Here is a 91,285-nt window from a genome sequence, read left to right as displayed (position 1 = left end):
CAACGGATCAGTCGCTGCGGGGTCCAGTCAGCATACTCCTGATGGCCTTTGGGCATGTGGTCGCTGACCGTGGTGTGACGACCCTTCTGGTAAGAGCGGACATGGGAGGCAACCCGTTTGCGCTGCACAAAACATTCGATGCTGGTTGCGGTGATACGGGCCTCAAGCTGCTGGCCTCGTAGTTGATAGGGAACCGAGTAGTAGTGACCATCAACCGCGACATGATAATCGATCCCGGCCCGCACCTTCTGCCACTGAGAAAAGGCATAAGCGTTTGTCGGTAACGGTTTCAACATTGGACGATCGAGGGCCTCAAAGGCCTCTTTGCGTGAGCCGGGAAGTTTCTTAAAGGGGCGGTTGTTCAGATCCGTCAACAGCACCCGGATAGCGGCATTGGCAGCGACCAGACTGAAGAAGGTCTGCTTGCGCAGTCGCGCCATAATCCAGCGCTCGACGACCTGGACACCGACTTCAGCCTTGGACTTGTCCTTCGGTTTGCGAACACGAGCCGGTATGACCGCCGTGCCGAAATGTTCGGCCAGCTCCTGATAGCTTGGATTCAGATCCGGTTCGTAGCGGCAGGGTTTGCTGACGGCACTTTTCAGATTGTCAGGGATGACGAGTTCCGGGACGCCACCAAGAAATTCAAAGGCGCGACGGTGGGAACCAAGCCAGTCCGACAGGTTCTGACTCAAGGTCGCTTCGGCAAAGGTATAATTGCTGGCGCCTAAGACCGCCACGAAGATCTGAGCCTCACTGATCTCGCCGGTCTGCGGGTTGACGATGGGCAGGGTGTGACCGCAATAGTCGACGAACAGTTTCTCGCCGGCCTTGTGGATCTGCCGCATGGAGATCTTCAACTTGCGCGCCCACTGCCGGTATATTTCGCAGAAGTGGCTGTAACGATACCCCTGCGGGTGCTCGGCTTGATACTCCTCCCAGAGCAGCATCAGGGTCACTCCTTTGCGTTTCAGCTCGGCATGGAGGTAAGCACAGTCCGGTAAGGGGCGGTCGGAGGATGAAACAGAACCCGCCGGTGGGAATAATCGGTTGTAGAGTTGCTGATCGGTCAGGGCCTCTGGTAGCGGCCAACTCAGACCGGCTATTTTCGCCCGGTGCAGGTAGTCACCAACGGTGGTGCGGGAGATGTTCAGACAGCGGCTAATGGGGCGTTGCCCTAAACCACTGTCGTGGTGAAGACGGAGTGTTTCTCTAATTTTACGCATGGATAACCTCGTGTTTGCCAACGGTGCACCTCCTGGAAAATAGTATTTCCAAGGTTGTACACCAGGTTATCCAGCATCGCTTTTTATTCCGGTGGAAACTGGTCCACCGATTCCGCTCGTCAGGAAAAAGTGGCCCAGATTGGATCGGAATCAGTGGCCCAGTTTATAGCGGAATGACTGGACCAGTTTGCCCCGGAACAGGTGGCCCACTTTGCAGCGGAATCGGTGGTCGTTTTGCTCCGGAATACGCAGCCGACCACGCGGACGTCCCGTTCGGTCTGGTTTTGACTCTTGGTGCCAAGCAATACTCTGGCGTCATAGAAAACATGACTGTCAGGATCAACGGGGTTCACGCTTAGTTCTGTCTTGCGGGACGTCGCTTTGATGCGACAGACAAAATGGCGCCCTTGTTTTTGCCAGTCGTCAAAGTTTTTATAGCACTGGTAATAGCGGTCATAGACGCCCGTTTGGCCGGGAGCAACGAGGCGTTCCACTTGCGGGCGCTCGTCCCCTTTGCCGTCCGTTAAGGTGACTTTCTGTGGCACACCGCGACCGATGTCGAACCCCAGGTGGACCTTGGCCTTTTTGACTTCCGTCCGATAGTCCGCCCAGAGCATGGACAAGGTGGCATCGATCAGTGAGCCATCGACAGCGATCAGATCACCTAAGCCGGAGATATCTTTGGCGATCGGAATCTTTGCTGTGGCCTGTTTTTGCAGGTCTTCATAAACATGAATCATCTGCTCCAATCCACGGGAATTGATCGCTTCAAAAAAAGCGCTTTTCTGAATCCCGCCGGGGGGTGCGATGTGGGTTGCAGCGAAATCTTCCTGGGCCAGAACTTGAAGCAGATGACGCCCCGAGGAATGTTCTTCGAGGTGATAGTAGGTCAGAATTTTCAGCTGATCTTCAAACGTCATCTGCAGTGGCCTGTTGCCTCGGGCTTCAAGAACCGGGGCATATTCAAGAGCCCCCTTGAATGGGGTGAAAAGTTGAGCGACAGAGCGCCGGTCGAGTCGGGAACGGTGGTAGCGAACGAGTAGCGACATTTTCGTAAATCCTCATAAAAATAGGTATTTACGAAAATCGCCGCGCCGACTTAATGGCGATTTGTCAAGTAAAAAACGCGCCAACTTGCGAATTTTTAAATTATTTTTATTGCTCCGGCTAACTGCAATTTGCTAACCGGACACTACTGCCGATTTATATCTCCTCTCTTTTCATGAGATAAAAATAATATTCTATGCCGAACTGCAGAAGTAGGGGCGTTTGCGCTTAAGCACAGTTTCCCGCCGCTTCCTGCCACACCTTGATAACGTTAATTTTCTCCGCCAATTCGGCTTGTTAGAAAGATCCAAAAAAAACAGCCGGCAAATACCCAACAAAAACAGTCAAGCTCTACATTTAAATATCTATATTTCCCCTAGTGTTTTTATGCGTGTTTTGCCTTTGACATGGCTAGAAAAATTTGATGATATGGCCAAGATAAAAATGCAATGAATATTCGTTTCTAATGTTTGATGGTTGGTTGCTTAATCCACTGCCACAGTCCAGCAAGCCTGATTTGTATCGACAACCAATCCATCGACACGCAGTTATCACACACACAAAAGGAGGTCACATGAAATTCTGGCAGGGTCTCACCTGTAGTCTGGCATGCGCTGCACTGGCTCTGTTGCCTGCAGTTCATGTCGAAGCGGCATCAGTCTCGGGCCGCTCCAGCACGGTTCTGGAATGGTTCGATACCGCGAATGAAGATACCGCGGTTCCGGCATTCCAGTATCTGCAGCTCAACGTCAAAGATTTAGGTGCCCCGGGATACAACTTCTACACCTACGGTCGCCTCGGTTATGATCTGGCTGATGAACTCGCCAGCAACAGCAACTATACTGACAGCCGCCTGTATCTGGCCTACCTGGAAAAAAAGGGTTTTCTGACCAACGCTCTTGATTTTCGCTTGGGCAGGCAGTTTATCTCCACCACCGCCGGTGCCTCGGTCATGGATGGTCTGCGTCTTGATTATCGCTTGATGGACAATTATGGACTGACCCTGTTTGGCGGCGGCGATGTCACCTACTACGAAGGTTACAGCGCTAAGGATCTGGTCCTGGGTGCCGAGTTTACCGTTAGCGACCGTTTTGTGAAAAACCTCGACCTGGGCATTTCTTATGTGGCCAAGGTCGATGGTGGTCGCCTCGCCATGGAACTGATCGGCTTCGACATCGAATACGACTACAACAACCTGCTGTTTCTCTATTCGGAAACCCAGTACGACTACCTCTCCGACCGCGTCAGCTACTTCCTTGCCGGCGCAAATCTCTACGCTTCCCCCAAATGGTCGGGACGTCTTGAGTATCTCTACTCTTTGCCGGTCTTTTCTTCTACTTCCATCTATTCGGTATTTGCCGTCGATGAGTACGAAGAGATCATGGGTGAAGTGAACTACAATATCGGTAACGGCTGGCGCAGCTTCGGACGCTTAACCTATGAAATGTATCCGAAATTTTCCAACGCCAATGTCTATGAGGCTGGGGTTGAAAAACGCCGGACCGACATCTATTCAGGGTATCTCACCGGCGTTTTCCGGGATGACCGGGGTGGTCAGGATCTCAAAGGTTTCAAGTTGTATCTCGCTGGACGCTTTATCCAGCAACTGCAAGCCGGGGTTGGTGTCGATGTTGATGTCCTTGAACGCACCGTCAATTATTTCAATGAGGAGAGTAGCCGCGACGAAACCACCAGCAGCCGCTACTGGGTAGACGCGACCTGGTACTTCTCCCGCACCAAGAATGTCCAGGCCAAGGTCGAGCGGATCGAAAGTGATCTGTGGGATTACTACAACCGTGGCCGTATTCGTCTGAATGTCACCTTCTAAGGTAAGGAGTTCATATATGTACCGTAAATTTTTGTTAATACTCGCATTTCTCCTGGTCGGCAGTTCTGTCGCCTGGGCACAGATGCGCTTTGACCACCAGGCGCACGTGGAAGAGTATGCCGCCGGCATGGATTGCACCACCTGCCACACGGCTGATGCCGTCAGCATTATCCCTGACGCCGAAACCTGCCTCGCCTGCCACGATAGTTCCTATGCCGAAATGACGGCCTTTGGATCGCTCAACACCCATGGCCCCATGTGGGCACGGAACCATGGTAGCATGGCCACGGGCGCAGCGATGGACTGTAACGCCTGTCATTCCCAGAGTTACTGTATGGAGTGCCACGTCTCCGGTTTTGCTGATGAGCAGGGCTCCTTCAGCAATCACATGATGAACAGCCACTCCAGTGATTTTCACATCACGCACCCGCTGGCGGCCCGTGGTAATCAGCAGACCTGCGCCAGCTGTCACGAGCCCAGCTTCTGTACCGACTGCCACAGCGCTTTTAATCGCACTGATCTGACCTTTGATTCCCATCGTCGCGGCTTCAGTGATATTTCGGTCGGCAACAACATTACCCATGAGCAATTCAATGAGTCACAATGCCAGACCTGCCATACCGGAAGCGTACTGCCCAGCCATCAATGGTCAGGCAACCACGCCCGTGAAGCACGCAAAAATCTCGCGACCTGCCAATCCTGCCATCCCCAGGGTGATGTCTGTATGCAGTGCCACAGCGCAAAATCAGGCCTCATGATCAGCCCGCACCCAAGCAATTGGGGAAGCGGCAAAAATCGACTCGACTCAGCTAGCGGCGGCAGAACCTGCCGTGTCTGCCACTAATACGACTTAAACCATAACGGAGGTTAAACATGAGAAAGCATCATTATCTTTACATCCTGCTGGCACTTGCCGTGACAGCCTTTCTGACCACCGGCTGCGGCAGCAGTGGCGGTTCGAGTAGCGTGACCGTTGCTGAGCCCGAGCCCACTCAGGTAAGCGCAACCCTGGGGACACAATACGACGCAGTTATCACCCAGGTTGACATGTCGGAAAACGCCCTTGGTGAGCGCTTCCCCATTGTGACCTTCCGCGTCACGAATGAACTTGGCCAGCCGGTTTCCGGCCTGACCGATGGCTTAGAATTTACCATCGCCAAGCGGGATGTTTCTTGGCAAAGCTATATCAACCGTTCTCGCCTGCAAAGCGGTGGTGTTAAAGTGTTAAGGGCTGCGGGCGAAAGACAACCCGCCGATGCTGACTTAGGCAATGGTTACTACCGTTACACCTTCAAGACCGATCTGAATGCAGTCAGCTCGTTCAAATATTACGGCAATGCCAATGCCCCTGATGGTGGGGTTGCAGGCGTCGGCGACAACGGTGTACTAGATTCATCAGCTGCTGGACCAGTCTTGGACGCCCTCAATCTCACCTACGACGCGACCAAGTTGCACCGCATTGCTATTTCTGCGCGACCCGCAGCCGTGGAGGGAGTTCTCCCTTACCGCTTTAACGCCGTGGCTGATTTTAAACCAGAGGATCTGCCGGCGTTTGACAGCACCACGCGCCTCGCCCGCGATCGCTCCGTCGCCGTTGCCTGTAACAGCTGCCATGCGGCGACCAGCCTTTCAGCAACCGGCATGCCGGCGATGCAAATGCCCAATGCCCACGGCAACACCCGCTTCGACAATGCCCTGTGCGTCACCTGCCACAACCCCAACACCTACGATAGCCGTGGCTCAACTGATGAGGCCTGGGTCAATATTAACCAGCGCAAAATGATCCACCAAATTCATGCCGGCACCTCTGGCCCAGTTGATGGCACTGGAGCGACCATTAATGAGTACCTCGGCAGCATAACCGCTATGGATTCGTATAAAGTTGCGGGTCGCGACTACACCGGACTGCGCTATCCGCAGTCCATGGCCAACTGCAACGCCTGCCATCCCGGCGTCGCCGGGCCGGGCAGTGATGGTTATCGCAGCAACTATACACAAACGAAGGCAGCTGGAACGTATCCCTCTATTCCATATCTGCAGGAGTACTACACCCCGACCTATACCGGGCGCATCGTCTCCGTCACTATGCCTGCCGGGGACGTAAAAACTCCCACCGTCGTTTTTGAGGTTCTAGACGCCGTTGGCGACCCGGTTACCGATATGCAGGGCAAACGCTTTGAATTCACCATCGCCAAGTTGATTCCTGGTGATGGGCGGCAGCAGAGCTACTGGCAGAATCTGGTTAATGTTGTCCGTAGTCCAGGCCAAGGCACAACGAACGGCGTACTACGTGCCAATGGCATCCGTGTCACCGATGTAACAGATGCTACTGCGGCCGTAAACGGGATTTATTCCTATACCTTCACCGTGGATTTGGCAGATCCCGCCGCTAATAATCCCTCCGGCGCTGACTTCAATAATGATCCTGTGGCTGCTAATGTTCTGGCTTCCCTTGACCTCGCATATGATCCCAACGCCGTTCATCGGGTTACAATTTTGATCCGGCCCAGCGAAGTGCCCAAGGATAAGCGTGATGGGAATGCTACTCCTTTCCGTTACAATGCCGTGGCTGACTTCATCCCGGCGCAGTTGAATGCGCAAGGTGATAATCTGTGGTCCGATTGGGAATTAGAGCGCCAGATCGTCACCAATCAGTCTTGCGGCACCTGTCATGATGATCCGTTGTTCTTCGATAAACGCAACAACGCAAACGGCCGCAGCTTCCACAGTAACTGGCGCTTTGATGTGAACCTGTGTGCCACTTGCCACAATCGAAATACTTATGACAGAACAGAGTCAACCGATAATGAGTGGGTCACTCTTGACCTCGCACGCATGATTCACCAGATCCACTCCAACACGGCGGATTACCAGGCCGATGGACGGGACTACACGTTTGTCAGCGGTGATTATTCTTCCACCCGTTACCCACTGGCCATCACCGATTGTAAGGCTTGCCACGACAATCCGCTGGCTGCGGATGAGCGCACCAATGCTCAACGCAACAGCTGGAATAATAACCCCAGCATCGAAGCCTGCGGCAGTTGCCACACTGACTTCCAACCCCAGGCGCATTTTACCTCCTTCGATTGTGCCACCTGCCATACCCCGGCAGGCATTATGGAGGTACACAGCCGCTAATCCTCAAAATAGCAGCTGACTAAGAACCAACACGACAGCCGAACGGGTATAATACCGTTCGGCTGTTTTTTTTGTGTGGGGATAGTTAGTACAGTTTATTCGGGGGACATAATACCGATTAAAAGATGATCGGATTTATAAACCAGCCCCACAACCGGCGGGTCGCGTCCCGCCAGACGTCATCCTTTTGATAGGCGTCAAAAGGATGCAAAAACGCCTCCACTGGCGTGGGGCGACGTGAGCTAGTGTTGATTGCCACGAAAAATGATTTAGAGAGGGTATGAAATTGTCAGAATGTGTTGACCAATGACCGCAGGGTGTCAGATTATCTGAGCCTTCAGATAAGGCTCTTTATGCGGTCGTTAAAATAAAGCGGGCGGAGAGTTTTCGTAGAACTCTCCGCCCTTTTTGCTTTCGGGGTTACAGCCCCTTTAACCGGAGTGATCATGATATGGTCCGTTGCGGTTGATCTCAAGCAAATTCAGCAGCAGGGCAAAAATTTTCGTTGGCCCCGTCCGGACTCCTGCCCACGTTGTCACCAGTGGCGGATCTGGGGCCACGGTTACGCGCTGCGCTACTTTGCTGGTTTTGCTGAGGCCCTGCCGATGAAATGCTATCGTTGTCCTTTGTGCCGTTGTGTCATCACCGCACGTCCTGCCGATTATTTCCCCCGGATTCGCAGCTGTATAGCGGTCATTGTCACCTGTTTGACTCATCGAGTTCATCAGGGACGTTGGCCCCCTCTGGCGTTCCCGCGCTCCCGCTTGCGCCACTGGCTGCTGAATTTGAAACAACAGATTCAGATTCATCTGACCAATACCTGGTCCGAAGGGCTGATAAAGCTATTCTGGACATTTACATCATGGCCTTTGAGCTTGCAATGCCGTTGTTTATAAACTACGATTGAGTATGCTCGAAATCAAACAGACTGCAACTTACCAAAGATGGCAGGGCAAGTTAAAGGATCGGCGCGCAAAAGCCCTGATTGCTGCGAGAGTTTTTCGCTTGGCCAACGGCTTACCGGGAGATGTTAAGTCGATAGGGCAGGGAGTACGTGAATTACGAATTCATTTTGGACCTGGTTATCGCGTTTATTTTTACCAGCGGGGCAACGAGCTGATTCTGCTACTGTGCGGTGGTGATAAAGGCAGTCAAAAAAAGGATATTGAGGTTGCAATACAGCTTGCGGACCAGTGGAGGATACAATGAGTGAACCTGTCTATGATTACGATCCGGCAGCTGCTTTAGAGAACGAAGAAGGTATCGCCATTTTTCTTGCTGATGCGCTGGAAACGGGCGATGCTGGCTATATTGCAAAAGCGATGGGGGTCGTGGCCCGCGCAAAGGGAATGACTGAACTTTCCCGCGAAACAGGCTTGTCACGTGAGCAACTATACCGCTCATTCAGCGAGCAAGGTAATCCAACCTTGAAGACGATGCTCGCCGTGATGCGCGCCCTCGGAGTCGACATGACGGCTCGGCCTCATAAGCCGGCAGCCTAACATATGGAAAATCGGGGGGAGATAATACCGATTAAGAGATTATCGGTTTTATCTCCCCCGATTAAAGGAAACGCGATGTTCCACCAACCCATCCTGGCGCTATGTTGCGCGAGGATTTTCTTCCGGATTACCGGCTGATGGTAACAGCGCCGAGTTTTGGCTGAACGCACAAAGCGCAGTAGATTTATGGCAGGCCGGAAGAGAAGTTGCCGGGAAGCTTAGGCAAATCCGTAAGCTTAATGCAGCGTGAGGGTGGGACATTCTACCACTACGGAGCGGGAGTTGAAGGTAAATAAACTATCCGAAGTTGGGCCGGGAAGAGGAATCACCTTGCTCCTACCAAATCGTCTGTAGGTGCGGATAGCTGATGATTTTCTGGCCGCAGGTCATCAGGGGGATAGCCATTGTCATGGCCGTGGCAGCGATGATGCGATCCGCCGGATCGGCATGAAATTCGCCGGGTAACTCGACCGAACGCAAAGCAATAAGGTTGTCGACCGGGACAAATTGAACAAATGGAAGCTCTTGCGTTTTGCTGATCCAATCACGATGATCGATGGCTAATTCAAGGCGACCACGTTTGACCAGCAGAGCAATCTCCCAACTTGAGATGGAAGAAATCAGAATGCCCTTTTCTGATATGGCTGCTGCAATCGCCTCCTCGGCTGGTGGTGATAACTTTTCCGGGTTACTGAGCCACCAGAGCCAGACTGAGTATCAAGAACAATCACTGCAGAGCCGCCCAATCATTTTCAGCGACCGGGTCTAAAGGTTGATCATAGCGCCGAACGCTGTTGCGCAACTCCTGTAAAACCTGAGGTGGCTGATCGTGATACGGTATGATTTTAAGAACCGGCTGATTGTGATCGGTGATGATTAATTCCCCCCCCTGATCTTGAATCTTGCGGAAATATTCCAACGCCCGTGGCTTGAATTGAGATTTCGAAACGACCTCTGACATGGCTTTCTCCTAGGTTGAATACCAAGTGTGACAATATTAACCTAGTCACTATTCGTTTTCAAGAGGAAGGCTAAGGTATTCGGGGTAGAGTAGAGAGCAGGTCTCAGAGTGGGTAAAGGGGACGTTGTTGGGTATTCGGGGGAGATAATACCGATTAAAAGATTTATCGGTTTTATGTCCCCCGATTAACGATTCCCCGATTAAAATTGGCTGTGTTTTTGGGTGGTTGGCTAAGAATTGAGAGCACGAAAGGATTTTGTTGGGAAATATGGTAGAATTCGGAATAGAGTTCGGAAGTCCCGAATGATAAATTTTTTCAATCAAGGAGGAAGACAATGAAACGAATGGTTAATGGTGTGTTGGTTGGTGCTATGGTGCTGGCTCTTGCGGGCTGTGCTACGCAGTATACTCTGGCCCCGGAAGATGAGAAGTTGATGCGTGACGCTCTGGCGGCGTCAGAGGCTGCTTCAACCTCGGCCGATCAGGCAGCGGCGGCGGCAACAAGAGCCGAAAGAGCTGCGGCGAGTGCTGAGAAGTCTGCAGCAAGTGCTGACGCGGCTGCCAGCTCTGCCCAGGTCAGTGCTGACCGCGCTGAAGCCGCTGCCGATAAAGCCGCCAAGGCTTTTGAGTTAAGTCAGCAGAAATAGATTGTTCGAGCAATTTCTGTGCAGCAACAAAAAAGCCCCGATTAGCCGGGGCTTTTTTGTTGCCATCAGGGCTGATTCGGCAGTGCTGATACCGGCTGAGGCACACCAGTGCGCTGCTCAAGGATGAGGCGTACCTGCTGCCAGTCGATATCGGCCTGGGGGGCAATCAGGTCACGTTGCCGCAGGATTTCCTCTATCGCTGCCACCACCCGATTGGCCGGGTCGGGGTGCGCCTCGAGGTACAGTTGCCCCTCTTTGTGCCCCAGTTTAATCGGCTGATCGATAATCATGACCGCCATCCCGAGGTGTACGCGCTCAAACAGCCGTTGGATATCTTCGGGGTAGAGGCGGATACAGCCGCTACTGACCTGGCGACCAATACCAAAGGGACGATTGGTTCCGTGCAGACCGATGTGCTTCTGCGAGAGTCCGATCCAGTAATCACCCAGGGGATTATCCGGCCCCGGTGGAATCACTGCCGGTAGCTGCGGATGCTCTGCACGCCAGCTGGGCGGCGGTGTCCAGCTCGGATTGGCAATCATGGTGACAACCTGATTATAGCCGGTCGGGGTGTCGCGACCTTCGCGGCCAATACCGATGGGATAGACATTTATCAGGGTTTGTTGCCGCCCTTCGCGGATCAGGTACAGCCGCTGTTCAGCCAGGTTGATGGTGATTCCTGCCGGCGCCTGATAGGGAACGATGGCCGCGCGGGGAATGAGAATCTCGCTATCAGCTGGTGGTTGCCAGGGGTCGATGGTGGGGTTGGCATTGATGAGGGTACCGTAACCAATGCCATGCCGGCGGGCTAATTCAATCAGGGTGTCGCCGGGGTGAATCAGCTGGTAGAAGTTTTCGCCCACCAGGGTGGCGGATGTTATTGCAAAGACCGACGATGGTACTACGAGCAACAAGGGCAATAGCCAAACTACCATTGTGCCCGGTAAAAAACGTGATATTTTGGAATTTAATAATGGCATCAGATCGTTGCTATCGGTTGCTGTGTGCAATTTGCATAAAAAATATTGTTCCGGTTTTTTCAAAGATTGTACCTGTCTTTTCGCACAGCTCCATGTCCGCTGTAAACAGAAGATTTCTGCGTTGATTCTCGCCTTTCGCTTTTTGCCTGTCTGTGGAATAATGCGATACTTTCATTTTTGCCAAAAGGTCACCCATGTCCGACAAGGTTCAGCGCCTCTATCTGGTTGATGGTTCTTCCTATATCTATCGTGCCTACTTCGCCATCCGTCACCTCTCCAACTCGAAGGGAGAGGCTACCAATGCCATTTACGGTTTCACCACCATGCTGCTGACCTTGCTGCGCCAGGAACAGCCCGACCATATTGCGGTGATTTTTGACAGCAAGGGGCCAACCTTTCGCAAGGAGCTTTACCCCGACTATAAAGCCAACCGCAGTGCCATGCCGGAGGATCTGGTGCCCCAGATCCCGGTGATCAAGGAGGTGGTGGCGGCGTTTCGGATGCCGGCGTTGGAGTTGCCGGGGTTTGAGGCTGATGACATTATTGCTACCCTGGCTCGCCGTTTTGCCGCCCAGGGGCTTGAGGTAACGGTGGTCACCGGCGACAAGGATCTGATGCAGATTGTCGATGAACGTATTCGTCTGCTTGATACGATGAAGGGCAAGGTGTCAGGGCGCCGGGAGGTGATTGAACGCTTTGGCGTCCCGCCCGAACAGGTCCTCGAGGTGCTTGGTCTGGCAGGCGACAGCTCTGACAATATTCCCGGAGTGCCGGGTATTGGTGAAAAAACCGCCAGCGCTCTCATCCAGGAATTCGGCAGTATCGACAACCTGCTGGCCAATATTGATCAGGTCAAGGGGAAAAAAAGGCAGGAGAATCTGCGCGAATTTGCCGAGCAGGCACGTCTGTCGCGCCGCCTTGCCGCTTTGGTAGAAGACCTTGAGGTCGATGTCGATCTCGACCAGTTGCTGCTGGAAGAGCCGGATGCCGAGGTTTTGAGGGCTCTGCTCAAGCGTCTGGAATTCAATAAGTTGCTTACTGATCTGCCGGCCCTGAAGACGCAGCCGGCAGCTGATTCATCTGCTGATTATCGCATGATTGTCAGTGCAGCGGAGCTGGATAGTCTGATCGCCGCGCTGAAAAAGGCCGGAACCTTTGCCCTTGACACCGAAACCACCAGTCTGACCGCTGTACAGGCCGACCTTGTCGGCCTCTCTTTTGCCGTGCAGGCGGATGCCGGCTGGTATGTGCCGGTGGGGCATCGGTATCTGGGGGTACCTGAGCAGTTGCCGCTGCCGCTGGTTGTGGAAAAGCTCAAACCCTTGCTGGAAGATCCACAGGTTCAGAAAATCGGTCAGAACATCAAATACGATGCCCTGGTGTTGCGTCGTGCCGGTATCCAATTGGCAGGCATTTGTACCGATACCATGATTCTGTCGTACCTGACCCACCCGGAGGCTAAATCCCACGGCCTTGACGCCCTTGCTCTGGCCCATCTGAACTATCGTACCGTGCCCTATAGCGAGGTTGCCGGTAGCGGTAAAAAACAGATCTGTTTCAGTGAGGTCGATGTCACCAGGGCGACCCGCTATGCCGCCGAAGATGCCGATATCACCTGGCGCCTGGCAGACAGGCTGCTGCCGGAGCTTAAGGATGAGGCGAGCCGCAAACTCTTTGCCGAGGTCGAGATGCCGCTGGTCGAGGTCCTCACCCGGATGGAATGGACGGGTATCCGCGTCGATGCTGATTTCCTCGGCACCCTCTCGGCGGAGATGGGGGAGCGCCTGCAGGTTCTTGAAGAGCAGATTCATCAGCTGGCTGGCAGCGCTTTTAATATCAATTCCCCCAAGCAACTGGGCGAGGTGCTGTTTGAACGTCTTGGCCTGGCCAAGGGCAAAAAAACCAAGAGCGGCTGGTCGACCAATGTCGAGGTGCTGCAGGGGTTGGCCGATCAGCACGAGATTGCTGCGCGCATTCTCGACTATCGTTCCGTCAGTAAGCTTAAAAGCACCTATACCGATGCTTTGCCGCGCCTGATCAACCCGGCCAGCGGGCGCTTGCATACCTCCTTCAACCAGGCGGTGACGGCCACCGGACGTCTTTCGTCGAGCGATCCCAACCTGCAGAATATTCCGATCCGAACCCCCGAGGGGCGGCGCATCCGTGAAGCCTTTATTCCGCAGGACGGCTGGGTGCTGCTGGCGGCAGACTATTCGCAGGTGGAGTTACGGGTGATGGCCCATATGGCCGATGTGGCAGATTTAAAGCAGAGCTTTGCCGCCGGTGAGGATATTCACCGCCGCACCGCTGCGGAAATCTTCAATGTGTTTCCCGAAATGGTGACGCCCGAGATGCGCCGTCAGGCCAAGACCATCAACTTTGGTGTCTTGTATGGCATGGGAGCCTTCAGCCTGGCGAAGGACCTGGGGATCGGTCGTGCCCAAGCCCAGGAGTTTATCGATCAGTATTTTCAGCGCTACCCGGCAGTGCTTGAATTTCTCGAAGAAAAAAAGGCGCAGGCGCGTGAACACCAGTATGTGACGACCCTGCTTGGACGGCGCTGTGCTATTCCGGAGATTCACAGCAGCAATGGTGCGGTGCGCAGCTACGCCGAACGCAACGCCATCAACTATCCGATTCAGGGCAGTGCGGCGGATATTATCAAGGTCGCCATGGTCAATATCGACCGGCGCTTACGTCAAGAAACGTTGCAGACTCGCATGCTGCTGCAGGTTCATGATGAACTGGTGTTTGAGGCCCCGGCGCAGGAACAGGAATACGTCGCGTCACTGGTTCGCGACGAGATGGAAAATGCGGTTGCTCTCGATTTGCCGCTGCAGGTAGATCTGGGATCGGGTAAAAGCTGGGCCCAAGCTCATTAAGGAATTGTAGCTATTCAGCTCTATTCTTGCCACAGGACTCCCGACCCGGTGCTGAACAGATATAAGGCACTAAGAATATCGGCGGTCGCCCCGCTATAGCAACATCCTAAGGAGATTGTCTTTGATGAATTTGAAACGCTACGCAATGAAAGATCTGGCTTGTCCACAACTCACTGATGTTCCGCCTCTGGGGATGGATGCCGCCTCCCTGGAAATGGATATTCGACATTACTACACCAACAATCTTGGGCGCGATCAGCATTGTCGTTTGCTCTATTACGCTTACGAAGCCCTGGCCCTGACCATCCGCGATCGTTTGATGGAGCGCTGGAAGAATACCCGCCAGGCTTACGAGGACGCCGACGCGCGGCGCTGCTATTACCTGTCACTGGAATTTCTGATGGGGCGTACCCTGGGCAACGCGGTGCTCAATCTCGGCCTGGATGAGGAAATTGAAAAAGCCCTGAACAACCTCTGTCTGCGCTACGAAGACATGGTTGATGCCGAACCGGATGCCGGCCTGGGTAACGGTGGCCTCGGGCGTCTGGCTGCTTGTTTTCTTGATAGTTGTGCAACCCTGCAACTGCCGGTCATGGGCTACGGTATCCGCTATGAGTACGGCATGTTTCGGCAGAACATCAACAATGGCTATCAGGTCGAAGAGCCGGATCACTGGCTGGCGATGACGAACCGCTGGGAGGTGGAGCGGCGGGAGTACCGCCAGCGCATCAAGTTTGGCGGGCACAGCGAACACTATTATGACGATAACGGCCGGCGACGGGCGCGTTGGGTTGATACCCAGGATGTGCAGGCCATTCCCTACGACGTACCGATCCCCGGTTTTAACAACGGTACCGTCAATACCCTCCGGCTGTGGCGCGCCGAGGCCACCGAAGAGTTCGATCTGGGTGAGTTTAACGCTGGTGATTATGCCGGTTCAGTGGCGGCAAAGAACGAAGCGGAAAAAATCACCATGGTGCTGTACCCCAACGATGCCAGTGAAAACGGTAAGAATCTGCGTCTGGGACAGCAATATTTTCTCGCGTCGGCCAGTCTGCAGGATGTTATCGACCGTTGGACCACCATCAAGGGGAAGGATTTCAGCCGCTTTGCCGAACTGAATTGTTTTCAGCTTAACGATACCCATCCCTGTTGTGCGGTGCCGGAATTGATGCGCCTGTTGCTTGATGTCCACCATCTGACCTGGGATGAGGCCTGGGAGATCGTTCAGGCCACTATGGCCTACACCAACCACACCTTGCTGCCCGAGGCCCTGGAAAAGTGGTCGGTACGCATGTTCCAGCACCTGTTGCCGCGGTTACTGGAAATTATCTATGAAATCAATGCCCGTTTCTTAAAAGAGGTTGCCCTGCGCTGGCCGGGGGATCTGGAGCGTCAACGGCGCATGTCGTTGATCGAGGAGGGGCCGGTGCCGCAGGTCCGCATGGCGTACCTGGGTATCGTTGGCAGCTTTTCGGTTAACGGGGTGGCGGCGCTCCACTCGCGCTTGCTGCAGCAGGGCCTGTTCCGTGACTTTTACGAGATGTGGCCGGAAAAATTCAATAACAAGACCAACGGCGTGACCCAGCGGCGCTGGCTGGCCTATGCCAACCCGCTGCTGGCAGAATTGATCAGCAGTCGGATCGGCAGTGGCTGGACGACCGACCTTGCTCAGCTCAAGCAGTTGGAACCCCTTGCCGCTGACCGCGCGTTCCAGCAGCAGTGGCAGCAGGTCAAAAACGCCAATAAGGAGCTGCTGGCCGATTTTGTCGCAGATAAGTGCGGGGTCGCCTTCCCCCTTGACAGCCTGTTCGATGTTCAGGTCAAGCGTATTCATGAGTACAAACGCCAACTGCTTAACATCCTGCATGTGATTCATCTCTACCAGCGGATCAAGCAGGGTGATATCGCCGATTGGGTGCCACGTGCCATTCTGATCGGTGGCAAGGCGGCTCCCGGTTACGCCATGGCCAAGCTGATTATCAAGCTGGTGAACAATGTTGCTACAGTCATCAATCACGATCCCCAGGTTGGCGATCTGCTCAAGCTGGTTTTTCTGCCCAACTACAATGTCTCGGCTATGGAGATTATCTGTGCCGGTACCGATCTGTCCGAGCAGATCTCCACCGCCGGCAAGGAGGCCTCAGGCACCGGCAACATGAAATTCATGATGAACGGTGCCCTGACCATCGGTACCCTGGACGGCGCCAATATCGAGATGCGTGAAGAGGTCGGTGCCGACAACTTCTTTTTGTTCGGGCTCTCGGCCGAGGAGGTCGAAGAGCGCCGTCGGCATTATGATCCTGCCGCTATTATCGCAGCGGATAAACATCTGGGGCAGGTGATGCAATTGCTGCAGAGCGCTCATTTTAATCAATTTGAGCCGGGGATTTTCGATCCGATTATTCGGGCGATTGTCAATCCTGACGATCTGTGGATGGTCGCCGCTGATTTTGACAGTTACCGGATTGCCCAGGAAGAGGTGTCACGGGCTTATCGTGATCAGCAGGGCTGGACGCGGATGAGTATTTTGAACAGTGCGGCTTCCGGTAAGTTTTCTACCGATCGGACGATGCACCAGTACAATGAGGATATCTGGAGGCTGCAGGCGGTGGCGGCGAGAAAGGTTGGCGAAGACGGAAAGTATATTTAAACGCAGACTGGCGGGGTGTTATCAGCTCAGCACGAGCTGGTTGCGCCCCTGATTTTTGGCCTGGTACAGGGCATCGTCAGCACGTTTAAGCAACGCGTCGATGCCGCTGTCATCGGCCTGATGCATGGTCATGCCGAGGCTGACGGTGATCTTGACGGTTGCGCTGCCGGCGCGGATTTTGAGTTGCGCAATCTTTAGCAAAAGCCGTTTGCAGATGTTTAGAGCGCCTGCCTTGTCGGTATTTACCAGTACTGCTGCAAACTCCTCACCGCCATAGCGCCCAAAGATGTCGGTCTCACGCAGTTCCTGATGACAGCAATCGACCAGCCGCTTGAGCGCCTCATCGCCGACACTGTGGCCGTAGGTATCGTTCACCTCCTTGAAATAATCGATATCAAGCATCAGTACCGCCATGTGTGAGCCATAGCGCCTGACCCGTGCCAGCTCGCTGGTAGCGCAGTCGATAAAGTAGCGACGATTGCTGGCTCCGGTCAGCGGGTCGGTCGTTGCCAGCTGCAGTAGCTCCTCCTCCATCCGTTTACGTGCCGTGGTGTCGCGAACCGTCGAGAAAATCCGTTTTTTCTCCGGGTCGGGATAAGAGCTCCAGGCCAACCATTTAACACTTCCATCCTTACAGCGGCAGCGGTTTTCAAAACCGACAACGATTTCCCCTCGATTCAGTCGGGCGGCGACATCGGTGCTGCTGTCGAGATCTTCTGTAACCACCAGCTCCAGCCAGGCCTTGTTCCGCAGTTCTTCTTTTGACCATCCAAGGATGCGTTTCCACGCTGGATTGGTTTCGATAAACTGCCCTTCCATGGTGCTGATGCTGAGCATATCCAGGGACAGTTCAAAAACCCTTTGACGATCAGTTTCGGCGCGTTTGAGATCGGTCATATCTCTGGCGGTCATGACAACAAATTTCGGTTGCAGATCCTGGCTGCGCAGAGGGCGGTAGGAGATACTGAAAAAGCGTCGGCCGATTCCCGGGGTGTCAATCCAGCGTTCTAGCTGGATATGTCGGCCGAGAAAGGCCTGCTCTAATGCCGGCAGCGTCAGTTCGCTGTAGCTGTCGGTGGCTTCCAGTTGATTGATGTGGCTACCGATGATGAATTGGCGTTTTTTATTGAAAGCCTGAAGAAATGCATCATTGACCAGCTGTAACTGATGGTTGCAATCAACAAGGGCAATCAGGTTGGGGCTGGAGGCGACGATCTGCTCGTAGCGACGCAACCTTTGCTGCATTTCATGAGCCTTGGTGATGTCGCGGGCAAAGATGGCTATCCCGACAATTGACTGCTCATCGCGCACCGGTTGGATAATGGCGGCATATTCGCGTTGGTTGGCACCGGTATAATTTGTCCGCAGCGTTTTCCCTCGCTTCACCAGCCTGAAACTATGGCTGATAAAATCGATCTGGTCCGCCGGGAAGAGTTTGATAACGTCGAGTCCAGCATGGACGTGGAGACCCTCGGCCGCTTTGAGCAGCACAACGGTGGCCTGATTGGCGAAAACGATGCTTCCTTCAAGATCAACAAATATGATCAGATCTTCACTGCTATCGAATAATGGGCGCAGTTCATTGTCGAGCTGGGCGGTCGGGGGAATGGCTTGGTCAGTGCTGTTGAGGGCAAGCAGCTGCTGCTCAAGTTGACTGACCCGTTGTCTGGACTGCTCCAGTTCCAGTTCCAGTACATCGGTTAAGCGTGGCTTCATCCAGGTTTCCTTCCGGTGATTTTATCTATCTCCTCAGCACCGGGCCTTTGAATTCTATGGAAAGGGACGCGATTGTTTCCCGTTGGGTCATCCCTGACCTCTTGGTGTCGCCGTCCATGACGACAGTCACCCTCGCCACAGAATCCCCGACCCTGCGCGAAGGACAGCAGCTGCATGGTTACGATTTTATCAGGATCCGCACTCTAACACGATTTTTTTCGATGGGGTACTCTTTGTTTGCTGCCCTAACATGTTTTTGTCAGTAAAAGTAGCAAGTTATCAGTTGTTGATGGGACAGGCGTCAGGTCCTCTCAGCGCTGCCGGGAACCTTTATCTTGCGTGGTCCGGACTTGATCGGTTTTTGGGTCGCAGCGGCAATGCCGCGAATCATGCCGTTGAAGACAAAAAAATGAAAAGGGGTGATCAGATACCAGTAGAGCAGACCCAACAGTCCGCGGGGCAAAAAGCGGGCCGTTTGCTGCAGGGTGGTCGTGCCCTGGTCCTGCTCTATTAATCGGAAGGACAGAGTGCCTTTGCCCGGCAGTTTCATTTCAGCAATCAGCAGCAACTGCTGTTGCGGCTTGATCGCCAGAACCCGCCAGAAATCGATGACATCACCCGGGTAAAGAGCGGCGGCGCTGCGCCGACCCCGCTGTAAACCGACGCCGCCGCCAAGGCGGTCGATCAGTCCGCGCAGTTGCCACAGCCAGTTCGCATAGTAGTAGCCGACGTCGCCGCCAATCGAGGTGACGGCCGGCCAGATTTCTTCGGCTGATGCGTCAAGCACCAGTTCGCGGGAATCTTCAAAGGCGCTCCCCCCCGACCAGCTTGGATCACCGGCGCTGCTCCACTCAGCCGGGTGCAGGTTGCCGGAGTCGCTCCAGGTGGTTTCCACCTGTTGCTGGCGAATGCGGTCGAGAGCCAGCCGGATCGCCTTGCGCGCATCAAAGAGTTCCTGGGGTAGCAGCTCGGTGATGCTGTTTTCGGTGCACACCACCGGATTGCTGAGCCCTTCTGCCAGGGGGCGGGCGATGGTGGCGGGAACCGGAGTGACCAGGTGAATCCAGTAGGAGCTCAAGCGGGGGGTCAACAGGGGGATCGGGATGATTAATCGTTTACGTAGACCCGCTTCTTCGGCATAGGTTTCCATCAATTCGCGATAATTCGTTACCTGCGGCTGACCGATGTCGAAGGTTCGACCAAGGGTCTGTGGTTGTTCAAGGCAGCCAATCAGATAGTAGAGGACGTTGCGCACGCCGATCGGCTGACAGGGGGTGCTGACCCAGCGTGGCGTGACCATGACCGGCAGGCGATCGACCAGATAACGGAGGATCTCAAACGAGGCACTGCCGGAACCGATGATCATCGCTGCCCGCAGAATGGTGACCGGCACCTTCCCCTGACGCAGGTAATCGCCGACTTCGGTACGTGACTGCAGATGGTGGCTCAGGTTGGCATGGTCTTCACCCAGTCCGCTTAAGTAGATGATCTGCTCCAATCCGGCATGGCTTGCCGCATGGGCCATGTTCTCTGCCGCAATCCTGTCGGTGTTGGCAAAATCGTGGACCCCTGGGAGCATGGAGTGAACCAGGTAGTAGGCCGCCCGGCAGTGAGCCGCTGCTGCGGTCAGGCTGTCAGGATCAAGTACGTCCCCTTTGATAATTTCCAGATTCGCATGGTTTCCCCAGGGCCGTCCAGCGAGTTTTTTCGGGGTGCGCGCCAGGGCTCTGACCCGGTAGCCGGCATCAAGCAGGCGCGGAATCAGACGACCGCCAATGTAACCGCTGCCGCCGGTGACCAGGATCAGATTGTTTTCAGGATGACTATTCATGGGTATCTCCTGCGGCCAGTGGGTGATGAGACTGGTTGCCGCATCAAAAAAACCTGGTTAATGGCACTCTGATCTTTCCTGATGAAGATATCCAGGATTGTTTGAGCACTGTTTTCTGCTAGTATGGGGCAAATGTAAACTATTCACCACTGTCCTTGCGCAGGGTCGGGGTTTCTGTGGCAAGGGTGTTTGTCGCCATGGACGGCGACAACAAGCGGTCAGGGATGACCCAACGGGAAACAATCGCGTCCCTTGCCATAGGAACCCCGATCCGGTGCAGAACAAATATGGCCAAATAATAATCTGCCCAGCGAGGAGAGTATAGCATGGATGATAAAAATGATAAGATTCGACTCGGTATCAGTTCCTGTCTGTTGGGAGCCCAGGTACGTTACGATGGCGGTCACCAGCTTGACCGGTTCCTGCGCGATGTGCTGGGCGACTATGTCGAGTATGTGCCGGTCTGTCCTGAGGTTGAGGTTGGGTTGCCGATTCCGCGCGACACCTTGCGGCTGGTAGAGAACGCTGAGCAGCAGGTGCGTCTGGTGTTTTCACGCAGCGGCGAGGATATCACCGAGCGGATGGAGGGGTGGGCGCGCGAGCGTGTCAGACAATTGGAAAAAGAACAGCTTGACGGTTTTGTCTTCAAGGCAAAGTCACCCAGCAGCGGCATGGAGCGGGTTAAGCTTTATGATCGTAACGGGGTGCCGAAAAAGGTCGGGGTCGGGGTGTTTGCCCGGCATTTCATGGAGCACTTTCCCCTGCTGCCGGTTGAAGAAGATGGTCGCCTGAATGATCCGCGCCTGCGGGAGAATTTTATCACCGCCATTTTTGTCCTCAAGCGCTGGCGCCAGTTGCTGGCTGCGGGCTTTGGCCTTGGGCGGCTGGTGGAGTTTCATACCCGTCATAAACTGTTGATCATGGCCCACAGCCCGCAGCATTACCGGCAGATGGGCAAGCTGGTAGCGGCTGGGAAAGATTTTTCCTTGACGGAGCTGCGTGAGAACTATCTGGCGGAACTGGTGGCCGCCCTGCGCCTGAAAACCACGGTGAAGAAACAGGTCAATGTCATGCAGCATATCCTCGGCTATTTCAAGCGCCGGCTTGCGGCCGATGAAAAACAGGAAGTGCTCGAACTGATGGAACATTACCGCCAGGGGCTGGTGCCCTTGATCGTGCCTTTAACCCTGCTCAATCACTTTGTCCGCAAGTATGATCAGGCTTATCTGCGTCAGCAGTATTATCTGAATCCGCATCCCAAGGAGCTGAAGCTGCTCAATCAGATCTGAACAACGTTGTTTATAGGATCGAGATTGATACTGCCCGCTAATAATCTGGATCCTGCGACTGCGCGCAGGATGACATTGATGCAATTAAACGCTGCAGTCATTCTGCGCGCAGTCGCAGAATCTACTTCCTCTTTTCTGCTTTACCGGAGTCAAAGAGTCAAACAGAAAACCAAAAAACATTGTTCAGCCCGCTTACAAATCAGGCTAGAATAAGCTCAATCTCGGGTGGATCACTCAGCGCCTTTTTTACCGAACACTGATCAACGCTGCGCAGGATGGCCTGCTGGTACTTTTCCGGAAAATCGGTGGGCAGGCTCAGTGTCATCCTGATGGTTTCCAGCCGCCGGGTGTCGGGGTGGCGCTCGATATCCAGCGCAATGGCCAGCCCTTCGGTCGGGAGCTGACGCTGCCGGCAGAAGCGCAAGGCATAAAAACCGGCGCAGGTCGCCACCGAGCTCAAAAAGAGGTCGTAAGGGGAGGGCGCGGCATGGCTGCCGCCATCCTCCGGCGGTTGGTCGGTGAGAATAGCGAAGGAACCGATACGGGCGGCGACCTGAACGCCGCCGGGAAAACTGACGTCAACTGTGGCCATAATCAACGACTCCTGATAACAAGGTGATATTGCGTAGCGCCCAGCTTACCCCAGCAGTTGCTGCATCTGCTGAAAAAACTGATTGGCGCTTTTTTCCTGCTGTTCTTCCCCGTCGTCGGCGGGAACCCCGGCCTGACGGGTCGCCAGCAGTTGTTGCGGTAGCTCCGCCAGAAAGCGGCTTGGTTCACGTAGTTCCAGCTTGCCATGTTTGCGGCGTTGACGGGCGCCCAGCAGGACCAGCCGTTGCTCGGCGCGGGTAATACCAACATAGCAGAGTCGCCGTTCTTCGTCGATATCACAGGTGACATCCAGGGACTTTTTGTGCGGCAAAAAGCCCTCCTCCATTCCTGCCAGAAAAACCACCGGAAACTCCAGCCCCTTGCTTGAGTGCAGACTCATCAGCGTCACCGTGTTGCCGGACAGCAACTTCTCCTTGTCGTCCTTGCCGGCGGGATCAGCATCGAGCAGGGAAATAGCATCGACAAAGCCGGCAAGACTGGGACGTTCGTTGCGTTCAATATAAGCGCCGAGGGAGTTGAGGATTTCGTTCTGGTTTTCAATCCGGCGCTGGGCGGTTTGGGGATCTTTTTCCTGACGGTAGATTTCATCAGCCAGCTTGAGCTCGTTCAGCAGCTGGCGCAGGGTGTCGAGCAGGCGCAGAGGATTTTTGAACGTGCTCTGATAGCTTTTAATCAGCGCGACAAACTCTGCAATGGCGGTCAGGGTCTTTTGCCCTATGCCGTCAAACTGTTCCGGTTGCTGTAAAAGCTGCCAGATGCCGGCGTTCTGTTCGGCCGATCGACGGATGATCTGATCGATGCTGTTTTCCCCGATTCCGCGCTTGGGGTAGTTGATGATGCGCAGCAGATTCACTTCATCGGCAGGGTTGAGGATAGTGCGCAGGTAGGCGACCAGATCGCGGATCTCCTTGCGGTCGAAAAACTGTTGCCCTCCAATCAGGACATAGGGGATGTTGTCGTAGCGCAGCTGTTCCTCAAAGGCGCGCGACTGGGTGTTGGTGCGATACAGAATGGCAAAGTCGCTGAACTTGCGCTGATGTCGGAAGGTCTCGGCATGGATCAGTTCGACCACCTGTCGTGCTTCATCCTCACTATCCTCACAGCGCAGATAATCGATGGCGTACCCTGCCGGGCTGCTGGTCCACAGGGTTTTGGGACGGCGCTGGCGGTTGTTGGCAATCAGCTGGTTGGCAGCCGCCAGAATGGTGGCGCTGGAACGATAGTTCTGCTCCAGCTTGATGATCCGCGTGCCGGGAAAGTCTTTTTCAAAATCGAGGATATTGCTGATATCGGCACCGCGAAAGGCGTAGATAGACTGATCATCATCACCGACAACACAGAGGTTTTTGTGGCCGCCGGCCAGCAGCTTGAGCAGTTGGTACTGGACCGGGTTGGTGTCCTGATATTCGTCGACCATCTGGTAGACAAAGCGCTGTTGGTAGTGCGCCAGAAGCTCGCTTTGACCCTCGAGCAGGCGGACGGTCAACAGTAACAGATCGTCAAAATCAACCGCATTGTAGGCTTTTAGAGCTTTTTGATAGCGGGGGTAGATAGTGGCGACCAGATGTGAGAGGGGGTCACGTAGGGTGGGCTGATACTGGCCGGCGTCAATCAGGCGATTCTTGGCCGCTGAAATTCGCCAGATCATCTGTTCAGCATCGCGGTTGCTGCTGTCCGCTCCGGCTTCGCGCAGCAATTCACGGACCAGGCGCAGCTGGTCACTGGTGGCATAGATGGAGAAGTTGCGCTTGAAACCGAGGCGATCGATGTGGCTTTTGAGAATCTGCACACCAAGGGAATGAAAGGTGGAGATGGTCATCCCCTTGACGGCGTTGCGGCCGGTCATCTCCTGCACCCGTTCGCGCATCTCCCGCGCCGCCTTGTTGGTAAAGGTCACCGCCAGAATCTGCTCGGGGCTGGTGCCTTGCTGCACCAGGTGGGCAATACGGCAGGTAATGACCCGGGTTTTGCCCGAGCCGGCGCCGGCGAGTAGCAGCAACGGCCCGGCGCCATGGGTCACGGCCTGACGCTGCTGAGGATTGAGTTGGTTCAGATCGAACATGGTGGCATGCCTGCGCAGTGAAATAGTGGACCTATCTGATACCCGAGAACCTCCTGTGGGTCAAGGGGGTGGTCGCCGGTGAAGCTTCCGAAGGTTGATTTAAGGTTTGAGGATAAAAAGAGAATCGTGAGTAAAACAGTTGATTCTCGCACAGGCTTCTGCTAGATTGCGCGCCATGTTTCGAATGGCAATAGTTATTATCAGCATACTCTGGGCTTCACTGCTATTGATTTCCTGGAGCGGGGCGACCCCCGAACCAGACCGATCAACAGTGGTAACGACCAACAGCAACCCGGCCTGAAGGTTTCATCCTTTGCGGAACGGGACTGCGTCCTTGTTTTTTACAAATCGCAGGTACGGGATTTTGTACCTGGGAAATGACTCCCCTGGCGGGTTCCCCGCCGTTCAAGCTCCGCCCCAATCGCATTGAGCACCTCCCATTTATTAAGTGACCACAATGGCGCCAGTAACAGTTCGCGTGGGCCGTCGCCGGTCAGGCGCTGAATCAGGGTGTGGGGCGGCAGGCACTCAATCACATCGACCGCCAGCTGGACATACTCCTCCCTTGCCAGGGTGTTGATCTCACCGGCCAGATACCTGTCGCCCAAGGGGGTGCCACGTAAAACGTGGAGCAGGTGCAGTTTGATGCCGTCAACCCCGAGTCCGGCCATTTCCCGCGCAGTCTGCAGGATGTCGTCACGGCTTTCACCGGGCAGACCGATAATCAGGTGAACGCAGACACGCAGACCGCGCGTTTTGGCACGCTGATAGGCATCGAGGAAACAGGCATAATCGTGACCACGACCCAGATAGGCAAGGGTCCGGTCGTGGCTGCTCTGCAGACCCAGCTCGAGCCACAAATAGGTGCGCCGATGATATTCGGCCAGCAGGTCCAGCACCCCATCGTCTACGCAGTCGGGTCGCGTCCCGACGGCCAGACCGACCACTTTGTCGACCTTCAGGGCCTGATCATAACAGCGCCGCAGTTGCGCGAGGGGGGCAAAGGTGTTGGAGTAGGGTTGGAAGTAGGCAATAAACCATTTGGCTCGGTATTTACGCTGCATCAGTGCCTTGGCCTGCTCCAGTTGCTGCCTAATGCTGACCTGACGGGCAATGCCCACCGCCGCTGAGCCGGAGCTGTCACAAAAGATGCATCCGTGACCATCGCGCCCGTTGGCGCGGTTAGGACAGCCAAAGCCGGCATCAACGGAAATCTTGTGAACCCGCCCCCCGAAGCGATGTTTAAGATAGGTTGAGTAGAGGAGCATTTTCTCTTTGCGCATGATGCAACTATGCCAGCCTCGTTACATCTGGGCAAGGTGTTAATTAGGCAATCAAGGCAGAATAAATATGCGGGGATTAAGTGACATCCCCGGGAAAAAATTGTTACACTGCACAACGGCACCCTTGATCGGATGCGCGTATCAAGCTTGCCTGATGGTTATCTAGCAACATGATCTAACAACATGTCGTGGCTTTAATGGACTGATTCTTCGTTGCCTGCGCAGAATCTCTTCACCGCTTCATGCGCCAACCTCTGGTTGCAAAAGGACTGACATGGCTTCTCCTGATGTTTCTACTGCCTCCCCGGCACAACTGAAAGTCTGTATTCTCTGGCATATGCATCAACCTGACTACCGTGATCCGGTCGGTGGTCAGACCCTGCTTCCCTGGACCTGGCTGCATGGCTTAAAAGATTATGGCGAAATGCTTGAAACCGTGGCTCAAACCAAGGCCAGGGTGACGGTTAATCTGGTTCCCTCTTTGCTGGAGCAACTTGAACGTTATGCCGGCGGCAAGGATCAGGACCGTTGGCTCGAATTGATCGCCCGGCCGGCTGACAAACTATCGGATGCAGAGCGGCAATTCGTGGTTGAACAATTTTTTTCCGTTAACATCGAGACCCAGATCCTGCCCAACCGCCGTTATCACCAACTCTATCTGCAGCGGGGGACCCTTGAGCCACGGGCCGAGAGCTTCAGCCCTCAGGATATCCTCGATCTGCAGGTCTGTTTTCTGCTGGCCTGGACCGGTTATCATCTGCGCCAACGCTCATCCCTGGTCAGTGCCTTGCTTGAGCGTGGCGGGCTCTATCATGAAGAGCAGAAGCACCAGCTGCTGCTGGTGTGCCATGAGGAGATCGCCCGCATCATCGATTTTCACCGGGAGCTGGAAGCGGACGGCCTGATTGAAATTACCATAACCCCCTATGCTCATCCGATTCTGCCCCTGTTATGTAATCTGCAAAGCGCGTGGGAGCCGTCGCCGGGATTGCCGTTGCCGGCCGCTGATTTTCGCTATCCGGAGGATGCGCGCTTGCAGGTACGCGAAGGATTGCGTACCGCAGAGCGTTTTTTTGGCAAGCGCCGCCGTGGCATGTGGCCGGCAGAAGGGGGCGTTAGCCATGAAGCAGCGCTGCTGATGCAGGAAGAGGGGGCTTTGTGGGCGGCGACCGATGAGGACATCCTGGCGCGCAGCCTGGATGGTGGTCTGCGTGATCGCGGTCGGCTGTACCGATTTTATGAGTATGAGGGGTTGCCCCTGATCTTCCGCGATCGCGAATTGTCTGATCGGGTCGGCTTTCTTTACGCCACCTGGAAGGCGTCTGAAGCGGTAGCAGATATCCAGCAGCGCCTGCGCCAGATTGCCCGGATGGCTCCAGGTGGAACGGTGGCTATCATCCTTGATGGTGAAAACTGCTGGGAGCGCTATGCCGACAATGGTTACCCCTTTTTGCGCGATCTTTACCAGATGCTTGACCAGGACGACCAGTTTGTTATGAACACAGTTGGCGAGGCTTTGGAGCAGAGCAGGCCGGAGCCCTTAACGCGGCTGGCCGCCGGATCCTGGATCCGCTCAGATTTTACCACCTGGATCGGCCACCCCGAGGATAACGTCGCCTGGCAGCTGCTCTATCAGGCGCGCCGCGACTGTATCACCACCGAGGTGACTGATGCCCTGGCTAACCCGCAGGAACCGCTGAGCGATCTGGTGCAGGAGCTCCTGCGGGCTGAAGGCAGTGATTGGTTCTGGTGGTTCGGCGATGAGCATTCCAGTTTACAGGCCGATATTTTTGACCGTTTATTTCGTCTGCATCTGGAGGGGATGTATCACCTCAAAGGATTGCCGGTGCCGGCGAGCCTGCAACAGCGAATCAAGCCCGGCGTGAGGACCGTCACCGGTGGTTATGAACCATCGGCCTGTTTCACTCCGAGTATTGACGGGCGCATCGGTGATTATTTCGAGTGGCTGGCAACCGGCTGTATCGACCTCGCCGTTGGCGGGGCCATGTACAGCGGCCGCGAAGGCCTGGACCATCTTTATTACGGTTATGATAATGAGCATCTCTATTTTCGTATCGATCAGTCTGATCTGCTCAGGCGCCTGTGCGGTAAAGACGGTTACTTTGAATTGCGCCTCAACGGCAGCGGCATTTTTCATGTCTGTTTCAGTTTTACCGACAATAAGGTCAAGGTGCTGATCGACGGCAAACAGGTGCCCGGTGGTCGGGGGGCCTCCGACAAGATCCTCGAGTTGGCGGTGCCGATCGAGTTATTGCAACTGGAGCAGGGCCAGAGTATCCGCATCAGTTGTCATGTTGTTCGCCAACAACGGGAAAATGGTCGTTGGCCAACGGAAGGGGATGCGGTTTTATGTTATCGTGGCAGTGCCCTTGATGAAGAAAACTGGTCGGTTTAACCGTCTGAAAGGATAGATACCTTGTCTGAGTTGCGTTGGGATCCATTGAAAAATAGCTGGGTGATCATGACCCTGGGGCACAGTCGTCGCCCGCAGGAATTCCTCCAGAAACGCCAGGAGGATTGTGCGCCGGAAGGTTCTGATTATCAGCGGCTGCAGATGCCGGAGGATAACTGTCCGTTATGCAGCGGCCACGAAGGGCGCACGCCACCGGAAATTATGGCCTGCCGTCCCCAGGGCAGCGCCCCCAACGAGCCGGGCTGGCAGGTACGGGTGATCCCCAACAAGTTCCCGGCGCTGCGTATTGAAGGTGAGCTTGAGAACCGGGCAGAAGGGCTCTATGACCGAATGAACGGGATTGGCGCCCACGAACTGATCGTCGAGACCCCGGATCATGGTAAAACCCTTGCGGATTTGAGCGAAGTCCAGATCGCCGAGGTGCTCAAAGCCTATCGCTCACGTATGCTCGATCTGCGTAAGGACAGCCGTTTTCGCTATATCTTTATCTTCAAAAATCATGGGGTGGGAACCTCATCCACTATTTCCCACGCTCATTCCCAGCTGATGGCGGTCCCCTTGATGCCGCCCCTGATTTCCCATGAACTGGAACAATGCCGCAAACATTTTCAGCAAAAAGAGCGTTGTCTGGTGTGTGACCTGATCCGTCAGGAACAACAGCATAAATCCCGAATTGTGCGTGATGATGGTAATTTTCTGGTGTATGCACCCTATGCTTCGCGTTTTCCGTTTGAGTTGATGATTGCGCCTCTGGCCCATCATCACGACTTTGCCCAGCAGAGTGACCAGCAGCTGCGCCTGCTGGCGCGTACCCTGCGTGATATCCTGCAGCGGCTGCGCACTGCCCTGCGCGATCCGGCTTATTCGTTGATTCTGCACAGTTCACCACCTCGCCATCCACGCATGGGACGCCCCGATTACTGGGAATCTCTCCCCTTTGATTATCACTGGCATATCGAGCTGGCCCCTAAATTGACCAGGTTGACCGGGTTTGAGTGGGGCTCCGGCTTTCACATTAACCCGACCCCGCCGGAGGAAGCCGCCGAATTTTTGCGCAGTGCCGAGCCAGGACTATAGAAGATGACAGGACCATCCTTTTCACAACGTCACTATCCCCTTGACCTTCACTGCAGCCGTAAGGTCTGGGATGCCATCAATCTGACCAGTTACTTCCGCCACGACCAGCTGCCGGGGCGCACCTTTATGCGTCACCTCCTCGCTGACCACCTGCGCGCTCAGTCAGCGCAAGGCATCACTGCCGCGGAGCTGGAGCTGTTGGCAACCCTGAATCAGATCCTGCGTGAGGTGGCGACCGATTTTTTACGCCGCCGTGGCTGTCGCTTGACCAAAAATGCCATGGAGATTGGTGACCGTCAGCTGCCCATGCCGGCACTGAAGACCAGCTTCACCTCATTTTTCGGTTTTTTCCCGGCGTTGCCCCTGCAGTTGGAGTCGGTGGATCCAGCTACCTATGTAGAGCAACTGGGTGACCGTGGTGAATGGCTGGATCTGTTGCTGGAGTTGGTGCTGCTTTATGTTCAGAGTCACAATCCGGCCTTAATCGGCGCACGTTCCCTGTTTGCCGAAGAGGAGCTGCAGTTGCGCCGGATCAGCGCCTACGAGCAACAATTGATCTTACTTGATCAGGCCCTGCCGACCCTCGATGATGGCTACGCCGCCCAGCCGCAGACCTTGCTGGCGCGGTTGCTCGAACCCTTGCGTAAAGGCAAGGACCTCTATGCCCAGGTGCAGTTGCTGCGTGATCTCTGGGCGGATCTGTTGCCGGCGGAACTGCTGGCGCGGATTAGTACCGCGATCCAGCAGTTTGAGGTGGAAGGGCACAAGCCCGGGTTTCCCGGACCGCCGGATACCACGCCGCTTGATCCGGCCACCTTTGGTGACCATGAATACGCCGGTTTTACCGCCGACCTGGCCTGGATGCCGCGGGCAGTGCTGCTCGCCAAATCCACCTACGTTTGGCTCGAGCAACTGTCACGACGCTATCAACGACCGATTTATACCCTTGACCGGATTCCCGATGAGGAACTTGATGCGTTGGTTGAATACGGTTTTACCAGCCTCTGGTTGATCGGTATCTGGAAACGGTCCCAGGCTTCCCTGAAGGTAAAAAATCTCTGCGGCCAACAGGATGTTGCCGCTTCGGCTTATGCCATTGACGATTATGTCATCGATGATAAGCTCGGTGGCGAGCCGGCGTTTGAGCAACTGCGTCATCGCTGCCTGCAGCGCGGGCTCGATCTGGCTTGTGACGTGGTTACCAACCACACCGGAATTGAGTCGACCTGGCTGCGTGAGCACCCCGACTGGTTTGTCCAGTTATCCTATTCCCCCTATCCCGGTTATCGCTTCACCGGCCCCGATTTGAGCAGCAGCCCGGATTACAGCATTCAGATTGAAGATGGTTATTACGACCACTCTGAGGCTGCGGTTGTCTGTCGTTACCAGCACCGTCAGAGCGGCGAGGTGCGCTACATCTACCACGGCAACGACGGTACCCATCTGCCGTGGAATGATACGGTACAGCTCAACTACCTGCTTCCGCAGATGCGTGAGGCGATGATTCAGCTGATCATCCGGGTGGCCAGGCGTTTTCGCATTATCCGTTTCGACGCCGCCATGACCCTGGCCAAGCGCCACTTTCAGCGTCTCTGGTACCCGTTGCCGGGGTCTGCCGGCGGGGTGCCGTCACGCAGCGATCACGCCCTGAGTCAGCAGGACTTCAATCACTATTTTCCCATTGAATTCTGGCGTGAACTGGTGGATCGGGTGCAGCTTGAAGCTCCCGATACCCTGCTGGTGGCCGAAGCCTTCTGGCTGATGGAAGGGTATTTTGTTCGCACCCTGGGGATGCACCGGGTCTACAACAGCGCCTTCATGAATATGCTGATGCAGGAAGAAAACGCCAAGTACCGCCAGACCATCAAGAATATCCTGGTGTTTGACCCGGCGATCCTCCAGCGCTTTGTCAATTTCATGAGCAACCCTGATGAAGAACCGGCGATTGAGCAGTTTGGTGATGGCGACAAATACTTCTGTGTCGCTACCATGCTCGCCACCATGCCCGGCCTGCCCATGTTCGGTCATGGTCAGATTGAAGGGCTGCGTGAGAAATACGGGATGGAGTATCTGGCCCCGCGTTGGGACGAACCGGTCGACAAACCGTTACTTGAGCGTCATCGGCTGAGTATCTTTCCCCTGCTGCGTCAACGTGCCCTGTTCAGCGGCGCGGACGCCTTTCAGTTGTACGATTTTGAATCGGTTTACGGGGTCGAAGAGGATGTGTTTGTTTACAGCAATCAGCTTGATCAGCGCCGGGTGCTGGTGATCTGTAATAACTCGGACAAGAGCATTACCGGTCGCATCGCGGCCCCGGTCACCATGGCCGGACGCGCCGGACGCGATGTCGTTGATGCCTGTGCGATTGATTGCCGCAGCGATTTTGTCGTGCTGAACGATCTGATCGACAACTTCCAGTATCTGCAACCTTCTGCTTCCCTGCGCCGGGGGGGAGCCTTTACCCTGGCGCCCTACAGTGTTCGGGTGATTGGCAGCTTTGTCCCACGCCGGGACGAGGATGGGCGCTGGCAGCGCCTGTGGCAGCAGCACGGTGATCGTGGTGTGCGTCACCTGTGGCTCGAGCATGATGGCCTGTTGCTTGAAAAAAGCTGGCCGCTGCTAAGTGACCTGCTTGCGCTGCCTCAGCCCCAGCGGGCGCGCCGGCAGATCCGCCAGCTACTGACCGAACTGGTGTCCACCTATACGGCTTCACCCCTTGCCGATATGCCGCCGGACTATGTCCTCGAAGTGCTGACGCGCGGGCGTTATCCTGATCTGCCCCGGCAGCAGGAAGGTTATGGCGAGCTGGCCTGGTACCTTGATCGTGCTGCTACGGCGGATGGCTGGTTCCAGCTGTTTGACCGGATCTGCAACCGCTATCCCCTGCGGCCATTACTCGGTTGCCACTACTACGATTTCAGCGACTGGTGTGTTCATCAGGATCTGGAGCGTTTCTGTCTGGTCCTGCTCAGCTACCAGCTGTTCCGTCAAGGGGACCGGATCACGACAGAACCGAAGGTCATGATTGATAGCACCATTGAGTTGCTGCGGGTCATTGCCGGATTACAACGTCAGGCGACCAGGGTCGGCTATCGCGTTGACCAGTTGCTGGCACAACTTGATCCGCGTCCACCATTGGAGAAGCCGTTGCCGGCCCAAGCTGGTGGTTTGAAAATCCTCTTTGTTGCCTCCGAAGCGACCCCCTTTGCCAAATCGGGGGGGTTGGCTGATGTCGCCGGTTCGTTGCCACGTGCCCTGCGCTTGCTCGGTCACGATGTCCAGGTGGTCATCCCTGCTTATCCGCAGATCGACAAAGCGCCGGCGATTCCACGCAAGGCGCCGCAGAGTGTTGAAATTGTCATGGCAGGGGTGCCCCGCCGCGCCAGCCTGAAACAGGCGGTTTACGATGGCGTACCCTACTGGTTTATCGATACCCCGGATCTGTACCAGCGCGATGGACTCTACTCCGGTCCTGATGGTGATTACCCCGACAATGGCATGCGTTTTGGATTTTTCTGCCGGGCGCTGCTGGAACTGGCCAGAACCCTGAAGTTTCCTCCGGATATCATCCATCTGCATGACTGGCAGACCGGGCTGGTGCCGGTGTTGCTGAAGACCAGCTATATCAGCGATCCGTTCTTTGCCCATACCAGGACCCTGCTGACGGTTCATAATCTGGGTTACCACGGCACGTTCCCCTTCTCCTTGCTGCGGCAACTTGAGCTGCCGGGTGAACTGACCAGCCCGGCGGCACTGGAATATTACGGTAATCTGTCGCTGCTCAAAGGGGGGATTGTTTTTTCCGATCTGGTCAACACGGTGTCGCCGACCTACTGTCGCGAAATTCAGACGGTAGAGCAGGGCTACGGCCTCGATGGTCTGTTGCGCGAGCGCAGTGCGCATCTCCACGGCATCCTCAATGGCCTTGATGAGCGGGTCTGGAATCCCGCCCAGGATGCAGCGCTGCCGCATAACTACAGTTCGCGGCAGCTCAAGAACAAGCAGAAATGCAAAGCTTTGCTGCAGCAGGAGTTGGGGCTTGAGGTGCGCGCCGATGTGCCGCTGGTGGTGGTGATCAGTCGTCTCGATCGCCAGAAGGGGATTAACCTGATTGAGACCATCTGGCCGCAACTGCTCGAGCGCCCCTTGCAGTTTTGCCTGCTCGGCTCAGGGACCCCAGAAAATATGCGGTTCTGGCAGGAACGCCAGGGTTCAAACTCCGGTCAGGTGTCGATCAATCTGACATTTAACGAAGGACTGTCGCGCCGTCTATACGCGGCGGCTGATCTCTTGCTGGTGCCGAGTTTATATGAACCCTGCGGTCTGACCCAGATGATTGCCCTGAAGTACGGCGCCTTGCCTCTGGTGCGTCGTACCGGTGGGCTGGCCGACACGGTCGTTGATATTGACGAGCATCCCGCCGTCGGTAACGGTTTTGTTTTCGATCATTCTGACCCCTGGCTGTTGCTGGCTACCATTGATCGGGCCTTGCACTATTACCAGCAGCCCCCAACCTGGACCAAGCTGGTTAAGCGTGGCATGAGGCAGGATTTCAGCTGGCTGCCATCTGCCCAGGAATACCTTAAGCTTTACCGATACATGATCGGCCTGCCGGCGCTCCAGGAGGAAACAAAGGACTAGACGATGAGCTACGTAGCAAAAGGCGCATTCTGGATCGGGGTGTATCTGCTGTTGATCCTGGCCCCCCTGGCGATCCTGTTGATCGAGCCGGTCCCCCCCGGTAATGGTTTCTGGTGGGATGTCTCCCTGGGGCTGGGTTTTGCCGGCACCGCTATGATGGGAATGCTGTTTCTGCAAACGGCCCGGTTTCGTCGGGCCTCAGCGCCCTTCGGCATCGATATTATCTACTATTTTCACCGCCAGGTGGCGTTGATCGCCGTTCTTTTTATTGTCGCCCACCCGATCATTCTGCTGATTCTCAAACCACAGCTTTTCGATCTCTTCAAACCGGGGGTGGCCCCCGCCCATCTCTGGGGCGCGGTTGTCTCTACCCTGGCGCTGCTGGCGCTGGTGGCAACATCGATCTGGCGCAAACAACTAGCCCTCGATTATGATCTCTGGCGGGTTCTTCATGCGCTGCTGGCGGTACTCGCCCTGGGGCTGGCGATCTGGCATGTGCTGGGTGTCGGCCATTATGTCGACACGCCCTGGCGCAAACAATTGTGGGGTACCTTTTCCCTGTCGTGGTTGCTGCTGCTGGTGTATGTGCGGCTGTATAAGCCGTTGCAGCAGTTGCGCCACCCCTACCGCGTGGTTGAGGTCAAAGAGGAAAAAGCGGACAGTTGGAGTTTGACCCTCGAGCCGGATGGTCATGCGGGCTTACGCTTCCAGCCGGGACAATTTGCCTGGCTGACCCTGGGCAGTTCCCCCTTTGCCTTGAAGGAACACCCCTTTTCCTTTGCCGGCAGTGCCGAGAAGGTTCCAGCCCTGACCTTCACCATCAAGGAACTGGGTGATTTCAGTAGCACGATCAAGCAGGTAAAGCCCGGACAGATCGCCTATATTGATGGCCCTTACGGTGCTTTCAGCCCGGATCGGATGACGGCCGGTGGCTTTGTCCTGATTGCCGGGGGAATCGGCATCGCACCGATGATGTCAGTGCTGCGAACCTTTGCTGATCGCCGGGAAAAGCGCCCACTCAAGCTGCTCTATGCTTATAATACCTGGGATCGGTTGACCTTTCGGGATGAGCTGCAGGAGCTGGAAGAGCGCCTTGACCTGGAAATTATCTGGCTGTTGAAGGACCCGCCCCCGAATTGGGAAGGTGAATCCGGGCTGGTGACTGCCGATCTATTACAACGAAGAGTGCCGCTGGCAGACCCGGAACAGTCTTACCTGATCTGCGGACCGGTAAAAATGATCGAACTGACCGAGAAACTTCTGCATCAGGGCGGGGTGCCGCTGGCGCGGATCCATTCGGAATTGTTTGATATGGTATAATCGACCCTTAAGGAGTAAGTGGATGAGACTTTTGTTTGCCAATCTGCTGGCCTGGGTGACCGGGGTGCTTATTATGGTGATGGTGGTGCTGTTTGCCTGGCTGCAGAACAGCTAAGGCTATGAAAGAGGCCCTGCTGTACGATAACCGGGAAAACCATCAGGTCGCCTGCCGTCTGTGTGCCCACTTCTGCGTGATTAACTGTGGCGAGCGGGGTCGTTGCGGGGTGCGCGAAAATCGTGATGGCATACTCTATTCCCTGGTTTACGGGCACACCATTGCTCACCATGTTGATCCGATCGAGAAAAAGCCCCTGTACCATTTTTATCCCGGCAGTCGCTCCCTCTCCATCGCGACCCCCGGCTGCAACATGCACTGTCACTGGTGTCAGAATGCCGGGATCTCCCAGGTACCGCGCGACGTGAAATTTCCGGTGGGGGATGCTATGACGCCTGAGCAGATTGTCGTTGCCGCTCAACAGAGCGACAGTCATTCCATCGCCTACACCTATACCGAACCGACGATCTTTTTCGAGTACAGCCTCGACACGGCCCGTCTGGCCCATGATGCCGGCCTGGCCAATGTCTATGTCAGTAACGGCTATATGACAGCAGAGATGCTTGATCTGGTTCAGCCGTACCTGGATGCCGCCAACATCGACCTCAAATCCTTTCGTGATACAACCTACCGCAAGTATGCGGGCGCCCGTTTACAGCCGGTTCTTGACAGCCTGAAAAAACTGCACACCCTTGGTATCTGGCTCGAAGTTACCACCCTGATCATTCCCGGGATCAATGATGATCTGCAGGAACTCAAAGAACTGGCCGAATTTATCGTCACCGAATTAGGTGCAGCTACCCCCTGGCATGTCAGCCGCTTCTATCCCCAATATCAACTGAATCACCTCCCGTCAACCCCGTCGGCCACCATCAATCAGGCGGTGGAGATTGGTCGGACAGCCGGATTGATGCATGTTTATGCCGGCAACCTCGGAGTTGATAACAGTACCCTTTGTCCCGGGTGCGGAGCAACGCTGATTCAGCGTCGTGGCTACGACCTTAGAAACAACCGGATTGGTAGAGAGAGTCGCTGTCCTGACTGTGGACAACAGATTGCTGGTGTGGGGATGGGAAAAGAGGAGCAATAGGGGGGTCATAATACCGATTAGTCTAATCGGAATTATGTCATCCTACTTTCCCAGATACTCTTTCCATTCCAGCGGTAACAGGTCCTTCTTCTGGTTGTTACATTCTTTGCACGCGGGAACGCAGTTGCCCTTGGTACTGCGGCCGCCGCGGGTAATGGGGACAATATGGTCGAGGGTGAGTTCTTTCGGGGCAAATTGTCGGCCGCAATAGTGACAGATGCCGGTAGCGATGCGGTTCTTCCACCACCCCTGCTGGCGCAGTTCCCGCGCTTTTTCGCGTTCCCGGCGGATTTGCTGCTCATCAATATCCAGATAAAAATCCACTTGTTTTCACGCCTTTGTCCTGATTTTTCTGGTCACGCTATCGGTTTAGCATGATAAAGCCGAGCTGGCGACCGGTTATACCTTGATCGCGGCGGTACGAGAAAAACATTTCTGCCTGGGTCAGGGTGCAGTGTCCTGATTCTTCGATGTTATCAGGTTTCAGACCGGCCTGTTCCAGTTGTAAACGGCAACTGCGGGCGAGGTTGAGGTGCCAGTGCCCGAGGCTGGTTTCCCGGCTGATTTCATTCCAGAATCCACTCCCCTGGCGAAAAGCCTCCCGCACCGGGCGGTCGACTTCATAGTTGTCGGCACCGATACCGGGTCCAATGGCAGCGACCAGATCTGCGGGTATGCAGTCAAAATGGGTTGTCATTGCCTTGATCGTTTTGTAAATCAGGCTGCCGGCCGCTCCGCGCCAGCCGATGTGGATGGCAGCAATAACCGTCTGCTGTTTGTTCCATAACAGTAAGGGATAACAGTCCGCGGTAAGAATGCCGATCATGATACCGGGTTGATTGGTGACTATCGCATCGACCTCGACCCGGGCGAAATGGCTCAAGTCGAGATTGGCTTCGTCGATCAGCAACAGATCATTGCCATGAACCTGCTTAACCGTCAGCAGTTGATGTAACGGAAGGTCGAATGCGCGGACCAGGGTCGAGCGGTTACCTTCGACATGCGCTTTTATATCATCGGTGTTGGTGCCCAGATTCAGGGAGTGATAAGGGGGACGGCTGACCCCACCGTTACGGGTGCTGAATCCCGCGGTTAATCCGGTAGCCAGCGCGGCAGGTTGCAGATAGGATATTTTCCCGGTGCGGACCAGTTTCATTACAACAACTCCATAGCAAGATGATGGTGGTACAGATCAGATCGGGTAGTCGGTTTCGTGGCTTGACCCACTCTGTTCCAGATAGGCGATAATATGACGCAGTGGCGCCGGGATGTCACTGCTAAATTCGAGATATTCACCGGTGCGTGGGTGAATAAATCCGAGGGTGTGGGCGTGCAGGGCCTGACCTGGGAGCTGGCGGATCAAGGTGCGTAACTGTTGATCCTTGATATGATGAAGCTCCGAACGCCGGCCATAGAGCGGGTCACCTACCAGGGGGTGGCCGGATTCGCTCAAATGAACACGAATCTGATGAGTTCGTCCGGTTTCCAGTTGCAGGCGGATCAGGCTGAACTTTTCATTCGAAAAATTTGTGACAACGTACCAGTGTGTGACCGCTCGTTTGCTGTGTCTGGCTTTCGTGCTGAATTTTTTTCGCTGAACCGGATGGCGCCCCAGAGGTTGATCGATGGTCCCCTTGCGGGTTGGCAAGTGACCGTGGATCAGGGCGAGATACTCGCGCTTGATGCTGTGCTGATGAAATTGTTCGGCTAGATGCTGATGGGCCTGATCATTTTTGGTGACGACCAGAACCCCGGAGGTATCCTTGTCGATACGATGTACTATGCCGGGGCGCAGGGTGCCGCCAATACCGGCAAGATCGTCGCAATGATGAAGCAGAGCGTTGACCAGGGTGCCGTGAACGTTTCCTGTAGCCGGATGGACCACCATGCCGGCGGGTTTGTTGATGACGATCAGATCCTGATCTTCGTAGAGGACATGCAGGGGGATATCTTCCGCCAGAGCTGTGCTCGGCTCTGGTGGCGGCAGCAAAACCTCAATGGTTTCACCACCTTTAAGTTTGACGCCGGCTTTGGTTGCCGCGCCATCGCAGGTAACCTGCTGATGGTCGATAAGTTTTTTAAGTTGTGCCCGGCTGATATCGGGCAGGACGTCGGCCAGAAACGCATCAATGCGCTGCGCAGGGGCATCATAGGGGAACACCAGCTGCCGGGACAGGGTCATTTACCAGATCTGGCTCTCAATTTTCCCGGCCTGTTTGATCATGACATCAACAATGGCACGCTCATAGAGGTGGTCACGATTAGCAATATCAGCCGAAACACGCGAGTAGAAATGTTCGCGCCCTTCTTCCAGCTCGGCATTCATCAGTTCGAAGATATTGTCACCTTTGATTCCTTCGGCTACCTTATCCTGGTTGTACAGGGCGATATCGGAAACAATCGCTCTGGCCAGACGAAAGGCCAGGTCGGGATTTTCAACTACTCTTGCCATAGATCATGCCTCCATAGTGTTGCAGTCTGACGTGCCAAGGATTTAATTCTATTAATTTTCTTTCTGGTTGGCAAGGGTTAAACGGAGAAAATCGTTTTTTGCTATGAGTAAGGTAAATTTTGTTGCGCAGGGCTTTTGTTGTGATAGGGTTAGGGAACAATCACTTGGAAATTTTAATGTGCGATATGTTGAGATATCTTCGTGAAGGAACAAGGTCGTAGATGAGTATTCCACTCCCATCCATCAAGGTCCTGTTTGTTGACGATGAACCGGCGTTACAGGCCCTGGGCGAAGATCTGCTGGTTGAAGAAGGCTACGAGGTGGTTTGTGCTGCCGGCGCTCGCGAGGCCCTTGACTTGTTTGCGCAGCATGGGCAACAGGTTGATCTGGTTGTGACCGACGAGTCGATGCCGGGCATGACAGGTATCGAATTAGCGCAGCAGTTGTTTAAGCTGGCCCCGCAGTTGCCGATCATTCTATGCTCGGGCTACCTGTTAACCATGGCGGAGGAGGGGATTGCTGCAACCAACATCAAAGCTGTGCTCGCCAAAACCGATATCTTCTTCAAATTACCGGCAACGATTGCAAGTCTTTTGGCTCAGGATCGGTAAGCCGCCTCTCTTATTTTGGTCAACGTAATAACATCAGCACCAGGAGCAAAACAACGACAACACCTGCAACCACTGCAACCACCGGCAATTTCCTCCCTGGTTGCCGGGCGGTCTCTGCGCTTGTGAGTTGTCCAACCACGGGAAAGCGTTCAATGACCGAACGGACATGGGGAGCGGTCTTCAATTCTTCAGTGAGATCCTGACCGGCCTGATGTGCTCCTTCGTGGTTCCCCTGCTGCCAGTGTTTGCTGCTGCTGACATCGTAAATTATGCCACTTACCGCGACATAGGCCGGTTTGCCGTTTTGTCCATCGAAGTTTATCAGTTCGCTTAACGTCATTCTGGTCTCCTGTCCCGAAATAATGACCTTTGTTTGTCTGGCTGCTTTTTTCTATTCACTATGTTAAACAATGGTGTCTTCAAGAGCAAACAGCAGGGTCGATTATTTAAAACAATCAGCGAAAATAAAAAAAGGAAAATCGTGATGACAAATGTTTGTAAAATTGGATTTATTGGTGGCGGCAACATGGCCGAAGCTTTAATCAAAGGGCTTTTGGCAGGGAATTATCCAGCTGACAAACTCGTGGTATCGGAACCCCTTGAACACCGGCGCAAGCACTTAGATGAGGTTTTCGGAGTGACGGTGATGGCCGACAATCTGCAGCTGGTAGGTTCCTGTGAGATTGTCGTCCTGGCAATCAAGCCGCAAATTGTCGACGAAGTGCTTATTGAGATTGCCTCGATCTGGAATGACCATAAGTTGATGGTATCGATCCTGGCCGGGGTAACCTGTACCAGTATCGAAAGACAGTTCGCCGGGTCGCCACGGGTCGTGCGGGTTATGCCGAACACCCCGGCGTTGGTCGGTGAAGCGGCTAGTACCATTTGCCGCGGTACCCATGCCACCAACGAGGACTTGCAGATTGTCCGCGAACTGTTTGAGAGTGTCGGTATGGTACAGTTGATCGATGAGCGTCAGATGGATGCGGCAACCGGCTTGTCCGGATCCGGGCCTGCTTATATCTATACCGTGATCGAGGCCCTTGCCGATGGCGGGGTACGGGAAGGGTTGCGTCGTGAAGTGGCGCATGCCCTGGCAGTTCAAACGGTGGTCGGGGCGGCGCTGATGGTACGAGAGACCAAAGAGCACCCGGCCATCTTACGCGATCAGGTCTGTTCCCCCGGCGGCACGGCCATTACCGGTGTCAGCACTCTGGAAAAAAATGGTTTGCGTACGACACTGATGGAGGCCGTTTCAGCGTCGGCGGCTCGCTCGCGCGAGTTGGGCGGTAACTAGTTTTTTTATTGTCCGTTTTTCGCAAGAAATACTGTGCTCTACCTTGATCGGTACGATCGTTTTGGCAAGTCAGCGGTTGCTGTTGGGTATGGAACATCGTCAAAGCATCTTTCCGCGGCTGGAAAAGTAGCGGTTATAGAGGTTAAAGGTGCGCCGGTACTGGCGGATTTCGAGAATGATGATGTTAATGATACTGGCGATGGGGACACCGATAATCATTCCCAGGATACCGTAGAGTTTCCCCCCCATAATGATTGCCAGAATGACCCACAGGGGGTGCAGATTGGATACCTTGGAGATCAGGATGGGAATCAGGATCATATTGTCGACGATGATCTGGGCGATCAGAATATAAACACACAGAATCCACCAGAACTGGGGACCAACACCCAGATCAACCAGAGCGATAGTGATTCCCGGCAGCATGCCAAAAATCGGGCCGACATAGGGAACCAGGTTGGTAATCCCGGCAACCACAGCAAGAATGGGGGCATAGCGGATATCGGTGAGCGCCAGCCCGACCCAGACCACCAGCCCGATAATAATGGCTTCAATGACTCTGCCGCGGATAAAATGGGACAGTTGCCAGCTGACGTGGGCGTAGATATCCAGCACCATTTCAAAATAACGATTGGGGGTAAGGGAAATCAGCCCGCGCATGATCCGACGACTGTCACGCAGAAAAAAGAAGGAGAACAGTGGTACCAGAATCAGCAGGCTGCCAATGCGCATGGCCGAGCGCGGGGTCTGTACCAGAATAGCACCGATCAGCTCCTGGGAGAAATTGCGCAAATGATCACCCAGATTGTAATGGGCGATAAAGGGGAAATGCTGCTGCGCCAGTTCGAGCAAGCCGGTCAGATAGACGATGGCAAAACTGATATAGCGCGGTACATCGGCTTTGAGCGCTTGCATCATGCCACGCCAGTTAGGTGGGCCGATGAGCAGCAGCAGCAGGATCACTGCTGCGGAAAACAGCAGATAGATGATAAAGATGGCGAAGGTTCGGTGGACACCACGATTTTCAATCAGGCTTACCAGTGGTTCAAGCATGAAGGCAACGATCAGGGCCAGCAGAATCGGCAGGAACAATCCGGCAGTCGCTGTTTGTAACAGGCTGGTAAAGGTGGTAGCAGACGAATAGATGGCTATTCCCGAGGCGATTGCCGTGGTCAGAACCAGGTACATCACTGCGACCTGGGCACGTCTGAAGCCGGTAGAATCACTCATTGTGCGGTTCCTCGGGAGTTGTGGCCCCGGCCTGCAGCAGTTCGAGTTGCTGGCTGCACTGGTGAAGGCGGTCGGCAAGAACGCGGTTTAGTCCAAACAGAATTTTTGCGGTTGGTGCCGGATGGCGCAGGGTCGCTTCGAGAATGTCGGAACGGAACAGGCCCATCAGGGACGAGGCGGTTGTCGCCCGGGCCCCTGCCGTACGGGGACGGGTCCCGGTCAGGGCGACCTCGCCAAAGAAATCGCCCGGTTCAAGAATCGCCTGTTCAACCTCCTTGCCGTTGGTGTCAATAGAGAAAATTTGCACCTGGCCGGAACGGATAATGTACATGCCCGAGCCGATATCCCCTGCCGAAAAAATCATTTCATCCGCCTCGAAATTGCGGATGTGAACAATTTTTTCAAGGAACTTAAGTTCCCGCCGGCTGAGTTTGGAGAACATCGGTACCTGACTTAAGAAATAAGCCAGGGTCTGCTTGTTAGCCTGATTGCGGAAAATATTTTGCCAGAAGGGGTTTGGATTCATGGTTTATCCCGGAGCATGATCGACCTGCAATAAGGAAAAGGAATCATCAGAATGCTGGTGGAGCGGCATGATATAACAGGCGCCGCTGCCAGTTCCAGAAAAATTCGAACGCAGGTGGTTGCAGAAGGTTTTGCCGGCAAAGTCGCAAGAACTTAGAAAAGACAAAAGCCCCAACGTCCTAGCGTGAAGCTGCAAGGCTGGGGCTCTTGTTTGAATTGTGGCGGGCCAGGGTGCTACTTGTTTTCAGCCAGCAGGGCCTCAATGTCCGGAACACAGCCACCACAGCCGGTGCCGGCGTTGGTGGCCTCCTGAACTTCTTCAACGCTGGTGAGGTTTTGTTCCTTGATCGCTTTCACGATGGTGTCACGATCGACATCCATGCAATGACATACAGTTTCAGACATAACGGTCTCCTTTGATGGGTTGGTTTTTCTTGTCGCTGATGATTATACCCCCAGGGTAGCGGGCTTGGCAATTGACACAAGAGTTTTTTACAATAAAACCTTCAAGAATCAGTAAACCGGCGTTCTTGTGCTCCGATCAGGGCCAGTGATTTTTCAACCCTGAAACGAACCAGATGCTTCGGACCTTTTTCCTGGTCCTGTCTTGCGGTCAGGCTTTTACGGGTCATCTGCTGCGCCATTTGTGGGTCGTTCATTTCGTCAATTTTATGCAGATATAAGCGAACCCCCTGATAGCCTGCAGCGGATTCAATGAACATATAGGTTGCATGGGGATTGGTACAGATATTCTGGTATGACAGTCGTTCCCGCATCAAACATACCAATGTGCCGTCAGCCAGGACCCTTGGTCGGGCATAAATGGCGCTGGTGACATTGCCCAGATTGTCGGCGGTTGATAAGATACCGATTCCCTGGGATGTTGAGAAGTACTCGTTGAGGGTCATCGTGGGCTCCTGTTGCTGGTTGGGTTATTTGTCCAGGACAAAATATAACACAGTTGATATGATTAATAGTATACTGACCTGTGTATTTTATTCGGGCCATTAGTGTTGCCGTGGTTTTTTGCTGTCGGAACCGGGAAAATCGATGTTTACCCCAGACCTGAAAAATTACCCTCAGGCTCCCGGCATTTATCAGATGCTTGCCGGCGATGGGACCATTCTCTATATCGGCAAAGCGCGGCGGCTGCGCTCACGCCTGCGCTCCTACTTTTCCGCAAAAGGGGACGGTCGTCAGCAGATTCCTTTGCTGATGAAGAAGGTCCAGGGCATCGAGGTGATCGTTACCGATACGGAAAAAGAGGCCCTGCTGCTGGAAAATACGCTGATCAAGCAGCATCGACCACGTTACAATATTGAACTGCGTGATGATAAAACCTATGTCTCAGTACGTATCGACCTGCGCGAAGAGTTCCCTGTCATGCAGGTGGTGAGGCAGGTAAAAAATGACGGCGCCCACTATTTTGGCCCCTATTCCTCTGCCGCAGCTATCCGCGAAACCTTAAGGCAGATTTACCGCATTTTCCCCTTGCGTCATGCCCCGATCGAGCGTTGTCGTCAGCGTCAACGTCCCTGCCTGTTTTACCAGATCGGGCAATGCAGCGCTCCTTGCCACGGCAAAATCAGCCGATCAGATTACCGGCGCCTGGTGGATGGCGTCATCCAATTACTGGAGGGGCGGGAATCTGAGGTGATTGCGTCCTTACGCCAACGGATGGCGGCCGCAGCCGAGACTATGGATTACGAACAGGCGGCGCTGCTACGTGATCAGATTCGCCTGATTCAGCAAAGTGTCGAAAAACAAAAAGTAACCGAGCATGGCGGCGGAGATCAGGACGTGATCGGCCTGCATCAGGATGGCGGTGAGGTTGAAGTTACCCTGCTGTTTGTGCGCAATGGCAAACTGATCGGACGTCGCAGCTTCTTGCTTGAGTGGGTGCTTGATCTGCCTGAGTTGTTGCACGGATTTCTGCTCGATTTTTATGCCCGCGAGGTTATTGTCCCCGATCAGCTGATTCTTCCCTTTCCCCTGGAAAGTTCCGCACTGCTGGCTGAGTGGTTGAGTGAAAAGCGCGGAAAAAGGGTGCGCTTACTGACCCCTGAGCGTGGTGAAAAGCGGCGGCTGCGCGAACTTGCGCAGCGCAACGCTGAAGAGTCCTATCGCCAGCGTGGGCAGCGCAAACAGGCGCGCAAAAACCTGCTGGTTGAACTGCAGGAACGGTTAAGGCTGCCACGTTTTCCCCAGCGGATTGAGTGCTTCGATATCTCCAATGTGCACGGAGAGTTGGCGGTCGGTAGCATGGTGGTGTTTATCGATGGTGAACCGGCCAAACAGGAATACCGTCGCTACCATATCAAAACGGTGGTCGGTGCTGACGATTATGCCTCGCTGAACGAAGTGTTACAGCGCCGGCTGGAGCGTGGGGTGGCAGAGGGTTGTCTGCCGGATATGATTCTGATCGATGGCGGCAAGGGGCAACTTGGTGTGCTGGTCGACGTGATGACCGGCATGGGGTTGTCAGGGCAGATCGGGGTCGTCGGGATTGCCAAAAGCCGGGTAGTGTCAAATGTTCAAGGCAAGGTGGTAGAGCGCTCCGAAGAACGGTTTTTTCTCCCCGGGCGAAAAAATCCCGTGACCTTTCGCCACGGTTCCGCCGCCGCCTTTTTGCTCGAACGGTTGCGTGATGAAGCCCATCGCTTTGCTATCAGCTTCCATCGTACCCTGCGCAGTAAGCAGGGGTTGCGCTCCAGCCTCGATCAGATTCCCGGGATCGGTCCGGTCCGCCGCACAGCGTTGCTGAAGTATTTTGGCAGTCTCAAGCGCCTGCGCGCAGCGGGAGTGGACGAGGTTCAACAGGTTCCCGGCTTTTCTGCCGCTCGGGCGCAGCAACTGGTCGCGGCATTGAAAAATCACTACAATTAAGTTTGCGGGAAGAAATCCCCTTTGTTACCGGGGCTGCGGCCTCAAACAGAAAAAAGCCCCCCACCTGGAGACGGTGGAGGGCTGAGTGTAAAGCCTTGGGATGGGTTTACGGGTTACTCAACGCTGACGACAGCGTCTTCAACGATCAGGTCGTAAGCGTAACCGTGACCGAAATCTTTATCGATGGTGAGCTTGCCACTGGCAATGACCACATCGCCAACCTTGAGCTGGGTGTTGCTGGTCAGGGTCAGGTCGTGGGTTCCTGCTGCCGGATTACCCGAACCGTCCTGCAGATGGATCCAGTTGGTGCCCATGATCTGTGGGCTGAATTTTACCACCTTGCCGCGCAGTTTGATCTCCTGACCGGACAGGTTGTCACGAGCCGCATGGATTTCTTCAATATTGTGTCCGTTTTCGAGTTTCTCGAGGGCGGTCACGGTAATCGGTGCGGCAGCTGCTCCGCCCATGCCGGAGATGGGTGGATGACCGGCCGGCATCTGGTCTGCTGCCGGGGTGTCGGTAGAGGCTGCTGCCGAACTGGCATTGAGGATCGATTCAACAAAATAGACCACATCAAAGGTGCGATCGAGGGTTTGGCTGTGGTAGTTGTGCATCGCCATCCCATCGGGAATAACCACCAGATCGCCAACGCTCACGGCAAATTGGGGGGTCGCTGCCCAGACCTGTTCACTGCCGGTATCAACCAGGACATAGGTGTAGCCAAGCGCGTTCATGGTCTCAACCACATCCCCACTGATGTTATTGGTTGGTGCCTGAGAGGTTGATGTCGGGGATGCTGTTTGTGGCTGGGTACCGGCGCTTTGATTGTTGGAGCTTTGCTGACACCCAACCAGCAGTGTCATGGTTAAAGATAAGACGATATAGAGAATCCGATTTTTCAAGGTAGCCTCCGAAATATGGTGTTCACAATGTAAGATGATACTGCGTTAAACGCGCGAACCATAGCACAGGCGTTAAATCAGCAACAATAGTTGTGTGTTTTTTAGAAAATTTATGTGCTGATGCACAGGTCGCGACCGTAGAGATGTGTTGTTGCGCGGAGTCGCCGGCGCAGAGATTCATCCAGGGCGTTTTCGCTGATGCGCCATGACCAGTTGCCGGTGGCGGTGCCGGGGGTGTTCATCCGCGCTCCTTCATCAAGGCTGAGAATATCCTGCAAAGGGGTGATGCTAAGCCGGGCGACACTGGCCATGGCGGTTTCAACCAGCAACCAGGGCATATCTGTGGCGCGCGATCCCAGATATTCCTTCACCCGGCTTTTGACCCTGTCGTCGAGCCGGCTCCACCAACCCAGGGTAGTGTTGTTGTCGTGGGTGCCGGTATAAACCACCGAATTACGGCGATGATGATGGGGTAGATAGGGGTTCTTTGCGTCTGAATCGAAAGCAAATTGCAGAATCTTCATGCCGGGAAAGGAAAAATCATCCCGCAGTTGTTCGACCTCGGCAGTAATCACCCCAAGATCCTCAGCGATGATCGGCAGGTGGGAATAGCGCTCGACCAGCAGGTCGAACAGCTCTCGTCCGGGGGTGTCCATCCATTGACCGTTCACTGCGGTCGGGTCGTGGGCCGGGATGGCCCAGGAGGCTACAAATCCGCGGAAATGATCGACCCGCAACAGATCAAACAGGCTGAAGTTCCAATCGAACCGCTGCAGCCACCAGCGATAGTTCTGTTCCTTGAGCTGATCCCAGCGGTACAGGGGATTGCCCCAGCGTTGACCGGTGGCACTGAAATAATCGGGGGGGACCCCGGCGACTAATGTCGGACGCTGTTGTTCATCAAGATGAAACAGCTGGGAATGAGCCCAGACGTCGGCCGAATTCTCGGCGACAAAGATCGGCAGATCACCGAAGATCAGGACGCCGCGTTGTTGGGCGTATTGGCGCAATGCAAACCATTGTTCAAAAAAGACAAACTGGAGATACTTGTGCCATAAAATCTCGTCGGCAAGCTCCGATCGGCTTTGTTCAAGGGCGTCCCGATCACGGCATCGCAGAGGTTCCGGCCAGTCCTGCCAGTTGCGGAAGTCGTGGCGAGAGCGAATTGCCTCGAACAGGCTGTAATCGTCCAGCCAGTGCTGTTGGGCCTGGCAAAAGTCGCTGAAACGTTGATAACGCGATGTCTGCTTCTGACTATAAAAAATCTGCCATGCTTTGCGCAGCAGGGGGGTCTGGGTAGTAAAAGCAGCGGCAAAGTCACAATGGGTGGCCATCGCTGCCGGAAGCGGCAGATCAGCAACGTCAAGATCGTCAGTTTGGGCAAGATCAGCCAGACTGATCAACAGGGGGTTGCCGGCAAAAGCAGAAAAACAACTGTAGGGGCAATTGCCGTAACCGGTTGGATTGAGGGGCAGGACCTGCCATACTGATTGTCCGCCGGCGACGAGAAAATCAATAAAGTCGCGCGCCTCCTGTCCTAAAGAACCGGTATGCTGCGGCCCAGCAAGGGAGGTGGGATGCAGCAGAATGCCACTACGACGTTGTTTCAGCATGTTGCTCCCTGAGAGTGAGGAAGTAATAAGAGGGTTTTTATCTGGCCGTTTGCCATAAAAAATCGCATCAATCCATTATTTGTCGTTGGCGCTTTGACTTAAAAGTGCGCACCGGCACATGTCGCTCAGGGGGCAATGACCCGCCCGGCCTGATGCTGGATATCAACGATGTCAAGCATATTGGTGATGCGCCCAACCTTAAGCTGATCTTTGCGGTGGTAGAAATCGAGGCACAGGCCACAGCTGGCAATATCAACACCAGCGGTTTTGAGTGCCTCCAACGTCTCAAGAACCTCTGACCCACTACAAACCAGATGGATCGCGCTGTTGACAAACAGGATAGCTGCCGGCAGCGGATCGATTTCGAGTTGAGTCATGAGAAAGTTTTTCAGCAGCACCCGACCCAAATCGTCGTCACCGGAGCCCATGCGGTCGCTGCCACAATAAATAACGGTAGCTCCGATCGCGGCTGTCTGTGGCGCCGGGCCGGCGGCTTCGGCCTGCCCGGCCGACGGCAGCAGTTCCATACGATAACCGTCAGGAATAGCCACTGCGGTGGCTTGATAGCCCATTTTTCCCGCCAGGCGGGTGACATTGTCGCGGCAGACGTCGTCGTCAACCAGTACGGTCAGTTTGTCAGCAGCATTGGCCAGCATCTGTTTGCGCGTTTCAATAACCGGGTAGGGGCAGGCATGTCCCCGATAGTCAAACTCTAACATGAAGAATTCCTTGAGGTTCAGTTTGTTGCTTTTGACTCAGAAAAAGAGCAACAAATACCCGTCCCCGAGTTGATGGTCAGGTGATAATTTAGCACAAATTTTGTTGAAAAAGAGTGAATTTGATTATAAATGCTCAGCCAACCAGCTTACCCGGCAACCAGCTGGACCAGGGTTTCAATATGGGCGGTCTGGGGGAACATATCCACCGGTTGCAGCCGTTTGATCTGGTAACCGCCGGCCAGCAACTGTTTTAGGTCCTGCGCCAGGGTGTCGGGATCACAGGAGACGTAAATAATCTGAGCCGGGCGCAGTGCGACAATATGGCGGATCAACTCAGCCCCACAGCCCTTGCGCGGCGGATTGACGGTAACCAGGTCGGGAGTGCCGGCAAGACGCTCAAGTTCCGTCATCGCATCGCCGGCAATAAATCGACAATTGCTCAGCTGGTTAAGGGTTGCGTTAGCTTTAGCATTGCGCACCGCTTCCGGAACAATCTCGATGCCGATAACGTGCCGTGCTCCTTTGGCCAGGCTCAGAGCAATGCCGCCAATGCCGCAGAACAGGTCAACGACCGTTTCCCGGCCGCTCAGCGCTGCCCAGTCGGTGATCAGGGCATACATTCTGGTCGCTTGCCGGGTATTAACCTGAAAAAAAGATTCGGGGGCAATGTGCAGCCTGATGTCACCAACCTGTTCAATCAGGTCCGGATGGCCGAGGAGTTTGATCGATTCATTGCCGAGGATCACGTTGCCGCTGGAACTGTTGATGTTCTGATGAACACCGATCACCTCCGGCACCTTTTTGATCAGTTTTTTTGCGAGTTTAGGCAAATTCTGATAATCCCGGTCATGGCAGACGAAGGTCACCAGGGCGCGGTTGTTGTCGGGGCTGACCCGGATCAGCAGATAGCGCAAGAGACCGCGCTGGTGGCGCGGGTTGTATACCGAAACCTGCCGGCGGGCGACATCCTCACGCACGATGGTAGCGATGCGGTTGATCAGCGGATGGTGCACCGGGCACTCGGCAATATCAACAACGTCGTGGCTGCCGCGCCGGTAGAGGCCAAGGAGCAGTTTTTCCCGTTGGCGGGCAAACACCAGCTTGGCGCTGGTGCGGTAACCCAGGGTATCGACAGCGGGGAGCACCGGCAGGGCGGAAAAGCTCTCTATGGGAATCAGCGCGGTCAGGGCCCGCTCAAGCCGCTGTTGTTTAAATTGGAGTTGCGCCTGGTATTGCATGCTGACCAGTGGGCAGCCCAGGCAACTTAATTCAACAGGGCAACCGGGTTGGGCGGTGCGCGAGGGAGAGCGGCGCAGTATTTTGAGCAGGCGGGTAAAGATATGGGTGCGTCCCCGATGCTCTACCTCGGCCACCACCGTTTCTGCCGGAAATGCGCCCTGGACCAGGGCGGTGAGGTTATCTTCCCGGGCTGTACCGACTCCCTCGTTATCCAGCTCGGTAATGGTCACCTTAAGGGTGTCAAGTTTCGGACGCCCGGTTTTTTTCTTTTCAGGGGTTTTTTTCATCATAGTTGAGTGTCTGGCTGTCTTTGCCTGGTTGGAGAAATACGAGAATGCAGGCAGCACACTACTTCTTGTGTGTATTCGCTGTCAAACATTGTCGGTTGTCTGGTGGTTGGTGATGGGGTAAACTGCGCTGCGCTGCTTTATCTGTTCATGACGGAGGTCTTTTGTGGGGCGTAAAACACGTCAAATCAAACTTGGCAGGCTTCTGGTTGGTGGTGATGCACCAGTCAGCGTGCAGTCGATGTGCAGTACCGACACCAGGGATGTTACCGCGACGCTATCCCAGATTACTGCTCTTGAGCAGGCCGGTTGTGACATTGTCCGCTGTGCGGTGCCTGATCTGGACGCTGCCCGAGCGCTGAAACAGATTCGGTCCGGCTGTCAGATTCCGTTGGTGGCTGATATCCATTTTGATTATCGTCTCGCTCTGGCGGCAATTGATGCCGGCATCGACGGTTTGCGCATCAACCCCGGCAATATTGGTGAACGCTGGAAGGTGGCCGAGGTCGTACGGGCCTGTCAGGAACGGCAGATCCCGATCCGTATCGGAGTCAATGGCGGCTCGCTGGAAAAAGAATTATTGCACAAGCATGGCCAGGCCACCGCTGCGGCGATGGTTGAAAGTGCTCTGGGGCACATCCGCCTGCTCGAAGAGGAGTCTTTTGAGCAGATCAAGATCAGTCTCAAGGCGTCCGACATCGGTCGCACGGTAGCGGCCTATCGGCTGCTCGCCCAGCAGGTTGATTACCCCTTACATGTTGGTATCACCGAAGCCGGGACGGTATTCAGCGGCACCATCAAGAGTGCTGTCGGCCTCGGCGTTTTGCTCAGTGAAGGAATCGGCGATACCCTGCGGGTGTCCCTGACTGGTGATCCTGTGACGGAAGTTCGGGTGGGTTGGGAGATTCTCAAATGTCTCGGGTTGCGTGAGCGCGGGCCGGTCTTCATCAGTTGCCCCACCTGTGGGCGCTGCCGGATCGACCTGATAGAGATTGCCAATGATGTTGAGGCGCGGCTTCAGGACCTTCCCCTGCCGCTTAAGATTGCGGTTATGGGATGCGCCGTCAATGGCCCGGGCGAGGCCCGGGAGGCCGATCTGGGGATCGCCGGTGGCAGCAATGAGGGGATCCTCTTCCGGCGGGGTAAACTGGTGTGCAAGGTGCCCCAAGCAGAGCTGGCCGATACCCTGGTTGCCGCCGCCTGGCAGGAGGTTGCCGAGCGACAGGCAGGCAAAAATAGTCATATCGGCTCCAACCGTGGTTAAGTGCTTGCATTTGCAGGCTTCGTCAGGTTAGCTTTTTCGCTTACCTTAACCATTCGTAGCTGGTTGACCACTAGTCCGGCAGCCAGCAAGGCGGAGCCAAGTAATAAATAAATAAAAAAATCTAAGCCGCGGCGACATGGTTCGTCGCCAGACCGTTTTGGTTACAACTTCTAAATTTACAGGAAAAACCATGCGCTACTCCCAATATCTTCTGCCCACCTTAAAAGAGGTGCCTGCCGATGCCGAGGTCATCAGCCATCAGCTGATGCTGCGGGCCGGCATGATCCGTAAAGTCGCTGCCGGGATCTACAACTATATGCCGCTGGGATTACGATCTATTCGCAAAATGGAGCAGATCATTCGAGAAGAAATGAATCGCGCCGGGGCCGTTGAGTGCCTGATGCCGATGGCCAATCCGGCCGAACTGTGGCAGGAATCGGGGCGTTGGGAGAAATACGGCAAAGAGCTGTTGCGCTTCAAGGATCGCAAGGATGCAGACTTCTGTATGGGACCAACCCACGAAGAAGTGGTGACCGATATCGTGCGCAACACGGTTCGCTCCTACCGTCAATTGCCCCTGAATCTGTATCAGATTCAAACCAAATTTCGCGATGAAATCCGGCCGCGCTTCGGCCTCATGCGGGGGCGCGAATTTATCATGAAGGATGCCTATTCCTTTGACCTTGACGATGCCGGAGCGGACATCTCCTACCAGAAGATGTATCAGGCCTATCGCAACATCTTCCAGCGGTGTGGTCTGCGTTTTCGCGCGGTCGAAGCCGATAGTGGCGCGATCGGCGGTAGCTTTTCTCACGAATTTATGGTCCTCGCAGAGTCGGGGGAGGATGCTATTGTTTCCTGCGATTCCTGTGAATATGCCGCCAACGTTGAAAAGGCCGAGGTCTTGTGGACTGAACAGGAGGCTGTGGCGCCCGAGCAGGAGCTGCAATTGGTCGAGACACCGCAACAGAAAACCATTCAGGAGGTTGCCGCTTTTCTTGATCTGCCCGCAGCCAGGCTGGTGAAAACCCTGATCCTGCAGACCTCCGCGGAAGAGGTCGTGGCGGTGCTGCTACGCGGTGATCGTGAACTCAATACCATTAAACTGGCTAATCTCCTGGATGTTGATTGGGTCCTTCCGGCCGAAGAAGAAGTCGTGCGGCACGTGACCGGGGCGCCAATCGGTTTTGCCGGCCCCATCGGTCTGGATGCTCGTCTGATCGCCGACAACGAAGTCCGCACCATGAGTGGTTATGTCGTCGGTGGCAATGCTGTTGATCGTCACTATGTCGGGGTTTGTCACCCGCGAGACCTGGTTATCGACCAGTTTGCCGATCTGCGCCGGGCTGAACAGGGGGACCCCTGTCCGCGGTGCAAAAACGGGCGCTTTGAAAGCTGGCGGGGGATTGAGGTGGGGCACGTCTTTAAGCTCGGCACCAAATATTCGGAAACCATGGCAGCGACGGTGCTTGATGACCAGGGGCAAAGTCGGTCGCTGGTGATGGGCTGTTATGGTATTGGTGTCGGCCGTACTGTCGCCGCAGCTATAGAACAAAACCACGATGAACATGGCCTTAAGTTGCCGTTGCCGTTGGCCCCGTTCCAGGTGCTGGTGGTGATGCTCAATCCCAAGGATGCGCAGGTACGTCAGGCCAGTGAGGACATCTATGCACAACTACTGGAAGCGGGCGTAGAGGTTCTGCTCGACGATCGTGATGAGCGGCCGGGAATTAAATTCAAAGATGCTGACCTGGTTGGTATTCCGTTGCGGATCACGGTTGGTGCGCGTGGGCTGCAGGACGGGACGGTCGAGTTGAAAATCAGGACCAGCGGTGAACAGTCCGCACTCCCCCTGGCTGAGATTGTCCCCGCTTTATGCCAACGTATTGCCGCGGCCGATGAAACTTAAGGTGATAGGGCCGCAGCCAACCGCACGGAATCAGGCGGTATGACAGGGTTTCATGTCGATAAACAGGGGACGTTGCACGGTCTGCCGCCGGATGTCTGTCAGCTGCTCGCCGAAACACCGCTGGAGTTGCTGTCGGTTTCCGCCGGTCATCTGCTGCTGGCGGATCCCCAGGCCCAGGTGCTGCTGGCGGGGGTGCTGGAAGAGGGAGCAATCCCTGACTTGTTGTCTTATTTCAACATGTTCCGCAAGAGTGGAGTTCTCCATATTGTGCTTGTCGGGGGCAGCAAGTCGCTGTACTTCCAGCAGGGTGAGGTGGTTTTTGCAACCAGTACCTTTGAGGCCGAAGATATCGGTTCGGTCCTGTTTTCCCTGGGCAAGATTGAGCAGCAGGAGCTTCAGCATCTGCGCGAGCAGGTTACTGAGACCACAACGTTAGGCAAGCTGCTGGTTGAACAGGCATCGGTTTCCCCCAAGGATCTGTGGTCTGCCGCCCGCAGTGAAGTAGAAAATATCGTTTATAATCTGTTTAACGCAGCCCGTGGTGCTTTCTATTTTGAAGCCAAGGCGGTTGAACAGGAAGATATCTTGCGGCTGTCCATGAGTACCCAGAATATGATTATGGAGGGGCTGCGGCGCCTTGATGAGAAGGCCCTGTTCATGCGTAAGGTGGTCTCTCTCGACTATTATCCCTATGCTACCGGCAAAGAGGTCGGGGATCTTACCGAAACCGAAACGCGCATGCTCAACCTGGCCGGAGTTGGTCAATTCAAGGCGCGTGATCTGTTCAGAAAGTCAGGGGTGCGGGAGTTTGACGGCATTCGTCTTTTGTATGGCTTGCTGGAGCGCGATTTGCTGCGGATGCATGAGTCGTCAGGTACGGAAATTGATGGGATCCTAGGACAGATTCTGACGATTTATAATAGCCTGTTCCGTAAGCTCCATGTTCCGTTGAAACAAAACAATCCCGGTTTCATGGAAGAAATTGCCCTCGAGTTGCGGGTTTTGCCGCAACCTTATTCCTTTGTTTTGCGGGACGCCGAATTTCGTGCCGACGGCACCCTGGATGGTCAGGTCCTGGTTAGTAATCTGGACGGGCTCGAGTCGCGCGATAAAACCAAATTACTGATAGATTCTCTGGCAGAAGTTGCCTATCTGAAAAGTATGGCGGTCAGGCAGCAGCTCAGTGCTGAGCAGGCCCGTCCACTTATATCATGTGTTCAGGAGAGTACCGCGCAGGCGCGTGCTCTGGCCGGGAGAGATGAATGAACGAAAGAGCCAAGGACCGTTTGATTTTTGCCCTGGATGTTGATGATTTTGACCAGGCACGTTACTGGGTTGAAACCCTTAAAGATAAGGTCGGGGTGTTCAAAATTGGCAAGCAACTCTTTACCCGCTGTGGACCGGCAGTAGTAAAGATGGTGGTTGCGCAGGGAGCGGATGTTTTTCTTGATTTAAAATATCACGATATTCCTAATACCGTCGCCAAGGCGGCGATCGAAGCGACCCGGCTCGGTGTACGAATATTCAATGTCCACGCATTGGGTGGTGGGCAAATGATGCGTACTGCTGTCGAGCAAGTTGAGGGCTATTGTCATCAGGCCGGTTGCCCGCGTCCGCAGATGCTGGCGGTGACCATCCTGACATCCTCTGATCAGGCAACCTTGGCGGAAATCGGCATTGAGCGGCCAGTTGATGAGATGGTGGTGCGTCTGGCGCGATTGGCGCAGGCGTCCGGTTTTGACGGGGTCGTGGCCTCTCCTCGAGAGGCCGCCCTGATTCACGCCGCCTGTGGTGAGGATTTCGCCATTGTTACCCCCGGTGTACGCCCGGCTTTTGCTGCTGTGGATGATCAGAAGCGCATTATGACGCCGGCGGCGGCGATTGCTGCCGGGGCTACTGCCCTGGTGATCGGTCGACCGATTTCTGCAGCGGCTGACCCCTTGGCTGCAGCCGGACAGATTCTGGAAGAAATCAGCGCTGCGCTGGAGGGTTGATGGCTGATTACCTGTATGGTATTAACCCTGTAGCTGAGGCCCTTGCCGGTGATGGTCGGCGACCGCTGGAGCTGTTGCTGGTCGAAAACAGTCACCAGCAACGTTTCGAGTTGTTACGGCAACAGGCGACAAGGCGGCAGGTTGGCGTACGGCAACTCAGTCGCCATGATCTTGATCGCCTGATAGGTCATGATCGTCATCAGGGAGTTATCCTCCAACTCGAGCCTTTTCGTTATGTTTCTTTGCCGGAGTTGCTTGAGCGCGCTAATCAGTCAGAAAACGCTGCGTTTTTCCTGGTCCTCGATGGTATTACCGACCCGCATAATTTTGGCGCCCTGGTGCGTAGCGCCGAAGGGGCAGGCTGTCATGGCGTAATTGTCGCCAAAGATCGTGCCTGTCCGGTAACCCCGGTCGTTGAAAAGACAGCGGCCGGTGCCCTGGCTCATCTGCCCTTGTGTCAGGTCACCAATCTGGCCCGCACCCTGAAAGAATTTAAGCGGGCAGGGGTCTGGTGTTACGGCCTTGCTGGTGAAGCTGAGGCTAAAGACCTGTTTGCCTTCCCTCTGGACGGTCCTGTCGCTCTGGTTGTCGGTAGTGAGGGTAGCGGTTTGCGCCCCAACATCCGTAATCATTGCGATGCCCTGTTGGCCATACCTATGGAAGGTGTTTTGAGTTCCCTTAATGCTTCGGTGGCAGCGGGGATTGCTTTGTTCGAGATCGTCCGTCAGAGGCGACAACATCGCTGAGCCGGTCGCAGCAAAAGTTTTGTTGCTTTATTGTTGACATCATCCCAGCCGATGCTCTATAAGACGGCGCTGTCAGCGCGGAATAAGTGCCGGGGTGTTGCGAGGTTTTTTTCTTGCATTCCGGTTTTTTCTGGTATATAAGTCGCTTCTTGTGCTGGCGTAGCTCAATCGGTAGAGCAACTGACTTGTAATCAGTAGGTTGGGGGTTCAATTCCTCTCGCCAGCTCCATTAGGTAATAACGGGCTAGCCCGACAATTAAATAGATGCAGGTTCCCCTGGAGGGGTTCCCGAGCGGCCAAAGGGATCAGACTGTAAATCTGACGTCAGCGACTTCGGAGGTTCGAATCCTCCCCCCTCCACCATAAAAAACTTGCCGGACAAGGGTTCGTTAACTGTGCGCCAGGAGGCTGATAAGCCATATGTACTGGGGCAGTGGCAGGCCTGGCGTCCTGATTAAGGCTTATCGGCTGTAAATTTTGGGCGGGAATAGCTCAGTTGGCTAGAGCGTCAGCCTTCCAAGCTGAGGGTCGCGGGTTCGAGTCCCGTTTCCCGCTCCATTTTATGTCTCTGCAGAAAAAGGTAGCGCACCAGGCCCACATAGCTCAGTCGGTAGAGCGCATCCTTGGTAAGGATGAGGTCACCAGTTCAAATCTGGTTGTGGGCTCCATTTTTTTGCAAGATTACATGCAATGTTTTTCAGTGGTATTGGCTTTATCTTAGTTGCGGTAAGCAGGATATTTTTTATTAAGTAACCAGGTGTTGAGAAAACTAAGGAGGATTCTACAATGGCGAAGGCAAAATTTGAGCGGTTAAAGCCGCACGTTAACGTTGGAACAATTGGTCACGTCGACCATGGCAAGACCACCCTGACCGCTGCGATCACCAGGGTTCTGGCAGAGAAGATGGGCAAAGGTGAGGTCAAAGCCTTTGACCAGATCGACAACGCCCCCGAAGAGCGCGAGCGTGGTATCACCATCGCCACCGCCCACGTTGAGTACGAGACCGAGAACCGTCACTATGCTCACGTTGACTGCCCCGGTCACGCCGACTATGTCAAGAACATGATCACCGGAGCCGCGCAGATGGACGGCGCCATTCTGGTTGTTTCAGCCGCCGACGGCCCGATGCCCCAGACCCGTGAGCACATCCTGCTCGCCCGTCAGGTTGGCGTACCGGCGATGGTTGTCTTTTTGAACAAAGCCGACATGGTTGATGACGAAGAACTGCTTGAGCTGGTCGATATGGAAATTCGCGAGCTGCTGTCCAGCTACGATTTCCCTGGTGATGATATTCCGATCATCGCCGGCAGTGCCCTGGCCGCCCTCGAAGGGCGTGACGACGAGATCGGCAAGAACAAGGTTCTCGAGCTGATGGACGCCGTTGACAGCTACATCCCCGAGCCCGAGCGGGCGATTGACCGTCCGTTCCTGATGCCGGTTGAAGATGTCTTCTCCATCTCCGGCCGTGGTACTGTTGCCACCGGGCGGATCGAGCGCGGCATCATCAAGGTGCAGGAAGAAGTTGCCATCGTCGGCATGAAGCCCACCGTCAAGACGGTTGTTACCGGCGTCGAGATGTTCCGCAAGCTGCTCGATCAGGGGCAGGCCGGCGACAATGTCGGCATCCTGTTGCGCGGCGTCAAGCGTGAAGATATCGAGCGTGGCCAAGTGCTGGCCAAGCCCGGCAGTATCACCCCGCACACCAAGTTCAAGGCCGAAGCCTACATCCTGACCAAGGAAGAAGGAGGACGTCATACCCCCTTCTTCAAAGGCTACCGTCCCCAGTTCTATTTCCGGACCACCGACGTGACCGGGATTGTCGAGCTGCCGGAAGGCGTTGAGATGGTCATGCCGGGCGATAACATCGCTATGACGGTTGATCTGATCACCCCGATTGCGATGGATAAAGAGTTGCGCTTTGCAATCCGCGAAGGTGGCCGTACTGTCGGCGCCGGCGTTGTCAGTGAAGTGATTGAGTAACAACCTTAAGAATCAAGCTGAACTGATCCCTCCCGATCTACTCGGGAGGGATTTTACGAGGTAGCTATTATGCGTGACATTGTCACCCTTGCCTGCACCGAGTGCAAGCGCCGGAACTACACGACAACAAAGAACAAGAAGAATACTCCGGACAAGCTGGAGTTTAACAAGTACTGTCGCTTTTGTAAGCGCCATACAACCCACAAGGAAACCAAGTAGCTTGCTACAAGCTGCCTGGGTTCTTTTGCAGGCCAGTAGCTCTAATGGCTAGAGCACCGGATTCCAAATCCGGGTGTTGGGGGTTCGAATCCCTCCTGGCCTGCCACTTATTAAATAAGCTCCACCCAGTGAGGCTGACGGAAAAATGACTGGAAAACTGAACACATTTCTTGGCAATGTAAAAGAAGAATTACAAAAAGTTACCTGGCCATCAAAAAAAGATACCTATGGTTCAACCATGGTTGTCATTATTGTTGTCATGTTCTGTGCAGTTTATCTGGGAGTTGTTGATATGATTCTCTCGCGCCTGATCCAGGTGGTTCTGGGCTGACGGGAGTAAAAGGCTTTTTCATGGCAATGAAATGGTACGGCGTACACACCTATTCTGGTTATGAAAACAAGGTGAAGCTAAGCCTCGAAGAAAGAATTCGTTCTGCCGGAGTTGAAGATCTTTTTGAAGAGATTTTGATTCCGTCTGAAACGGTTGTTGAAATGCGCAAAGGCGAACGTAAAACCTCAACGCGCAAGTTCTTTCCTGGATACATCCTGGTTAAGATGGTGTTAAACGATGAGACCTGGCATGTGGTTACCGGAACGGCAAAGATAACCGGATTTGTCGGGGGTGGTGTCAATCCTCCGGCGATTCCCGAAGACGAGGTTGCCAAGATTACCAACCGAATGGTAGAGGGCGTCGAAAAGCCTAAACCCAAGGTAGAGTTCGATGTCGGGGAAACAGTACGGGTTGTTGATGGTCCCTTCCTGAATTTCACCGGTATTGTTGAAGATGTTAGGCCCGATCGTGGAACCCTGAAGGTCATGGTCAGTATTTTTGGTCGGGTTACCCCGGTTGAATTGGAATTCATTCAAGTCGAAAAAACCAGTTGAGTGTTGCTGGGGTAAAGGTTTTGGACGTTTAAGGAGTCGGTAATGGCCAAGAAAGTTGTAGGACAGATTAAGTTGCAGATCCCTGCTGGTAAAGCTAATCCTTCGCCGCCGGTAGGTCCGGCGTTAGGTCAGCATGGTGTCAATATTATGGAGTTCTGTAAGGCGTTCAATGCCAAAACTCAGGATCAGGATGGCTTGATTATTCCTGTCGTTATCACGGTTTTTGCTGATCGTTCTTTTTCGTTTATCACGAAGACCCCGCCGGCGGCGGTTCTTTTGTTGCGGGCAGCCAGCCTTAAAAAAGGTTCCGGCGTTCCCAACAAAGACAAGGTAGGGAAAGTTACCAGCGATCAGGTTCTTGAAATTGCTCGTCTGAAGATGCCTGACCTCAATGCGTTTTCTGAAGATGCTGCGGTGCGGATTATCGAGGGTACGGCGCGCAGCATGGGAATTGAAATCGCCTGAAATGGCGAGTGTGGAGTGAAAAAAGATGGCAACTGGTAAGAATATTAAAAGTTCAAAAGAGCTCGTAGATCGTACCCGCACCTATGGCATCGATGAGGCCCTGGAGTTGTTAAAAAAATCGGCTTTCGCCAAGTTTGACGAGACCGTCGAGGTCAGCGTGCGTCTTGGTGTCGATCCACGTAAAGCTGATCAGATGGTGCGCGGAGCCCATGTTTTGCCGAATGGATTAGGTAAAACCGTCAGGGTTCTGGTTTTCGCTAAAGGCGAAAAAGCTCAAGAAGCCGAAGCTGCAGGCGCTGACTATGTTGGCGCTGACGACCTCGCTGAAAAAATTCAGGGTGGCTGGTTCGATTTCGATACGGCTATTGCTTCCCCAGACATGATGGGCGTGGTCGGCAAGATCGGTCGTTTGCTCGGACCGCGTGGCCTGATGCCTAACCCGAAGGTCGGTACCGTCACTATGGATTTGGCCCGTGCAGTGCAAGAGGCAAAGTCGGGAAAGATTGAATACCGGGTAGAAAAAGCCGGTATTGTCCATGCTCCGGTAGGCAAGATATCTTTTGATCCAGACAAGCTTAAAGAAAATATTTTGTCTCTTCTTGATGCGCTGGTCAAAGCAAAGCCTTCCACGTCCAAGGGGATTTACCTGAAGAAAATGTCGTTGTCGAGCACCATGGGTCCAGGTATCCATCTCGACATACCTGCGCTTCAGGCGATGATTAAATAACACAGACTCTAAGTCAAAGACAGCAGGCATGCATTAGTGCATTTAATGGTTTTCCACCTGCCGAGGCTGCAGGGTGCTATGACAATAGGTCACCGCTCTCCCTCAAGCTGGCTTGGTCGGGACATGAAGATCCCACGATCTTAAAGAAAGGAGGAGAGTGAATGAACAGAACAGAAAAAGAACAGGTTGTTCAAGAACTGGCACAGCGATTTGCTGAGACTGATGCCAGCTTTCTGGCTGATTATCGAGGTATTAACGTTGATCAGGCAACCAGACTACGGCGTGAATTAACCCAGGCCGGGGTTGAGTATCGGGTTGTTAAAAATAATCTGATCAAACTGGCAGCCAAAGGCACTTCTGCTGAACCCTTACAGAGCTTTTGCGCGGGGCCGACTGCTATTGCCCTGGCAGGTGCCGATCCAGTTGCCCCAGCCAAGATTCTCACCAAGTTTGCCAAGGACGTTCAGGCTTTTGAATTAAAGGCAGGCGTTCTCGGTGGCAAGCTGCTCACCGTTGCAGACATTAATGCCCTTGCGGATCTGCCGAGCCGCGAAGAACTGTTGGCTAAGGCTCTTGCTTCAATGAATGCACCGGCATCCAACTTTGTTGGTACTCTGGCAGCGATTCCGCGTTCGTTGGTTCAGGTGTTAAATGCCATTGGTCAAAGCAAGGCTGCTTGACCAGGCGCTACTTAAACTTTAAAAAAATATCGCTACATACATATACCTTACGGAGGAAAAAATGGCTGCAGTAACTAAAGAGCAAGTTGTTGAATTTCTTGAGAACATGACCGTTCTTGAAATGTCTGAATTTGTCAAAGAATTGGAAGAAAAGTTTGGCGTTTCAGCGGCTGCACCGGTTGCAGTTGCTGCCGCTGCCGGTCCTGCTGCAGAGGTCGCCGAAGAGAAGGATGAGTTCGATGTTATCCTTACCAGTGCCGGCGAGAAAAAAATTAACGTTATCAAGGTTGTTCGTGCCCTCACCGGCCTGGGCCTGAAAGAAGCCAAGGATCTGGTTGATGGTGCCCCTAACCCGGTCAAAGAAGCAGTCTCTAAGGCCGAAGCTGAAGATATCAAAAAGCAGCTTGAAGAAGCTGGCGCCGGCGTGGAGCTGAAATAGCAATAGTACGTTTATAGTTGAGCATTAGCCAAGGTCGCAGTGCGGCCTTGGCTATTCTCGTTGTTTGGAAACCCTTGTTTCGGCTCTGATTCGAGAACTCAGATCGATGATGACGATCTGTTTTGCTACTTGAATCTCTGGCCTGCAGCAGGTGCTTAATTGTCTTAACCGGCCTTTTGATTTTGACCCGAAGGAGAAACCATGGCCTATTCGTTTGCGAATAATCCGCTCCTCAGGAAGCACTTCGCGAAGGTTTCGAATATCATCGATATTCCGAACCTTATCGATATTCAAAAAACTTCCTATTCCCGTTTTTTACAAGCTGACATCCCTGCCCCTGCGCGCAAGCAGGGTGGCCTTGAGTCAGTTTTTCGCTCGGTTTTTCCCATTCGTGATTTCAGTGATACCTGCTCTATGGAGTACGTATCCTATGATCTTGGTACGCCCAAGTACGATGTCGATGAATGTCATCAGCGTGGCATGACCTTTGCCGCACCGATGAAAGTCAAGGTCCGCCTGGTAACTCTCGATACGGACAAAGACTCAGGTACCCAGTCCATTCGGGACATCAAGGAGCAGGAAGTTTATTTTGGTGAAATTCCGCTGATGACGGAGAATGGTACCTTCATTATTAATGGTACCGAGCGGGTTATTGTCAGCCAGTTGCATCGTTCTCCCGGGGTCTTTTTCTCCCACGATAAAGGCAAAAGCCATTCCAGTGGGAAGGTTCTTTACAGCGCCCGCATTATTCCTTATCGCGGTTCCTGGCTGGATTTTGATTTTGATCACAAAGATCTGCTGTGGGTGCGGATCGATCGCCGGCGTAAATTGCCGGCGACAGTGCTGCTCAAGGCCTTGGGCTACACTACCGAAGAGCTGCTGAAGCATTATTACGATTTCGAAGAAATTTCATGGAACGGTACGGAATATGTCAAGCGGGTCAACTATGATCTGCTTGCCGGCCAGCGTGCCGCCACGGATGTTACCTCAAGCAATGGTGAGATTCTGGTGAAAGCCAACCGGAAATTTACTCGCGCAGCTATCCGCAAGCTTAAGGAAGAGGGGCTCGAGTTTGTTCCGGTCACAACCGAAGAGCTGCTCGGCAAGATTATTGCCACCGACATTATTGATGAGGCGACCGGCGAAGTATTGATCGAGTGCAATGCTGAACTGACCGAAGAAAAACTTACTGAATTCAAAGAGCGTGGCGTCCATGATTTCAATATCCTGTTCATTGATCATCTCTATGTCGGCTCCTATTTAAGCGACACCTTGCGCACGGATAAGATCGACACTGCGGAAGATGGTATTATTGAGATTTTCCGCCGCTTGCGTCCGGGCGATCCACCCACCGTCAAGACTGCGACCGCCCTGTTTGAAAGCCTGTTCTTCAACCCTGATCGCTATGATATTTCCGCTGTCGGCCGGCTTAAGTTGAACCACAAGCTCGGGCTCGAGTCTCCCCTCGAACAGTCCACCCTCACCAGGGATGACATCCTTGCTGTGGTACGCTACCTTATTGACCTGCGTAACGGCAAGGGGTCAATTGACGACATTGATCATCTGGGTAATCGCCGGGTCAGGGCGGTTGGGGAATTGTTGGAGAACCAGTATCGCGTTGGTCTGGTGCGGATGGAACGGGCCATCAAGGAACGCATGAGTCTGCAGGATGTTGACAGCCTGATGCCTCATGACCTGATCAATTCGAAGCCGGTATCTGCGGTCGTCAAGGAGTTTTTCGGATCATCGCAGCTATCGCAGTTTATGGATCAGACCAACCCCCTTTCCGAAGTGACCCACAAGCGTCGTTTGTCAGCCTTGGGACCGGGTGGTTTGACCCGTGAACGGGCCGGTTTTGAGGTGCGGGACGTTCACCCTACGCATTATGGCCGGGTCTGTCCGATTGAAACGCCGGAAGGGCCGAATATCGGTTTGATTGCCTCTTTGTCAACCTATGCGCGGATCAATGAATACGGTTTTGTTGAAACTCCCTACCGGGTGGTCAGCAACTCGCAGGTGACGAACGAAATCAAATATTTCTCAGCGCTCCAGGAAGAGGGCCATGCCATCGCCCAGGCCAACGCCCCGATCGACGAAAACAATGTCTTTATTAACGACCTTGTCAACGTTCGTCGTAATGGTGAATTTCTGCTCTTGACCCCTGACGAGATCACCCTGATGGATGTGTCGCCGAAACAGATTGTTTCGGTTGCCGCTGCGCTGATTCCATTTTTGGAAAATGATGATGCCAACCGGGCCTTGATGGGGTCGAACATGCAGCGTCAGGCGGTTCCCTTGTTGCGTTCTGATGCGCCGCTGGTCGGTACCGGCATGGAGCGGATTGTTGCCCACGATTCCGGCAGCTCCATCGTTGCTCGCCACGATGGCGTGGTAGAGCGGGTTGATGCCGAGCGTATCGTTGTCCAGGTTGACGACAAGGATATGGAAGAAACCGGTACCTGGGTCGATATCTACAATCTTCTCAAATTCAGCCGTTCCAACCAGAACACCTGTATCAATCAGAAACCGATCGTTAAAATTGGCGATCGGGTCAAGGCTGGTGACGTGATCGCCGACGGCCCATCAACCCAGTGGGGTGAGCTGGCCCTCGGTCAGAATGTCCTGGTCGCGTTTATGCCCTGGCATGGTTACAACTTCGAGGATTCTATCCTGATTTCCGAAAAGCTGGTTCAGGATGATCGTTATACCTCGATCCATATTGAAGAATTTGAGTGTGTCGCTCGTGATACCAAGCTCGGTAAAGAAGAAATTACCGATGATATCCCCAACCTAGGTGAGGATGCCCTGAGTGATCTGGATGAGTCGGGTATTATCCGCATCGGCGCCAGCGTCAAGGCGGGCGATATCCTGGTTGGTAAGATTACCCCCAAGGGCGAGACCCAACTCTCACCCGAAGAGAAGCTGCTGCGTGCTATTTTTGGCGAAAAAGCCGGCGATGTGCGCGATACCTCGTTACGGGTTCCACCGGGAGAGGAGGGCGTTGTTATTGGTGCCCGGGTCTTCTCGCGCAAAGGCTCAGACAAGGACGCGCGCACTGAGCAGATTGAAGCGCGTGAGATTGAACAGCTGCGTAATGATTTAAAAGATGAGATTCGTATTCTAAGAGCCTCTACCCGCAAGAAGCTGAGCTCGTTGCTGGTTGGCCAGACTGCTGCCGTTTCCGTCGAGGATAAGGACGGCAATGTGCTGTTGCCCAAGCGCCGTAAAATAACTGAGGAAGCCTTTAACCAGGTTCCTTTCTCTCGCATCCAGGACATCTCCATTGCCGGCAGCGATGACATTGAAAGCAAGGTCAGTAATCTGCTGGCGCGACTGGCTGAGCGCGAGCAGGCAGTAAATGCCGTGTTTGAGGACCGGATCGAAAAATGTAAACGTGGAGATGATTTGCCCCCGGGTGTCATCAAGATGGTCAAGGTTTATATCGCCATCAAGCGCAAGCTTCAGGTTGGTGACAAGATGGCCGGTCGCCATGGTAATAAAGGTGTTCTTTCGCGCATTCTGCCACAGGAAGATATGCCCTACATGGAGGACGGTACGCCGGTTGAGATCGTACTGAACCCTCTGGGGGTTCCGTCACGGATGAACGTGGGCCAGATCCTTGAGACGCATTTGGGCCTGGCTGCCCGTGGTCTTGGTAACCAGATAAAAAAGGTACTGGATGAGCAGTACAGCGAGGCCGCTCTTAAAAAGCAGATCAAGACCGCTTATGCTGATCCGGAACTGGACGACTTTATTGATGGTCTCGATGAAGATGACCTGCGTACTCTTGGTCGCCGTCTGCAGTATGGCGTGCCCATGGCATCGCCGGTCTTCGAGGGCGTCAACGAAGAAAAGATCAAGAACGAACTCGAACGTGCCGGATTCGCCAGAAGCGGCCAGATGACACTCTACGATGGTAAAACCGGAGAAGCCTACAAAGAGAAGGTTACCGTCGGCATCATGTACGTGCTCAAGCTCCATCACCTGGTCGATGACAAGATCCATGCCCGTTCCATCGGACCGTACAGCCTGGTCACTCAACAGCCATTGGGTGGTAAGGCGCAGTTTGGCGGTCAGCGCCTCGGTGAAATGGAGGTCTGGGCGATGGAGGCTTACGGTGCTGCCCATGCACTGCAGGAGTTTTTGACGGTTAAATCGGATGACGTGGCTGGTCGAACCCGCATGTATGAGGCCATCGTTAAGGGTAAGCACACCCTGGAAGCCGGTTTGCCCGAGTCCTTCAATGTTCTGATCAAAGAGCTGCAGGCCCTTTGTCTTGATGTTGATCTGTTGGAAGAAGAATAGTCCAGGGCGGTTTTAACCGGCTTTTGATTATATAGAATTTACAGAAACCCAAGCACTCGTCCAACAAGGAGGATGCGTTTTGGAAGATATTTTCAGTCTCTTTGAGCGCCCGAAAGATCCGTTGAGCTTTAATTCAATCCGTTTATCATTGGCCTCTCCGGATAAAATCCGCGAGCGTTCCTTCGGTGAGGTAAAAAAGCCGGAAACCATTAACTATCGAACCTTCAAGCCGGAGCGTGACGGTCTGTTCTGTGCCAAGATTTTTGGTCCGATCAAGGACTACGAATGCAATTGCGGCAAATACAAGCGCATGAAGCATCGCGGTATTGTCTGTGAAAAATGTGGGGTAGAGGTTATCCCGAGCAAAGTACGGCGCGAGCGCCTCGGCCACATTGATCTCGCCTGTCCGGTTGCGCATATCTGGTTTTTGAAGTCATTGCCGTCACGCATCGGCGCCTTGCTTGACATGACCCTTAAGGATCTGGAAAAGGTTCTTTATTTTGAGGCTTATGTCGTTCTTGATGCCGGCGACACTCCGCTGGTCAAGGGACAATTGTTGCCCGACGACAAATACCATGAGGCGATGGATGAGTTCGCCGGGCAGTTTGTTGCCGGCATGGGTGCCGAGGCGGTGCGTGAATTGCTGGCCGAGCTCGACATGGAAGAGATTGGCGAACAGTTACGCCTGGAGATGAAAGAGGCGACCAGCGAGGCTAAGCGCAAAAAGGTTTCCAAGCGTTTAAAGGTTGTTAACGCGTTCCGGCAGAGTGGTAATCAGGCTGAGTGGATGATTCTTGAAACCATCCCGGTTTTGCCCCCTGAATTGCGGCCGTTGGTGCCCCTCGATGGTGGACGTTTTGCCACCTCGGATCTCAATGATCTCTACCGGAGGGTGATCAACCGCAACAATCGTCTCAAGCGTCTGATGGAATTACGCGCTCCTGAAGTGATCGTACGTAACGAAAAACGCATGCTACAGGAATCGGTGGATGCGCTGTTTGATAACGGCCGTCGTGGTCGTGCTATCACCGGGCCGAGCAAGCGGCCGCTCAAATCCCTGTCAGATATGCTTAAGGGGAAAGGCGGGCGGTTCCGCCAGAACCTGCTTGGTAAGCGGGTCGACTATTCCGGTCGTTCGGTTATCGTTGTTGGTCCCGAGCTGAAGCTTCATCAGTGTGGCTTGCCGAAAAAAATGGCGCTGGAGCTGTTCAAGCCGTTTATCTATCAGAAACTTGAAGAGCGCGGTCTGTCCACTACCATCAAGAGCGCCAAGAAGATGGTGGAAAAAGAGAAAGCAGAAGTCTGGGATGTCCTTGAAGAGGTCATCAAGGAGCATCCGGTCATGCTCAACCGTGCACCGACCCTGCACCGTCTCGGTATTCAGGCGTTTGAGCCGGTACTGATAGAAGGGAAGGCGATCCAGTTGCATCCGCTGGTTTGTACTGCCTTCAATGCTGACTTTGACGGCGATCAGATGGCTGTCCATCTGCCCTTGTCCATCGAAAGCCAGATAGAGGCGCGGGTGCTGATGATGTCAACCAACAACATCCTCTCACCGGCCAGCGGCCAGCCAATTATCGTACCGTCCCAGGATATGGTTCTGGGTCTTTATTATATGACCAGAGAGCGGCCCTTTGTTATTGGTTCCGGTAAGATATTTGTTTCACCGGAAGAAGTGCGTATGGCCTATGACGCCGGTGAGGCCGATCTTCAAGCCGGCATCAAGGTGCGCATGGCAGAAGAGGATGGAGCTCCGCTGCAGTTAATCAAAACAACCGTCGGTCGGATTCTGCTGCGCGAGGTTGTTCCGGCGGTTATCCCGTACAAGCATGTCAATCTGGTGATGGGCAAGAAGCAGGTGGCTCAGCTGATTGATGTCAGTTTCCGCCTGGCCGGCACCAAAGAAACGGTTATTCTGGCAGACAAAATCAAGGAAACCGGCTTTCGCTACTCAACCATCGCCGGGGTTTCCATCTGTCTGGACGATATGGAAATTCCCGCCTCCAAGGAGGACCGCATCAGTGTCGCGGCGGACGAGGTTAAGGACATTCAGCAGCAATACACTGAAGGTCTGATTACCGATGGCGAGCGCTATAACAAAGTCATCGATATCTGGGCCAAGTGTACTGAAGATATCGCCGGCATCATGCTTGGCAATATTGCTGTCGACAAGCTTGTTTCTGAAGAAGGTGAGACCGTTACCGTACCATCCTTCAATGCTATCCACATGATGGCTGATTCGGGAGCGCGTGGTAGTGCTCAGCAGATTCGGCAGTTGGCAGGTATGCGCGGTTTGATGGCCAAGCCCGACGGATCCATCATTGAAACGCCGATTACCGCTAACTTCCGGGAAGGTCTGACGGTTCTGCAGTACTTTATTTCAACCCACGGTGCACGGAAGGGTCTGGCTGATACGGCGTTGAAAACGGCTAACTCCGGGTATCTGACCCGGCGCCTGGTTGATGTAGCGCAGGATGCCATCATCACTGAGCAGGATTGCGATACCCTTGATGGGATTGAGGTCGCTTCCCAGACTGAGGGGGGCGAGGTCATCGAACGACTTGGTGATCGTATCCTTGGTCGTGTGACTTTGGATGATGTTGTCGATCCGGTTACCGACGAGGTGCTGGTTGAAGCCAACCATATGATTGATGAGGCTGGCGTTGCCCGAATCGAAAATGCCGGTCTGGAGCGCGTCAAAATCCGTTCGGTGCTGACCTGTAAGAGCAAGCGCGGTATCTGTGCCCTGTGCTATGGACGGGATCTGGCCCGCGGTCACCTGGTCAATCTTGGTGAGGCGGTTGGTGTTATTGCTGCCCAGTCTATCGGCGAACCTGGCACCCAGCTGACCATGAGAACCTTTCATATCGGCGGTGCGGCTTCACGCCGTGCGGAGCAGACAGCGCTGGAAGCCCGCTACGATGGTACCCTGAAATTTATCAATCTCAATACCGTTGATGATGAGGCCGGTTTGCCGGTAGTAATGAACCGCAAGGGTGAAGTCGCTGTTATTGATGAGGCCGGACGGGAGCGTGAACGTTATTCCCTGGTCTATGGTGCCCACCTGACCCGTCAGGAAGGAGCATCGGTCAAGACCGGCGATATCCTGGCTGAGTGGGATCCCTACACGGTGCCGATTGTTACCGAGGTTGGCGGGACCGTGCGTTATGGAGATATCATTGAGGGGGTCACCATGGAAGAACAGGTCGATGAAGTGACCGGCCTGTCGCGCAAGGTAATCATCGAGTCACGTTCGGCTGACAAACGCCCGCGAATAACCATCAAGGGTGAAGACGGCAAGACCGGCAAACTGCCAAATGGCGGGCCGGCGCGCTATATGCTGCCGGTTGGTGCCAATATCGCTGTTGAAGAAGGCGTGCCGTTGCGTCCCGGTGCCATTCTGGCGAAAATTCCGCGTGAAACCACCAAAACCAAGGACATTACCGGCGGGCTACCGCGCGTTGCTGAACTTTTTGAGGCCCGTAAGCCCAAAGAGGTGGCGGTTATCTCGGAGGTCGATGGGGTTGTCAGCTACGGTAAGGATGCCAAAGGCAAGCGTAAAGTGATTGTTACTCCTGAGGTGGGCGAGCCGGTGGAATATCTGATTCCTAAAGGCAAGCACATTTCTGTTCATGAAGGGGATTATCTTCATGCCGGTGAGGAACTGGTCGATGGCTCCAGTAACCCCCATGATATCCTGCGGGTTCTTGGCAGCAAAGAGCTCTCCAAGTATCTGGTTGACGAGGTGCAGGAGGTCTACCGCCTGCAGGGGGTTAAGATTAATGACAAGCATATTGAGACCATCGTGCGTCAGATGTTGCGGCGGGTCCAGATTAATGATGTCGGTGATACTGTTTTCTTGAGTGACGATCAGATTGATCGCTGGGTATTTGAAGAAGAGAATGCACGGGTTCTGGCTGCCGATGGGCAACCTGCTATTGGTGAACCGATCATGCTGGGTATAACCAAGGCGTCATTGTCAACGGAATCCTTTATTTCAGCAGCCTCCTTCCAGGAGACCACCAAAGTCCTTACCCAGGCATCGATTCAAGGTAAGGTTGATGTGCTGCATGGTCTCAAGGAGAACGTCATCATGGGCCGCTTGATTCCAGCAGGAACCGGTGTGGCCAAGTACCGGGCCGCAGAGCTCAAGACTCCAGAGCCTGAAGTCAAGCTAGAGGCACCCCTTGAAATAGATGAGTCTGAGACGGAAGACACAGAGGAGCTGGAGGACTGAAGGTCTTGCGGTCTTTTTAGCTGCAAAACGGCTTGCAAAAAAGCAAGCCGGGAATAAAAGAGCTTGACAAAGCATGGGCCGATTGATAATGTCTGCGAGTTTTCCTCGCGGAAAGCTTGGTAAATAGGTGATTGAAATGATGATAAAAAATTGGGAGCAACAAGATGCCAACAATTAACCAGCTGATTCGCAACGGACGTCAAAAGAGAGTGGTCAAGTCCAGCTCTCCGGCGTTAAAATCCTGTCCTCAGCGGCGTGGAGTCTGTACGCGGGTTTATACAACAACACCAAAGAAACCCAACTCGGCGTTGCGTAAAGTTGCGCGTGTTCGGTTGACCAACGGCATGGTCGTAACCTCTTATATCCCGGGGGTCGGTCACAATCTGCAGGAGCACTCTGTGGTCCTGATCAGGGGTGGCCGGGTAAAAGACTTGCCAGGTGTGCGTTATCATATTGTGCGTGGAACCCTTGACCTTGCCGGTGTTAAAGATCGTAAGCAGGGACGTTCCAAGTACGGCGCCAAGCGCCCGAAGTAAACAAAGTCGGAAGAAGAGGACCTTATGCCAAGAAGAAGAGAAGTTCCCAAGCGTGTAATTCTGCCTGATCCCAAGTTTGGCGATCAGTTGGTTGCCAAGTTTGTTAATAACGTCATGGTCGACGGCAAGAAGAGCACCGCCGAGCAGATCGTTTACGGCGCTTTTGATATTGTTGCTGAGCGCAGCGGCAATAACCCGCTTGACGTATTCAAAACAGCAATGGACAACGTCCGCCCCATGCTTGAGGTCAAATCCCGCCGGGTTGGCGGTTCGACTTATCAGGTGCCGGTTGAGGTGAGTCCGTCACGACGTACAGCTCTGGCGATGCGCTGGTTGGTGACCTACGCCAAGGGGCGTAGTGAGAAAACCATGTGTGAGCGCTTGGCAGGTGAGTTCCTTGATGCATCCAACAATCGTGGCACTGCAGTCAAGAAGCGTGAAGATACCCATCGAATGGCTGAAGCCAATAAGGCCTTTGCTCATTATCGCTGGTAGGCCCGGTTGTCATTAGGAGATAGATTGTGGCTCGTTTAGTACCACTGAATAGAACGCGTAATATCGGCATCATGGCCCATATTGACGCCGGTAAAACAACAACAACTGAGCGGATTCTTTTTTACACTGGAGTATCCCATAAGCTCGGTGAAGTCCACGATGGTGCTGCGACCATGGACTGGATGGAGCAGGAGCAGGAGCGCGGGATTACTATCACCTCCGCGGCTACCACCTGTTTCTGGAAAGACCATCGTATCAATATTATCGATACTCCCGGCCACGTGGATTTTACGATCGAAGTGGAACGCTCCCTCAAGGTCCTCGATGGTGCCGTTGCAGTCTTCTGTTCTGTTGGTGGCGTTGAGCCCCAATCTGAGACGGTCTGGCGTCAGGCCGACAAGTACGGCGTTCCCCGTATCGCATTTGTTAACAAGATGGATCGCATCGGTGCTGATTTCAATCGTGGTGTAGCGATGATCCGCGAGCGCCTCGGTGCCAATCCGCTACCGCTGCAATTGCCCATCGGGTCGGAGGAGAACTTCCGTGGCCTGGTCGATCTGGTTACTATGAAGGCGCTGGTGTGGGATGATGAATCTCTTGGTGCCAAGTATGACATTATCGATATCCCGGCTGAAATGGCTGACGAGGTTGAAGCCGCCCGTGAAGCCCTGCTCGAAGAGATTTCTTCCCACGATGATGTTCTGATGGAGAAATATCTGGCTGGCGAGTCCTTGAGCCTCGACGAAATCAAGGCAGCTATTCGCCAGGGAATGAAAAATATTCACTTCTGTCCGGTGTTGTGTGGCAGCGCATTCAAAAATAAGGGGGTTCAGACCCTGCTGGATGCTGTCGTTGATTATATGCCTTCTCCGGTTGATGTGCCGCCCATCAAGGGGTTGCATCCCGATACCGGCGCCGAACTGGAGCGCCCAGCTGCCGACGACGCTCCTTTTGCCGCGCTGGCATTTAAAATTATGACCGACCCCTTTGTTGGTCAGTTGAGTTTTTTCCGCGTTTATTCCGGGATTGCTGAATCCGGTTCGACCGTTCTGAATTCCACCAAGGGCAAGAAAGAGCGCTTCGGCCGCCTGCTCAAGATGCACGCCAATAAGCGTGAAGAAGTTAAGCAGGTATTTGCTGGAGATATTGCTGCCGCCGTCGGTTTGAAACATACAACCACCGGCGATACCCTTTGTAGTCCCGAGCATCCGGCCCTGCTGGAGTCGATGGAGTTTCCCGAGCCGGTTATTCACCTCTCGGTAGAACCCAAGACCAAGGCTGATCAGGAGAAGATGGGTGTGGCCCTGGGCAAGCTCTTGTCTGAGGATCCGTCCATGCGGGTTCGTACCGATGAAGAAACCGGCCAGACCATTCTTTCCGGTATGGGCGAATTGCACTTGGAAATCATTGTTGATCGCATGAAGCGTGAGTTCAAGGTCGAGTGCAATGTTGGTGCCCCGCAGGTTGCCTACCGTGAATCGATTACCAAATCTGTTCAGGTTCAGGGCAAATTCGTGCGCCAGTCTGGTGGTCGTGGTCAGTACGGTGATTGCTGGTTGCGGATCGAGCCGGGCGAGCCGGGCGAGGGCTTTACCTTTATTGATGAAATCAAGGGTGGAGTGATCCCGCGCGAGTATATTCCGGCGGTCGGTAAAGGTGCAGAAGAAGCAGCTCAGAATGGTGTTCTGGCTGGTTTCCCGATCGTTGATGTGCGTGTTGCTGTTTTCGATGGTTCTTATCATGATGTTGACTCCTCGGAAATGGCATTTAAGATTGCCGGATCCATGGGCTTTAAAGAAGGGGCCAAAAAGGCTGCGCCGGCACTGCTCGAGCCGATTATGGCGGTTGAGGTTGTCGTCCCGGAAGAATACATGGGTGATGTCATCGGTGATTTGAACAGTCGTCGTGGACGCATCATGGGGATGGACTCTCGCGCTGGGGCCCAGGTTGTTAGTGCCCACGTCCCCTTGTCGAGCATGTTCGGCTATGCTACCGATTTGCGCAGTGCTACCCAGGGTCGTGCGACCTATACGATGGTGTTTGATCATTATGAGCAGGTACCAAAAGCGATCAGTGAAGAAGTTATTGCCAAGGTTAATGGCTAGAGGAGTTTACAATGGCGAAGGCAAAATTTGAGCGGTTAAAGCCGCACGTTAACGTTGGAACAATTGGTCACGTCGACCATGGCAAGACCACCCTGACCGCTGCGATCACCAGGGTTCTGGCAGAGAAGATGGGCAAAGGTGAGGTCAAAGCCTTTGACCAGATCGACAACGCCCCCGAAGAGCGCGAGCGTGGTATCACCATCGCCACCGCCCACGTTGAGTACGAGACCGAGAACCGTCACTATGCTCACGTTGACTGCCCCGGTCACGCCGACTATGTCAAGAACATGATCACCGGAGCCGCGCAGATGGACGGCGCCATTCTGGTTGTTTCAGCCGCCGACGGCCCGATGCCCCAGACCCGTGAGCACATCCTGCTCGCCCGTCAGGTTGGCGTACCGGCGATGGTTGTCTTTTTGAACAAAGCCGACATGGTTGATGACGAAGAACTGCTTGAGCTGGTCGATATGGAAATTCGCGAGCTGCTGTCCAGCTACGATTTCCCTGGTGATGATATTCCGATCATCGCCGGCAGTGCCCTGGCCGCCCTCGAAGGGCGTGACGACGAGATCGGCAAGAACAAGGTTCTCGAGCTGATGGACGCCGTTGACAGCTACATCCCCGAGCCCGAGCGGGCGATTGACCGTCCGTTCCTGATGCCGGTTGAAGATGTCTTCTCCATCTCCGGCCGTGGTACTGTTGCCACCGGGCGGATCGAGCGCGGCATCATCAAGGTGCAGGAAGAAGTTGCCATCGTCGGCATGAAGCCCACCGTCAAGACGGTTGTTACCGGCGTCGAGATGTTCCGCAAGCTGCTCGATCAGGGGCAGGCCGGCGACAATGTCGGCATCCTGTTGCGCGGCGTCAAGCGTGAAGATATCGAGCGTGGCCAAGTGCTGGCCAAGCCCGGCAGTATCACCCCGCACACCAAGTTCAAGGCCGAAGCCTACATCCTGACCAAGGAAGAAGGAGGACGTCATACCCCCTTCTTCAAAGGCTACCGTCCCCAGTTCTATTTCCGGACCACCGACGTGACCGGGATTGTCGAGCTGCCGGAAGGCGTTGAGATGGTCATGCCGGGCGATAACATCGCTATGACGGTTGATCTGATCACCCCGATTGCGATGGATAAAGAGTTGCGCTTTGCAATCCGCGAAGGTGGCCGTACTGTCGGCGCCGGCGTTGTCAGTGAAGTGATTGAGTAACAATAAAAAACTGAGGAAAACAGATGTCTACACAAAAAATCAGAATTCGCCTGAAGGCCTATGATCACAGCCTGCTGGATCAGGCTGTAGCAGAGATTGTTGATACGACCAAACGCACTGGTTCCCGCTTGGTCGGCCCTATTCCTCTGCCCACTATAATCAATAAATACTGTGTGCTTCGTGGTCCCCATGTCGATAAAAAGAGTCGCGAGCAGTTTGAAATCCGGACTCACAAGCGCCTGCTCGATATTATGGACCCAACTCAGCAGACTGTTGACGCACTGATGAAACTCGATTTGTCAGCAGGTGTAGACGTGGAAATTAAGCTCTAAGCGTTTGTTATTTAAGCGATAAATTAAGGCTACGACAATGATCAATGGATTGTTAGGAAAAAAAATAGGGATGTCGCAAACATATGCGGCCGATGGGCGCCGCATTCCGGTGACGGTTATTGAAGCCGGTCCCTGCACTGTGCTGCAACTGAAAACTGTCGGTACCGATGGTTACGATGCTGCCCAGCTCGGCTTTGGTGTCAAAAGTGCACACCGCGTCAACAAGCCGGAAATGGGTCACTTTAAAAAGGCCGGTCAAGGTGCTTTTGCCTTTGTCCGCGAATTTCAAACGGCTGGTACCTGTGCCGTCGGTGATCAGTTTTCCTGTGATATATTCAAGCCGGGAGACCGGATTGATGTGACGGCTACCAGTAAGGGTAAGGGGTTTCAGGGCGTTATTAAGCGTTGGGGTTTTTCTGGCGGTCGCGCCAGTCATGGTTCCATGTTTAAGCGCAGAACCGGCTCTATTGGTCAGTCAGCTACCCCAGCCAGGGTCGTAAAAGGCAAGAAGATGCCCGGTCAGATGGGTAATCAACGAACGACTACCCAGAATCTGGTTGTTGTTGATGTCAGACCGGAACAAAATCTTATTCTTGTTTGTGGTGCTGTTCCTGGCCCTAAAAACGGACTGGTAGAGATTCGCAAAGGCATTAAGGCTTAGCAGGCCAGGAGCTTCAGGAGTTAGATAATGGCAACAGCAACCTTGTATGATCAGAATAAAAATCAGGTAGGTGAGTGTACCCTGTCGGATTCAGTTTTTAATGTTGAAGTCAGAGCCTATTTGCTTCATGACATGGTTCGTTATCAGCGCGCGGCCCGGCGTCAGGGAACGGCGGCGGTTAAAAACCGCAGTGCCGTATCCGGTGGCGGCAAGAAGCCTTATCGCCAGAAGGGGACTGGTAACGCCCGGCAAGGAACAATTCGCGCTCCCCATTTTGTTGGTGGTGGCGTAGCCTTTGGTCCGAGCCCCCGTTCTTTTACCTTCAAGCTGAATCGTAAGGTCAAGAAGGCTGCTCTTTGCAGTGCCCTTTCAGCTCGTTTCCAGGCTGAAAAGTTACTGTTGCTCAAAGAGCTTTCGCTTGATGCGATCAGCACGAAGGAATTCCGCCAGATCGTTGAGCGTTTTGAGTTGGAAGGTGCGCTGATTGTTATTGACAGTGAAAACAAAAATGTGGAACTGTCCGCGCGCAACCTACCTAAAGTCAAAGTGCTGCGAGCCGCCGGCATCAATGTCTATGATATTCTCAAATATCCGAATCTGATGATGACAGAGGCGGCTGTGACAGAAGTAGAAGGAGCATTGGAGCAATGAAACCACTGCATCAGATTATTCGTAAGCCCTTGATCACTGAAAAAGGGAACCTGCTCAAAGAGGATTCCGGTGTCGTAACTTTTGAAGTTGCGCGTGGTGCCAATAAAATTGAGATCAAACGCGCTATTGAAGATGCTTTTGATGTTAAGGTCAAAACCGTTAACACTGCTGTCGTTCGTGGCAAGGTAAAGCGTGTGGGTACCAACCTGGGGCAACGTAATAATTGGAAAAAGGCATTTGTAACCCTCGCAGAGGGTAATGACATCGATTTTTTCGGCGTCTAATCAGTACGCTTAGCAGGTATGGAGTAGCTAATTATGGGCATCAGAAAATATAATCCGACTTCTCCAGGGCGTCGTCAGATGACGTCCTCGACTTTTGAAGAAATAACCAAAAGCAAGCCGGAAAGATCATTACTAGAACCGATTAAGCGTAGTGGCGGCCGTAACAATGCTGGACGCATTACCAAGAGACACACCGGTGGCGGGCATAAAAAGCAGTATCGCGTCATTGATTTTCGTCGTGACAAGATGGAAGTTCCTGCTAAGGTTGCAGCGGTTGAATATGACCCCAACCGTAGCGCCCGGATAGCCTTGTTGTTTTATGCTGATGGTGAAAAGCGCTATATTCTGGCACCATCAGGGCTCAATGTAGGTGATACTGTGATAGCCAGCGAGGGGGCAGATATTCGTCCCGGTAACGCTCTTGCTATTCGCTCAATCCCCCTGGGTACCTGGGTCCACAATGTTGAGCTCAAGGTTGGCAAGGGTGGACAGTTGGCACGTAGCGCCGGTACCTACGCCCAGATCGCAGCAAAAGAAGGTCGTTATGCGCAGTTGCGTTTACCTTCGGGCGAGGTACGTCTGGTACTTCAGGAATGCCGCGCGACTATTGGTCAGGTAGGAAATCTTGATCACGAAAAAATCAAGATTGGTAAGGCTGGCCGTAATCGTTGGTTAGGTAAAAGACCACAATCACGTGGTGTGGCCATGAACCCGGTTGATCACCCCCATGGTGGTGGTGAAGGTAAGAGCTCCGGTGGGCGGCATCCGGTTACTCCCTGGGGCGTCCCAACCAAAGGCTACAAAACCAGATCCAACAAGCGTACTGACAATTTTATTGTTCGTCGTAGAAATAAAAAATAGTTTATAAGCCTGTAGGAGGCGTACGTGGCAAGATCGGTAAAAAAAGGACCTTACGTACAAGAATCATTGATGCGTAAAGTTGAAGTTGAGGGCGATGCAAGTCGCACCAAGGTAGTCAAGACCTGGTCTCGGCGGTCGACAATTATTCCTGAATTCGTTGGTATGACCTTTGCTGTACACAACGGCAAAAAATTTGTGCCGGTGTTTGTCAGTGAAAATATGGTTGGTCATAAGCTCGGTGAATTCGCGCCAACCCGTACCTACTACGGCCATGGCAGTGACAAGAAAAGCAAGGTCAGATAGTTTCTATCCTGACAGGAGTTTCGAATAATGGAAGCACAAGCTAAGTTACGAAATGTCCGTCTTTCTCCACGTAAGGCGCGACTGGTAGTAGATATGATTCGTGGTAAGGATATTCAGGATGCTCTTAACTTGTTGCGCTTTTCTCCCCAGAAAAGTGCTCCGATAGTTAGCAAGTTGCTCAAGTCGGCAGTGGCCAATGCAGAGCAGCTGGGTGCAGCTGATGTCGACAAGTTGTTTGTCAAATCGATTATGGTTGATCAGGGTCCAGTGCTTAAGCGGTTTATGCCGCGGGCTCAAGGGCGTGCCAGCCGGATTCGTAAACCGACCAGCCACATTACAGTGGTATTGAACGTCAAGTAATTCGAGGAGGTATCCCTTTGGGCCAGAAAGTTCATCCGATAGGATTTCGTCTGGGTATCAACCGGACTTGGGAGTCCCGCTGGTATGCAGATGGTGATTATGCAGCTAAACTTCATGCAGACTTGAAGCTTCGGGCATTTTTGAAGAAACGTCTTTTTCATGCGGGCATTTCCAAAATAGAGCTTGAGCGCGCTGCGAATAAAGTCAAAATCAATATTTATGCTGCGCGTCCGGGTATTATTATTGGTAAAAAAGGGTCAGAAGTTGAAGTTTTGAAAGCAGAATTGGCCAAGATTACCGATGATGAGTGCTTTATTAATATTCAGGAGGTTCGCAAGCCTGAAGTTGATGCGCAACTTGTTGCTGAGAACGTGGTTCTGCAACTTGAGAGACGGGTTGCTTTCCGGCGGGCGATGAAACGAAGTGTCACAATGGCCTTGAAATTCGGGGCCAAAGGGATCAAGATCACCTGTTCCGGTCGCCTCGGTGGTGCTGAGATGAGTCGAACCGAATGGTACCGTGAGGGTCGCGTTCCACTGCATACCTTGCGCGCTGACATTGACTACGGTTTTGCTGAAGCAAAGACGACCTACGGAATTATTGGAGTGAAGGTACTCATTTTCAAAGGTGAAGTGCTAGGCAAGGAAAAAGAACAGCCAGCGGGCTGATCAGGAGTTACACATCATGTTAATGCCCAAGAAGGTGAAACATAGAAAGCAATTTACCGGCAGGATGACCGGACAGGCCACTCGTGGTACCGAAGTGAGCTTCGGTGATTACGCGCTCCAGGCGACTGAGTGTGGCTGGTTGTCATCCCGTCAGATTGAAGCTGCACGTCGCGCCATGACGCGTTATATCAAACGCGGCGGCAAAATCTGGATTCGTGCGTTTCCTCATAAGCCGGTCACCAGCAAGCCAGCTGAAACTCGTATGGGTAAAGGTAAAGGCTCCCTTGATAAATGGGTAGCTGTCGTCAAGCCGGGACATATCCTTTATGAAATGCAGGGTGTAACCGAAGAAATCGCCCGTGAGGCATTTCGTCTTGGTGCCCATAAGCTGCCGATGAAAACCCGGTTTGTGAAGAGAGAGGACGGCAATGAAGGCTAGTGAATTTAAGGATCTCAGTATCGATGAGCTTTGTGCCAAAGAGACCGAACTGCATAAGGAATTATTTAATCTGCGTTTTCAGTTGCATACCGGGCACTTAGAGAACTCAGCCAGAGTGTCCCAGGTGCGCAAGGATATTGCTCGGGTTAAGACATTTCTGTCCAGCAAGCAACAAGCTTAAGTGAGAGGCCACATGAGTCAAGAAGTTACAGAACGCGGCAAGAGAAATACCAGGGTTGGAATCGTTGTCAGCGACAAGATGGATAAAACCGTCGTCGTTAAGATGGATAACCTGGTTAAGCATAGTATGTACAAAAAAATCATCAAGCGGAAAGTTACCTGTAAAGCTCACGACGAGACTAACAGCTGTTCCGTCGGTGATAAGGTTCTTATAGTTGAATCCAGACCCTTGTCCAAGGACAAGCGGTGGCGTGTGCGCCAGATACTGGAGAAAGCCGTTACGGCGTAGGAGTTAATGTCATGATCCAGATGCAATCCATGCTTAGCGTGGCAGATAATTCCGGGGCCAAGAAACTGTGCTGTATCAAGGTTCCCGGTGGTTCCAAGCGCAAATACGCCGGAGTTGGCGATATCATCATATGCAGCGTGAAAGAGGCTCTGCCAAATTCTAAAGTTAAAAAGGGCGACGTTGTGCGTGCGGTCATTGTCCGGACAACCAAAGAGGTGCCCCGTCCGGATGGATCTTTTATCCGTTTTGACACCAACTCTGCTGTAGTTGTCAATAATGGTAATGAGCCGATCGGAACCCGTATTTTTGGCCCTGTTGCCAGAGAACTGCGCGCTCGCCATTTTGTGAAAATCGCGTCGCTGGCTCCGGAAGTTCTGTAGTAAATTATCACTGGAGAAATTAAGTAATGTCTATAGCTAAACTGCATGTCAAAAAAGATGACATGGTAAAGATTATCGCCGGCAAAGAGCGTGGCAAGACAGGTAAGGTGCTGCGCATTATGCCTGACAAGGGGCGGGTCATTGTTGAAAGTTTAAACGTTGTGAAGCGTCATACGCGACCGAGCCAGCTCAACCCGGAGGGCGGCATTGTTGAAAAAGAAGCTGCAATCAGTCTTTCCAATGTGATGTTGGTCTGCGGCTCCTGTAATGAGCCGACGCGTACCGGCGTGCGTAAACTCGAAGATGGTAATAAAACCCGTTACTGTAAGAAATGTAACGCGAGCGTTGATAAGTAAACGGAGATCTTGATGGCCAGGTTAAAGCAGATGCATCTTCAGGAGCAGGTCCCGGCTCTGATGAAAGAATTCCAGTACAGAAATGTGATGGAAGTTCCAAGAATTGAGAAGGTAGTTCTTAACATGGGACTCGGGGAAGCGATTCAGAACCCTAAGCTTCTCGAATCGGCAGTTGAGGAGCTCGGTCGGATTACCGGACAAAAGGCAGTTATTACTAAGGCAAGAAAGTCGATCGCCAGCTTTAAGCTGCGTGAAGAAATGTCGATTGGAGCATGCGTTACCCTGCGCCAAGATCGGGCCTGGGAGTTTCTCGATCGCCTTATTAACGTTGCCTTGCCACGTGTTCGCGACTTTAAGGGAATTTCACCAAAGGCTTTTGATGGTCGTGGTAATTACACCCTAGGTATCCGCGAACAACTTATTTTTCCCGAAATCGATCTCGATCTTATTGCCAAGGTTTCCGGAATGAACATTACCATTGTTACAACGGCCAAAACAGACGAGGAAGGACGTGCTCTCTTGTCCGGCCTTGGCATGCCGTTCAGAAAATAGTTATTACCCGAAGCGGAGGAAACTGTGGCAAAGAAATCGATGATTGCTAAATCACAACGAACCCAAAAGTTCGGAGTTCGTCAGTATAATCGCTGCCCGATTTGCGGTCGTCCACGTGCTTATTATCGTAAGTTTGATATGTGCAGAATTTGTCTGCGGAAACTGGCGTCCGAAGGAAAAATTCCCGGAGTCGTCAAGTCCAGCTGGTAACAGCGTTAAGGAGAACCATTTATGTCCATGACAGATCCGATGGCAGATTTGCTGACCCGCATTCGTAATGCAGGCATGGCCGGTCATGCAAAACTTGATGTGCCGTCGAGCAATATGAAGGTTGCGGTTGCAACGGTATTGCATGAGCAGGGTTATTTGAAAAATTTTAAAGTCATTAGTGATAAAAAACAAGGTATCCTGCGTATCTTCCTGAAATACGATGATAACCAATCGCCTGTTATTCATGAGATTAAGCGAATTTCAAAGCCTGGTTGCCGCGTCTACGTCAGTAAGGATGAAATACCCAGGGTTAAAAATGGCCTCGGAGTATCCATATTGTCGACCTCCAGGGGTGTCATGGACGACGTCTCTGCGCGCCGTGAGAATGTTGGTGGCGAAGTTATCTGTACCATCTGGTAAAGCAGAGCGAGGAGTATCAAAATGTCACGTATAGGAAAGTTGCCAGTTGCCATTCCTGCTGGAGTAAAGGTTTCTCTGAGTGGAAATGAGATGACCGTGACTGGGCCAAAAGGAACATTGAAACAATCATTGCATGAGCGCATGGTGATTGCTGTGGAGGCGGAGCAAATTATTGTCAATCGTCCCAGTAACGAAAAAACCGATCTCGCATTGCATGGTTTGACCCGTTCCCTGATCAATAATATGGTAGTAGGGGTCTCTCAGGGCTTTAAAAAGGCCCTTGAAATCAATGGTGTTGGTTACCGGGCTGAAATCAGTGGCAATGTGTTGACCATGTCGCTTGGTTATTCCCACCCGGTGGTTTATGAGCTGCCTGAAGGTATCTCCGTTGAAGTTGAAAAGCAGACCAAGTTGAGCGTTGTCGGCATTGATAAGCAACTGGTTGGTTCGACCTCAGCCAAAATACGCTCTTTCCGGGCCCCGGAACCTTACAAAGGTAAAGGCATCAAGTATGCCGATGAACGTATTCTGCGTAAAGCCGGCAAAACTGGTAAATAGATGATTATAAAGCAAGGAGCAAGACGGTGAATGTTTCTCAGATGAGACGTCAGGCACGACTCAAGCGTCAAGCCCGCGTGCGTAAAAAAGTTCGTGGAACAAGTGAGCGCCCCAGGCTGTCTGTTTTTCGCAGTGCAAATCATATTTATGCCCAGATTATTGATGACACTGCAGGTGCTACTTTAGTGGCGGCCTCAACGTTAGAAAGCGGCATCGATATGAACCACAAGGGCAATGTGGAAGCTGCAAAGGTTGTGGGCGCAGCTGTTGCTCGCAAGGCACTGGAAAAGAATATCAGCAATGTTGTTTTTGATCGAAATGGATTCCTGTATCAGGGGCGCGTTCAGGCTCTGGCCGATGCGGCACGGGAAGCTGGACTCAAACTATAGAGGAGATGATCTGTGCTGCGCATTGATCCAGATAAATTGAAATTGACCGACCGGGTAATTCATATCAATCGTAATGCCAAAGTTGTAAAAGGTGGACGTCGATTCAGCTTTTCTGCCCTGGTTGTTGTCGGTGATGGTGATGGTCATGTTGGTTATGGTCTTGGTAAGGCCAAAGAAGTGCCGGAAGCGATCCGTAAGGCGGTTGAGCAAGCCAAGAAAAGCCTGATCCGGGTTCCGATCCAGCAGGGAAGTACTATCCCTTATGATGTTGTCGGCAAGTTTGGAGCAGGCAGGGTGTTGCTTAAGCCCGCATCAGAGGGTACCGGGGTTATTGCCGGTGGCGCAGTGCGACCGGTTCTTGAGTCGGTCGGGGTTGGTAACGTATTGACTAAATGTCTGGGCACAAACAACCCGCACAATGTCGTCAAAGCTACTATTAATGCTTTAAAGATGCTTAAAAGTCCTGAAGAGATTTACGCACGTCGCGGTATCAACCAGGCTTAAGCAAGAAAACAGGGAGATGCAGGATGGCGACAGAAGTTAAGGTCACCTTAAAAAAGAGTCCTATTGGCCGTAAGGCTTATTTTTCCAATGTACTCAAAGGCCTCGGGTTTAGACGCCTGAATCAGACAGTGACACTGCAGGATACTCCGGAAATACGTGGGATGATCCGCAAGGTTGAGCATATGGTTGTCGTTGAGGACTGACTACAAAAATAAAGGGCAGTAACATGGATTTAAGTCAATTGAAACCGGCTCCCGGTTCAACAAAAAATAGAAAACGTATCGGTCGCGGTCCAGGCTCCGGCACAGGAAAAACTGCCGGCAAGGGTCACAAAGGTCAAAAGGCTCGTAGTGGCGGCAGTATTAAGCCCGGCTTTGAGGGGGGACAGATGCCCCTGCAGCGTCGTTTGCCCAAGCGTGGATTTACCTCGATTAACAAGAAAGATTATAACCTCGTTAATCTGCGCGATCTGGAGTGTTTCGATGCCGATGCCACCGTCACCCTTGAGCTCTATGGCAAGGCCGGCCTGGTGAAGAAAATGAAGGATGGGATTAAGATCCTTGCCGATGGCGAACTGTCTAAGGCGTTGACCGTCCAGGCCCATAAATTCAGCAGCGCAGCTGTCGAAAAGATTGAAGCCGCAGGTGGTAAGGCTGAGGTTATTTGATGTTATCAACTGTACAGAATATTCTGGCAATACCGGAACTACGCCGCAGGATTGCTTTCACCCTTACTATTCTTGCAGTTTACCGCATTGGTTGCCATGTTCCTACGCCGGGCATTGATGGACAGGTTCTCTCGCAGTTCTTTGCCGGAACTGAAGGAACACTCCTGGGTCTCGTCAGTGCCTTCACTGGCGGTGCGCTTGAGATGATGGCTGTTTTTGCACTGGGCATCATGCCTTATATTAGTGCCTCCATCATCCTGCAACTGCTCACGGTGGTTTATGAGCCCTTGGAAAAGTTATCCAAGGAAGGTGAGCAGGGGCGTAAAAAGATTACTGAATATACCCGCTACGGAACAATTGTTCTGGCCATCATCCAGGGCGCCGGTATGGCTTATGGGCTTCAAGGGATGGTTGGTCCAGCCGGCGAACCGGTAGTGCCGAATCCGGGAGTCGGTTTTATTCTGATGACCGTGATCACCCTGACCGCTGGAACTGCCTTTGTCATGTGGTTGGGTGAGCAGATTACTGAGCGTGGTATCGGTAACGGTATTTCGTTGATTATATTCGCCGGTATTGTGGCAGGAATGCCTTCGGCCATCGTCAATACCCTGCGGCTGCTCGAAACCGGGGCGATGACACCAACCGTCATTATCTTTATTCTGGCCTTGATGCTTGCCACCGTGGGTGCCATCGTTTTCATGGAGCGAGCCCAGCGTAGAGTGCCGATTCATTATGCAAAACGTGTTGTCGGCATGCGCAATATGGGGGGCCAATCGAGCCATCTACCCATGAAGATCAACATGGCTGGGGTTATACCCCCAATCTTCGCCAGTTCGATCATGATGTTTCCTGCTACCATTGCCAGTTTTGTCGATGCCCCCTGGGTTCAGCAGGTTTCCGCCTATTTGTCGCCGGAGCATCTGGTTTACAATATATTTTATGTTGCATTTATTGTTTTCTTCTGCTACTTCTACACGGCTATAACCTTTAACCCGGTTAACGTAGCCGAAAACATCAAGAATCAAGGTGGTTTTGTCCCGGGGATTAGACCCGGTAAGGAGACCGCGACCTATCTTGATACGGTCTTGAGTCGCTTAACGTTTGCAGGTGCCATTTACGTATCAGCCGTATGTGTGTTGCCTACAATCTTAATCAGTCAATTGAACGTGCCATTTTTCTTTGGTGGTACGGCTTTGCTCATTGTTGTTGCTGTCGGCATGGATACATCCGCACAGATTGATGCCCATCTGATATCGCGTTCGTACGAGGGTTTTATGAAGGGTGTTACCCTCAAGGGACGCCACGGTTAGGTTTTTGTTATGAATTTGATTTTGCTTGGACCTCCTGGTGCAGGAAAAGGTACCCAGTCTGTTTTATTAGAAAAGCGCTTTAATATTCCGCAGATTTCTACCGGTGATATGTTGCGCGCAGCAGTCAAGGCATCAACTCCCATGGGGCTTGCAGCAAAGGCTTACATGGATGCCGGTGACCTGGTCCCGGATAGTGTGGTTGTTGGAATTGTCCATGAGCGACTGCAGGAGCCTGACTGTGCCGACGGTTTTATCCTTGATGGATTTCCTCGGACGGTACCTCAAGCTGATGCCCTCAATGAATCGTTGACTCAATTGACGAAAGGACTGGATGCCGTTGTTTCTTTGCAGGTCAATGTCAGCGTACTGGTTGAGCGATTAACCGGTCGTCGCACCTGCAAAAACTGTGGGAAAGGCTTTCATCTCAAGTTTGATCCTCCGGCGCAAGATGGTTCCTGTTCTGCCTGCTCTGGTGAGCTGACCCAGCGTGATGATGATCACGAAGAGACAATCCGTCGCCGGATGGATACCTATCATCAACAGACGGCACCGCTTGAAGATTATTATCGCCGAGCAGGGATTTTGTTGACGGTGGATGGTATGTCCGGCATAGAAGATGTCCAGCAGGAGATTCTGGCTGGGTTACAGGCGCGCTGAATTGATAGTAATAAAGTCGCAAGCTGAAGTTAAAAAAATGCGTCGTGCCGGGCGGATGGTCGCAGACGTCTTAATGTTGCTGCGAGACAAGATCAAGCCTGGGATCACCTCCCTCGAGCTCGATGTTATTGCCTATAATCAGTGTCGTAAATGGAATGTCAAGCCTGCTTTTAAGGGCTACGGTGGTTTTCCTTTTACTATCTGCGCTTCACCCAATGAGCAGATTGTTCACGGCTTTCCAAATGCCACTCCATTGGTTGAGGGTGATATTTTAAGTGTCGATTTCGGCTTGATCTGTGATGGCTATTACGGTGATCATGCCATTACCTTTGCGGTAGGCGAGATTGACAGTGAAAGCCAGCGGTTGCTGGATGTAACCTTTAGATCTCTGCACCAAGGGATTGAAGCTGCGCGGCCAGATGGCTGTTTGTCGGACATTTCACACGCTGTACAGTCCTGTGTTGAAGATGCAGGCTTTAGTGTGGTGCGTGAATTTGTTGGTCATGGTATCGGCCGTCAGCTCCATGAAGACCCACAGATCCCGAACTACGGTTCGCCTGGTGGCGGGCCTAGATTGCGCCCGGGAATGACTCTGGCCATTGAACCAATGGTCAATATTGGTAAACCTGGCGTGTCAATCCTTGATGACGGCTGGACTGCTGTCACGGTTGATGGCAAACGCTCAGCCCATTTTGAGCACACGATAGCGATAACTGAAAACGGTCCGGAGATACTCTCCCGGATTGATACATAGTCACTCCCATTTCATGTGATGGGAAATGGATAGGAAAAGGATCTCACAATGAAGGTAAGAGCTTCGGTCAAGAAGATCTGTGATAAGTGCAAAACCATTAAACGCAAAGGTGTTATCCGGATCATCTGCGAGAATCCCAAACACAAGCAAAGACAGGGATAAGGCCCTAGGAGGAAAAATTGGCACGTATTGCTGGAGTTGATCTCCCGCGCAACAAGCGCATTGAAGTGGCAATGACCTATGTATATGGGATCGGCCGCACTAAATCTAAAGAAATTCTTGATCAGGCTGGTGTTGATTATAACGCTTCCACAGATGATCTGACCGAGACTGAGCTGGCAACGATTCGTGAATTGGTTGACCATAACTGTCGAGTGGAGGGTGATTTGCGCCGCGAGGTTTCGATGAATATCAAGCGTCTGATGGACCTTGGATGTTATCGTGGACTTCGTCACCGTAAAGGCTTGCCGGTGCGCGGACAGAACACCAAGAATAATTCACGGACCCGTAAAGGTCCCAAGAAGACTGTTGCCGGCAAGAAGAAATAAGCGGAGTTATCATGGCCAAATCAGGTAAGAAAATCGTACGTAAAAAGGTTGAAAAAAAGAATATCGCGCGCGGAGTCGCACATATCCAGTCGACCTTTAATAATACTATTGTGACCATCACCGACCCTGTGGGTAACGTGGTAGCCTGGTCAACCTCGGGGGCAAAAGGTTTTAAGGGCTCGCGTAAAAGTACCCCCTTTGCTGCCCAGATTGCCGCTGAAGAAGCTGCAACCAAAGCCATGGAGCATGGTATGCGCTCGGTAGAGGCCTATATCAAGGGTCCAGGTAGTGGTAGAGAGTCGGCGTTACGTGCCCTCTCCCTTGCCGGACTGACAGTGACAATGATTAAGGACGTCACTCCAATCCCCCACAATGGCTGTCGTCCACCCAAGCGTCGTCGCGTTTAAGCAACAAGGAGGAAGAAGTTGTCTAGGTACTCAGGTCCAGTCTGCCGTCAGTGCAGAAGAGAAAATACCAAACTGTTCCTTAAAGGGGACAGATGTTACACCGATAAATGTTCCCTGGAACGCCGTAATTACGCACCTGGCCAGCACGGTCAGCGTCGGTCCAAGCTTTCTGACTACGGTGCGCAGCTGCGTGAAAAACAAAAAGTAAAGCGTTCGTATGGTTTGCAGGAAAAACAGTTCAGACTGTATTTCACCAAAGCGGATCGGATGCGTGGTGTTACCGGTGAAAATCTGCTGATCCTTTTGGAGAGGCGGTTCGACAGTGTTATTTATCGCCTCGGATTTGCAGCCTCAAGGGCTCAGGCCCGTACTTTGGTGCGTCACGGACATTTCCAGATCAATGGTCACAAAGCCAACATTCCATCCCAGTTGGTTCGACCCAATGATGTTATCAGTCTGATTGAAAAAAGCCGTCAGATTGCCTGTATCAATGAATCGCTGGATAGTGTCATGCGACGTGGAGTACCTTCCTGGGTAGAACTTGATCGTGATGCCTACAAAGGTACGATGAAGACCCTGCCGGTGCGTGCAGAGTTGACAACTCCAGAGATCAATGAACGACTGATTGTCGAACTCTACTCAAAATAATCACAACCTCGCCAAGGACTCTTGAGAGGGAGATTCAATAAATATGTACAAAAACTGGAGAAATCTGATCAGCCCTAAACGACTTGAGGCTGCCGAACTGACTTCCACTTACGGTAAGTTTGTTGCTGAGCCTTTTGAGCGCGGGTTCGGGACCACCCTTGGCAACTCGTTGCGCCGGGTCCTGTTATCGTCACTTCAGGGCGCAGCTATAACATCTGTGCGGATCAAGAATGTTGCTCATGAGTTTTCCAATGTGCCTGGTGTGACGGAAGATGTAACTGATATCATTCTTAACCTCAAAGGGGTTAAGGTTCGTCTGCATGGTCATGATAACCGTAACATTCGTATTGTGCAAAAAGGCCCCGGAGTGGTCCGTGCCGGTGATCTGATCACCGACAGTAATGTCGAAATACTCAATCCCGAGCACCATATCGTTACCTGTGGCGAAGAGTCAGACCTGGAGATGGATATGGTTGTCTCCATGGGAAAGGGCTATGTGTCAGCAGATCGCGGCCGCGATGACAGTGCTCCGGTGGGAACAATCCCAATCGATGCACTCTTTTCTCCCATCGTCAAGGTCAACTACAATGTCTCCAATGCACGTGTTGGAAACATGACGGACTATGACAAGTTGACCCTTGAAGTCTATACTGATGGCAGTGTCACCCCTGATGATTCCGTAGCTTTTGCAGCAAAGATTCTTAAGGAGCAACTGCAGATTTTTATTAACTTTGACGAAGACCAAGAACCGCAGGTTGAGGAAGAAGAGGGCGAAAAGAACAAGATTAATGAAAATCTCTACCGTTCTGTCGAGGAGTTGGAACTGTCGGTTCGTAGTGCTAATTGTTTAAAAAATGCCCAAATTAATCTGATTGGGGAATTGGTACAACGCTCCGAGTCGGAAATGCTCAAAACCCAGAATTTCGGTAGAAAATCACTCAACGAAATCAAGGATATCCTTGCCGACATGGGCTTAGGCCTGGGGATGAAGATCGATTCTTTTCCTGATCCCGACTACTTGAAACTGATACGAAAAGGTCAGGATGACGAATAATCGTCCTGTGATTGTTTAAGAAAGGAACATCCCGATGCGTCACAATAAATCCGGAAGAACATTAGGTCGCAAACCAGACCATCGTCAGCATATGATGCGTAATATGGTGACCTCGTTTTTTCAGAACGAAAAAATCACAACAACCGTTACCCGTGCCAAGGAATTGCGCAAATTGGCAGAAAAAATGATTACTCTTGCCAAGCGTGGTGATCTTCATTCACGTCGTCAGGCCATGCGTGTCATTCGTGAACCTAAAGTGGTGGCACGCTTGTTTGAGATGATTGCACCGCGTTATGCTGAACGTCCCGGTGGCTATACCCGCATTCTGCGTCTCGAGAATCGTCTGGGTGATAATGCCCCGATGGCTATCATTGAGCTGGTTGAAGACGGTTATGTTGCCCAGGCCACTGATGATGCCGACCATAGTGACGTCAAATCAAGCGCCGGTGAGCAAAAGGAAGCAGTCGCAAATTGATTTTAGCCAGTCGTTTAATTCTTAAGGGCAAAGAGATATCATCCTCTTTGCCCTTTTTTCGTTGGTGATGATAACCAGACGGATTGTGAATGCTTTAAACAGACTCATATCACATTCGACTGCAAACGGTATTTTGGCGGATTTTATTCTGGAATGGTGGACATTATGCACGAAAACAAGATGCGTTTGCTTCAGGAGTCGATCAGCAAATTGCTCCGCCGCGATGCTACTCCCAACTTAAAAAAAGCACTGACAAAGATCCATCCCGCCGATATTGCACATATCTTTCGTTATTTTACGATTGAAGAGCAAAAAACCCTGCTGTCTTTAATCCCTGATCTTGAACGGGCAGCAGATGTTCTTGCTGAATTAGATCCCGACTCATGGCCGGAACTTGCCGGTCTTCTTGATCGTGACTATCTGGTTTCCGTTGTTCATCAAATGGCCGATGATGACAGTGCGCTGTTTATTCGCAGTCTTCCTGACAGTCTGGCGGAAGACTTGCTGACCGAAATGCATGATGACCATTCTGAAGACGTTGAGCGTTTGCTGGCTTATGACGAAGACTCAGCCGGCGGCATCATGTCGACGGACGTTTTTTTTCTTAATCAGGACATCACGGTTAAGCAGGCGATTGAAAAATTGCACGATGCTCAGGACTACGAGATGGTTTTTTACGTCTATGTTACCGATGAGCATAACCATCTGGTTGGTGTTCTATCGTTGCGCCAACTCCTGACCGTACCTCCTCACACCAAGCTGGCGGAGATCATGTCTACCAACGTGATACGTGTGCGGGTTGATATGGATCAGGAGTATGTTGCTGAATTAGTCGCCAAGTACAATATTCTTGCCATACCGGTTGTTGATGAGCACGGTAAACTTATGGGGGTTATCACCGTTGATGACGTTATCGACGTTATGCGGGATGAAGCCACCGAAGATATCCTGCGGATGGCCGGGACAACGGAAGAGGAATTATTGCTTGGGTTCCGATCCTTCAGTATCGCCCGTTTGCGTTTGCCATGGTTACTGATGACCCTGCTGGGGGGGGTTACGACCGGCATTCTGATGTGGATGTTCAAGACAACCCTGGAACAGGCGATAATGCTGATTTCTTTTGTGCCGGTCATTACCGGCATGGGTGGTAATGTTGGGGGTCAATCCTCGACTATTCTGATTCGCGGTTTTGCTACCGGACGAATCGACTTTGGTAGTTTGCGCCAGGTGTTTTTCAAGGAATTGCGGGTCGGATTGATTATGGGCTTGGTCTGTGGTTTGGTCATTGCGCTGGTGGCGATGTCCTGGCACCAGAATCTGTACCTTGGTCTGGTGGTTGGTATTGCCATGTCGGCCGCCATCACGGTGGCTGCCTGTATGGGCGTCATTGTCCCGTCATTTTTCAAAAAAGTGGGGATCGATCCTGCTATTGCATCCAGTCCCTTTATTCAAACTGCCAACGATATTACCGGAATACTTATCTATTTTGGTACCGCTACGATCTTCCTTCGGCTGTTGATCTGATCAGGGTGTGACCATGAAAGGTGCCCTGCTACGGTGTGAAGGAGTGGTGTTGCGCTATGTTAATTATGGTGAAGCGGATCGTATCGTCAGTGTGTTTACTGCAGCCTGGGGGATTAAAAAGGGCTTTGCCCGATCAGCACGCAACAGCCGTAAGCGCTTTGGTCCGGCCCTGGAACCTTTTAGCCAGGCGGTGTTTCACTGGCGTCAGGGACGGGGGGACCTCTGGACTTTGCAGGAGGCTGATCTGCTTACCCCCCGCAGCGGCTTGCGCACGGACCTGGATCGTCTGGCTCTGGCTGGATACGGGGTAGAGCTGGTCGAGCTGTTGGCAGCTGAGACGGAAGATTATCAAAGGATTTACGAACTGCTGTGCAGTTATCTTGACTACCTTGAGCGGGGCGGGGACCATGACGTCGCACGCCTGCTGTTGGAGTTGCGGCTGGTTTACCTGCTTGGGTATATCCCTCACCTATTACATTGCAGTGAATGCCTGAAAATATTTGATAACGAGCCGATTTGTTTTGATTCTCAGCGTGGCGGCAGTCTTTGCCGTGATTGTGCCGGTACCAACGATCTTGAGGTCAGCCTGGGCAGCCTGGGCTCACTAGCCCGTTC

The 91,285-nt window shown here is 53.2% G+C and carries 92 protein-coding genes, 5 tRNA genes and 1 pseudogene (1 of these 98 running past the window's edge); 74 read left to right on the top strand and 24 right to left on the bottom strand.

Features of this window, described 5'->3' with window-relative positions; translation table 11 throughout:
* Positions 1-1,226, bottom strand: a 1,226-nt coding sequence (istA, locus tag ICT70_RS06380; protein ID WP_191154601.1) for an IS21 family transposase, incomplete at its 3' end; no start/stop codon positions are given.
* A 119-nt stretch (positions 1,227-1,345) separates the two neighbouring features.
* Positions 1,346-2,275 (bottom strand): transposase, encoded by a 930-nt coding sequence (locus ICT70_RS06375; RefSeq protein ID WP_191154599.1) that lies wholly within the window; start codon positions 2,273-2,275, stop codon positions 1,346-1,348.
* Between the two features lie 572 nt (positions 2,276-2,847).
* Here ICT70_RS06375 and ICT70_RS06370 point away from each other — a divergent pair.
* From ICT70_RS06370 to ICT70_RS06345, 6 genes are all read left to right on the top strand, one after another.
* On the top strand, positions 2,848-4,101 hold the full coding sequence (locus tag ICT70_RS06370; RefSeq protein WP_191154589.1) for a hypothetical protein: 1,254 nt from the start codon (positions 2,848-2,850) through the stop codon (positions 4,099-4,101).
* Between the two features lie 16 nt (positions 4,102-4,117).
* The gene (locus ICT70_RS06365) at positions 4,118-4,945 is read left to right on the top strand and encodes a cytochrome c3 family protein (RefSeq protein ID WP_191154587.1); all 828 of its coding nucleotides are present in this window, start codon (positions 4,118-4,120) and stop codon (positions 4,943-4,945) included.
* A 29-nt stretch (positions 4,946-4,974) separates the two neighbouring features.
* A complete protein-coding gene (locus tag ICT70_RS06360) occupies positions 4,975-7,242 on the top strand; it encodes a multiheme c-type cytochrome (protein WP_191154585.1) in 2,268 nt (755 codons plus the stop codon).
* A gap of 446 nt (positions 7,243-7,688) precedes the next feature.
* Entirely contained in the window at positions 7,689-8,138 is a 450-nt protein-coding gene (locus tag ICT70_RS06355) for a hypothetical protein (RefSeq protein WP_191154583.1), read from the top strand.
* 13 nt (positions 8,139-8,151) lie between these two features.
* Positions 8,152-8,451: a type II toxin-antitoxin system RelE/ParE family toxin gene (locus tag ICT70_RS06350; RefSeq protein WP_191154581.1), complete on the top strand. Its 300-nt coding sequence runs from the start codon at positions 8,152-8,154 to the stop codon at positions 8,449-8,451.
* Positions 8,448-8,744: an addiction module antidote protein gene (locus ICT70_RS06345; RefSeq protein WP_191154579.1), complete on the top strand. Its 297-nt coding sequence runs from the start codon at positions 8,448-8,450 to the stop codon at positions 8,742-8,744. Before ICT70_RS06350 ends, ICT70_RS06345 begins: the two co-directional genes overlap by 4 nt.
* Positions 8,745-9,080: 336 nt before the next feature.
* Here the strand turns inward: ICT70_RS06345 and ICT70_RS15240 are convergent, their stop codons facing one another.
* Entirely contained in the window at positions 9,081-9,398 is a 318-nt protein-coding gene (locus tag ICT70_RS15240) for a type II toxin-antitoxin system VapC family toxin (RefSeq protein ID WP_420488574.1), read from the bottom strand.
* A gap of 73 nt (positions 9,399-9,471) precedes the next feature.
* Positions 9,472-9,705, bottom strand: a complete 234-nt coding sequence (locus ICT70_RS06335) for a type II toxin-antitoxin system Phd/YefM family antitoxin (RefSeq protein ID WP_191154577.1) — start codon at positions 9,703-9,705, stop codon at positions 9,472-9,474.
* Positions 9,706-10,040: 335 nt separating this feature from the next.
* On the opposite strand from ICT70_RS06335, the gene ICT70_RS06330 reads away from it, so the two are divergent.
* A complete protein-coding gene (locus ICT70_RS06330; RefSeq protein ID WP_191154575.1) occupies positions 10,041-10,352 on the top strand; it encodes a hypothetical protein in 312 nt (103 codons plus the stop codon).
* Between the two features lie 65 nt (positions 10,353-10,417).
* Here the strand turns inward: ICT70_RS06330 and ICT70_RS06325 are convergent, their stop codons facing one another.
* Positions 10,418-11,287 (bottom strand): L,D-transpeptidase family protein, encoded by an 870-nt coding sequence (locus ICT70_RS06325; RefSeq protein ID WP_191154573.1) that lies wholly within the window; start codon positions 11,285-11,287, stop codon positions 10,418-10,420.
* A 239-nt stretch (positions 11,288-11,526) separates the two neighbouring features.
* Here ICT70_RS06325 and polA point away from each other — a divergent pair, with 239 nt between their 5' ends.
* Positions 11,527-14,214 carry a DNA polymerase I gene (gene polA, locus ICT70_RS06320; RefSeq protein ID WP_191154571.1) on the top strand — a complete coding sequence of 896 codons (2,688 nt, stop codon included), beginning with the start codon at positions 11,527-11,529 and terminating at the stop codon, positions 14,212-14,214.
* Between the two features lie 124 nt (positions 14,215-14,338).
* Positions 14,339-16,867: a glycogen/starch/alpha-glucan phosphorylase gene (locus tag ICT70_RS06315; RefSeq protein WP_191154639.1), complete on the top strand. Its 2,529-nt coding sequence runs from the start codon at positions 14,339-14,341 to the stop codon at positions 16,865-16,867.
* 21 nt (positions 16,868-16,888) lie between these two features.
* Here the strand turns inward: ICT70_RS06315 and ICT70_RS06310 are convergent, their stop codons facing one another.
* The 3 genes from ICT70_RS06310 to ICT70_RS06300 form a co-directional block, all read right to left on the bottom strand.
* Positions 16,889-18,583, bottom strand: a complete 1,695-nt coding sequence (locus ICT70_RS06310) for a diguanylate cyclase (protein WP_191154569.1) — start codon at positions 18,581-18,583, stop codon at positions 16,889-16,891.
* Positions 18,584-18,884: 301 nt separating this feature from the next.
* Positions 18,885-20,414 carry an SDR family oxidoreductase gene (locus tag ICT70_RS06305; RefSeq protein ID WP_191154561.1) on the bottom strand — a complete coding sequence of 510 codons (1,530 nt, stop codon included), beginning with the start codon at positions 20,412-20,414 and terminating at the stop codon, positions 18,885-18,887.
* Positions 20,415-20,553: 139 nt separating this feature from the next.
* Positions 20,554-20,709, bottom strand: a complete 156-nt coding sequence (locus ICT70_RS06300) for a hypothetical protein (RefSeq protein WP_191154559.1) — start codon at positions 20,707-20,709, stop codon at positions 20,554-20,556.
* Positions 20,710-20,740: 31 nt separating this feature from the next.
* Here ICT70_RS06300 and ICT70_RS06295 point away from each other — a divergent pair, with 31 nt between their 5' ends.
* Entirely contained in the window at positions 20,741-21,703 is a 963-nt protein-coding gene (locus ICT70_RS06295) for a YbgA family protein (RefSeq protein ID WP_191154557.1), read from the top strand.
* Positions 21,704-21,902: 199 nt separating this feature from the next.
* Here the strand turns inward: ICT70_RS06295 and ICT70_RS06290 are convergent, their stop codons facing one another.
* The 3 genes from ICT70_RS06290 to mnmL form a co-directional block, all read right to left on the bottom strand.
* Entirely contained in the window at positions 21,903-22,295 is a 393-nt protein-coding gene (locus ICT70_RS06290) for an OsmC family protein (RefSeq protein WP_191154555.1), read from the bottom strand.
* 45 nt (positions 22,296-22,340) lie between these two features.
* Positions 22,341-24,377, bottom strand: a complete 2,037-nt coding sequence (locus tag ICT70_RS06285) for an ATP-dependent helicase (protein WP_191154553.1) — start codon at positions 24,375-24,377, stop codon at positions 22,341-22,343.
* 341 nt (positions 24,378-24,718) lie between these two features.
* On the bottom strand, positions 24,719-25,660 hold the full coding sequence (mnmL, locus tag ICT70_RS06280) for a tRNA modification radical SAM protein MnmL/YtqA (protein ID WP_191154551.1): 942 nt from the start codon (positions 25,658-25,660) through the stop codon (positions 24,719-24,721).
* A gap of 274 nt (positions 25,661-25,934) precedes the next feature.
* Here mnmL and ICT70_RS06275 point away from each other — a divergent pair, with 274 nt between their 5' ends.
* The 5 genes from ICT70_RS06275 to amrS all read left to right on the top strand — a co-directional run bounded on the left by ICT70_RS06275 (position 25,935) and on the right by amrS (position 36,277).
* On the top strand, positions 25,935-28,076 hold the full coding sequence (locus ICT70_RS06275; RefSeq protein ID WP_191154549.1) for a glycoside hydrolase family 57 protein: 2,142 nt from the start codon (positions 25,935-25,937) through the stop codon (positions 28,074-28,076).
* Between the two features lie 21 nt (positions 28,077-28,097).
* On the top strand, positions 28,098-29,171 hold the full coding sequence (locus ICT70_RS06270) for a galactose-1-phosphate uridylyltransferase (RefSeq protein ID WP_191154547.1): 1,074 nt from the start codon (positions 28,098-28,100) through the stop codon (positions 29,169-29,171).
* A gap of 3 nt (positions 29,172-29,174) precedes the next feature.
* The gene (gene glgA, locus ICT70_RS06265) at positions 29,175-33,812 is read left to right on the top strand and encodes a glycogen synthase GlgA (protein ID WP_191154545.1); all 4,638 of its coding nucleotides are present in this window, start codon (positions 29,175-29,177) and stop codon (positions 33,810-33,812) included.
* 3 nt (positions 33,813-33,815) lie between these two features.
* A complete protein-coding gene (locus ICT70_RS06260; protein ID WP_191154543.1) occupies positions 33,816-35,132 on the top strand; it encodes a ferredoxin reductase family protein in 1,317 nt (438 codons plus the stop codon).
* 119 nt (positions 35,133-35,251) lie between these two features.
* Positions 35,252-36,277: an AmmeMemoRadiSam system radical SAM enzyme gene (gene amrS / locus ICT70_RS06255; RefSeq protein ID WP_191154541.1), complete on the top strand. Its 1,026-nt coding sequence runs from the start codon at positions 35,252-35,254 to the stop codon at positions 36,275-36,277.
* A gap of 42 nt (positions 36,278-36,319) precedes the next feature.
* Here the strand turns inward: amrS and ICT70_RS06250 are convergent, their stop codons facing one another.
* Genes ICT70_RS06250 through ICT70_RS06235 form a run of 4 tightly spaced genes read right to left on the bottom strand, consistent with a single transcriptional unit; the run spans position 36,320 to position 38,729 of the window.
* Complete coding sequence (locus tag ICT70_RS06250; protein WP_191154539.1) at positions 36,320-36,601, bottom strand: HNH endonuclease; 282 nt, start codon at positions 36,599-36,601, stop codon at positions 36,320-36,322.
* A gap of 37 nt (positions 36,602-36,638) precedes the next feature.
* Entirely contained in the window at positions 36,639-37,433 is a 795-nt protein-coding gene (gene pgeF / locus ICT70_RS06245) for a peptidoglycan editing factor PgeF (RefSeq protein WP_191154537.1), read from the bottom strand.
* Positions 37,434-37,469: 36 nt separating this feature from the next.
* On the bottom strand, positions 37,470-38,459 hold the full coding sequence (locus tag ICT70_RS06240) for an RluA family pseudouridine synthase (protein WP_191154535.1): 990 nt from the start codon (positions 38,457-38,459) through the stop codon (positions 37,470-37,472).
* The gene (locus ICT70_RS06235) at positions 38,460-38,729 is read right to left on the bottom strand and encodes a hypothetical protein (RefSeq protein WP_191154533.1); all 270 of its coding nucleotides are present in this window, start codon (positions 38,727-38,729) and stop codon (positions 38,460-38,462) included. It abuts the gene before it with no gap.
* Positions 38,730-38,950: 221 nt separating this feature from the next.
* Here ICT70_RS06235 and ICT70_RS06230 point away from each other — a divergent pair, with 221 nt between their 5' ends.
* Complete coding sequence (locus ICT70_RS06230) at positions 38,951-39,340, top strand: response regulator (protein WP_191154531.1); 390 nt, start codon at positions 38,951-38,953, stop codon at positions 39,338-39,340.
* Positions 39,341-39,359: 19 nt separating this feature from the next.
* Here ICT70_RS06230 and ICT70_RS06225 read toward each other — a convergent pair whose 3' ends face one another.
* Entirely contained in the window at positions 39,360-39,680 is a 321-nt protein-coding gene (locus tag ICT70_RS06225) for a cytochrome b5 domain-containing protein (protein ID WP_191154530.1), read from the bottom strand.
* Positions 39,681-39,824: 144 nt separating this feature from the next.
* Here ICT70_RS06225 and proC point away from each other — a divergent pair, with 144 nt between their 5' ends.
* On the top strand, positions 39,825-40,637 hold the full coding sequence (gene proC, locus ICT70_RS06220) for a pyrroline-5-carboxylate reductase (protein ID WP_191154529.1): 813 nt from the start codon (positions 39,825-39,827) through the stop codon (positions 40,635-40,637).
* Positions 40,638-40,736: 99 nt separating this feature from the next.
* On the opposite strand, the gene ICT70_RS06215 is transcribed toward proC, so the two are convergent.
* The 4 genes from ICT70_RS06215 to ICT70_RS06200 form a co-directional block, all read right to left on the bottom strand.
* Positions 40,737-41,867: an AI-2E family transporter gene (locus tag ICT70_RS06215; RefSeq protein ID WP_191154528.1), complete on the bottom strand. Its 1,131-nt coding sequence runs from the start codon at positions 41,865-41,867 to the stop codon at positions 40,737-40,739.
* A complete protein-coding gene (locus ICT70_RS06210) occupies positions 41,860-42,393 on the bottom strand; it encodes a Crp/Fnr family transcriptional regulator (protein WP_191154527.1) in 534 nt (177 codons plus the stop codon). Before ICT70_RS06210 ends, ICT70_RS06215 begins: the two co-directional genes overlap by 8 nt.
* 233 nt (positions 42,394-42,626) lie before the next feature.
* Positions 42,627-42,797, bottom strand: a complete 171-nt coding sequence (locus tag ICT70_RS06205; protein ID WP_191154526.1) for a (2Fe-2S)-binding protein — start codon at positions 42,795-42,797, stop codon at positions 42,627-42,629.
* Between the two features lie 101 nt (positions 42,798-42,898).
* Positions 42,899-43,300 (bottom strand): pyridoxamine 5'-phosphate oxidase family protein, encoded by a 402-nt coding sequence (locus ICT70_RS06200; protein WP_191154525.1) that lies wholly within the window; start codon positions 43,298-43,300, stop codon positions 42,899-42,901.
* A gap of 142 nt (positions 43,301-43,442) precedes the next feature.
* Between ICT70_RS06200 and uvrC the strand changes: the two genes are divergently transcribed.
* Positions 43,443-45,278, top strand: coding sequence for an excinuclease ABC subunit UvrC (gene uvrC, locus ICT70_RS06195; RefSeq protein ID WP_191154524.1), 1,836 nt, complete (start codon positions 43,443-43,445; stop codon positions 45,276-45,278).
* A 113-nt stretch (positions 45,279-45,391) separates the two neighbouring features.
* Here uvrC and ICT70_RS06190 read toward each other — a convergent pair whose 3' ends face one another.
* The 4 genes and pseudogenes from ICT70_RS06190 to rlmD form a co-directional block, all read right to left on the bottom strand.
* Positions 45,392-46,180: a DNA-binding protein gene (locus tag ICT70_RS06190; RefSeq protein WP_191154523.1), complete on the bottom strand. Its 789-nt coding sequence runs from the start codon at positions 46,178-46,180 to the stop codon at positions 45,392-45,394.
* A 110-nt stretch (positions 46,181-46,290) separates the two neighbouring features.
* Complete coding sequence (malQ, locus tag ICT70_RS06185) at positions 46,291-47,793, bottom strand: 4-alpha-glucanotransferase (protein ID WP_191154522.1); 1,503 nt, start codon at positions 47,791-47,793, stop codon at positions 46,291-46,293.
* Positions 47,794-47,918: 125 nt separating this feature from the next.
* On the bottom strand, positions 47,919-48,512 hold the full coding sequence (gene yedF, locus ICT70_RS06180; RefSeq protein ID WP_191154521.1) for a sulfurtransferase-like selenium metabolism protein YedF: 594 nt from the start codon (positions 48,510-48,512) through the stop codon (positions 47,919-47,921).
* 155 nt (positions 48,513-48,667) lie between these two features.
* A pseudogene (gene rlmD, locus ICT70_RS06175) lies at positions 48,668-50,041 on the bottom strand (23S rRNA (uracil(1939)-C(5))-methyltransferase RlmD); the annotation flags it as partial.
* A gap of 163 nt (positions 50,042-50,204) precedes the next feature.
* Between rlmD and ispG the strand changes: the two are divergent.
* The 56 genes from ispG to recO all read left to right on the top strand — a co-directional run.
* Positions 50,205-51,302 (top strand): flavodoxin-dependent (E)-4-hydroxy-3-methylbut-2-enyl-diphosphate synthase, encoded by a 1,098-nt coding sequence (gene ispG / locus ICT70_RS06170; protein ID WP_191154520.1) that lies wholly within the window; start codon positions 50,205-50,207, stop codon positions 51,300-51,302.
* A 190-nt stretch (positions 51,303-51,492) separates the two neighbouring features.
* The gene (locus ICT70_RS06165; protein ID WP_191154519.1) at positions 51,493-53,211 is read left to right on the top strand and encodes a proline--tRNA ligase; all 1,719 of its coding nucleotides are present in this window, start codon (positions 51,493-51,495) and stop codon (positions 53,209-53,211) included.
* A 39-nt stretch (positions 53,212-53,250) separates the two neighbouring features.
* Entirely contained in the window at positions 53,251-54,477 is a 1,227-nt protein-coding gene (locus tag ICT70_RS06160; protein ID WP_191154518.1) for a DUF4388 domain-containing protein, read from the top strand.
* Positions 54,474-55,205 (top strand): orotidine-5'-phosphate decarboxylase, encoded by a 732-nt coding sequence (gene pyrF, locus ICT70_RS06155; protein WP_191154517.1) that lies wholly within the window; start codon positions 54,474-54,476, stop codon positions 55,203-55,205. The genes ICT70_RS06160 and pyrF overlap by 4 nt, the downstream gene beginning before the upstream one ends.
* Positions 55,205-55,951: a 23S rRNA (guanosine(2251)-2'-O)-methyltransferase RlmB gene (rlmB, locus tag ICT70_RS06150; protein ID WP_191154516.1), complete on the top strand. Its 747-nt coding sequence runs from the start codon at positions 55,205-55,207 to the stop codon at positions 55,949-55,951. The genes pyrF and rlmB overlap by 1 nt, the downstream gene beginning before the upstream one ends.
* Positions 55,952-56,104: 153 nt before the next feature.
* Positions 56,105-56,180 (top strand) — tRNA-Thr (locus ICT70_RS06145).
* Between the two features lie 49 nt (positions 56,181-56,229).
* Positions 56,230-56,314 (top strand) — tRNA-Tyr (locus tag ICT70_RS06140).
* Positions 56,315-56,432: 118 nt separating this feature from the next.
* Positions 56,433-56,509 (top strand) — tRNA-Gly (locus tag ICT70_RS06135).
* 34 nt (positions 56,510-56,543) lie between these two features.
* Positions 56,544-56,619, top strand: a tRNA-Thr gene (locus ICT70_RS06130).
* A 118-nt stretch (positions 56,620-56,737) separates the two neighbouring features.
* A complete protein-coding gene (tuf, locus tag ICT70_RS06125) occupies positions 56,738-57,931 on the top strand; it encodes an elongation factor Tu (RefSeq protein WP_191154504.1) in 1,194 nt (397 codons plus the stop codon).
* Positions 57,932-57,997: 66 nt separating this feature from the next.
* A complete protein-coding gene (rpmG, locus tag ICT70_RS06120; RefSeq protein WP_191154635.1) occupies positions 57,998-58,150 on the top strand; it encodes a 50S ribosomal protein L33 in 153 nt (50 codons plus the stop codon).
* Between the two features lie 29 nt (positions 58,151-58,179).
* A tRNA-Trp gene (locus ICT70_RS06115) sits at positions 58,180-58,256 on the top strand.
* A gap of 39 nt (positions 58,257-58,295) precedes the next feature.
* Positions 58,296-58,481 (top strand): preprotein translocase subunit SecE, encoded by a 186-nt coding sequence (gene secE / locus ICT70_RS06110; RefSeq protein WP_191154515.1) that lies wholly within the window; start codon positions 58,296-58,298, stop codon positions 58,479-58,481.
* A 20-nt stretch (positions 58,482-58,501) separates the two neighbouring features.
* Entirely contained in the window at positions 58,502-59,035 is a 534-nt protein-coding gene (nusG, locus tag ICT70_RS06105) for a transcription termination/antitermination protein NusG (RefSeq protein WP_191154514.1), read from the top strand.
* Between the two features lie 42 nt (positions 59,036-59,077).
* Complete coding sequence (rplK, locus tag ICT70_RS06100; RefSeq protein WP_191154513.1) at positions 59,078-59,500, top strand: 50S ribosomal protein L11; 423 nt, start codon at positions 59,078-59,080, stop codon at positions 59,498-59,500.
* Between the two features lie 25 nt (positions 59,501-59,525).
* A complete protein-coding gene (gene rplA / locus ICT70_RS06095) occupies positions 59,526-60,227 on the top strand; it encodes a 50S ribosomal protein L1 (protein WP_191154512.1) in 702 nt (233 codons plus the stop codon).
* 161 nt (positions 60,228-60,388) lie between these two features.
* Entirely contained in the window at positions 60,389-60,907 is a 519-nt protein-coding gene (rplJ, locus tag ICT70_RS06090) for a 50S ribosomal protein L10 (RefSeq protein ID WP_191154511.1), read from the top strand.
* 61 nt (positions 60,908-60,968) lie between these two features.
* Positions 60,969-61,346 carry a 50S ribosomal protein L7/L12 gene (gene rplL / locus ICT70_RS06085; RefSeq protein ID WP_191154510.1) on the top strand — a complete coding sequence of 126 codons (378 nt, stop codon included), beginning with the start codon at positions 60,969-60,971 and terminating at the stop codon, positions 61,344-61,346.
* Positions 61,347-61,547: 201 nt separating this feature from the next.
* The gene (gene rpoB / locus ICT70_RS06080; RefSeq protein ID WP_191154509.1) at positions 61,548-65,651 is read left to right on the top strand and encodes a DNA-directed RNA polymerase subunit beta; all 4,104 of its coding nucleotides are present in this window, start codon (positions 61,548-61,550) and stop codon (positions 65,649-65,651) included.
* Positions 65,652-65,730: 79 nt separating this feature from the next.
* On the top strand, positions 65,731-69,888 hold the full coding sequence (gene rpoC, locus ICT70_RS06075; RefSeq protein ID WP_191154508.1) for a DNA-directed RNA polymerase subunit beta': 4,158 nt from the start codon (positions 65,731-65,733) through the stop codon (positions 69,886-69,888).
* 164 nt (positions 69,889-70,052) lie between these two features.
* Positions 70,053-70,424: a 30S ribosomal protein S12 gene (gene rpsL / locus ICT70_RS06070; RefSeq protein ID WP_191154507.1), complete on the top strand. Its 372-nt coding sequence runs from the start codon at positions 70,053-70,055 to the stop codon at positions 70,422-70,424.
* 24 nt (positions 70,425-70,448) lie between these two features.
* Positions 70,449-70,919 carry a 30S ribosomal protein S7 gene (gene rpsG, locus ICT70_RS06065; protein WP_191154506.1) on the top strand — a complete coding sequence of 157 codons (471 nt, stop codon included), beginning with the start codon at positions 70,449-70,451 and terminating at the stop codon, positions 70,917-70,919.
* A 26-nt stretch (positions 70,920-70,945) separates the two neighbouring features.
* Positions 70,946-73,024, top strand: a complete 2,079-nt coding sequence (gene fusA / locus ICT70_RS06060; protein ID WP_191154505.1) for an elongation factor G — start codon at positions 70,946-70,948, stop codon at positions 73,022-73,024.
* Between the two features lie 11 nt (positions 73,025-73,035).
* Positions 73,036-74,229 carry an elongation factor Tu gene (gene tuf / locus ICT70_RS06055; protein WP_191154504.1) on the top strand — a complete coding sequence of 398 codons (1,194 nt, stop codon included), beginning with the start codon at positions 73,036-73,038 and terminating at the stop codon, positions 74,227-74,229.
* A gap of 23 nt (positions 74,230-74,252) precedes the next feature.
* Positions 74,253-74,561 carry a 30S ribosomal protein S10 gene (rpsJ, locus tag ICT70_RS06050; RefSeq protein WP_191154503.1) on the top strand — a complete coding sequence of 103 codons (309 nt, stop codon included), beginning with the start codon at positions 74,253-74,255 and terminating at the stop codon, positions 74,559-74,561.
* 37 nt (positions 74,562-74,598) lie between these two features.
* The gene (gene rplC / locus ICT70_RS06045; RefSeq protein WP_191154502.1) at positions 74,599-75,222 is read left to right on the top strand and encodes a 50S ribosomal protein L3; all 624 of its coding nucleotides are present in this window, start codon (positions 74,599-74,601) and stop codon (positions 75,220-75,222) included.
* A 27-nt stretch (positions 75,223-75,249) separates the two neighbouring features.
* Complete coding sequence (gene rplD, locus ICT70_RS06040; protein WP_191154501.1) at positions 75,250-75,873, top strand: 50S ribosomal protein L4; 624 nt, start codon at positions 75,250-75,252, stop codon at positions 75,871-75,873.
* Positions 75,870-76,157, top strand: a complete 288-nt coding sequence (locus ICT70_RS06035) for a 50S ribosomal protein L23 (protein ID WP_191154500.1) — start codon at positions 75,870-75,872, stop codon at positions 76,155-76,157. Before rplD ends, ICT70_RS06035 begins: the two co-directional genes overlap by 4 nt.
* A 33-nt stretch (positions 76,158-76,190) precedes the next feature.
* A complete protein-coding gene (gene rplB / locus ICT70_RS06030) occupies positions 76,191-77,018 on the top strand; it encodes a 50S ribosomal protein L2 (protein ID WP_191154499.1) in 828 nt (275 codons plus the stop codon).
* Positions 77,019-77,042: 24 nt separating this feature from the next.
* Entirely contained in the window at positions 77,043-77,321 is a 279-nt protein-coding gene (gene rpsS, locus ICT70_RS06025; protein WP_191154498.1) for a 30S ribosomal protein S19, read from the top strand.
* Positions 77,322-77,348: 27 nt separating this feature from the next.
* Positions 77,349-77,681, top strand: coding sequence for a 50S ribosomal protein L22 (rplV, locus tag ICT70_RS06020; protein WP_191154497.1), 333 nt, complete (start codon positions 77,349-77,351; stop codon positions 77,679-77,681).
* Positions 77,682-77,698: 17 nt separating this feature from the next.
* Positions 77,699-78,349 (top strand): 30S ribosomal protein S3, encoded by a 651-nt coding sequence (gene rpsC, locus ICT70_RS06015; RefSeq protein ID WP_191154496.1) that lies wholly within the window; start codon positions 77,699-77,701, stop codon positions 78,347-78,349.
* A 16-nt stretch (positions 78,350-78,365) separates the two neighbouring features.
* Positions 78,366-78,788 carry a 50S ribosomal protein L16 gene (gene rplP, locus ICT70_RS06010; RefSeq protein WP_191154495.1) on the top strand — a complete coding sequence of 141 codons (423 nt, stop codon included), beginning with the start codon at positions 78,366-78,368 and terminating at the stop codon, positions 78,786-78,788.
* Positions 78,778-78,969, top strand: a complete 192-nt coding sequence (gene rpmC / locus ICT70_RS06005) for a 50S ribosomal protein L29 (RefSeq protein WP_191154494.1) — start codon at positions 78,778-78,780, stop codon at positions 78,967-78,969. The genes rplP and rpmC overlap by 11 nt, the downstream gene beginning before the upstream one ends.
* Before the next feature lie 12 nt (positions 78,970-78,981).
* Positions 78,982-79,257 carry a 30S ribosomal protein S17 gene (gene rpsQ / locus ICT70_RS06000; RefSeq protein WP_191154493.1) on the top strand — a complete coding sequence of 92 codons (276 nt, stop codon included), beginning with the start codon at positions 78,982-78,984 and terminating at the stop codon, positions 79,255-79,257.
* Positions 79,258-79,268: 11 nt separating this feature from the next.
* Positions 79,269-79,637: a 50S ribosomal protein L14 gene (rplN, locus tag ICT70_RS05995; protein ID WP_191154492.1), complete on the top strand. Its 369-nt coding sequence runs from the start codon at positions 79,269-79,271 to the stop codon at positions 79,635-79,637.
* 26 nt (positions 79,638-79,663) lie between these two features.
* On the top strand, positions 79,664-79,993 hold the full coding sequence (rplX, locus tag ICT70_RS05990; protein ID WP_475597753.1) for a 50S ribosomal protein L24: 330 nt from the start codon (positions 79,664-79,666) through the stop codon (positions 79,991-79,993).
* Between the two features lie 12 nt (positions 79,994-80,005).
* Complete coding sequence (gene rplE, locus ICT70_RS05985) at positions 80,006-80,545, top strand: 50S ribosomal protein L5 (RefSeq protein WP_191154491.1); 540 nt, start codon at positions 80,006-80,008, stop codon at positions 80,543-80,545.
* Positions 80,546-80,569: 24 nt separating this feature from the next.
* The gene (locus ICT70_RS05980) at positions 80,570-80,755 is read left to right on the top strand and encodes a type Z 30S ribosomal protein S14 (RefSeq protein ID WP_191154490.1); all 186 of its coding nucleotides are present in this window, start codon (positions 80,570-80,572) and stop codon (positions 80,753-80,755) included.
* Positions 80,756-80,776: 21 nt separating this feature from the next.
* Positions 80,777-81,175, top strand: coding sequence for a 30S ribosomal protein S8 (rpsH, locus tag ICT70_RS05975; RefSeq protein ID WP_191154489.1), 399 nt, complete (start codon positions 80,777-80,779; stop codon positions 81,173-81,175).
* A gap of 21 nt (positions 81,176-81,196) precedes the next feature.
* On the top strand, positions 81,197-81,733 hold the full coding sequence (gene rplF / locus ICT70_RS05970; protein WP_191154488.1) for a 50S ribosomal protein L6: 537 nt from the start codon (positions 81,197-81,199) through the stop codon (positions 81,731-81,733).
* A 41-nt stretch (positions 81,734-81,774) separates the two neighbouring features.
* On the top strand, positions 81,775-82,122 hold the full coding sequence (rplR, locus tag ICT70_RS05965; protein WP_191154631.1) for a 50S ribosomal protein L18: 348 nt from the start codon (positions 81,775-81,777) through the stop codon (positions 82,120-82,122).
* Positions 82,123-82,134: 12 nt separating this feature from the next.
* Positions 82,135-82,626, top strand: a complete 492-nt coding sequence (gene rpsE / locus ICT70_RS05960; protein ID WP_191154487.1) for a 30S ribosomal protein S5 — start codon at positions 82,135-82,137, stop codon at positions 82,624-82,626.
* A 23-nt stretch (positions 82,627-82,649) separates the two neighbouring features.
* Positions 82,650-82,829, top strand: coding sequence for a 50S ribosomal protein L30 (rpmD, locus tag ICT70_RS05955; protein WP_191154486.1), 180 nt, complete (start codon positions 82,650-82,652; stop codon positions 82,827-82,829).
* Between the two features lie 23 nt (positions 82,830-82,852).
* Positions 82,853-83,293 carry a 50S ribosomal protein L15 gene (gene rplO / locus ICT70_RS05950; RefSeq protein ID WP_191154485.1) on the top strand — a complete coding sequence of 147 codons (441 nt, stop codon included), beginning with the start codon at positions 82,853-82,855 and terminating at the stop codon, positions 83,291-83,293.
* Positions 83,293-84,603 carry a preprotein translocase subunit SecY gene (secY, locus tag ICT70_RS05945; protein WP_191154484.1) on the top strand — a complete coding sequence of 437 codons (1,311 nt, stop codon included), beginning with the start codon at positions 83,293-83,295 and terminating at the stop codon, positions 84,601-84,603. Before rplO ends, secY begins: the two co-directional genes overlap by 1 nt.
* 9 nt (positions 84,604-84,612) lie before the next feature.
* Positions 84,613-85,260, top strand: a complete 648-nt coding sequence (locus ICT70_RS05940) for an adenylate kinase (RefSeq protein ID WP_191154483.1) — start codon at positions 84,613-84,615, stop codon at positions 85,258-85,260.
* Position 85,261: 1 nt separating this feature from the next.
* Positions 85,262-86,014, top strand: coding sequence for a type I methionyl aminopeptidase (gene map / locus ICT70_RS05935; RefSeq protein WP_191154482.1), 753 nt, complete (start codon positions 85,262-85,264; stop codon positions 86,012-86,014).
* Between the two features lie 48 nt (positions 86,015-86,062).
* Positions 86,063-86,176 carry a 50S ribosomal protein L36 gene (rpmJ, locus tag ICT70_RS05930; RefSeq protein WP_191154481.1) on the top strand — a complete coding sequence of 38 codons (114 nt, stop codon included), beginning with the start codon at positions 86,063-86,065 and terminating at the stop codon, positions 86,174-86,176.
* A gap of 17 nt (positions 86,177-86,193) precedes the next feature.
* Complete coding sequence (gene rpsM / locus ICT70_RS05925) at positions 86,194-86,562, top strand: 30S ribosomal protein S13 (protein ID WP_191154480.1); 369 nt, start codon at positions 86,194-86,196, stop codon at positions 86,560-86,562.
* 11 nt (positions 86,563-86,573) lie between these two features.
* A complete protein-coding gene (gene rpsK / locus ICT70_RS05920; protein ID WP_191154479.1) occupies positions 86,574-86,969 on the top strand; it encodes a 30S ribosomal protein S11 in 396 nt (131 codons plus the stop codon).
* An 18-nt stretch (positions 86,970-86,987) separates the two neighbouring features.
* On the top strand, positions 86,988-87,617 hold the full coding sequence (gene rpsD / locus ICT70_RS05915; protein WP_191154478.1) for a 30S ribosomal protein S4: 630 nt from the start codon (positions 86,988-86,990) through the stop codon (positions 87,615-87,617).
* A 43-nt stretch (positions 87,618-87,660) separates the two neighbouring features.
* The gene (locus ICT70_RS05910; RefSeq protein ID WP_191154477.1) at positions 87,661-88,671 is read left to right on the top strand and encodes a DNA-directed RNA polymerase subunit alpha; all 1,011 of its coding nucleotides are present in this window, start codon (positions 87,661-87,663) and stop codon (positions 88,669-88,671) included.
* A 34-nt stretch (positions 88,672-88,705) separates the two neighbouring features.
* Complete coding sequence (gene rplQ / locus ICT70_RS05905) at positions 88,706-89,146, top strand: 50S ribosomal protein L17 (protein WP_191154476.1); 441 nt, start codon at positions 88,706-88,708, stop codon at positions 89,144-89,146.
* Positions 89,147-89,311: 165 nt separating this feature from the next.
* Entirely contained in the window at positions 89,312-90,670 is a 1,359-nt protein-coding gene (gene mgtE / locus ICT70_RS05900) for a magnesium transporter (RefSeq protein WP_191154475.1), read from the top strand.
* A 13-nt stretch (positions 90,671-90,683) separates the two neighbouring features.
* Positions 90,684-91,285, top strand: the 5' portion of a protein-coding gene (recO, locus tag ICT70_RS05895; RefSeq protein ID WP_191154474.1) for a DNA repair protein RecO. Its footprint extends 163 nt past the window's final position; 602 of the gene's 765 nt are visible here — the first part of the coding sequence; the start codon lies at positions 90,684-90,686; its stop codon lies beyond the right edge, outside the window.

Origin of the sequence: Pelovirga terrestris (assembly GCF_014773365.1) — a bacterium.
GTDB lineage: Bacteria > Desulfobacterota > Desulfuromonadia > Desulfuromonadales > Geopsychrobacteraceae > Pelovirga > Pelovirga terrestris.
This window is presented reverse-complemented; position numbering and strand designations above follow the sequence as displayed.

Bases quoted from the DNA above. Each gene is read 5' to 3' on its own strand.
- rplL (WP_191154510.1), top strand. From the start codon at position 60,969: ATGGCTGCAGTAACTAAAGAGCAAGTTGTTGAATTTCTTGAGAACATG.
- ICT70_RS05910 (WP_191154477.1), top strand. From the start codon at position 87,661: ATGTACAAAAACTGGAGAAATCTGATCAGCCCTAAACGACTTGAGGCT.
- ICT70_RS06365 (WP_191154587.1), top strand. From the start codon at position 4,118: ATGTACCGTAAATTTTTGTTAATACTCGCATTTCTCCTGGTCGGCAGT.
- ICT70_RS06200 (WP_191154525.1), bottom strand. From the start codon at position 43,300: ATGACCCTCAACGAGTACTTCTCAACATCCCAGGGAATCGGTATCTTA.
- yedF (WP_191154521.1), bottom strand. From the start codon at position 48,512: ATGTTAGAGTTTGACTATCGGGGACATGCCTGCCCCTACCCGGTTATT.
- ICT70_RS06310 (WP_191154569.1), bottom strand. From the start codon at position 18,583: ATGAAGCCACGCTTAACCGATGTACTGGAACTGGAACTGGAGCAGTCC.
- ICT70_RS06355 (WP_191154583.1), top strand. From the start codon at position 7,689: ATGATATGGTCCGTTGCGGTTGATCTCAAGCAAATTCAGCAGCAGGGC.
- pyrF (WP_191154517.1), top strand. From the start codon at position 54,474: ATGAACGAAAGAGCCAAGGACCGTTTGATTTTTGCCCTGGATGTTGAT.
- secE (WP_191154515.1), top strand. From the start codon at position 58,296: ATGACTGGAAAACTGAACACATTTCTTGGCAATGTAAAAGAAGAATTA.
- rplR (WP_191154631.1), top strand. From the start codon at position 81,775: ATGAGACGTCAGGCACGACTCAAGCGTCAAGCCCGCGTGCGTAAAAAA.
- ICT70_RS06165 (WP_191154519.1), top strand. From the start codon at position 51,493: ATGCGCTACTCCCAATATCTTCTGCCCACCTTAAAAGAGGTGCCTGCC.
- ICT70_RS06325 (WP_191154573.1), bottom strand. From the start codon at position 11,287: ATGGTAGTTTGGCTATTGCCCTTGTTGCTCGTAGTACCATCGTCGGTC.
- rpmJ (WP_191154481.1), top strand. From the start codon at position 86,063: ATGAAGGTAAGAGCTTCGGTCAAGAAGATCTGTGATAAGTGCAAAACC.
- rpsH (WP_191154489.1), top strand. From the start codon at position 80,777: ATGTCCATGACAGATCCGATGGCAGATTTGCTGACCCGCATTCGTAAT.
- ICT70_RS06225 (WP_191154530.1), bottom strand. From the start codon at position 39,680: ATGACGTTAAGCGAACTGATAAACTTCGATGGACAAAACGGCAAACCG.
- ICT70_RS06035 (WP_191154500.1), top strand. From the start codon at position 75,870: ATGAAACCACTGCATCAGATTATTCGTAAGCCCTTGATCACTGAAAAA.
- rplE (WP_191154491.1), top strand. From the start codon at position 80,006: ATGGCCAGGTTAAAGCAGATGCATCTTCAGGAGCAGGTCCCGGCTCTG.
- rplX (WP_475597753.1), top strand. From the start codon at position 79,664: ATGTCTATAGCTAAACTGCATGTCAAAAAAGATGACATGGTAAAGATT.
- rplF (WP_191154488.1), top strand. From the start codon at position 81,197: ATGTCACGTATAGGAAAGTTGCCAGTTGCCATTCCTGCTGGAGTAAAG.
- ICT70_RS06240 (WP_191154535.1), bottom strand. From the start codon at position 38,459: ATGACCCTGTCCCGGCAGCTGGTGTTCCCCTATGATGCCCCTGCGCAG.
- rpsL (WP_191154507.1), top strand. From the start codon at position 70,053: ATGCCAACAATTAACCAGCTGATTCGCAACGGACGTCAAAAGAGAGTG.
- ICT70_RS06305 (WP_191154561.1), bottom strand. From the start codon at position 20,414: ATGAATAGTCATCCTGAAAACAATCTGATCCTGGTCACCGGCGGCAGC.
- rplJ (WP_191154511.1), top strand. From the start codon at position 60,389: ATGAACAGAACAGAAAAAGAACAGGTTGTTCAAGAACTGGCACAGCGA.
- tuf (WP_191154504.1), top strand. From the start codon at position 56,738: ATGGCGAAGGCAAAATTTGAGCGGTTAAAGCCGCACGTTAACGTTGGA.
- rpsK (WP_191154479.1), top strand. From the start codon at position 86,574: ATGGCCAAATCAGGTAAGAAAATCGTACGTAAAAAGGTTGAAAAAAAG.
- rlmB (WP_191154516.1), top strand. From the start codon at position 55,205: ATGGCTGATTACCTGTATGGTATTAACCCTGTAGCTGAGGCCCTTGCC.
- rpsJ (WP_191154503.1), top strand. From the start codon at position 74,253: ATGTCTACACAAAAAATCAGAATTCGCCTGAAGGCCTATGATCACAGC.
- rplB (WP_191154499.1), top strand. From the start codon at position 76,191: ATGGGCATCAGAAAATATAATCCGACTTCTCCAGGGCGTCGTCAGATG.
- ICT70_RS06360 (WP_191154585.1), top strand. From the start codon at position 4,975: ATGAGAAAGCATCATTATCTTTACATCCTGCTGGCACTTGCCGTGACA.
- ICT70_RS06350 (WP_191154581.1), top strand. From the start codon at position 8,152: ATGCTCGAAATCAAACAGACTGCAACTTACCAAAGATGGCAGGGCAAG.
- rplK (WP_191154513.1), top strand. From the start codon at position 59,078: ATGGCCAAGAAAGTTGTAGGACAGATTAAGTTGCAGATCCCTGCTGGT.
- rplV (WP_191154497.1), top strand. From the start codon at position 77,349: ATGGAAGCACAAGCTAAGTTACGAAATGTCCGTCTTTCTCCACGTAAG.
- mnmL (WP_191154551.1), bottom strand. From the start codon at position 25,660: ATGCGCAAAGAGAAAATGCTCCTCTACTCAACCTATCTTAAACATCGC.
- rpmD (WP_191154486.1), top strand. From the start codon at position 82,650: ATGGCGACAGAAGTTAAGGTCACCTTAAAAAAGAGTCCTATTGGCCGT.
- ICT70_RS06210 (WP_191154527.1), bottom strand. From the start codon at position 42,393: ATGAATCCAAACCCCTTCTGGCAAAATATTTTCCGCAATCAGGCTAAC.
- rplQ (WP_191154476.1), top strand. From the start codon at position 88,706: ATGCGTCACAATAAATCCGGAAGAACATTAGGTCGCAAACCAGACCAT.
- rpoB (WP_191154509.1), top strand. From the start codon at position 61,548: ATGGCCTATTCGTTTGCGAATAATCCGCTCCTCAGGAAGCACTTCGCG.
- pgeF (WP_191154537.1), bottom strand. From the start codon at position 37,433: ATGAAACTGGTCCGCACCGGGAAAATATCCTATCTGCAACCTGCCGCG.
- ICT70_RS06345 (WP_191154579.1), top strand. From the start codon at position 8,448: ATGAGTGAACCTGTCTATGATTACGATCCGGCAGCTGCTTTAGAGAAC.
- ICT70_RS05940 (WP_191154483.1), top strand. From the start codon at position 84,613: ATGAATTTGATTTTGCTTGGACCTCCTGGTGCAGGAAAAGGTACCCAG.
- ICT70_RS06235 (WP_191154533.1), bottom strand. From the start codon at position 38,729: ATGGCAAGAGTAGTTGAAAATCCCGACCTGGCCTTTCGTCTGGCCAGA.
- tuf (WP_191154504.1), top strand. From the start codon at position 73,036: ATGGCGAAGGCAAAATTTGAGCGGTTAAAGCCGCACGTTAACGTTGGA.
- ICT70_RS06160 (WP_191154518.1), top strand. From the start codon at position 53,251: ATGACAGGGTTTCATGTCGATAAACAGGGGACGTTGCACGGTCTGCCG.
- ICT70_RS06315 (WP_191154639.1), top strand. From the start codon at position 14,339: ATGAATTTGAAACGCTACGCAATGAAAGATCTGGCTTGTCCACAACTC.
- ICT70_RS06375 (WP_191154599.1), bottom strand. From the start codon at position 2,275: ATGTCGCTACTCGTTCGCTACCACCGTTCCCGACTCGACCGGCGCTCT.
- rplA (WP_191154512.1), top strand. From the start codon at position 59,526: ATGGCAACTGGTAAGAATATTAAAAGTTCAAAAGAGCTCGTAGATCGT.
- ICT70_RS06205 (WP_191154526.1), bottom strand. From the start codon at position 42,797: ATGTCTGAAACTGTATGTCATTGCATGGATGTCGATCGTGACACCATC.
- secY (WP_191154484.1), top strand. From the start codon at position 83,293: ATGTTATCAACTGTACAGAATATTCTGGCAATACCGGAACTACGCCGC.
- uvrC (WP_191154524.1), top strand. From the start codon at position 43,443: ATGTTTACCCCAGACCTGAAAAATTACCCTCAGGCTCCCGGCATTTAT.
- rpsG (WP_191154506.1), top strand. From the start codon at position 70,449: ATGCCAAGAAGAAGAGAAGTTCCCAAGCGTGTAATTCTGCCTGATCCC.
- rpsQ (WP_191154493.1), top strand. From the start codon at position 78,982: ATGAGTCAAGAAGTTACAGAACGCGGCAAGAGAAATACCAGGGTTGGA.
- rpmC (WP_191154494.1), top strand. From the start codon at position 78,778: ATGAAGGCTAGTGAATTTAAGGATCTCAGTATCGATGAGCTTTGTGCC.
- ICT70_RS06335 (WP_191154577.1), bottom strand. From the start codon at position 9,705: ATGTCAGAGGTCGTTTCGAAATCTCAATTCAAGCCACGGGCGTTGGAA.
- rplC (WP_191154502.1), top strand. From the start codon at position 74,599: ATGATCAATGGATTGTTAGGAAAAAAAATAGGGATGTCGCAAACATAT.
- proC (WP_191154529.1), top strand. From the start codon at position 39,825: ATGACAAATGTTTGTAAAATTGGATTTATTGGTGGCGGCAACATGGCC.
- rplO (WP_191154485.1), top strand. From the start codon at position 82,853: ATGGATTTAAGTCAATTGAAACCGGCTCCCGGTTCAACAAAAAATAGA.
- polA (WP_191154571.1), top strand. From the start codon at position 11,527: ATGTCCGACAAGGTTCAGCGCCTCTATCTGGTTGATGGTTCTTCCTAT.
- mgtE (WP_191154475.1), top strand. From the start codon at position 89,312: ATGCACGAAAACAAGATGCGTTTGCTTCAGGAGTCGATCAGCAAATTG.
- ICT70_RS06290 (WP_191154555.1), bottom strand. From the start codon at position 22,295: ATGGCCACAGTTGACGTCAGTTTTCCCGGCGGCGTTCAGGTCGCCGCC.
- ICT70_RS06370 (WP_191154589.1), top strand. From the start codon at position 2,848: ATGAAATTCTGGCAGGGTCTCACCTGTAGTCTGGCATGCGCTGCACTG.
- ICT70_RS06285 (WP_191154553.1), bottom strand. From the start codon at position 24,377: ATGTTCGATCTGAACCAACTCAATCCTCAGCAGCGTCAGGCCGTGACC.
- rplN (WP_191154492.1), top strand. From the start codon at position 79,269: ATGATCCAGATGCAATCCATGCTTAGCGTGGCAGATAATTCCGGGGCC.
- ICT70_RS06295 (WP_191154557.1), top strand. From the start codon at position 20,741: ATGGATGATAAAAATGATAAGATTCGACTCGGTATCAGTTCCTGTCTG.
- ICT70_RS06230 (WP_191154531.1), top strand. From the start codon at position 38,951: ATGAGTATTCCACTCCCATCCATCAAGGTCCTGTTTGTTGACGATGAA.
- amrS (WP_191154541.1), top strand. From the start codon at position 35,252: ATGAAAGAGGCCCTGCTGTACGATAACCGGGAAAACCATCAGGTCGCC.
- ICT70_RS06215 (WP_191154528.1), bottom strand. From the start codon at position 41,867: ATGAGTGATTCTACCGGCTTCAGACGTGCCCAGGTCGCAGTGATGTAC.
- rplD (WP_191154501.1), top strand. From the start codon at position 75,250: ATGGCAACAGCAACCTTGTATGATCAGAATAAAAATCAGGTAGGTGAG.
- nusG (WP_191154514.1), top strand. From the start codon at position 58,502: ATGGCAATGAAATGGTACGGCGTACACACCTATTCTGGTTATGAAAAC.
- malQ (WP_191154522.1), bottom strand. From the start codon at position 47,793: ATGCTGAAACAACGTCGTAGTGGCATTCTGCTGCATCCCACCTCCCTT.
- ICT70_RS06260 (WP_191154543.1), top strand. From the start codon at position 33,816: ATGAGCTACGTAGCAAAAGGCGCATTCTGGATCGGGGTGTATCTGCTG.
- rplP (WP_191154495.1), top strand. From the start codon at position 78,366: ATGTTAATGCCCAAGAAGGTGAAACATAGAAAGCAATTTACCGGCAGG.
- glgA (WP_191154545.1), top strand. From the start codon at position 29,175: ATGACAGGACCATCCTTTTCACAACGTCACTATCCCCTTGACCTTCAC.
- ICT70_RS06275 (WP_191154549.1), top strand. From the start codon at position 25,935: ATGGCTTCTCCTGATGTTTCTACTGCCTCCCCGGCACAACTGAAAGTC.
- ICT70_RS06330 (WP_191154575.1), top strand. From the start codon at position 10,041: ATGAAACGAATGGTTAATGGTGTGTTGGTTGGTGCTATGGTGCTGGCT.